103 protein-coding genes (1 of these 103 running past the window's edge) are annotated in these 115,343 nt (G+C 41.2%); 61 read left to right on the top strand and 42 right to left on the bottom strand.

Features of this window, described 5'->3' with window-relative positions:
* Positions 1-616 precede the first annotated feature (616 nt).
* The 3 genes from M2419_RS22975 to M2419_RS22985 all read right to left on the bottom strand — a co-directional run bounded on the left by M2419_RS22975 (position 617) and on the right by M2419_RS22985 (position 4,068).
* Positions 617-1,501: a DUF4435 domain-containing protein gene (locus M2419_RS22975; protein ID WP_259255675.1), complete on the bottom strand. Its 885-nt coding sequence runs from the start codon at positions 1,499-1,501 to the stop codon at positions 617-619.
* Positions 1,476-2,876 (bottom strand): AAA family ATPase, encoded by a 1,401-nt coding sequence (locus M2419_RS22980; RefSeq protein WP_259255676.1) that lies wholly within the window; start codon positions 2,874-2,876, stop codon positions 1,476-1,478. Before M2419_RS22980 ends, M2419_RS22975 begins: the two co-directional genes overlap by 26 nt.
* A gap of 634 nt (positions 2,877-3,510) precedes the next feature.
* Complete coding sequence (locus M2419_RS22985) at positions 3,511-4,068, bottom strand: helix-turn-helix domain-containing protein (protein ID WP_259255677.1); 558 nt, start codon at positions 4,066-4,068, stop codon at positions 3,511-3,513.
* Positions 4,069-4,705: 637 nt separating this feature from the next.
* On the opposite strand from M2419_RS22985, the gene M2419_RS22990 reads away from it, so the two are divergent.
* The 4 genes from M2419_RS22990 (at position 4,706) to M2419_RS23005 (ending at position 11,836) form a co-directional block, all read left to right on the top strand.
* Entirely contained in the window at positions 4,706-5,080 is a 375-nt protein-coding gene (locus tag M2419_RS22990; protein ID WP_259255678.1) for a hypothetical protein, read from the top strand.
* Positions 5,081-5,233: 153 nt separating this feature from the next.
* Positions 5,234-7,252, top strand: a complete 2,019-nt coding sequence (locus M2419_RS22995; protein ID WP_259255679.1) for a TlpA disulfide reductase family protein — start codon at positions 5,234-5,236, stop codon at positions 7,250-7,252.
* Complete coding sequence (locus M2419_RS23000) at positions 7,252-10,464, top strand: SusC/RagA family TonB-linked outer membrane protein (RefSeq protein ID WP_259255680.1); 3,213 nt, start codon at positions 7,252-7,254, stop codon at positions 10,462-10,464. Before M2419_RS22995 ends, M2419_RS23000 begins: the two co-directional genes overlap by 1 nt.
* Before the next feature lie 13 nt (positions 10,465-10,477).
* Positions 10,478-11,836 carry a RagB/SusD family nutrient uptake outer membrane protein gene (locus tag M2419_RS23005; RefSeq protein ID WP_259255681.1) on the top strand — a complete coding sequence of 453 codons (1,359 nt, stop codon included), beginning with the start codon at positions 10,478-10,480 and terminating at the stop codon, positions 11,834-11,836.
* A 59-nt stretch (positions 11,837-11,895) separates the two neighbouring features.
* Here the strand turns inward: M2419_RS23005 and M2419_RS23010 are convergent, their stop codons facing one another.
* From M2419_RS23010 to M2419_RS23025, 4 genes are all read right to left on the bottom strand, one after another.
* Positions 11,896-12,279 carry a hypothetical protein gene (locus M2419_RS23010; RefSeq protein ID WP_259255682.1) on the bottom strand — a complete coding sequence of 128 codons (384 nt, stop codon included), beginning with the start codon at positions 12,277-12,279 and terminating at the stop codon, positions 11,896-11,898.
* Positions 12,273-13,016, bottom strand: a complete 744-nt coding sequence (locus tag M2419_RS23015; RefSeq protein WP_259255683.1) for a MauE/DoxX family redox-associated membrane protein — start codon at positions 13,014-13,016, stop codon at positions 12,273-12,275. Before M2419_RS23015 ends, M2419_RS23010 begins: the two co-directional genes overlap by 7 nt.
* 393 nt (positions 13,017-13,409) lie before the next feature.
* On the bottom strand, positions 13,410-14,495 hold the full coding sequence (locus M2419_RS23020) for a hypothetical protein (protein ID WP_259255684.1): 1,086 nt from the start codon (positions 14,493-14,495) through the stop codon (positions 13,410-13,412).
* A complete protein-coding gene (locus M2419_RS23025; protein WP_259255685.1) occupies positions 14,492-15,187 on the bottom strand; it encodes a hypothetical protein in 696 nt (231 codons plus the stop codon). The genes M2419_RS23020 and M2419_RS23025 overlap by 4 nt, the downstream gene beginning before the upstream one ends.
* Before the next feature lie 365 nt (positions 15,188-15,552).
* Here M2419_RS23025 and M2419_RS23030 point away from each other — a divergent pair, with 365 nt between their 5' ends.
* The gene (locus M2419_RS23030; protein WP_259255686.1) at positions 15,553-16,608 is read left to right on the top strand and encodes a hypothetical protein; all 1,056 of its coding nucleotides are present in this window, start codon (positions 15,553-15,555) and stop codon (positions 16,606-16,608) included.
* Positions 16,609-16,618: 10 nt separating this feature from the next.
* Positions 16,619-16,927, top strand: coding sequence for a hypothetical protein (locus M2419_RS23035; protein WP_259255687.1), 309 nt, complete (start codon positions 16,619-16,621; stop codon positions 16,925-16,927).
* A 123-nt stretch (positions 16,928-17,050) separates the two neighbouring features.
* Here M2419_RS23035 and M2419_RS23040 read toward each other — a convergent pair whose 3' ends face one another.
* The 3 genes from M2419_RS23040 to M2419_RS23050 form a co-directional block, all read right to left on the bottom strand.
* Positions 17,051-18,304: a S41 family peptidase gene (locus tag M2419_RS23040; protein WP_259255688.1), complete on the bottom strand. Its 1,254-nt coding sequence runs from the start codon at positions 18,302-18,304 to the stop codon at positions 17,051-17,053.
* Between the two features lie 121 nt (positions 18,305-18,425).
* Positions 18,426-19,052, bottom strand: coding sequence for a porin family protein (locus M2419_RS23045; protein ID WP_259255689.1), 627 nt, complete (start codon positions 19,050-19,052; stop codon positions 18,426-18,428).
* Positions 19,053-19,112: 60 nt separating this feature from the next.
* On the bottom strand, positions 19,113-19,829 hold the full coding sequence (locus tag M2419_RS23050) for a hypothetical protein (RefSeq protein ID WP_259255690.1): 717 nt from the start codon (positions 19,827-19,829) through the stop codon (positions 19,113-19,115).
* Between the two features lie 369 nt (positions 19,830-20,198).
* Between M2419_RS23050 and M2419_RS23055 the strand changes: the two genes are divergently transcribed.
* Both M2419_RS23055 and M2419_RS23060 read left to right on the top strand, forming a co-directional pair.
* Positions 20,199-20,741, top strand: coding sequence for a hypothetical protein (locus tag M2419_RS23055; protein WP_259255691.1), 543 nt, complete (start codon positions 20,199-20,201; stop codon positions 20,739-20,741).
* A 39-nt stretch (positions 20,742-20,780) separates the two neighbouring features.
* The gene (locus M2419_RS23060; RefSeq protein ID WP_259255692.1) at positions 20,781-21,308 is read left to right on the top strand and encodes a hypothetical protein; all 528 of its coding nucleotides are present in this window, start codon (positions 20,781-20,783) and stop codon (positions 21,306-21,308) included.
* A 106-nt stretch (positions 21,309-21,414) separates the two neighbouring features.
* Here M2419_RS23060 and M2419_RS23065 read toward each other — a convergent pair whose 3' ends face one another.
* From M2419_RS23065 to M2419_RS23075, 3 genes are read right to left on the bottom strand one after another with little or no spacing between them, the layout of a single operon-like run.
* Positions 21,415-22,341 carry a HipA domain-containing protein gene (locus tag M2419_RS23065; protein ID WP_259255693.1) on the bottom strand — a complete coding sequence of 309 codons (927 nt, stop codon included), beginning with the start codon at positions 22,339-22,341 and terminating at the stop codon, positions 21,415-21,417.
* Entirely contained in the window at positions 22,334-22,669 is a 336-nt protein-coding gene (locus M2419_RS23070) for a HipA N-terminal domain-containing protein (RefSeq protein ID WP_259255694.1), read from the bottom strand. The genes M2419_RS23065 and M2419_RS23070 overlap by 8 nt, the downstream gene beginning before the upstream one ends.
* Positions 22,669-22,872, bottom strand: coding sequence for a type II toxin-antitoxin system Y4mF family antitoxin (locus M2419_RS23075; protein WP_153846654.1), 204 nt, complete (start codon positions 22,870-22,872; stop codon positions 22,669-22,671). Before M2419_RS23075 ends, M2419_RS23070 begins: the two co-directional genes overlap by 1 nt.
* Before the next feature lie 300 nt (positions 22,873-23,172).
* On the opposite strand from M2419_RS23075, the gene M2419_RS23080 reads away from it, so the two are divergent.
* The 9 genes from M2419_RS23080 to M2419_RS23120 all read left to right on the top strand — a co-directional run bounded on the left by M2419_RS23080 (position 23,173) and on the right by M2419_RS23120 (position 37,453).
* Positions 23,173-24,036, top strand: coding sequence for an AraC family transcriptional regulator (locus tag M2419_RS23080; RefSeq protein WP_112373465.1), 864 nt, complete (start codon positions 23,173-23,175; stop codon positions 24,034-24,036).
* Between the two features lie 393 nt (positions 24,037-24,429).
* A complete protein-coding gene (locus tag M2419_RS23085; RefSeq protein ID WP_259255695.1) occupies positions 24,430-27,591 on the top strand; it encodes a SusC/RagA family TonB-linked outer membrane protein in 3,162 nt (1,053 codons plus the stop codon).
* A gap of 45 nt (positions 27,592-27,636) precedes the next feature.
* Positions 27,637-29,112 (top strand): RagB/SusD family nutrient uptake outer membrane protein, encoded by a 1,476-nt coding sequence (locus M2419_RS23090; protein ID WP_083663519.1) that lies wholly within the window; start codon positions 27,637-27,639, stop codon positions 29,110-29,112.
* A gap of 19 nt (positions 29,113-29,131) precedes the next feature.
* Complete coding sequence (locus M2419_RS23095) at positions 29,132-30,274, top strand: DUF4859 domain-containing protein (RefSeq protein WP_159729430.1); 1,143 nt, start codon at positions 29,132-29,134, stop codon at positions 30,272-30,274.
* Between the two features lie 80 nt (positions 30,275-30,354).
* A complete protein-coding gene (locus M2419_RS23100; protein ID WP_153846658.1) occupies positions 30,355-31,323 on the top strand; it encodes a hypothetical protein in 969 nt (322 codons plus the stop codon).
* A 22-nt stretch (positions 31,324-31,345) separates the two neighbouring features.
* Positions 31,346-33,202 carry a DUF4859 domain-containing protein gene (locus M2419_RS23105; RefSeq protein WP_259255696.1) on the top strand — a complete coding sequence of 619 codons (1,857 nt, stop codon included), beginning with the start codon at positions 31,346-31,348 and terminating at the stop codon, positions 33,200-33,202.
* Between the two features lie 230 nt (positions 33,203-33,432).
* Positions 33,433-35,658, top strand: a complete 2,226-nt coding sequence (locus M2419_RS23110) for an outer membrane beta-barrel family protein (protein WP_259255697.1) — start codon at positions 33,433-33,435, stop codon at positions 35,656-35,658.
* A gap of 4 nt (positions 35,659-35,662) precedes the next feature.
* Positions 35,663-36,733, top strand: coding sequence for a sensor histidine kinase (locus M2419_RS23115; RefSeq protein WP_259255698.1), 1,071 nt, complete (start codon positions 35,663-35,665; stop codon positions 36,731-36,733).
* 6 nt (positions 36,734-36,739) lie between these two features.
* Positions 36,740-37,453 carry a LytTR family DNA-binding domain-containing protein gene (locus M2419_RS23120; RefSeq protein WP_159729422.1) on the top strand — a complete coding sequence of 238 codons (714 nt, stop codon included), beginning with the start codon at positions 36,740-36,742 and terminating at the stop codon, positions 37,451-37,453.
* A 38-nt stretch (positions 37,454-37,491) separates the two neighbouring features.
* On the opposite strand, the gene M2419_RS23125 is transcribed toward M2419_RS23120, so the two are convergent.
* The gene (locus tag M2419_RS23125; RefSeq protein ID WP_153846662.1) at positions 37,492-37,953 is read right to left on the bottom strand and encodes a hypothetical protein; all 462 of its coding nucleotides are present in this window, start codon (positions 37,951-37,953) and stop codon (positions 37,492-37,494) included.
* 391 nt (positions 37,954-38,344) lie between these two features.
* On the opposite strand from M2419_RS23125, the gene M2419_RS23130 reads away from it, so the two are divergent.
* From M2419_RS23130 to M2419_RS23160, 7 genes are all read left to right on the top strand, one after another.
* Positions 38,345-38,626 (top strand): hypothetical protein, encoded by a 282-nt coding sequence (locus tag M2419_RS23130; RefSeq protein ID WP_259255699.1) that lies wholly within the window; start codon positions 38,345-38,347, stop codon positions 38,624-38,626.
* Between the two features lie 174 nt (positions 38,627-38,800).
* Positions 38,801-39,358: a hypothetical protein gene (locus M2419_RS23135; RefSeq protein WP_259255700.1), complete on the top strand. Its 558-nt coding sequence runs from the start codon at positions 38,801-38,803 to the stop codon at positions 39,356-39,358.
* Positions 39,359-39,391: 33 nt separating this feature from the next.
* Positions 39,392-39,865 carry a hypothetical protein gene (locus M2419_RS23140; protein WP_153846666.1) on the top strand — a complete coding sequence of 158 codons (474 nt, stop codon included), beginning with the start codon at positions 39,392-39,394 and terminating at the stop codon, positions 39,863-39,865.
* Positions 39,866-39,876: 11 nt separating this feature from the next.
* A complete protein-coding gene (locus M2419_RS23145; RefSeq protein ID WP_153846667.1) occupies positions 39,877-40,083 on the top strand; it encodes a hypothetical protein in 207 nt (68 codons plus the stop codon).
* A 100-nt stretch (positions 40,084-40,183) separates the two neighbouring features.
* Positions 40,184-40,816, top strand: a complete 633-nt coding sequence (locus tag M2419_RS23150) for a hypothetical protein (protein ID WP_153846668.1) — start codon at positions 40,184-40,186, stop codon at positions 40,814-40,816.
* A gap of 6 nt (positions 40,817-40,822) precedes the next feature.
* A complete protein-coding gene (locus M2419_RS23155; protein WP_153846669.1) occupies positions 40,823-41,443 on the top strand; it encodes a hypothetical protein in 621 nt (206 codons plus the stop codon).
* Between the two features lie 770 nt (positions 41,444-42,213).
* Positions 42,214-43,110: a hypothetical protein gene (locus tag M2419_RS23160; protein WP_153846670.1), complete on the top strand. Its 897-nt coding sequence runs from the start codon at positions 42,214-42,216 to the stop codon at positions 43,108-43,110.
* A 13-nt stretch (positions 43,111-43,123) separates the two neighbouring features.
* Here the strand turns inward: M2419_RS23160 and M2419_RS23165 are convergent, their stop codons facing one another.
* The gene (locus M2419_RS23165) at positions 43,124-43,846 is read right to left on the bottom strand and encodes a hypothetical protein (RefSeq protein WP_153846671.1); all 723 of its coding nucleotides are present in this window, start codon (positions 43,844-43,846) and stop codon (positions 43,124-43,126) included.
* A gap of 656 nt (positions 43,847-44,502) precedes the next feature.
* On the opposite strand from M2419_RS23165, the gene M2419_RS23170 reads away from it, so the two are divergent.
* From M2419_RS23170 to M2419_RS23185, 4 genes are all read left to right on the top strand, one after another.
* Positions 44,503-44,862 carry a hypothetical protein gene (locus M2419_RS23170; RefSeq protein WP_259255701.1) on the top strand — a complete coding sequence of 120 codons (360 nt, stop codon included), beginning with the start codon at positions 44,503-44,505 and terminating at the stop codon, positions 44,860-44,862.
* Between the two features lie 416 nt (positions 44,863-45,278).
* Positions 45,279-45,716, top strand: coding sequence for a DUF5958 family protein (locus M2419_RS23175; protein WP_182329641.1), 438 nt, complete (start codon positions 45,279-45,281; stop codon positions 45,714-45,716).
* Between the two features lie 68 nt (positions 45,717-45,784).
* Complete coding sequence (locus tag M2419_RS23180; RefSeq protein ID WP_259255702.1) at positions 45,785-46,561, top strand: hypothetical protein; 777 nt, start codon at positions 45,785-45,787, stop codon at positions 46,559-46,561.
* Positions 46,562-46,625: 64 nt separating this feature from the next.
* Positions 46,626-47,039 carry a hypothetical protein gene (locus tag M2419_RS23185; RefSeq protein WP_259255703.1) on the top strand — a complete coding sequence of 138 codons (414 nt, stop codon included), beginning with the start codon at positions 46,626-46,628 and terminating at the stop codon, positions 47,037-47,039.
* A 78-nt stretch (positions 47,040-47,117) separates the two neighbouring features.
* Here M2419_RS23185 and M2419_RS23190 read toward each other — a convergent pair whose 3' ends face one another.
* The 8 genes from M2419_RS23190 to M2419_RS23225 form a co-directional block, all read right to left on the bottom strand.
* Positions 47,118-48,152, bottom strand: a complete 1,035-nt coding sequence (locus M2419_RS23190; RefSeq protein WP_259255704.1) for a leucine-rich repeat domain-containing protein — start codon at positions 48,150-48,152, stop codon at positions 47,118-47,120.
* Between the two features lie 215 nt (positions 48,153-48,367).
* Positions 48,368-49,765: an alpha-L-fucosidase gene (locus M2419_RS23195; protein ID WP_310442585.1), complete on the bottom strand. Its 1,398-nt coding sequence runs from the start codon at positions 49,763-49,765 to the stop codon at positions 48,368-48,370.
* A 17-nt stretch (positions 49,766-49,782) separates the two neighbouring features.
* The gene (locus M2419_RS23200) at positions 49,783-51,240 is read right to left on the bottom strand and encodes a hypothetical protein (RefSeq protein ID WP_259255706.1); all 1,458 of its coding nucleotides are present in this window, start codon (positions 51,238-51,240) and stop codon (positions 49,783-49,785) included.
* Between the two features lie 273 nt (positions 51,241-51,513).
* Positions 51,514-51,867: an Ig-like domain-containing protein gene (locus M2419_RS23205; RefSeq protein WP_083663520.1), complete on the bottom strand. Its 354-nt coding sequence runs from the start codon at positions 51,865-51,867 to the stop codon at positions 51,514-51,516.
* 24 nt (positions 51,868-51,891) lie between these two features.
* Complete coding sequence (locus M2419_RS23210) at positions 51,892-53,847, bottom strand: RagB/SusD family nutrient uptake outer membrane protein (protein WP_259255707.1); 1,956 nt, start codon at positions 53,845-53,847, stop codon at positions 51,892-51,894.
* Positions 53,848-53,858: 11 nt separating this feature from the next.
* Positions 53,859-57,386, bottom strand: a complete 3,528-nt coding sequence (locus M2419_RS23215; protein ID WP_259255708.1) for a SusC/RagA family TonB-linked outer membrane protein — start codon at positions 57,384-57,386, stop codon at positions 53,859-53,861.
* 150 nt (positions 57,387-57,536) lie between these two features.
* Complete coding sequence (locus tag M2419_RS23220) at positions 57,537-58,730, bottom strand: FecR family protein (protein WP_159729392.1); 1,194 nt, start codon at positions 58,728-58,730, stop codon at positions 57,537-57,539.
* Positions 58,731-58,814: 84 nt separating this feature from the next.
* Positions 58,815-59,363 (bottom strand): RNA polymerase sigma-70 factor, encoded by a 549-nt coding sequence (locus tag M2419_RS23225; RefSeq protein WP_159729390.1) that lies wholly within the window; start codon positions 59,361-59,363, stop codon positions 58,815-58,817.
* Positions 59,364-59,882: 519 nt separating this feature from the next.
* Here M2419_RS23225 and M2419_RS23230 point away from each other — a divergent pair.
* On the top strand, positions 59,883-61,247 hold the full coding sequence (locus M2419_RS23230; RefSeq protein ID WP_259255709.1) for a tetratricopeptide repeat protein: 1,365 nt from the start codon (positions 59,883-59,885) through the stop codon (positions 61,245-61,247).
* Between the two features lie 6 nt (positions 61,248-61,253).
* On the opposite strand, the gene M2419_RS23235 is transcribed toward M2419_RS23230, so the two are convergent.
* Positions 61,254-62,156, bottom strand: coding sequence for an energy transducer TonB (locus tag M2419_RS23235; protein WP_259255710.1), 903 nt, complete (start codon positions 62,154-62,156; stop codon positions 61,254-61,256).
* Between the two features lie 319 nt (positions 62,157-62,475).
* Between M2419_RS23235 and M2419_RS23240 the strand changes: the two genes are divergently transcribed.
* From M2419_RS23240 to M2419_RS23250, 3 genes are all read left to right on the top strand, one after another.
* A complete protein-coding gene (locus M2419_RS23240; protein WP_259255711.1) occupies positions 62,476-62,865 on the top strand; it encodes a hypothetical protein in 390 nt (129 codons plus the stop codon).
* A gap of 260 nt (positions 62,866-63,125) precedes the next feature.
* Entirely contained in the window at positions 63,126-63,377 is a 252-nt protein-coding gene (locus tag M2419_RS23245) for an FUSC family protein (RefSeq protein ID WP_153846684.1), read from the top strand.
* A 53-nt stretch (positions 63,378-63,430) separates the two neighbouring features.
* Positions 63,431-64,030: a hypothetical protein gene (locus M2419_RS23250; RefSeq protein WP_159729383.1), complete on the top strand. Its 600-nt coding sequence runs from the start codon at positions 63,431-63,433 to the stop codon at positions 64,028-64,030.
* 96 nt (positions 64,031-64,126) lie between these two features.
* Here M2419_RS23250 and M2419_RS23255 read toward each other — a convergent pair whose 3' ends face one another.
* Positions 64,127-64,516, bottom strand: coding sequence for a VOC family protein (locus M2419_RS23255; RefSeq protein WP_153846686.1), 390 nt, complete (start codon positions 64,514-64,516; stop codon positions 64,127-64,129).
* Positions 64,517-64,591: 75 nt separating this feature from the next.
* Between M2419_RS23255 and M2419_RS23260 the strand changes: the two genes are divergently transcribed.
* Together M2419_RS23260 and M2419_RS23265 are read left to right on the top strand one after the other, a co-directional pair.
* Positions 64,592-65,761 carry an MFS transporter gene (locus tag M2419_RS23260; RefSeq protein ID WP_153846687.1) on the top strand — a complete coding sequence of 390 codons (1,170 nt, stop codon included), beginning with the start codon at positions 64,592-64,594 and terminating at the stop codon, positions 65,759-65,761.
* A 4-nt stretch (positions 65,762-65,765) separates the two neighbouring features.
* A complete protein-coding gene (locus tag M2419_RS23265; protein WP_153846688.1) occupies positions 65,766-66,515 on the top strand; it encodes a DeoR/GlpR family DNA-binding transcription regulator in 750 nt (249 codons plus the stop codon).
* A 166-nt stretch (positions 66,516-66,681) separates the two neighbouring features.
* Here M2419_RS23265 and cobA read toward each other — a convergent pair whose 3' ends face one another.
* A complete protein-coding gene (gene cobA / locus M2419_RS23270) occupies positions 66,682-67,443 on the bottom strand; it encodes a uroporphyrinogen-III C-methyltransferase (RefSeq protein ID WP_159729379.1) in 762 nt (253 codons plus the stop codon).
* A gap of 200 nt (positions 67,444-67,643) precedes the next feature.
* Between cobA and nirB the strand changes: the two genes are divergently transcribed.
* From nirB to M2419_RS23290, 4 genes are read left to right on the top strand one after another with little or no spacing between them, the layout of a single operon-like run.
* Positions 67,644-70,160 (top strand): nitrite reductase large subunit NirB, encoded by a 2,517-nt coding sequence (gene nirB, locus M2419_RS23275; RefSeq protein WP_153845108.1) that lies wholly within the window; start codon positions 67,644-67,646, stop codon positions 70,158-70,160.
* Positions 70,161-70,194: 34 nt separating this feature from the next.
* Positions 70,195-70,542, top strand: coding sequence for a nitrite reductase small subunit NirD (gene nirD, locus M2419_RS23280; RefSeq protein WP_075994676.1), 348 nt, complete (start codon positions 70,195-70,197; stop codon positions 70,540-70,542).
* A 47-nt stretch (positions 70,543-70,589) separates the two neighbouring features.
* Complete coding sequence (locus M2419_RS23285) at positions 70,590-71,402, top strand: formate/nitrite transporter family protein (RefSeq protein WP_075991570.1); 813 nt, start codon at positions 70,590-70,592, stop codon at positions 71,400-71,402.
* Positions 71,403-71,408: 6 nt separating this feature from the next.
* On the top strand, positions 71,409-71,810 hold the full coding sequence (locus M2419_RS23290; RefSeq protein WP_075991571.1) for a hypothetical protein: 402 nt from the start codon (positions 71,409-71,411) through the stop codon (positions 71,808-71,810).
* Between the two features lie 49 nt (positions 71,811-71,859).
* On the opposite strand, the gene M2419_RS23295 is transcribed toward M2419_RS23290, so the two are convergent.
* Positions 71,860-72,570 carry a Crp/Fnr family transcriptional regulator gene (locus M2419_RS23295; RefSeq protein WP_075991572.1) on the bottom strand — a complete coding sequence of 237 codons (711 nt, stop codon included), beginning with the start codon at positions 72,568-72,570 and terminating at the stop codon, positions 71,860-71,862.
* A 232-nt stretch (positions 72,571-72,802) separates the two neighbouring features.
* On the opposite strand from M2419_RS23295, the gene M2419_RS23300 reads away from it, so the two are divergent.
* Together M2419_RS23300 and M2419_RS23305 are read left to right on the top strand one after the other, a co-directional pair.
* Entirely contained in the window at positions 72,803-73,336 is a 534-nt protein-coding gene (locus tag M2419_RS23300) for a hypothetical protein (RefSeq protein ID WP_159729375.1), read from the top strand.
* A gap of 68 nt (positions 73,337-73,404) precedes the next feature.
* On the top strand, positions 73,405-73,929 hold the full coding sequence (locus tag M2419_RS23305) for a hypothetical protein (RefSeq protein ID WP_159729373.1): 525 nt from the start codon (positions 73,405-73,407) through the stop codon (positions 73,927-73,929).
* Positions 73,930-73,986: 57 nt separating this feature from the next.
* On the opposite strand, the gene M2419_RS23310 is transcribed toward M2419_RS23305, so the two are convergent.
* Positions 73,987-74,130, bottom strand: a complete 144-nt coding sequence (locus tag M2419_RS23310) for a hypothetical protein (protein ID WP_159729371.1) — start codon at positions 74,128-74,130, stop codon at positions 73,987-73,989.
* A 233-nt stretch (positions 74,131-74,363) separates the two neighbouring features.
* Here M2419_RS23310 and M2419_RS23315 point away from each other — a divergent pair, with 233 nt between their 5' ends.
* From M2419_RS23315 to M2419_RS23325, 3 genes are all read left to right on the top strand, one after another.
* Complete coding sequence (locus tag M2419_RS23315; protein ID WP_159729369.1) at positions 74,364-74,888, top strand: hypothetical protein; 525 nt, start codon at positions 74,364-74,366, stop codon at positions 74,886-74,888.
* Between the two features lie 8 nt (positions 74,889-74,896).
* The gene (locus M2419_RS23320) at positions 74,897-75,706 is read left to right on the top strand and encodes an AraC family transcriptional regulator (protein WP_259255712.1); all 810 of its coding nucleotides are present in this window, start codon (positions 74,897-74,899) and stop codon (positions 75,704-75,706) included.
* A 71-nt stretch (positions 75,707-75,777) separates the two neighbouring features.
* On the top strand, positions 75,778-77,418 hold the full coding sequence (locus M2419_RS23325) for a serine hydrolase (protein ID WP_259255713.1): 1,641 nt from the start codon (positions 75,778-75,780) through the stop codon (positions 77,416-77,418).
* A 21-nt stretch (positions 77,419-77,439) separates the two neighbouring features.
* On the opposite strand, the gene M2419_RS23330 is transcribed toward M2419_RS23325, so the two are convergent.
* The gene (locus tag M2419_RS23330) at positions 77,440-78,354 is read right to left on the bottom strand and encodes an AraC family transcriptional regulator (protein WP_070567478.1); all 915 of its coding nucleotides are present in this window, start codon (positions 78,352-78,354) and stop codon (positions 77,440-77,442) included.
* A 74-nt stretch (positions 78,355-78,428) separates the two neighbouring features.
* On the bottom strand, positions 78,429-79,277 hold the full coding sequence (locus M2419_RS23335; RefSeq protein ID WP_259255714.1) for an SDR family NAD(P)-dependent oxidoreductase: 849 nt from the start codon (positions 79,275-79,277) through the stop codon (positions 78,429-78,431).
* A gap of 216 nt (positions 79,278-79,493) precedes the next feature.
* Between M2419_RS23335 and M2419_RS23340 the strand changes: the two genes are divergently transcribed.
* The 4 genes from M2419_RS23340 to M2419_RS23355 all read left to right on the top strand — a co-directional run bounded on the left by M2419_RS23340 (position 79,494) and on the right by M2419_RS23355 (position 82,361).
* The gene (locus tag M2419_RS23340; RefSeq protein ID WP_259255715.1) at positions 79,494-80,045 is read left to right on the top strand and encodes a hypothetical protein; all 552 of its coding nucleotides are present in this window, start codon (positions 79,494-79,496) and stop codon (positions 80,043-80,045) included.
* A 285-nt stretch (positions 80,046-80,330) separates the two neighbouring features.
* Complete coding sequence (locus M2419_RS23345) at positions 80,331-80,792, top strand: redoxin domain-containing protein (RefSeq protein ID WP_259255716.1); 462 nt, start codon at positions 80,331-80,333, stop codon at positions 80,790-80,792.
* Between the two features lie 2 nt (positions 80,793-80,794).
* Entirely contained in the window at positions 80,795-81,304 is a 510-nt protein-coding gene (locus M2419_RS23350; protein WP_182982482.1) for a thioredoxin domain-containing protein, read from the top strand.
* 235 nt (positions 81,305-81,539) lie between these two features.
* Positions 81,540-82,361, top strand: a complete 822-nt coding sequence (locus M2419_RS23355; protein ID WP_259255717.1) for an alpha/beta fold hydrolase — start codon at positions 81,540-81,542, stop codon at positions 82,359-82,361.
* A 76-nt stretch (positions 82,362-82,437) separates the two neighbouring features.
* Here the strand turns inward: M2419_RS23355 and M2419_RS23360 are convergent, their stop codons facing one another.
* From M2419_RS23360 to M2419_RS23405, 10 genes are all read right to left on the bottom strand, one after another.
* Positions 82,438-84,048, bottom strand: a complete 1,611-nt coding sequence (locus M2419_RS23360; RefSeq protein WP_259255718.1) for a sigma-54-dependent Fis family transcriptional regulator — start codon at positions 84,046-84,048, stop codon at positions 82,438-82,440.
* Between the two features lie 23 nt (positions 84,049-84,071).
* On the bottom strand, positions 84,072-85,442 hold the full coding sequence (locus M2419_RS23365; RefSeq protein ID WP_070567663.1) for a sigma-54 dependent transcriptional regulator: 1,371 nt from the start codon (positions 85,440-85,442) through the stop codon (positions 84,072-84,074).
* A gap of 10 nt (positions 85,443-85,452) precedes the next feature.
* Complete coding sequence (locus M2419_RS23370) at positions 85,453-87,675, bottom strand: histidine kinase dimerization/phosphoacceptor domain -containing protein (RefSeq protein WP_259255719.1); 2,223 nt, start codon at positions 87,673-87,675, stop codon at positions 85,453-85,455.
* Positions 87,676-87,756: 81 nt separating this feature from the next.
* Positions 87,757-88,422 carry a YoaK family protein gene (locus M2419_RS23375; RefSeq protein ID WP_153845095.1) on the bottom strand — a complete coding sequence of 222 codons (666 nt, stop codon included), beginning with the start codon at positions 88,420-88,422 and terminating at the stop codon, positions 87,757-87,759.
* 4 nt (positions 88,423-88,426) lie between these two features.
* On the bottom strand, positions 88,427-88,900 hold the full coding sequence (locus tag M2419_RS23380) for a Dps family protein (RefSeq protein WP_153845094.1): 474 nt from the start codon (positions 88,898-88,900) through the stop codon (positions 88,427-88,429).
* Positions 88,901-88,904: 4 nt separating this feature from the next.
* Positions 88,905-89,339, bottom strand: coding sequence for a DoxX family protein (locus M2419_RS23385; RefSeq protein WP_153845093.1), 435 nt, complete (start codon positions 89,337-89,339; stop codon positions 88,905-88,907).
* 12 nt (positions 89,340-89,351) lie between these two features.
* The gene (locus M2419_RS23390) at positions 89,352-91,235 is read right to left on the bottom strand and encodes an amidohydrolase (protein ID WP_259255720.1); all 1,884 of its coding nucleotides are present in this window, start codon (positions 91,233-91,235) and stop codon (positions 89,352-89,354) included.
* A 12-nt stretch (positions 91,236-91,247) separates the two neighbouring features.
* Complete coding sequence (locus M2419_RS23395) at positions 91,248-92,012, bottom strand: M17 family peptidase N-terminal domain-containing protein (RefSeq protein ID WP_259255721.1); 765 nt, start codon at positions 92,010-92,012, stop codon at positions 91,248-91,250.
* A gap of 4 nt (positions 92,013-92,016) precedes the next feature.
* Complete coding sequence (locus M2419_RS23400; RefSeq protein ID WP_228280018.1) at positions 92,017-93,414, bottom strand: alginate export family protein; 1,398 nt, start codon at positions 93,412-93,414, stop codon at positions 92,017-92,019.
* 38 nt (positions 93,415-93,452) lie between these two features.
* Entirely contained in the window at positions 93,453-94,088 is a 636-nt protein-coding gene (locus tag M2419_RS23405) for a hydrolase (protein ID WP_153845091.1), read from the bottom strand.
* Positions 94,089-94,670: 582 nt separating this feature from the next.
* Between M2419_RS23405 and M2419_RS23410 the strand changes: the two genes are divergently transcribed.
* The 4 genes from M2419_RS23410 (at position 94,671) to M2419_RS23425 (ending at position 100,538) form a co-directional block, all read left to right on the top strand.
* The gene (locus M2419_RS23410; RefSeq protein WP_153845090.1) at positions 94,671-97,907 is read left to right on the top strand and encodes a TonB-dependent receptor; all 3,237 of its coding nucleotides are present in this window, start codon (positions 94,671-94,673) and stop codon (positions 97,905-97,907) included.
* Between the two features lie 12 nt (positions 97,908-97,919).
* Positions 97,920-99,686 (top strand): RagB/SusD family nutrient uptake outer membrane protein, encoded by a 1,767-nt coding sequence (locus M2419_RS23415; RefSeq protein WP_259255722.1) that lies wholly within the window; start codon positions 97,920-97,922, stop codon positions 99,684-99,686.
* 133 nt (positions 99,687-99,819) lie between these two features.
* Positions 99,820-100,077, top strand: a complete 258-nt coding sequence (locus M2419_RS23420; RefSeq protein WP_259255723.1) for a hypothetical protein — start codon at positions 99,820-99,822, stop codon at positions 100,075-100,077.
* 5 nt (positions 100,078-100,082) lie between these two features.
* On the top strand, positions 100,083-100,538 hold the full coding sequence (locus M2419_RS23425; protein ID WP_259255724.1) for a hypothetical protein: 456 nt from the start codon (positions 100,083-100,085) through the stop codon (positions 100,536-100,538).
* A gap of 101 nt (positions 100,539-100,639) precedes the next feature.
* On the opposite strand, the gene M2419_RS23430 is transcribed toward M2419_RS23425, so the two are convergent.
* Positions 100,640-102,049: an alpha-L-fucosidase gene (locus M2419_RS23430; protein ID WP_259255725.1), complete on the bottom strand. Its 1,410-nt coding sequence runs from the start codon at positions 102,047-102,049 to the stop codon at positions 100,640-100,642.
* Between the two features lie 130 nt (positions 102,050-102,179).
* Between M2419_RS23430 and M2419_RS23435 the strand changes: the two genes are divergently transcribed.
* The 4 genes from M2419_RS23435 to M2419_RS23450 all read left to right on the top strand — a co-directional run bounded on the left by M2419_RS23435 (position 102,180) and on the right by M2419_RS23450 (position 105,985).
* Positions 102,180-103,595 (top strand): sensor histidine kinase KdpD, encoded by a 1,416-nt coding sequence (locus M2419_RS23435; RefSeq protein ID WP_259255726.1) that lies wholly within the window; start codon positions 102,180-102,182, stop codon positions 103,593-103,595.
* Positions 103,582-104,292 (top strand): response regulator transcription factor, encoded by a 711-nt coding sequence (locus M2419_RS23440; RefSeq protein ID WP_259255727.1) that lies wholly within the window; start codon positions 103,582-103,584, stop codon positions 104,290-104,292. Before M2419_RS23435 ends, M2419_RS23440 begins: the two co-directional genes overlap by 14 nt.
* Before the next feature lie 26 nt (positions 104,293-104,318).
* A complete protein-coding gene (locus M2419_RS23445; protein WP_182329567.1) occupies positions 104,319-104,903 on the top strand; it encodes a Crp/Fnr family transcriptional regulator in 585 nt (194 codons plus the stop codon).
* A 272-nt stretch (positions 104,904-105,175) separates the two neighbouring features.
* Positions 105,176-105,985: an AraC family transcriptional regulator gene (locus M2419_RS23450; protein ID WP_120336625.1), complete on the top strand. Its 810-nt coding sequence runs from the start codon at positions 105,176-105,178 to the stop codon at positions 105,983-105,985.
* Between the two features lie 2 nt (positions 105,986-105,987).
* On the opposite strand, the gene M2419_RS23455 is transcribed toward M2419_RS23450, so the two are convergent.
* Positions 105,988-107,112, bottom strand: coding sequence for an MBL fold metallo-hydrolase (locus M2419_RS23455; RefSeq protein WP_259255728.1), 1,125 nt, complete (start codon positions 107,110-107,112; stop codon positions 105,988-105,990).
* Positions 107,113-107,493: 381 nt separating this feature from the next.
* Here M2419_RS23455 and M2419_RS23460 point away from each other — a divergent pair, with 381 nt between their 5' ends.
* The 6 genes from M2419_RS23460 to M2419_RS23485 form a co-directional block, all read left to right on the top strand.
* Complete coding sequence (locus tag M2419_RS23460) at positions 107,494-108,054, top strand: RNA polymerase sigma-70 factor (protein WP_259255729.1); 561 nt, start codon at positions 107,494-107,496, stop codon at positions 108,052-108,054.
* 10 nt (positions 108,055-108,064) lie between these two features.
* Positions 108,065-109,078, top strand: a complete 1,014-nt coding sequence (locus M2419_RS23465; RefSeq protein ID WP_259255730.1) for a FecR family protein — start codon at positions 108,065-108,067, stop codon at positions 109,076-109,078.
* A 254-nt stretch (positions 109,079-109,332) separates the two neighbouring features.
* Entirely contained in the window at positions 109,333-112,746 is a 3,414-nt protein-coding gene (locus M2419_RS23470) for a SusC/RagA family TonB-linked outer membrane protein (RefSeq protein ID WP_182329559.1), read from the top strand.
* A gap of 11 nt (positions 112,747-112,757) precedes the next feature.
* Entirely contained in the window at positions 112,758-114,251 is a 1,494-nt protein-coding gene (locus M2419_RS23475) for a RagB/SusD family nutrient uptake outer membrane protein (protein ID WP_182329557.1), read from the top strand.
* A 5-nt stretch (positions 114,252-114,256) separates the two neighbouring features.
* Positions 114,257-114,994 (top strand): DUF4843 domain-containing protein, encoded by a 738-nt coding sequence (locus M2419_RS23480; RefSeq protein ID WP_182329555.1) that lies wholly within the window; start codon positions 114,257-114,259, stop codon positions 114,992-114,994.
* A gap of 10 nt (positions 114,995-115,004) precedes the next feature.
* Positions 115,005-115,343, top strand: the beginning of a protein-coding gene (locus M2419_RS23485; RefSeq protein ID WP_259255731.1) for a PKD-like family lipoprotein. It continues 1,173 nt past the right edge of the window; only the first 339 of its 1,512 coding nucleotides appear in the window; the start codon lies at positions 115,005-115,007; the stop codon falls past the right edge of the window.

Raw genomic sequence — 115,343 nt, forward strand, 5'->3', positions numbered from 1 at the left:
ATCAAAAGGAAAATGTATGGGAAGGCAGGCTTTGAGTTATTAAGAAAAATGGTTCTTGCTAAATCAGCCTAATTCACCAAAATTGATGAAGAACCCATCCGACCGAAATGACTGGCACAAATCAAACCGTAATATCCAATTAGTTCCTTTCTACATAGTAACGTAAAATGTAAAGCATTTTTGTCTATATTTTAAGTAATCGACTGCCTGAAATTATTACTTTTTTTGCAATCATTTCAACAATCATAATATCATAACCCAGGAATTTTATTTCTGGAGAAGAGGGAAGAAGAAGATTTTAATGTAATTCTTGTCGGAGGATTTGTGTGAACAACACCGCATCTAATTTCGTAAATTTCGACGCAGATAAGCAGATTTTTCCTGAAGTGTGGCTCCCTTCAGAAAGAAACTTAAGCAAGGTTTCTCTGTGTCCTAGCATCCTCAACGTAAAGTACCTAGTTTAGTGTGCAAGCTGCTGCTTTAGTGCTGTTAGTTTTTAATATAGAATATTGATTATTTTCAAAGATATGAGTTTACGTTATGGTCTCCTTTTTTGTTCAAAATGATTAAATTCCCTAGATCCGATTTAATCGGATCTAGGGAATTTAAAGGTAAATTAGGCACATTGAGATACAAATTCTTTAAGACAAGAAGGTGTTTCTGCATATTGAGATAACTGGGATAAAATTAATGCGGGGTCAATTCTAAAATTTGTCTTTGTTTTAAGTATTTGTTTATCAGTATTAGCATCTTTTATAATAAAATTTAAAAATTTTACCATAAATTCAATTTGATATTTTCCTCTGTATCGTAAGCTTGGCGGCTTAGAATCGAATTCTATTGTATTATCTTTTAAATCTTGTTCTGTAACATCGATAGCGTCCGGAAATTTTTCTTTGATTGTTTCCAGAGAATAGTTTGATGAGATATTACTTATAGAGATAGAGATAAACTCTTTTGGGAATTTTTCATTTAAGGAAATTTTTGAAGCAATACCTAATTTGTCACTTTTTTTCTTGGCTGAAAAATACCATAAATTGAATAGCTTAGTGCAGTTATGAAACTCAGTTTGTCTTTTTTCAAAAAGCTCTTTAATAGCTTTAAATGATTCATCTGTTTCATCAAAAAAGAATTCATTTTTTAAGATATTAGATATTACTTGTGGAGTACAGTAGAAATTCTCTATTGAGTAACCTGGAGTTACATATAGATCGGCAAGATATATAGGGTCGTCAAAATCTGAGTCAACAAAAAATTTCGTCCTGAAGCTTTGGTATTTCTCTTTAATTAGTTTGTAGGAATCTAAAACCGACTTTTTATTTCCACATACAATCGGGTGATGATTTTCTTCTGTTGTGTTTATTCTGGGGAAATAATATTGCGTATCTTTGCCTTCGTAAAAACAAAATAAATCTGACTTATTATTTTTATGAAGTAAAACGAATTTGTGGAAAACCACATTTGATGATTGACTTTTACTTAGTAGTTCTTGTGGATTCATTTTTAAAATTAATATAGTCTGTTAATCCAAAGGCAGAAGATTGTAACTCGTTGTCGTAAATAAAAGGCGAGTGTGTCACCGCTAACAAAAAAATGCATTTATTTGAATTTATTATATGAGGTAGTAGTTTTTGTTGCCAATATATGGATAGAGATAATTCTGGTTCGTCAAAAAGTATAATAAACGATTCATCAAGTTCTAAGAAGATTTTAGAAAATAAGGAGACAATTTGTTTTTCACCAGAGGAAAGTTGTTCCAATAGGATTATCTCGTCTGATTTTTCTCTGTATATATTTAGTGAAATAGAGCTTTCGTCATAAACAAATTTTTTAGAATTGAGGTAATTGTTGCATGTTTCGGAAAAATTCTTTATAGCTACGTCCAGTTTTTCTTGCTGGTTATATAGGTCTATAAGTTGATCTATTAAGCAAAGGAGGCCCTTGTTGTTTTTGTTTCCTGAAATTATATAAGATTTAATTACGTCCTTGTCAGTTAGGCTAATTGAGTCGCCAACTCGCTCTAGTATGATTTCTAACTTTTTGAAATCCAGTTTATTTTTTAATTTATAGTTTTTGAATTCATTAGAAAGTTGGCTTAACAATCCACCAGTTATTTTTGAAAAGCCTTTCAATGAGGTTTCTCTAATTTCTTCAGTAAGATTGTCGATTCTTGTCTGAACATCTTCCATTCCAAATCTTAAGTGATCATCTTCGTTGATGGCATAATTGTCAACTTCGTCTTCCCAAAAGTGGCTTTGCTGAATTTGGGATTGTCGTTTTATTTCGATTAATTTTTCAAAATCAGTTTCAATCCTTCTATAGGTAGGAAAGTATAGTATTTTTGATTTTATGTTTTTATCAATAACATCAATTACGTCTTGGAAATTCGCTGCTTCAAATTCATTTATAAATGTAACAATTGAGTCATAAATGAATTGATTAGGAGCTTTTATATTTACATCTATGCTTTTTAGTATTTCAACTATTGAAAATCTTTTATGTTGATCGTTAGATTTATTGTCTAATATTATTTGCTTGAGTTTTTCAATATCATTTTTCTTAAGTTTTTCCTTAAGTATGTGATATAATTGAGTCCCTTGAGTTCTAGAAGGCCGCTTAACGTAAAAACTTAAATCGTTTTTAGTTAAATATACTTTAGATTTATTGCTAAAATGTAATTCTATGCTTTCAAACTTTACTTTGTCAAGTTTTTTAAACTTTTTGTTTAATATAAAATAAAGAACGTTTAATATGGTGGTTTTTCCAAGACCATTCTCGCCAATGAGAATCTTTTTATTGTCTTCAAAATCTATATCTACATTTTGATATCCAAATAGTTTTGTAATTTTAAATTTTGTTATAATGCCTTTTGTCATATTATCATGATTTTTGGTAAAATCTAATTTAATTATATTTTTATATTTAAAAATGGTTAGTATTTTGAATTTTTCTATATTCCTTCTTAATTGTACAGAACAATAGTAGTACATTTATTTAAGATCATAAACTACTTATCACTCTTCTTTTCTTTAAGGAACATCATTTTCATGTAATTATTCAATTTATTTTAAGATATTTCAGACTATTATATTTTTCAAGTTTGTCTTTAATAGGTTCTTTTCGTCCCGGTACGAGGTTTTGTTAAAACAAATTATTAGGCCTAAATATAATTTATTTAAATAAATGATCGTCTTAAAATCAGTTGCATTTTGTATTGTTTTTTTAAATTGAATTTGCTATAAGATATTTATATTCTTATTTGAAATAAGTATCTATATAAAAAACTTAATAAAAAATTTCAATATTATTATAAGCTAAAAAAATGGCTTTTGTTAAATCTTTGTTCGGTAAAAATATCAAAATTTTTCTCTAAACACAAATACGTTGATGAAATAAGATTGTTTTAATATAAAAAATATTGATTCAATTTATAAATTGTCTTACTAAGGGCTTACCTTTATAATATTGTAACTGGAAATAATGTAATCTCTCCTGATAATTATATTATATTTATTTGGACTTTATAGGTTTCCTAAATCTATAGTAATTTATATTGCGTACTTTTCTGCTTTCTAATAAGCCTTCTTTAACCCAATTACCTAAAATAGTGGAAATGGATGAGCTCAATTTGGAATTTTTTTCTATGCCTTTTTTTTCAATTAAAAGAGTTGCAATTTGCTCCACGGTAGTTTCTTCTTTAAACCACTCTGTCGAGGGAATCATGTCTTTAATTTTTGCAGTCAAGTTGATACGAGCCAACCTGTCGGGAGGCAAAGCTAACCTAGGACCAACGGAATAAGTAATCATAGCCTCTTTAAAAAGGGTATAAAATCCTCTGCCGAGCGTAGAAGCGTATTCCATATATTGGTCAATATCATAACTTATTCCTTCCTCAACATTCCAAACTGCAGATTTGGACAAGTTAGACATAAATGCTATATCATCTAAAGAGAAGTTATCTTCTTGCCTTAATTTTCTCAAGTGTTGACCTAATATTTTTCTTATTTCTGGAAACATATCCTTTCTAGGCTTCCTTCCCTTTGAGTTTTTTCCCGTTAATTTAGTCATTTTTATAGATTTGTTATAAAATTTGTATTCAAATGACTTAAATTCGATTAGGCTTATTGTTTTTAAATAAGAAACAAATTTTGTTTTTTTAAAAACTAAAGGCTATATTTGTATCAGTATATAAGTATACTGATATTTAGTATGTAATAAGAAATAGAATATTTAAGAGTCTCGTAGATCGAAGTTGACACCCAAGGCGCGAGACGGCAAGATTTTAACCATTGCCCTGCTTTTGCTATATTTGATTAATGGCAGGGGATGGTCTTGCTGTGAAGCCTTTGTCCTTGGGTGTCACTAAGATCTCAAAGTGTGGAGCGGGCCATCTTCCTGCCTATATTTCATAGAGACTCGTTAACAATAAACGAGTTATGAACAAAAAACAACAATCAAAAAACATCATCACTGCCCCCGAGTAGCTCGGCTGGTTAGGCCAAATAAGATTTGGCTTCTCTTTGCCATGGACCACGTAACGCCAATATTATATACCTTGTGATTCCTCATTCAAACGTAGTCTGGCTCCCAGAATGAATTAATTATTACTAATGTGAACTGAGTAACATCAGGCTCCCAATAAAAAGCTGATTTCGATCGGAGAGGGGATGCTATGTACTTTCGGTTAAAGATTACAGACTGAAAAATGAACAGGATTTTAGTGCTACAATTTGCTTTTGATTCGATGATTTATGAAGTCCATAAAGTCGATTATGACCCTAAAAAGGAGATTGAGGCATTCTGGAATCATTATGCGCTAGAGACTTTATCTGCTAATATACTGCAGCTATTGAGTACGTATCTTGATGGTGGCTCAGGAGAAAATAGGCTCTTAAAAGATGAGGAAATGCAAGAATTTGCAACCGCATTGTATCGGGTGTTGATAGCTTATTGTATCGTCTATCATCGCAATATAGACCTGCATCAAATGCAACTGTCAGCGGAAGCTGAAGAGCGCATCGGAAAAGATCTAGGATTGAGCAAGAAAGTCGCTGAGTTTTTCGGTCGGTTATCGAAATAACCGCCAACAAACTAAATAATGAATATCCTGAAATTTTTAGCCTTTTTAATGGGCTATATAACCTATATATTTCAAGTACCTGTGAAGCACTGCTTAAGCACAGATATAGTACTAATTACGCAAAATTTGCGTAAGAAAATTAGACAAGGAAAAATGTACTTTAAAGGTACTTCGATCCGGCTCAAAAAGCGCTGTAAAATTAGCGCTCAGAACCTAATAAAAAAAGCAGATTATTCGGGCAGCCTTCGGCTTTTGTTTGAGGATCGTTCGACACTGCGTCGTACCAGAGTCGCCTCTTCTTCGGGAACGCTTCGACTGTTGTTCGACTGCGCTTCGGGTGGGAGTCGAAGCGTACGCGAAGCCCTGCCGAAGCCGAGCCGAAGAAGTGCTAAGCCTGTCTCGAATATGTCCCGAAGAAGTCTCGAAGCCGAGCCAAAGGGCAGCCGAAGAGGGGAAGAGGTATCACCTTCTTCGGACTTTTGCCTGACCAACTTCGCCCCAGCTTCTGCCTTTCATGCTATTGGCATCGAATTTTCATCGGGATCTCATCGGGCTACACCGATCAAAACCCGATGCCGACCCGATGAAAATCCGATAAAATGTAAAAATTCGGCAGGAATTGCTCAAAAGATGGTCGAAGATTTTCAGCAGGTGGGAGATGCTAGATTGACTTATGGAGTAGAATCTGAACGATCTGTTTTAAGGTTCTTTAAGTCGATCTGTAAGGTTTTGGTGTTTCGAGCTAATACTTTGCTTGGATTGATAGGTCCAGTTGTTCAACGGGCTTTAAAATGCCTTTTATTCGTTGCAGATTATAAGCGTGCCTATCGCATGGTTTTGTCATGCTTGTTTTTATGTTTAGTTTCTATGTTTAGTTTATCAGCTCAGACGCCCCGCAAGGACAGCGGGGCCGATGTGCTATCCAGTCTCGTTGCGCTAAAACCGGGCGATAAGATCCCGGATGCGGTATGGGACCAGCCGCTCGAACTGAACTATTTTAATGGGAAAAAGAAAACAATCAAGTTCGCTGATTTGAAAGGGAAACTGATCCTGCTGGATTTTTGGTCCACAGGCTGCCCGAGCTGCATTGAAGGTATTCCCGACATGGAATTGATCCAGCAGCGCTTTAAGAATAAGGTACAGGTTGTGATGGTCAATAGTAAGCGCAATAAGGATACCCCTGAGCGGATAAAAAAGCGATTCAAGAAATATAAAGAGGACTTTAATTACACACCGGTATTGCCGACAATACTGAATGATACCTTGTTTACGTCACTTTTTCCGCATAATACGTTGCCAACGATAGGAATTATCAATCCCGAGGGTGAATTTGTCCTCAATTCATACGCAAGTTCTATCACAGAGGATATTATTCAGGATTTTTTGAAAACTGGCGTGTCAAGCCGGTTTATCGAAAAATCGGAAATCAAAAATACTGCCCGGATAAACACGCAGCCTTTGGTGGATACGACGGGACTTTTATTTTGCTCGGTCATGGCGGGTTATCGGGAGAATTATCTCGGTGTGTATCCCGCTGTGTCCTACAGCAAAGGAAGCTCGCTGTTTCAGGTGGGCAATTACTTTCTGAATACTTGCTACCAGCTGGCTTTTCCTGATGCATTCAAAGGGGTACAATCGAGCCTGTTCGTTTTTGATGATCAGATTAACAAGGAATTTATCAACCTCATATACGATTTTAAAACAACAAAAGGACAGTTTTGGTATCAGCTCTACCTGCGCGATAGTATCACACAGGAGTTAGCATTCGATTATTTTAGAAATGCTTTGATTCAACGATTTAATGTCGCAATTGAGCGAAAAAATGGTGTTGTTGCGGCATACGCACTTTCGCTGGATGTATCGCGTCCACTATGGAAAACCAAGGGCGGAATGTATATGAATAGTGTGGATAAAGGCAATGAATCTTTGATCATGCAAAATATGCCCCTAAATGGTGTGATTGGTTTCATTAGGTCTGTTTTGGATAAGCCGGTAATTTTTGAGGGCAAAAGTGCCGAACGGATTGATCTGCGTTTGCCGGGAAACTTTCTTGATCTGTCTATCAAAGAAAAGATAGCTGCGCTGGAGCAGCACGGCATAAGGCTTACGCCAACACAATACAATGGTGAATATCCTTATTTCTACACCGTATCCACTAAACATACGAAGTAATGAAAGTGTTGTTGACAGCGCTTTTTACAAGCGTATTGTTTTTCATGGGCAAGGCTCAGGAAAAAATTTGGATACAGGGTACAATTGTTTCAGCGAAAGATGGCAGGGAGCTAGTGGGGGCATCTATCCGGAACAAAACTTTGCATAATCAGGCTGCAAGTTCACTGAAAGGAAAATTTGCTATTCAGGTAGGTGATCATAAAGATTCTTTATTGATCAGTTGTATTGGTTATCTAGATAGGACAGTAGTAGCCGGATTTTTTGAGAAGAATAAGGTGTTAGCCCTTTCTGTCAAAGAGACTTATCTCGAAGAGGCTATTGTCAGTACAGGTTATCAGACATTGAAAGCCAATGAGGTGACAGGCGCCATTGATGTGGTAGATAATAAGATGCTCAATCAGCAGGTAGGAACCAATATTCTGGATAGGCTCAATAATATGACAACAGCAATTCGTTTCGACAATCAGCCGATTCAAAATGCTGACCTCCAGAAACTGAATATCTCTGTTCGAGGTTTGAGTACAATTAACGGAAACCTGGATCCGCTCATTGTGCTCGACGGCTTTATCTATGAGGGGGATATCAGTAATATTGACCCCAATAATATTGAAAGTGTCTCCATCCTGAAAGATGCTGCGGCGAGTGCCATATGGGGGGCGCGCGCCGGGAACGGTGTTATCGTCATGACTTCAAAAAAAGGTGCTTTTTCCAAAGAGCAGAAGACAAAAATAACATTGTCAAATACAGTGATTTTGAAGGAAAATAGCGATCTGAATAAAATTTATCAGCCCCAAAATGCGGATTTTATCGCACTCGAAAAATATCTTTTTGAAAAGGGGTATTACGATTCGGAATTGCTATACCAGCCGTATCTGGCACAGTCACCAGTGATCGACCTATTGGATAGACGCAAGCGCAATCTTATTTCTCCGGCAGATTCAGCCAGCGGGATAGCTAAACTCTTGGTACAAAATGGAAGACAAAACTATATGGATGCTTTTTATAATGTTCCGTTTGTCAATCAGCACGCGCTGAATATCTCGGGCGGGGGGGCACGCAATTCGTATGGGTTTGGTATTGGGTATACGGGGAATAATTCCGAACTGGATGCTTTTGATAGAAAGATCAATATCCAGCTGTCCAATAGTTTCAGACCTACCGACAATTTACAGTTGGATCTCCAGGTGCTGTATACCAATCAGGATAGCAGAAAAGGCAAACCTGAATTCTCATCGTTAGGCTATAGCAGTATGCAGGCGCCATATCTTCAGTTTCTAAATGAGGATGGTGGTGAAATCCCATTTGAAAAGGAATATAGGGCCAGTTATCTGAAAGAAAACTATACAAGTGGTTATCTGCCATGGGATTACTATCCACTGTCGGAATACAAATATGCGAGAGACCGACGGCAGAATAATGAATGGTTTTCGAGCCTGAACCTGAAATATAAGGTATTGCCTTACCTACACCTGAATGTCGGTGGACAGATTCAGCAGCAGCGTACAGAAAATAACGAATTGAATACCTTGGAAAGTTACGAAGCACGTAAGTGGATCAATGAGTTTACCATCAGCGGTACGGGTACCACAGCTACAAAATATAACATTCCACTCGGTGGTATAAAACGGTACTCCGCTGCTGAGGGCAGGTCTTACACGCTACGTGGTCAAATTGATTTTAACAAATCGATTGGTCGGCATCTGTTGGTCGGTATTCTTGGTGGCGAGGTACGGGAGAATAGATCGAACACAAATTCCTATACGGCCTATGGATACAATGAACTGCCGATGTCAAGCACTTCGGTAGACTTTGTAACTCGCTTTCCAACGTTGCCAGATGATGGGATGCGGCGGATACCGGGAGCACCGCAATTTTTTAAAAATGTAAATCGATTTGTATCACTTTATACCAATATAAGCGACCGATTTATGGACCGCTATGGCCTATCTATGAGCTTGCGTAAAGACGGTGCTAATATCTTTGGTGCATCGACCAATGATAAATGGTCGCCGCTCTGGTCCGTAGGCGGATCTTGGGACATTCATAAGGAGGCTTTCTTTAAGCTGGCCCTGTTTGATTATCTAAAATTGAGGACAACCTATGGAACCAGTGGTAATGTCGATCTACGACGGTCGCCAGATCCAATTGCCTATATCGGTTCGGCAACTTATACCAGCTATCCAATGTATCAGATAAGTACCTTGAACGATCCCTTGCTAAAATGGGAAAGAGTGGCAACCACTAACTTTGGTCTGGATTTTTCAGTAAGAAAAGGAAGATTGTCCGGACGTATTGATTACTATGTAAAGAAAGGCAAAGATCTATACGGACTGAGCGAATACGATTATACGGCATGGGGCTTACAGGGTACAGTTGTCAAGAATTTGGCAGGAATGCGGGGGCAAGGTTTTGACATTGACTTAAATTCAAAGAATATAAGCGGAAAGGTCAACTGGGATACGCGAATGATATTAAGCCTGAATAGGAACAAAACAACGCAATATTACAACCTGCAAAACAGCGTCACATCCTTTCTCTCGAGTGGAAATACCATCACACCGATCGTCGGTAAACCACTGAACGCATTGGCTGCTTATAAATGGATGGGGTTGAATGAATTTGGGGAAGGGCAGGGCCTGCTGGATGGTCAGCTAAGTACAAATTATACCGCCATACGCAACCTGGCTAATGCGTCGCCGGAGGGAAACGAAAGTATCGTGTATTTTGGATCCTCCAAACCGCAGGTCTTTGGGAATATAATCAATACCCTGGCTTGGAAAACACTGATTTTTTCTTTCAATATCAGTTACAAGGGGGACTATTACGTCAGGCGTCCTGTGACGTCCTATTTTTCATTGTTTGCCAACGGTACGGCCTACCCGGATTTTGATCAGCGATGGCAGCAGCCGGGGGATGAACAACATACGCAGGTTCCGGGTATGAAATATCCTATAAAATCAATGTCGGATGCATTCTATCAATATGCTGATATCAATGTCTATAAAGGGGATCATCTGCGGCTGGAATATGTTTCGTTGACCTGGCAAGGTAAGTATACCGTTGGAAATCGTGCATTTAATATGGGGCTGTCGGCAAACGCGGCCAATCTAGGGGTGCTATGGCGTGCAAATAAGATTGGTATCGACCCGGAATTTCCGTACCGATTAAGTCCACCGAAGACATTTTCCATCGGATTAAAAATTGATTATTGATCTAATAACGTAAATGATGAAAAGATTTCTTAACATATTGTGGCTAGGGGTAGTCGTTTTGTCCTTGTCCGCCTGTCAAAAATATTTAGAGGTACAGTCAAACTATGGTTTGGCTGTACCCAATAGCTTGGACGACTTACAAAAGCTACTGGATGATAGCCAGATCATGAATCTGAAGTTTCCTTCTTTTGGGGAAGCTTCGGCAGATAATTATTACCTGAGCCAATCCGCATATGATGCATTGATTGACTATGGCCAACAGACTTATATCTGGCAGAATGATCATATGAACTTCGGAAATGACTGGTCCTCCTCTTATAATACGATCTACAATAGCAATCTTGTGTTGGACCGTATAAAAAAGAGCAATCGAAATGAAGGTAATGCTAATCAGTATGATGCCATTTATGCTTCTGCTAAATTTTATCGGGCGAGCCAATATCTGGCTTTATTATGGACCTATTCAAAAGCCTATACCCAAGAATCAAAAACAAATATGGGTATTGTGCTGCGGAACAGCTCGGATTTTCATGAACAATCGTATCGGTCATCCATAGCGGAGTGTTACGAAAAAGTAATCACAGACCTGAAAGAATGTAGCCTTATGCTTCCTGAGAAAACCAGTCATGTCATGCGTCCCAATAAGTATGCGGCTTATGCTACATTGGCTCGTGCTTACTTATCGATGCAGGTCTACGATTCGGCCTATTATTATGTTGATTTAGCCCTAAAATACAATGCTGACCTGCTTGATTTTAATAATTTATCGGAAGTAAAGATGACAGCGTCCTACCCATTTACGATTTTTAATAAAGAGACTATATTTTATGCTGAATTATTAGTAAGTATCAATTTGACAAGTTCGCGCGCATTGACTGATACGCTCCTGTATCGTTCTTATGAAAGTAATGATCTACGCAGGTCAGCATACTTTAAAGTAGCAGCCGATGGAACGACTACTTTCAAAGGCAGTTACGCAGGATCTTCTAAAATGTTTTCGGGAATAGCAATGGACGAGCTGTATCTTATGCGTGCGGAATGCAATGTGAGAATGGGAAATGTAGAGGCAGGAATGGCAGACTTAAACCATCTACTCGGGTATCGCTATAAAACGGGCACATTTATTCCTTATGTGATAAAAGACAAAAGAGAAGCACTGGCTTTAATCCTAAAAGAGCGAAGAAAGGAATTGCTGTATAGGGGGCTAAGATGGATGGATCTTAAACGGTTGAATGCAGAAGGACGAGAGATTTTAATAACAAGGAAACTAAATGGGCAATTGATTACTTTACAGCCAAACTCCAACGCTTATGCGCTTCCTCTTCCTGAAGATATTATTAGATTGACGGGAATGCAACAAAATCCGAAATAAAGAAAATGTAGATACAAATAGGGAAGGGGCAGTCCGATCGGATTACCCCTTCCTTTCATTTATCCCCTATTGATTGGGGTAAATGTAGTTGAGCTGCTGCCACCGGTTCTAGATGGGATATAGTTTCCTCCAGAAGTTGCGGTAGCGCCAAGTTGAATCTTTGCTGGATTCAGCTGATCTGAAGAATTCAGATCAGATTCATCGACAACCTGAGAGCAAGCCATAACGTTTGCACTGTTACAGTCCTCATCATTGGGCGTGGTATTCCAACGCGAGGCGTCTTTAACCTGATCCTCATCTTGAGGATCACCATGGAAGTAAATAGTTACAGGATCTAATTTTTTCCCTGCATAAGCCTCAGCACCTTTAAATGCTGAGAATCCGATAATCATGGCTCCGCCTAATATCATGTAGCCATAATTGTTTAAAAATTTGGTTAGCATAATGCTACCCTCCTTTCTGTATTGCATGCCAATAATTGATTGGTGAAGTTTTGACCTGCAAACGTTTTAGTGAATATTTGTTGTCGGTACGGTTCTGTGTACCGATCGTATCTGTATGCCAGGCTGCCTACTATAGGCCTACTGACGCTGTCATATACTGGAGAATGGCGTATGCTGTCTGGCATAAACCAGATTTCATGTGTTGGTTTAAATGCTGTGTTTTTATAGCTTAGGATTCCTGTTGCTATAATAAACGTGAGAAAGAGGCCGACAGCGGTCTTGTTGCTTAAGTTGTTTCGGCCGTGAAGCAAAACCTTACGATTGAGTATTTGCCCTGCTAGCGATAGACCAAGAATAACGAGGTTAAAGATCAGATGCGCTGTCCAGGAGATATGACTGAGAAAGCTGGTACACATACACGGTTTCTTGTCATACACATCGAGGACGCCAAGGGCAATATAAATCGAAAACAAAGTGATCATGATAGTCGATGCTATCCAGCCCAAATGCTGTAGGCGACGTGTAGGCAACCCAAGCAAAGCTCCGATGCTAATTTCCAGCAGCGGAAGCAGCCAAAAAAGTATTGGCGCAAGGATGCTAATGACCGGTTGTTGCTGTAGTGCAATATGAAATGCACTGAGCTGCCAGAGTTTTTCAATACCTACATAAACCCAAAAGAGGATCATCGCCGCCCGGAGGATTTTGTAAATTGTTGTATTGGTTTTGTTCGCTTCCATAGCTTTAATTATTTCTACCGGGGGTATTTATTATTTCCTCCCGTGGTTTTATTATTTTTTCTTTCAAAAACAGGGCACCATACCTGTGCGCCCTGCTCGGGTACAGCGGCCTGCTTCAGCGTCAACTTCTACCTTTCGTACGCTTCAAAACAAAGATAGATCGGATATCAGCCGACCGCAGGGGTAGTAGATAGGCCTTGTTGAGCCTACAAATACGGTTTTAAATAGTTGTATGTAAGGGTTAGGGGAATTGGAAACGAAACGGCCGCTATGGGCATGGCGCAGCAAAATAGCTGACAGAAATGATTTTAAACAAGATTTAAATCTTGGTCAATCCTGCGATTGCAGGGGTAACGTGGGAATACCCCTGCTTTTTAAAATTAGGATGGATTTTTATCCATTTAATTCGGGGAACTTTTCGTGTAGTTCATTCAGCATCGTTTTCAGTACTTTGCGTAGGTGTACAGCAGCGGGAAATTCGCTGCCTCTGTCCATCTTTGTGAGGCTGTGTATCGAAAGCAGTATGCCTTCCTTGGTTTTCACGAGTTTTGAGAATTCTTCCGCAGCTTCCTTTTTCTCGGACGAGCGCATGACTTTGGCCTTCACACATAAATGTAGCCAGAGTTTAAGCTCCTTGCCATTCAGATTGCTATGGATAAACCGATAGGGAACAGCACTGGATGACTTATCATCTGCCGTTTCCATTTCAATATATTGGCACATCAGCATAAGCAGCGTGCTGCGGTTGGGATCATAGGCAAAGCCTGGGATGGCGGAAAAATGCTGCGGATACCGCAATAGATTGTCGGTAGCGGCCGGGTCAGCTTCGTAGAACTCCTTCCAGCGATTTAAAAAGCCGATATGGTTAAAATTAAAATTGATCATCAAGATCAAAAAGCGAGAAGGCCAGTTTTTATGCTGACGCTCGTCCTGGGCCAGTTGCCTGAGCGCATCAATCAGCTGAACAAGGTAGTGCTGATGATGATATTGCAGGTAGGGTATTTTGCCCCGCTGGAAAAGGCTTTCAATGGCGGAATGCACTTCATCCAGATAAGCTTGGGGAATCTGTTTAAGCCTTAACCTCTCTAAGCTGTCTTCGAGGTGAAGATCTATATATTGCCTGATGCGTTTTTCATGATGTTGCGGTAGCGGTGTCAGGGGATTGATATCTTTCTTAAATAAAAATTCTACACTTTCCAGTAGTTCCTCCACCCGATGAAGCGCATTGAGTTCCTCAGAAATGGACAGATCGCAGCAGGTGTATAATACTTCATGCAGACGAAGCAACTGCGTATGGTAGAGCTGTATGCCACGGATCGCCTGATCGGCATGGGTATATTGCCGATGGATGGCCAGGGCGTCGTTCAAATGTTCGGTACAGGCAGAAGCGATTGCTTCCAGTTGTTTGGTTCGGCTGGAAGGGCTGATATGGGCAAAGGTCTCTATTAAAAGCATCAGGGGATATAAGCTTGTGATCATTTGTACCTCCTTTTCATTTCTTTGTGATACCACGGCCAGCCATATACACCCGGATGCAGTGTCATGTTCAGCTTGCCGCCCTCTTTTGCCTGCTCAAAAGTCTTTGGATGTACCTCGACCGGAAATTGGTATTTCTCATCTTCATACGTAAATGACACCAATAATTCATGTATATCGCAGCAGACCGGGCATTTTTGGATCACTTCGGCCTGGATATAGACCGCTTTGGGGCTATCGACCTTTTGGCAATTATTCATAATAAGGTTCATCCGGATATACCAGGTACAGGCCAGGAGCATCAGTGGAAATTGGATGGCGTACAGCGTAATCAGGTTGGCACGTTTAAAGAAAATTAAATGGGCTACCGCACAGCTGCCGAGGGCGATAGGGAAGGCATGTTTAAATGCTGGCTTCAGCGGTTGCGAGCTGAGCAGTAGTTCGTAGGGTAAGCGGTCATACACTGCTATGCTGCAGATCTGAATGCAAATAAAAAATAGAGCAAAAAGCTGAAGTACCACATGGTGGCTGCGGATTTCCAAAAAAGGGATCAGCAGGACTAGGACACCGATACTATAAACCTTTAGGTAAAATGCCGACGCTAAAAAGGATCCATATACAGTCACCACGATCGCGATAAAAATCAGGATGTGATTGCGGCTGATCCGTCTGAAAAAATGCATGGGAGGTCTCATACGCAGGGCTGTTAAATCAATGGTTTGATATCAAATTAAAATTACCTATAACGCATGCTATTTGGTTTGAATATTATCTTTATTTCAATAAGCGTATGTTTTTCGCATCGAACTCTCTTTTTCTGTAACGAAGCATTCATTTTATACAATAAAGAACGTGTTTATAAGCTAAAAAGGTGTGTTTCTGCGTATTTGGAAGGACACAAAAGGGTGGTTTATCGATCTGAGGGTACTGTTTAAAAGAATTAATGGCTAAATTTAGTATACAGAAATTTTTTTAATAGGAGATTTTTGGAAAGCATTAGCCTCGCCTGCATTTATCTATCGATCAGTTCAAGGTTAATCGTTGAAATTAACAGTACATTATGGAAAGTAACCAACAGGTCAAGGATGCTAAAGATACAGAGATGCACGTATATTATCCAGATTTCATCTGGGTGTGGATCGCTTCGTTTCTTTTTGGCGGCATCTGTTGGTATATCGGTGCGGTAACAGCGCTGTCAGGCTGGTTTGATAGCAGACCACTGATTGTAAGTTATCTATTTAATGTAATTATCGCGGCATTGACACTCTTTTATATAAGATGGGGGATCAAGCTGTTGGACAAAAAGAAAAGCTGGCTGCTGCACATGGGCGATCGGCTGGGCACACAGTTCTTTTTCTGTGTACTGCTGCCAACCGTAGCCCTATTTGGTATCCTCAAGCCTGTTGCAGCACCTAAAAGTGAATGGATATGGCTGCCTTTATTGGTGATTTTTGTCTGTATACTGCTTTTTAATATGCTCTATATCACCTTTTTTTATTGGAGTATTTATCGGAAAAGGGAACGATATCTGATTCGGTTGGAGCGTACTTTACAAAGGCAGAATAGCATAGCTGTCAATGCGGATGCGCAAATTGACGCACAATCTTTTGATTTGTATGATCCTATAGATCCGGCATCGCCCGATGAGAATGGTAAGGAAACGGATGCTGTGGAGGAAATTGATCTGACGCAGCTCAAATCGATAAATCCGGCAGAGGAGGAGTTTGTGATCAACAACAAATACCTTACAAAAAAGATTATGTACACGGAGCTGGGTATATTTCTATTTGAGAAGACCAATAATACGCCTATCGTTAAGCTATACCTAAAAGAAGATATGGAAGATAGCAAAGGCTGTGAACAGCGTAGTCTGAGCGAAATTGTGCGCGATACCCACGGCTTTGTACAGAAAATAGACCGGCATCACGCGATTCCATTGGACATGGTCAAGGCCTGCTATCAAATGAAGGGCGGGCGGCTTCGGATCATTTTGCATGTACCGTTTGGTGCTATCGACAGTTTTGTGGTTTCGTCGACCATTTCCCGCAGGATAAAAGACTGGGTCATGCTCCAGGTACCTATTGAAAAAGAGAATACAATAAATAATAACCTTTAACAGATTGATTATGGAAAGCATGAAAAGCAATACTTGGAAATGCCGGGCCACTGGAAAGGTGGCATTCCCGTCCCGGTTAGACGCCCAATATGCGATGTTCCGTTTTAAATTACGCTCGCGTGTCAAAAATGTCACCAATGGTAAACGCATCAAACATCGCATGGGAAAACCGGCTTGCCGCAGAGCCTACTATTGCAGGCTCTGTGAAGGGTACCATATTACCAAATGGAAAAAGGACAATTTTGAGCGTTATAAAAAAACGGTCTTGAGCTGGGATGTTTCGTCCAGCATAAGCGATTGGAACTACCTATTGGAGTAGCGTAAAGTTTTCTGCTTGTGTCAGCTAGAAATCGAAAAATGAAATGATTGCTGACCAGCTAAAGTAATATTCTTTGAATTTTAATAAATTAGTGGGATGAGATATTTAATAGAAGGTAGATTTTTATCGCAGTATTAGTGTGCTGCTTATTGGCTTTCCTTTAGGACGCGATCTTTGGGGCCATATGCTCATTAATGCCTCGTCTTTTCCTTTCATATAATTCTCGATCGTATACTTAATATCGATATCAGGTTTTAGCGGTCCTTTCTTCCCTTTCCATACTTCCCAGTATTTTGTCGAGTAGGCAATCACGATGCCTGATTTTGGTAAACTGAATCCCCTGACTTCTCCATAATGATTGATTGAACCACTGGTTTCTTCACCAATAAAGGTTGCATTAGAATTTTTCTTCAGTTCAACAGCATTCATCACAGCCGAGGAGAAGGTATTCTTGCCTATCAATACAAAAAAACTGTCTTTTTTATTGAGGTAGCTGTTTTTGATTTGGTCAATAAATGGCGTTAAAATCCCGGAATTCCCGCCGTTGTTATACCTTAAATCCAGCACAATTTTATTTGGACGTTCGGCATTGATCAACGTGAACAACTCCTGATTAAATTGATCGAAAGGCTGAGCCGGATCTTCCCGGCATGTCGTATAATTAAAATAAAGGATTTTGTGAGCAGCGTCATAATCGTACCAATAGTTCCCTTTTTTCTTTTTTGAAAGTAGATTGACTGCACCCGCTGTTAAGTTTAATTTTTTTAGGTCATTACCTTCCGATGACGTCAATTTTATCTTACTGATTTTATTGTTCCGGTCAACAAATGTGAACACAGCTTCTTTGTCCGAATCGATGATGCCAAGGCCTTTTAAAAAAGCCGGATTGTTGATGAAACGGAGCAGGTGATCATTAAAATACGAACGGTTTTCACTTAAGATAGCCTCCTTAAACAAAGCAGTAATCTGATTGAAGCTGTGGTTATTGATTGCTACTAATTTGGTCCCCAATAGCGATGCAAAAGCTGGATCTATAGCTGTTATGTAGACTTCATCATTAAACATATCCAACTGAATGGGAAGTATCCGATTGAATTTTGCTTCAACAAATGTATGCTCATCTTTTATACTTACCATAAGCTTGAAGAGCGCTACGGTGAAGGTCTCATAATTCAACGAATCCGCTTTGCTGGCAATGTCATCTACGAGCTTCTCGAAGGTAGCTTTTGTGGTTTTAGCAAATAGGTTGGTATGTTTGGCGGGCAATGTTCTTTTTAAAAAATCGAGGTCTTCAAGATAGTCTGCTTTAGTCAAGGTCTGTGAAAAGCCGAAAGTAGAAACCAAAACAAAGAGGATGGTAAATAGTATTTTATTCATGATCATTTAAATGCAACCTGCGGTAAATAATAGTATAATTTTAGGTTTTCCTGTTTATAAAGATATAAATTTTCTTCAGTAGAGAAAATGGAAAAAGAGGCTGTTTGAACTGTGATTTATATTAATTCTTGGCAAACCTATAATTTAATCCAGCCGCAATTCCCAAAACCCGCAGACGATCATAATTTCTCTCCGATTGGAAAGGGATGAGTGAGTACATTTTGTAGTATGGCGACAGCAAGACAGCAAACTGTTGGGATAATGGAACCTTTGCGCCTAGTCCAACATGGAAACCTATACCATGCTGCTTGTCTACATAACTGTTTGCGTTCTGCTGGAAGTGTAACATAGGCCCCGCATTTGCGTAGAGATATTTTAAAAATTTTACCCTGGCATCTAAAGGGATTTCCCAAATAGAAAGTTCTGAGGAGTATTGGATCCGCTCCACCGAGGGATCGACTATTGCCGATGTTGTCGTTATATTCTGGTGGGAATAGCCCACACCTGCACCAAACGACCATGTTTCATTATAGTGATAGCCTATGCGGAGCAATCCAGCGATATAATTCTTACTGGCGTCGCTACCGGCTCCCATAAGGCTCTTCCGCGGTCCAATAGTACGCTCAGCGAGAGGAGTTATAGAAAATTCGATGTCATAACCGCTGCCATTTCTTTGCTGGGCATAGAGGCCGGTTCCTGATAAAGTTAAAACAGAAAGAAATATCCTGGAAAGTAATTTTTTAAGCATATGAATGTATGATTATAGATTTTATAATTGTTTTCTCTTTTTAATTAGCGCTAGTTCCCACTAGAAATCTAACTGATAGCGTGTAAAGCTTCCTTTTTCTGAATTAACAGTGGCTGCTTTGTCGAATTGTAAGGGGTTCGATCCATTATAGCCTTGCCATTTTAATACCGATTCCATATCGGCAGGAATCGTTATCCTAACGATGGTATCCAAATCACGAGGGACCGGAGCGATAGAAAAACCAGTATTGGATTTCTCCGGACCATAGCTAACGGCAAGCATCGTCAAATCGAGTTTTTTGACATTTTTGAGATGCAACTCCATTTCGCCCTTTTTAAACAGCATTATTCGTTCATCAGTTGGCGTATCATACTTGAGCTCGTCCAAGTCATAAGAAGCTACGCTTTGATAGGAATCTGGATGGTTTGTATTAAGATAATAACCATTCTTTTTGACACTAACTATAAAAAAGCCTTCCCGGGATAGGTATTTGCTGGCATCAAATCGAAAACTATATTTGCCTTTGGTATCTGTCTTTGTTTTCCCCAAACTTATTGATGGTTTAAGGAATGAACTGTAATATTGGAACGAAATCCCTACTTCTACGTCAGATAATAATTTGTTCGCAGGAGTATCCACAACAACTCCCGATAGTACAATACAATTCTGCGCACAGGTAGTGCCATCGCGCTCATCTTTTTCGCACCCAAATAGAAAGAATGGTAGGATAAAGAGCAACCATTGCCCTTTATGTACTTTTTGAAATATGTTCAGCATAATAATATAGAATAGGTCAGTAAGAAGTATTAAAGGAAAATCAATAAAACTGCGCATTTCGTTAAAATAGGTCTTTTCATAATTTATTTTGATACTATACTATTGCAAACGGAAATAATATGCGTAATGCTACAAATTTAATAAATATAAGTTAATAGTTAACCCTAGACGCTAAAAGCTGCAATTTGATCACAAATGATTAGGCATTTGCGAGGATAATGTCTCCCAATTGACCAATACATGATACACGATTGGAAAATTTATTGGGATAGCGCAAAAGTTTTCCGCTTGTGTCAGCTAGAAATCGAAAAATGAAATGATTGCTGACCAACTAAGGTATTATTCTTTGAATTTTAATAAATTAGTAGGATGAGATATTTAATAGTCCTATTGTTAAGCTGGTTTACTTGCTATTCGGTCGCTGCACAAAACCAAGCAAAAGGAAATAGTGCCGGTAAAGATGAAAAGACTTATGTATTGGTGGCCAATAAGATCAATACCGATTTTAATTATAAGTTACTGGATGATTTTGAGCAGTCTTTTTCAGCATTAATCAAGGAAAACAACAGCCGTGAATTAGTATTCAATCCCATAAATGGCAAGTACCATTATTACAAGTTTATCGCCACCTATAAAGCAAGGGGTATCTCAACAGATAGCGATCCGGCCAAGCCGGAGCAAACCTTCCACAATATCTTGATCATCAAAACCGACGACCAGCAAAAGATCGTAGATGGCTATCATTTTGTGCTGGAATGGAGCGAAAAACCATTATCCTATCCATTATTTAGGATGAAAGCTGCCGATTTGCCCCTAAAAGAAGGCCTATCATTAAAGCAGCTGAACCTCAAAAAGGTGACCGATAATACGGATTTTGATAGCGATGGTAAGATCAAACTGTCGAGCTGGTAACGTTAAAAAAGAAGTTAAGAATATTTTTAGAACGATCTTATGGAACTGGATAGCCTTTATATTAGTATTCGAATAGAAAAATCGAGATTGAATGAGTTTTTTTCTTCTAAACCGATTTCCCCGAACAAAGATGATAATTGGTCGCAGTGGTGGGAGAGTCGGCAGATGTACAGCAAAACAACGTTGGAAATTATTCCAAGTTATTCACAGGCGCGCATTCGTGAAGTCTTCGATAATCTGCTCAAGGATCAATTTTTTGGCGCGAAGGAGTATTACGATGAGGAAAAGCAACACTGGACATTCGCCGTACTGAACTTCAGTGAAAACTATCTTGAAATATTGCCGATGCTGGCTCTTTTAAAACAACTGGAAGGCTTTGTTTTGGAGGGTTATGCCCTGATTTTTGACTGGATGTGGGGTGGTGATACGGTAATGGCCTATGTTGACTTTACCGCGGAAGGTGCCTTGCTCCAAACGGTTACGGAATCTTATGCGGTCGAACTTAAACGATTTGAAGAAGCTAATCAAGGCTTACAAAAGCTGGCTGAAGAGCTGGGGGCTGGCTAACAGCTAGAAGTGGCTGCCTTAGTCAAGGTTTGTGAAACACCGAAAGTAGAAGCCACAATAAAGAGGATGGTAAATAGGAGTTTATTCATGATCACTAAATTCTTTTCTATAGTTCGATCTGTTTTAATTTAGTGTGGACAATTTGAACATATTTTTCTTTGAAATCATCTGTTAGAAAACTGTGATCAATTATTTCTTTAACTTTATCAGCATTTCTCCTGAAGTCTTTATATATATTGTCTCTGACCAGTTCAGATATTCCCAAACTTTGCGCAAGCTGGTTAAAATCTGACCGTTTTATTTTTCGTTTACGACCACCCAATGTGAGAGCCATATCTTCCTTATCTTTTGGATAGATTAAGTTAACATTGATGAGATCATATGCTGGTGATAATAAAACACCATGATTCGTATGCATGAGTGAAAAATTCTTGAGATGCATGTCGTTATTTCCAGTTAAAAAGCTAAACAGTACGAGCCTAAAATATTTGATTGCATCTAATCCGGTGTTGGAAGCAAATTGCTTGATGATTTTTCCTACACGTTCATAGGAGCTATTGTATTTTTGCTCGGTCAGAAGCTGCGATAATTGACATAAATCTTCAACGTGGATTTTTTTGCCCTTCTTACGGTCAAATCGTTTTGTGATGTATGCCAGTTCTCCTGTAGAAGTTCGTATTAATGCGTGTTTTGCTGTTTCTATCTTAAATAGCGCTGCGAGGTGCATGGTTAGATCTTCTACTTCCGGCATGAGAAGATATTCTTTTGATTGAGGTTTCAGAATATAATCTCCCCAAAGACCAACTAAGGTAAGTCGCTTATTGCCTTTTTCTCCATTTAGACTGAGTGATATTTTTGGCTGTACGCCAGTTATTGCCAATCGCTCAGCTACAGTAACTTCGCCTAATTTTTTCAATTTTTCCTGATCCAACTCCAAATATGGAACTTGAGTTGTTCCAAAAAATACTCTTGAACATGCTGTGTGATACTCCCCAGTTTCAACTGGTTCATAGCAAAATAAACAATTAGCCATCGTTTTCCGCCTCCATCGGATAAACAGAAACTGCTCCTATAGTGTCTCTACAGAGGTTGATTAATAGTGCAAAACGATCTCTAGGATTGAGCTTCCAATGTTTTTCGCCGATTTCCAATAACCATCCTTCGGGAATTAACCCATCAAAAAACGGAAATAGTATATTGCTATGATAAGCGTTCTCGGAAATGGGTAAAGTTAGACTGATAGGTAGTGGATCAGTTTTTTTTAGATAGTTCTCGTCATAACTAAATGAATAGCCATGATCAGTCTCAAGGAGATATCCAGCTAAATCATCATGAAAATATATTTTTGCTTCGCGTGCCATCACTCTCTAATTTGATCAATTACACCAACTTCTTTGCCGAATAACGCCAATATGTCGTTTACTTTGTCTAAACGTAACGTTTTTTTTCCTTGCTCGAGATCACGCACAAACCGTAAGCCGACTCCAGCATTAGCAGCTAAGTCTTCCTGTGTTAGCTTTAATTCTTTCCGTTTCTGTTTTACAAACACTCGTATTGAATCCATAATTATACCCTTTCTGATATAAATATAGTAAATGTTCTTAAATTATACTACATCGGGTATAAATTATGTGTTTTATATACTTTTTATACCCGTTCGGGGTGTAAATTTTAAAATCGATATGGGAGGGTACGAAGCTCATAATGACGTAAAAAAATGATATCTATTGGGTTTTAATTCACGTATGTGCAAATTATAACCAAATATCACCTTATTTTAACCTTTTTTAGCTAAGCATTGTAATCCTAAATTGGCTATTGTATATTTAATGTCAAGTTGACATTTATTTAAATCTAAATTGTTATGAAGCCAGTTCAATTTAAAGTTCCTGCCCCTCAGGATAAATCTATCTATATTCAAGAAGACGTGCTGGATAAGTTCTATCCTTATATGCATCGTCATGAGGAATATCAATTAATCTGGATTAAAGAAGGTATCGGCCAGCTACTCGTGGACGATAATGTACATGAGTTTCAGCCCGGCGACATTTTTCTATTGGGAACAAACCAGGCCCATGTGTTTAAAAGTTTCATCGCAGGAGTATCTGTGCGGTCTGTCTCACTATTTTTTAGCCCGAAAGGAGCACTGTCTACCATGGCCACCATGCCCGAACTTCGCAATCTGCTTGATTTTGTGCATAAATGCCAGCGGGGATTTAAGGTTCCGCCGAAACATCAGGGACAGGTATGCTATTATATTGAAATCCTGCAAAAGTCCGACTTTCTGGATCAGCTCGTCAATTTCTTTTATCTTTTAAAATCACTCAGCAAAGTATTCGCCGAATTGGAGCCGCTTTCTGGTGTTCAACTGGCCAAAAGGGAAATCTCCAAACCTTTCAGAATCGAAAAATTATGTAAATTTTTGGAAGAGCACTTTAAAGAGGATATCAGTTTGGATGAAATAGCCGAAAAGGCAAACCTTACGCCGCATGCCTTTTGCCGCTATTTTAAGAATTGCACCGGAAAAACTTTTGTCGCCTATTTAAATGAACTGCGTATCCGCGAAGCCTGTAAATTATTGGGTTTGGGTAGGCACGACTCGATCTCTTTAATCGCCTATGATGCCGGCTTTAATAGCATCACCAATTTCAACCGTGTGTTTCGAAGTATATTGGGGATATCGCCCAAAATATATGTGCGCAACTACCGAAATTATCTATACGATTAAAAAACTTTTTAATCACTTTAGGCTATTTGATCCCATCTGGCAGAAGGTCGCTCAATTTCCTGCGCGATTTCGGCTCTGATTCAATTCCGTCTAACCATAACAGAAATATTTTTCCTGTTATGGTTAGACGGAATTGCTGTTTTATGCACTATGCTGCAATCCTACAGCTCGCCAATATGCCTCTTTTTCTTTTGTTAAAATGTTAGAATGAGTGGGTAAGATCTGACCGAAAACCGCTACTCCGAAGTACTAATTTTGTTACAGAAAGAAGAACTAATCAATTTTTTAACATGCTGTTACAGCCTTTTTTGCAAAAGGAATCCATTTATCCCAGGGATAGATGTGTCATTGACAGTATGCTAAACTGAACACCTGCTTAACGAAATTATGACTATGTATGAAAATCTTCCAAAAAAATGCTTAACGGGTATTTTTATGTTGCTGCTGTTGGTCTGTCAACAGCTATATGCGCAACAACAGAGAACGGTCACGGGGATCGTTAAAGACGAAAAAGGCATACCTTTGTCTGATCTGAGTATTTTAGAGAAAGGCATCCGCAATGCCACCAAAACGGATGCGGATGGAAAATTCAGCCTACCGCTTAAATCGGCAAATCCGACCTTGATTTTTAGTTATGTCGGTTATGTACGGCAGGAGAAACAGCTGCGTGCCGGCGAAAATACACTTCAGATAACGATGAAGGAAGATGGAACGGGGCTTGATGAGGTGGTCGTGATGGGCTATCAGGATGTGCAGCGGCGGAAGACGACAGGAGCTATTGCTACCGTAAAAGGGAAAGATTTTGAAAATACGCCCTATGCAACCTTCGATGCCATGCTGCAGGGACGCGTGGCTGGTTTGACGGTATTGAGTACTTCGGGCGAACCCGGTACCAATAACATTGTCAACATCCGCGGGACGAGCAACCTGGGCTTAGCAGACAACCAACTGCAGGCGCCCTTATATGTGATCGACAATATTATTTACGACGTGAGTGATATCCGGTCGGCTTACGGTAATGCAAGTCCTTTGCAGGCCATTAATCCCAACGACATCGAATCGGTTGATATCCTGAAAGATGCTTCGGCATCGGCCATTTATGGTGCCCGTGCTGCAAATGGGGTCATTATCATCAAAACCAAACGTCCGGCGCAGGGTAAACCCGAAATACGGATCTCGGCTTACAACGGAGTTTCCAGCCGTCCGGCAATGAAGCCCATCACCGTTGGTGCAGCCGAGCGCAGGCTGAAAATGAACTTGCTCTATCAGGGTGGATCGTACGACTGGTTCAATAATGGATCCATTAGCCCCATGTTAACAGATAGTTTAAATCCAGCCTTTAACAACAATACCGATTGGCAGGGGCTTTTTCTGCAGTCGGCCAACATCAACAATGTCAATGTGAGTATCGGTGCCACCATGGAGAAATTTTTATACCGTTTCTCGGCACAGCGTTATTATGAGCAGGGCGTAATGATGGGCTTTGAAAATGAAAACCTAACGCCGCGCCTGATGTTACAGGCTAACCCGACGGACAATTTCCAATTTGAAACAAATTTGTTCGCAGGTTTTACTAAAGCGAAACATGGTTCGGGTGACGATACGAAATATCCCTTTAGCACCTGGGGATTTCCTTCTTCTTTCTATCAGCTTACGGATGTCGACCAGCAGATCTATACGGGGCGCTACGATGGTTTGATGGATCGCGATAACTCCTTCAGCCTGAATGGAAACTTCGCTGGGACACTCAAGAAATTTCTGATCAATGGCCTGACCCTGCGCTCGCAGTTTTCGTTTAATGTCAATAATAATACACGCGATCTTTTTCGCCCCAAACTGCTTACGGGCTATAGAAACTTTGCACAGAATTGGGTGAACCAAAATAAGCGCTGGGAATGGGAAACCTATTTTAACTACATCAAGAGCATTCGAAACATCCATAATTTTAGTGCCGTTTTGGGTACTGGTATTGAACGCAATACGTCCAATGAAAATTATATGTATGGCTACAACGACAATGGAAATTATGTGAAAACCGTAACCGGTATCCCTTCCGGGCCTGATCTCTATGCAACGACTTCCATCAATGAGCGCTCGCGCGTATCGGTATTCGGTCGTTTTGGCTACGATTATAAGGACAAATACCTGCTTTCTGCAAGCTACAGGATGGACGCATCGTCGCGCTACAGCAAGGATAACCGCTGGGGTATTTTCCCATCCATATCTGCCGGCTGGGTGCTTTCGGAAGAACCGTTTTTCCAGGGAGTCAAAAACGCGATATCCTTTTTCAAAATAAGGGGTAGCTATGGTATTACGGGTCGTGATCCGGGCTCGTACTATGCACGCTATACAGGACTGACTTTTGACGCATCTTATCCAGGGGCGGTGCTGGAAAATGGCATTGCTGGTTCGGTACTCTCGTATAACGGTAAGCCGACAGTATCTCCTAATTATGCGGCGGCGGCAACATCACCGACAATCAGATGGGAGCGTTCACCGCAGTTTAATGCCGGGTTCGATATGAACCTGCTGCACGACCGGGTTACGGTAACTGCTGATTTTTATGTGCGCGACTCCAAAGAGTTGGTATACGATCTGACGATGCCCGCTACTTCGGGATACAGCACCGTCTCCAATAATTTTATCAGTGTGAGAAACAGTGGTGTGGAAATGACGATTATCTCCCGAAATATGGCCCCTTCATCGGCATTCCAGTGGACCACCAATTTCAATATGGCTTATAATAAAAATTATGTGACCAGCCTGCCTGACGGTGGAAAGGAAATACAAGTGGGACCACCCTGGATGCAACGCGCCCTGAATGTAGGCCAGCCTATTTTTCCATTCAAAGTATGGGATGTGGATGGCGTATATGCGACCAATGCTGACGTGCCTGTCGATCCTTTGACGGGAAGAAGAATAGCGCACTTTAATCGATCGGTCCTTTATCAGGCTGGCGATCCGCGCAGAAGGGATGTCAATGGGGATTATGTGATCGATTATAACGATAAAATTGATATGGGAAATCCAAATCCCGACTTTGTGGGCGGTTTTATCAACCAATTTTCTTACAAGAATTTTAGCCTATCCACACTCGTGAGCTTTGTTTTCGGACGCTCTTTGTGGAATGGTTACCTGTCGGATAAATTACAGGATGCCGGTTCATCTGCCCTTTATTCGACCTGGGGTACCAATTCGGCCATTGCAGGCGATTTTAAACCCAGCGACTTCTGGATGAAAGACGGCGATCAGACCAAATACCCTACTTTGTTTCGCAATACGGTAGACAATTGGCACATCGCTAATAGTACTTTCGTGGAAAATGCCAGTTTTGTACGCCTGAAAAATATTCAGCTGAGCTACACATTCCCGCAGGCCATGATTAAGAAACTTAAGTTGAAAATGCTCCGCATTTATGGGGTCGTGGATAATGTGGCTGTTAAGTCCTGGTCTTCTGTGCCGGACCCTGAAGCAGTGGAAGCCAATGGTTATTCAACGGGTAACGGATATCCGATCCCGAAGAAATGGACAATAGGCTTGGATGTAACCTTTTAATCATGTCAGTTCCATCGGATAACGGTGGCTTAAAATTAGTTAGAGATGAAAAGAAAAATATTGTTTTTAATGCTGAGTGCTTTCATGTATCTCGCTTCAGGCTGCTCCAAGTTTCTGGACATTGAGCCTGTCAGTTCGGCAACCGACGAGAACTTCTGGAAAACGCAGGAAGATGCCAATAGCGCAACCAACGCCATGTATGCGCTGCTGCGCAAGGCCCTAAATCAAGGCAATGGGATGGCCTACTATGCCTATGGCGATTTGCTAACGGACGAAATTACTTCTTCGACCAACGCAGACTTTAATCCGATTGTCAATATGCAGCTCAATACGGCTGTAGCGGCTTCGGAAACCTGGCGGCCCGCGTATCAGCTGCGGCGCTATGATGTCTTCTATCAGGCTATAGACCAGGCCAACCGCGTGATCCAAAAGCTCCCTAAGATGGATGAAAATGCCTTTGACAATGTATCGACCAGGGATTACTATATCGGCGAAGCTTACTTTGTGCGTGCATTTGCCTATTTCTATATGGCGAGGGTATGGGGAACAGTGCCGATTATAACAGAATCTGTGGTGCCCATCAATGCTGTAAATCTCCCGGCAAGTAAAGAAAGCGATGTGCTGGATCAGAGCCAGGCCGATTTAACTAAAGCTTTGACTTTACTGAAATGGAGCAATATTGACCAAGATGATTTTGCCCTGCGTGCAAATACCGGAGCAGCGCTTGCCCTGCAGGCGCACCTGAGTGCATGGCGCGGCGAATATGCGGACTGCATCGAGGCAGCTAAATCGGTATTGGAAAGCGGCGAATATTCTTTTGTGGGAAGGGACAGTCTGAACTACCGCAGTATTTATCAGGGAAAATCCAATGAAGGTATTTTTGAGATTTCCCAAAATGGGGAAAACGAAGGTACAAACTCGGGAATAGGGTACTTCTCGCTAGCCGGGCCTTATTTTCGGACTTTAACAGATCCGATTCTAAGAATCAGTCAGGATTATATTAAAACGCTCTTTAAAGACAGTAACGATAAACGATTTAAAAGTGTGTTTGATATAGTTTATAACGGTAACTATGCGCTGTGTACGAAATATGCGAATGTTAAGTTTTCGAGTAATGCGTCAAATGCCAATGCGATATTTAAAAATAACATCATCATCTTTCGCTATTCTGATATTAAGCTGCTTATGGCAGAGGGATTGGCCGCAACAGGTAAAAATAGCTCCGCAGAAACCATCTTAAATGAAATCCGGACGCAAGCTGGACTGCCTGCCTACACAAATGAGGAACCGCTCATCGAGGCCATCTTTAGCGAAAGAGCGCGCGAGCTTTTTCTGGAAGGCCATCGCTATTACGATCTCGTGCGGTTGTATAAACACTTCAATGTCTATAAATTTCCGGAAGGCAAAATGAACCAGTCGCAATTTAATGCGAAGAAATACCTTTGGCCATTTGACCCATCGTTGTTGTCAACCAATCCGCTGCTGAATCAGACACCATACTGGGGAACCGTCAATATGTAAACCACTAAACCTGAAAAAAATGAAAACCTTATATCGATTTGCGTTGCTGCTGGCTTTTGGACTGGCAGTGGTGGGTTGCAAGAAAGCAGCTTATCTGACGGATGATGGCCTCCATACAGCCGAAGTCAATCTGTCTACTTACGACTACCTGGCGGCTCATCCCAATGGGATGTTTGATACCCTGCTGCTGGTGATTGACCATTTTAAACTCAAAGACGAAATCAACAAGGCGAAAACCTTTTGGGCGCCTTCGGATTATTCGGTCAACCGTTATTATAAGCAGAAGGCAGACTCGGTGAAGTATGTGGACGAAAATGCACAGTATTCTTTTGATCAGTTTCTCAACGAAATCCCTGTGGATTCGGTCAGGGCATACATCTACAACGATGCCCCTTACAATTTGGAAACGGCCAGTACAGCGTATACGACGATCAGCAATGCGTCCAATGTGGGTGGATTTTTCTATCATAGGCAAAAGCAGCCCAAAGCGGCCTGGTCTTCGCAGCCCGTTTATTATTTATACTACGTCAAAGTGCGTGGCGAGGCGGATCAGATCAGCCCTGACGGTATTGTTACGGTCAAAGAAGATGATCAGGCCGACATGCGTATATATTGTCAGACAACCGGGATTAAAACGGCTTCAGGAACCATGCTAAATGTATTGGCCAATACACATACGTTTATAGGCGATTTTGTGCCACGCCTCCTGACGGGGCCTAAAATCGTGGAAACCGGTTCTACGCTGACCTTTACATACGACCTGAGTATTAAATATGATGCAGCCGGTTATACAGGTACCACAGTGGACCTGCTGTTGCCACGTTTAGCGCGCTTTTATGGCGTGGAGAGCGGCGCAATATCCGCGCTGGTGGGTAAGGATATTACTTATTATGCTGTACAGCCCGATGGCAGCCTAAATGCAAACAGCACTGCCAACGCCCCCGGGCACTGGTTCGATACGAAAGGGCAAACCTGTTCATGGGGCACCGATGCACGCATTGTGTCTGAGCTGGCAACCTCAACGATGACCTTCAATATTCTGCAATATCCAGGGCAAACAACGGTGGGTAGTACCTATACGGTCCGCCAATCCCTCGTATACAAGTCGAAAACAAAGGGTGATTTGAATGCTGTTTTTGTATTCAACATTAAGATCAAATAAATTTTGAAACTAACTGGATTGATTCCGCGGCAGTGCCGGATCAACCGGATAGCTTCATCACAAATGAAAAAATAAAACAGATGAAAAAACGAAGTTTTATAATCGGCTTAGCAGGTTTATCCCTATTGCTATTGGATTCCTGCAAGAGTGACCAAATAGGTTATTTAAGTGAAAATATACGCTATAATGTGGAGAATCTGCAAGTCAACCAGGGGACGGTGGTGTACACGGATGCCATTGTTGCCAATGGAAGCACAACCCCGCTGACCGTCAATCTGGTTGCGGTACGGAACAAGGAAACCGGCGAGCTCACAACAGAATTTTCAAAAGAACATGAGATATCCACCTACCTTGCTGAAGTCACCTGGCGGGATACCACCCTGGATCTGTTGAAAGCGAAGATTGGCAAGGCTAAATATCCGCCGATGATGCTCAATGCGACCGGTGGCCGCGTGGGTTTTACACAGGCGACGCAATTCGTGACCCCGGGACAATACACGATCGATGTGGAGGTGAGCAATATCGCCGGACAGAAAAAATTTAAGAACATCCTCGATTTTAATGTTATCGGTGCCAAGAAGGAAGATATTTTATTTAAGTCGTGCACGAGTTCGGACTACGGTGCCGAATCCAATTTTCTACCGTATACAGATTACGAGATCAGTGTAGAACATCAGGCCGAAGGAGAAAACAAAATTGTATATCAGTGGGAAGATAAAAACGGCAAGCCCTTCAATCCTAAAAAAGGCGAGATCATCAAGCGTGGTGACCGGCCGACATTCAAAAATTGGTCGCCTTACTATCCGGAGGAAGTTACCGATACGGGCTTGGTGTATCGCTATCCAGATGTTTCGGGGCTGGTATACCCCATCATGAACGGTACTTATGTAGGTACAGAATTTTGGTCGGGGGATCCTATTTCTTATTACCGTATTGTGGGGACAGCGACTACGCTGGGGCGTAACCTCAATCCGGTATCGACCATCAAATTCTACAGAAGTGGTACCTACATCGTTCGCTTCCGTTTTTTGACCATCACACATAGTTGATCTCTACCTATTAAAAGCGCAAATGATGAAAAGTATAGTATTGCATAAAGTCCTGCTGATACTGGTTTCAGCACTTGTATTCCTTTCGCAGGGATGCAGCAAAAAAGTTGAACTTCCGGTCGAGGAAGAGGTCACCACGCCGCCCGTTACAGTGGGGACAGATTCTTTGAAGATTTATAAGCCCAAGGAATTTGAAGGGATGGATTATAACGATAAAGGGAGTAAATGGTCCTATTCGCGCAGCCGTCAGTCGGAGCATTTTATCGTGTTCTGGGGTGCAAGTTATGGGAAGAATGATCCCAATGCCAGCGCTGTACCTGAAGAATACCGTGTCGATATTGATGATCTTCTGGCCAAGGCCGAACAGTTCTACGCATTGAACATCAATACCCTGAAGTTTGCAGAACGTAAAGTAAACCGATCCAATCTGGATAAGTATAAAATGATGATTTTTGTGCACTATACGACAGAATGGATGGCGTATGGTGGCGGTTACGACGATACGATCGGCGCATTGTGGATCAATCCGGCGACCTGTAAGCCAGTAGGTGCCGTGATTGCCCACGAGATCGGGCATAGTTTTCAATATCAGGTATTTGCCGATTTAAAAGGTGGACATGGATTTCGCTACGGTTTTGGCGGAACGAGCGGCAATGGGTTTTGGGAGCAGACAGCGCAATGGCAGGCCTACCAAACCTATCCCGCACAGGCATTTTCGGGCTCCGATTTTCCCGTCTATACCGAGAATTACTTTCGCCATATTCATCACGAGAAATATCGTTATGCCAGCTATTTCATCCATTGGTATTGGACAAGTAAACATGGGATCGATATGATTGGCCGCATCTGGCGCGAAGCGTTAAAACCCGAAGATCCGGTGCAGGCCTATATGCGTATAACGGGTATCGATGTGAAGCAGTTCAACAATGAGATCTATGATGCGGCGACCCACTTTGTGACCTGGGACCTGAACAGCATCCGGGATTATGGAAAGAATTATATTGGTAAGCTGACGACCAAATTTACGCGGCAATCCAACGGTAGTCTTCGCGTTGCCTATGATCGTTGTCCGGGTACTACGGGTTATAATGTGATTCCGCTCGAAGTTCCGGCTGCGGGAACCCCGGTTTCAGTAGCTTTTAAGGGACTACCAAATGCCGCCGGATTCAACGCGGTGGATGCCAGCCGTGCCGGATGGCGCTATGGCTATGTGGCTTTATTGAAAGACGGCACGCGGGTATATGGTGACAGGACGGAGGGCACGGAGAATACGGTAGCGTTTACTGTTCCGGCCAATTGTAGCAACCTCTGGTTTGTTGTCACAGGCGCCCCATCGGTTTACCAGCCACATGCCTGGGATGATGACGATAGCAATGATGAGCAATGGCCTTACGAAATCAAAATTCAGGGTACAACGGCTACAGGATACAATGAGGTGAGCAGTCAGCCCAAAGATATCGCGTTGAATTATGACCTGAGCTTCCCGGCAGATGCCACAGGGTATTCGGGTGCGCAGGTAAGCGTCAATGCCGCTCAGCTAGGGGAGGCTTTGGCCATATCTTCGGCAGACCTGGCGGGTTTGATGAGCAGCGGGAAAATTAAGTTCTATGCCGTGGAGCCGAATGGAAGTTTAAATCCCAACAATACGGCCACAGGTTACGGGCATTGGTTTACGCCTGCTGGGGCTGTCACCAACTGGGGTGCCAGTGCGGGCTTGTTTTCGGAATTTAACGCCAGTACGATAACGTTCTCCATCGGTCAATATCCGGGCGCTTTGGCCACTGGAAAGAAATACACCATCAAGCAGGCACTGCTGTATACGTACGAAGGAACGAAAAGCGTGCAGGCGACGTTCACATTTAATGTGAATATCAAATAAGAGTATGTTAAAACCACAAGATGAGATGGTGGTTCATATGTTTATGTTTAGTTTAAGCCACGTCGGGAGATGTGGCTTTTTTGATTTTTGTATTGTTGCTATTGTATCGATGCCTCTGGGCTCTGCGCTTAGCTGTGGTCATTCATCCCGAAAATCATACCGTTCGAATAAATTATTTAGGCAACCGCTGTTAGGCCTATACATTCGTATCGAATTAAAGAATACGAATAATGATCCGAAAATTAATCTATCTACAGTTGGCCACAATGCTGTTTGCTTGCCGTACCGCTTATGGGGAGACAGGCTGTTCGTTGCAGGATACCACCACCATTAAACCGATACGCTTGAATGAGGTACACGTGTCGGGACGGGTAAATCCCCTTAAAATTGCTCCCGGCAGGCTGACTTATCAGGTAGCTAAAGGCAGCGCCGGTTCTTCGGGTAGCGCCCTGGAGCTGCTGCGCAGAATGCCTGGTGTGAGCATTTTAGCAAATGGTAAGATCAGTTTAAACGGGCAAGCGGGCATTCAACTGCTGGTCGACGGCAAAACAAATTTTATGGATGGCGAAAATCTGATCAATTTTTTGGCCTCCATGCCAGCCGCATCGCTCGATGTTGTCGAACTTATTACGCAACCAGATGCTACAATGGATGCCAATGGTGATGCCCGCTTTATCAATCTGAAACGGATCAACAGGACCGCCCCTGGCCTCAGTGTTTCTTTATCGACCAATGCCGAACAAGGGAAGTACAGCAGAACCTTCCAAAATATCGCCGTGGCCGCCAACACCGCTAAGTTGGCGATGTCGCATACCTATTCTTATGGAGAAGGGACGGAATTAATTGATGTTAATTCGACCAGGTATATCAGCAAGGAGGGGGATAAGAGGGGCAATGCATTGCGATTGGATATGGACGCCGTTAGAAAGAGAAATTATCGCAATCATTATTACAACGGCACGCTCGATTATGCACCAAATGATCACGTGAAAATGGGGACTTATGTATTAATCAACAATCATGAGCGGACCAAACAGGAAGCTGTTCGTTCTAATTTCTTTAACAGCTCTTCACAGGTGGACTCCAGCATAGCAACAGGAAATGTGTTGGGGCATACCTTTAGGAACTTTAGTACCGGAGCCCATTTGACGGTTCAGTTTGGCGCTGGCTCCAAATGGGAAAATTATCTTGATCGGCAACAGTTTAACCAATCCGAAACCCAAGATCAACTGCTGGACAAATTTGGTGCTGATGGTTCAGTAACGGCCTTGCAGCAAAAACTCCGCGGTGAGACGGGAGGAAAGGTTACTATTACGACCGTGCAATCGAAATATATGCTCGACATCCGTCCAAATATGACGGCCTCTTTTGGTGGAAAATTGACGCAGGTTAATATGCGTACCAATTCATTTTATCAGCAAACTCATGACAACAGCTGGCAGGACCGCGCCGACCTGACCAATACATTCGGTCATGCGGAGCAGTTGAAAGCGCTATTTATGCAGACGCGGTTTAGCCCTTCGGACCTCTTCCAAATTGATGTGGGGCTACGATTTGAGGATGCTGCATTTAAGAGCAGGACCGCCAATGATAAGGATACAGATTTTATCATGCTGAGATCCTATAAAAATTTGTTTCCGAACCTGACCGCGACCTATGCAATGGATGCGGAACAAAAGCTTTCGCTCAATTACCACAGGCGGGTCAATCGTCCCAATTTCAAAGACCTGAGCCCTTTTGTGGAGGTCAACGACCCCTATTTGTACGAGAAGGGAAACTCAGCATTGAAGCCCGAGTTTGTCCATACGATGGAACTGACCTGGTTGTTCAAAAACAGCTATTCGTTGCAGCTGCGCTATAACCTGCGGCAAAATGCGATCAGCAAGAGCTACAACCTGGACGAGCAAAGGCGGACTGTCGTTATGCCGATGAATCTGGAGCACGCATCCAATGTGGGGTTGCGGTTTAATGCAGCGAGTATTTCCCCCCTGAAAAAGTGGAACATACAGCTGAACGGGAACCTGAACTATACCTCTTTTGAATGGCGGACGGTAACTGATGTGCATCGAAACAGGCGGCTGGTACCTTCTTTGCAGGTACAAAATACGGTAAGTCTGCCTTTTAAACTCAGTCTCGAGCTCAATGGCTTCTGGAATGGGTCTACTGCCGAGGGGCAGGCTACCATAGCTTCCCTCTGGTCTATGAATACTGCCGTACGCAAAACCATCTTGCAAGATAAATTAACTTTGTATATTTATGCCAATGACCTTTTCAGGACCAACAGGCCTAAAATAATTTTTAGTAGTGATGCTATGGAAGGGAAGTACAGGGAGTTGTACGACAGTAGAGCTATTGGGATCAACCTTTCCTACCGATTACATCGCGGAATGAAAGGTAACCTAAAAAGCGATCGTGCCAATGACCGATTGGAAGAAAATAACCGGATTAATTACTGATATCATGAGAGCGAACATAGCAAAATTAAGCGGAAACCCCATACACTATCTAGGTCCGGCACTCTGGGGAATCGCTTCTTTCAATATTCTTCGTGTCGTGACAGATATAACCAAGAAAGATGAATTTTGGTCTGGGGGAATTAGGATCCATTCGGTTGGACTGCTTATCTCGGTGGTTTTTTGTTACGTCATAACAGTGCTTTGGCGGCGGAGACTGGCGAGGATCTTTGCTGCAAAGCCTACCGTCAAACCAAATGTCGCAGTAGAGTATATCGTTGCTGTTGTTCAAATCATGGGGATATTGAATCCAACGGTCTTCGTGTCCGAACGCCTGGGCTGGATCTATATGGGGGATGGTTATATTGATTACATCTTGGTTAATGCGATTTATGTTCCCTTGTTTCTGCTTTACTACATGTTTTTGCGGAACGAGCGCAGCGACAGGAATATGGCCGACAATCGCATCTATGTGGAACAGATCAAAGCGGACAAGCTAAATACCGAATTGCAATTATTGAAAAGTCAGTACCACCCACATTTTCTCTTTAATGCGCTTAATACGGTCTATTTTCAAATTGATGAATCAAATACATTGGCAAAAAAAAGTGTCGAACAGCTTTCGGAACTGTTACGTTATCAGATTTATACGGTGGATGAAAAGGTATCGATGGAGCAGGAACTTGCATATTTAAAATCTTATATTGCGTTTCAGCAGCAGCGGTTGACAGCAAGATTGACCGTGCGCACAGACATTGACGAGGATTGGACAGACATCAGCATCTTTCCTTTGCTTTTTCAGCCTTTAATAGAAAATGCCTTTAAATATGTGCGCGGGCAGTACGAGATCGCAATCTGTCTCAAGCGTCGTCCTACTAACATATGCTTCAGCATTTCCAATAGCCTATCCGGGGCCGCGGCAGTTGAGGCGGCAATTCCCCGGGCTGAGGTAGCAGAGTCGGGGGCGGGACTTACCAATCTGAAAAAGAGATTGGCATTGTGCTATCCGCAGCGGCATACCTTGAATACGCATGCCGATACAACGCATTTTTTTGCTGAGTTAATACTAGATTTATAATTGTTTATGAGAGAGATCAGATGTGCTATAGTGGACGATGAACCTTTTGCGCGCAAAGGAATCGCATCCTACATCGAGAAAATAGATTTTTTGAAGCTTGTTGCTGAATGCGAAGATGCGATCGAGTTGAGCCAATATCTGCGTTTGCATCCCCTTGATCTTATCTTTCTTGATATTGAGATGCCCGAGATATCGGGCTTGGATTACATAGCGAGCCTGAGCAATCCGCCCAAGATAATCGTCGTCTCAGCGTACGAAAAATATGCATTGCGGGGGTATGAGCTGGACGTTGTCGATTATCTGTTAAAACCGGTGCCCTTCGAACGCTTCTTTAAGGCGGCGAATCGGGCATTTGATGTGCTCAGCAGCGCTGCTCCATCTGCAGGTCTGTTGGCAACTTCTCCAGATGCGCATATTTTTCTGAAGGTGGACAAACAGTTAAAGAAGATTTTTCTGCACGATATCCTATTCGTGCAGAGTATGGGTAACTATGTGATCGTGCAGACGATAGATTCGCAGGAAGTGACCTATTGCAGCCTACAGCAGATGATGAGTACGCTGCCAGTCCACCAGTTTATCGCCTGCCATCGATCCTATCTTGTCAATAGGAATAGGATAGCAATCATAGAAGGGAATCAGTTACATGTGGGGGAATACAAAATTCCGATCGCCCGAAATTTAAGGGAGGACGTGATGACATCGATCTTAAATCGTAGTTGAGTAGATACTGCAGTTTGATGATTATATAGGGATTTATATCATTGTTGAGCCAAATGAACAGCTATGATTTCGTCGATATCATTAATAATACGATTAATTGGTTTTGTGAAATAGCTCTGGGCCAGCTGTACCTTTTTTTCTTTCCCATTTTCATCCTTATAACGCGCGATCAGGGCGACGTTGATCGTGATAAAGCCATATTGTTTAAGCTTGTGGATACTAAAACCCTGTAGGCTCTCCAGTGGAATGGTCACTTCTTTACCCAAAAGTCCCTTACGTGTACGGATCTCCCTATTGTCCATATCAATGATGAAATAGGCTCTAAGCAGGGAAATCATCAAGATAACGACAATACCCAGCATCCACCATTTAAATGAGGATTCAGGCATTTTAATGAAACCTACTAGGGCCATAATGGAAAATATACCAACCAAAGGAACATAGGTTCCTAACTGGGGTTTCATTTTGTATTCATTTCCGTTTCTTTCGAAATTTTTCATGTGTTTATCTCTAATTTAGCTATATTAATATTCCAATCTGCTGATGCGTTATCTGGTATGTTAAATAATCGACTTTAGAGAATATCATTATTGGGTGGTGCATTGCGCTAGATCTTCATTAAATGATTGCATTTTTTTAAGTCTCCAAGTAAATAAAGTTATAAATTTGCTTTAGAAAAAAAAAGGCCATAAAAACCACTGCATTTTTTAATTGTGGATCATTTCATGTGGGTATGATTTCTGAGCTTTTCTATTAAAGCCCTATAGAGGAACTTCCTTATAGGATCTGTCCGAACTATTGAAAAATATTAATGAGTACGATGGACGGTTTATGGAAATAGCATGGATAAGAAAGCGCCGCAATTTATTTTAGACCAAGTCAATTTTAAATATGGATAAAAAGGAAACTGTGAATTATGATTCATTGCAGTATGTCAAATATTATGATTCATTGATTCGTCTGGAAGGATATAATCATAAAGTAGTTGTACCCTACGGTGGGATTGGGGTGCATAATCCAGAAATGAATACCGTAGTTAGGTATGAGCCAGGTGATGGCGGTATACTAAGCCCTGCCAGCCTGCTTCTCCATATAATTTTGATTATTTATTTCTTTGTTAAGATTGTGAAAAATATTTTTAAACTTAAAAATAAACCGAAATATGATGGATAAACTAGCTTTTTTGAATGATTGGGCTCAAATCATCCTCATATTTATATTTATTGTATATGTATGCTTAGAATTATTGATTTATATACGAAATACGCTGAAAAATAGGTAGTGGTGGAGTTATGGAAAGTCAGCACAATAAACATCGTAAGAAATAAACTTCCGTAACATAGCATTATGAAAATAATTCTACTTTTAAATATTGCCTTATTAGGTGTTTTATCTTCATGTCAATCCGTTGAAAAATGCGAAGATTCAATATGTTTAAAAACAGCGATTAGAAAAACGGGGAATGATTATCTTGTAAGGTTGGAGTTCAAATCAAAAATGGATACAATATTAAAATTAGATCAGCGAATGTTTGCAACTGGCTGTCCTGATTATTGGGAAGACCCGACCGTATTTTATAAAACCAAGAATCCAGATGCATTAAAACATAACCAAATTATTATTGAAAATACAGATGATCAAATTAGGTTATTGTCAAGACAGTTTTATCCAGAAGGAAAGCAAGTACCGACTGTACTGCCAAACTGCGCATTTTTAGAGGAATTCAAATTGGAATTGAAAAAGGACAGTATTATTTCATATCGATTTACTGTAGGAAAGGACGATTTGAGAGTTTCGACCGCAGATAGGAAGGTGAAATTGCACCTATATCTAAAAAATAAGGGAAATGGAAGAATTATAACGTCAAGCAATTGGATCAAAATAAATTCTTATCGTTCTGAATAACTTGATAGCATATTATTTTTAAAAGGATTAAGTATGTTCAAATTTTATCAAACCATAGTGATTCTAATTTTATTGAGCGGTTTCTTTGCCTCTTGCGACTTCATCGCTGCTGGAAGTAATTTAATGGCCGAACGGTATGAATTTGATGTAACGCAGGATTCTCTTATTAAAAAGATAACAGCTTATAATAACATGACTCTCCAGGATTCATTATTTAAAATCGGCACGGACAGTCCTTATTTTTACGAAGGTTATGTTAATGATGAGAAAAATAATGATATCTACTGGGTATTAATTCCGGTTCCAACGGAATCTCCAACCGAATTATTGCTTCTTTCTGTAGAAAATAAACAATCGGGAGAAAGAAAACATGTTAATAACAAACCTGAAAATGAAGCGGAGATCCGTGATAGAAAAATCGCTATAGACAACTTTAAAAACAGGGTATTGGATAATCTGGGATTGCAGTACAAACATACCGGTAACGCGATGAACAAGGTTTACTAAATAAAGGTCTTATGAACAATGAAGAATTAATTTCGTCAACTATTCTTTGGAAAAAACATCCAGAAATTGGGTATTACTATTACAACGAAGAATACGACAAGCTGATTCTATTGCGGATGAATAATTTTCCTGAAGAGCCACTTTATACACTAATCAATGGGCTTGACATCACAGATCTGGAAGATAAACCGACTGGATGGAATTTGGAAAGGCATTAATCCAAGCATAATTATGGAAAGTTAGGACAATAAACATCGTAAGAAATAAACTTCCGTAACATAGCATTATGAAAATATGTTTAAAAATGGGCAATCTGAAATGAAAAAAACGAAACAGATTCTACATTGGTTGCTAGCCAGCATGATGAGTTGCCTGCTGCTTATATCAAGCTGCAATGGACCTGTTGTTGAAAATAAAAAGATAGACAGCGCATCTAGGACAGACAGTGCTTATATTAAAGTTATCTTTGAAGATGGACTTATCCAAGATGACAAGTTTAGCTTTTCAACTTTTCAACAAAATATATTTGATTACGATGCTGTTGCAAAGGTCCATGATAAACTATTAGATAGTGCCGAATGGAACAAGTTGTATAAAACGATAGTAAATAAATATCGAACCCAGGGAGATACCATTAATCGCGATGACAATAAAATGTATCCCTATGGAGACTATAAAATTTACCTGATTACTTCTAAAGACGATATCTTATTGATTAATAATGATAACGATATTTTTTATAAGAGCAAAAACGGCATCATCACGTTTCGGGATAAGGATTTTGGAGATAAAATCAGATCGCTGATTGACTATTACAATTATTTTGAGAAGATCGACCGGATCTATTTATCCGGAAATTCAGCATTTTTGGATAAACATAAATATGAGGCGATAAAAAATCCACCAAGTCCACCAAAAACTTATTATGAAGTCGATGTAAAATATAAATAGGAACGTATGGGATTGCGATTGTTACTTCTAGTTTGTGTATCAGCTTTTTTTTGTAGTTGTCATCCTGACGACAAGAAAACGGCTTCTATAGATCCTCGCCCTAATGAAGTTAGCTTTTCTAGAGAAGACGCAGAAACATTGCACAAATCCGCAAGCATTAGGACGTTTGTTTTAAGCGATAGTAGTGAATTTTTTTACGATCGAAATGATCTACTTTTTGTATACGGAAAAACAAAGGGGAATAGACTTTTTATGGGGCGCTTACTGTGGTTTAGAAACTATTTTAAGGAAAATATGGATACCGAGATAAGTTTCTCGCAATTTCTTAATGATCTTTTAACGAATCCGCAAGATGAAGCTTTTATAGCCGAAATAGTTGATAAATATAGGATTTTTAATCAAGATTTAGCAGTATTAAAATACGTTGACCAACCTATTTCAGAATCTATTGAACGATTTACGTACCATATCCGTGGATCGGTTATCTTGCGTTTGAAAGGTGAGTTTCAAAGTCCACTTGATACAAAATATTCTATTGCTTATCTATTTTATTTAAATGGTTTTTCACTTGACGAAGATGATTATGAGCCGAATAGTTTTTTTGTTCCGTTGAACAAAAATAATTAAATGAAAAGGTTATCCTTAAGGATGTGAATTTATGAATTCAATCTGATTTTTTAGAATAACCTACTGTAAAGCATGTTATTATTATATTAGGGACATTTGTTTAAAGTTGGTAAAAATAGACCCAAAGGAATAATATACGATCTGATGATTGATCAACAAGAGATATAAAAATGTACAAAAATATTTGGCTTGCTTTAGTTGAAATCGAAGCAAAAGACGGTTAAATATTTCATGATCTCCTTGATCATGAAGAAGAACTCGAAGAGCAGTATATAGGTGCTTGGGGAAATGTCTTGGTTAATTGCGAAAGGATAAATCAAGTGCCTGACATCATTGAAAAAGGGTTGAATGAAAAGGGAATGACGGTTTTGTTTATTGACAAAATCGAAAATATGGAATCGCTGATAAAAGCAGAGCAAGTTGTAAAACAGGTGATTGGTGAAGCTGATTTGCTTTTGAACTCCAATTATATATTTATGATAAGTGATAAGCTTTTTCCATATACTGAGCGCATATAAAAAGCGCTATCTAATCAATATCAAAAAATCAGATGCATGGATACTGATGATATATATAAGAATACTGTATTGGCACGCAAATAGATTTTAACATGAATACCTTTTCTCTAATGTTTCTAGTGAACAGATGACAGCTCTCGTAGGCGAGAAACAAATACGGCCTAACATAATTATGGAGATTTAGGACTATAAACATCGTATACAGTAGACTTCCATAACGAATTGAAATTTCATTTTAGCATGTATAGTATAATGAATCGTTTTTTACTTGTTTTTAGTGTATTTATGGGTACGTTGATCCTATCCTGTACCGGGAATAATGAAAAGCAATCAATAGAAAATATACAGGGAAGCTGGGGTTTCGATACGGCAACCCTGCCCGATATTGGTTCGGGAAGAGTGATTTCAAAAATCCGTGATAATTGTGGTTTTGAATTTCGTATGGATTCATGTAATATGAGCTGTGCATTTTATCGAAAAAGCGAGTCGAATGTTTGCGATGGTATGACGACAGGATTCCGTACCAATTTTGATATTAAAAAAGATTCTTTACGGATTTGGGATGTTGAACGAAAGAGCTGGCATATCTACCTGATAAAAAATCTGACAAAAGACAGCCTGATATTATTTGATCAAAATATGAACTATGATGTCGCATATTGCAGACCTTCGAGTTCAAAAAATAATAGTTTTGATGGAATATTTTTTTCTAAAGTATTTGTAGGTGTTGGGTACACATGTGTTGATGAATCATTTTATTTTGATAGACACGGCAATTACTATTATCAAAATAGTGAGGATGAACTTTCAGCTTATCGATTTAATCAGAAAATGGTCGATCGCATATTTGATGCATATGATCGTTTGGATGTCGGCTCTTTAAAGTCTGAATATATTGGCGGAGGCACAGGCCCATCTTTACACTATTCCATATCATTTATTAGAAACGGTACAGTAATCAAACGTGTAATAGATCATCAAAATACGGGCCCTGATGAGCTTTTGCAGGCTTACATAGTTATGATTAGTAACTTAAAGAAATATAAGGCAGAAAAAGTTAATGTCGATCACAAAATGTCGAAATTAGCTCGAGAAGAGAGCCAGATTTTCTATCAAAAGATGGGGTTAAAAAAGAGGGGATTAAAATAGTTGTTTTTTTTGACTAACTTTTCTTTAAAAATTTCGATCGGATCGCTGGCAGATAAGGCCAGGTTACAAAAATAGCCAGTACGACGGAGACTTTTAAAATGATGACTAAGGACTGAAGTAAGACTGACCCTCTGAAGTTAAAAATATCCAGGGGCATAAATAATTTTGGTTCAGCTCGTTCATTGAGCAGTATCTTGTAATTTTTGGCACCGATATATTCCTGCACTTGTTTTTGCAGCGCTAGATTATAAGTAGCAATATCGTTTTCGGTATTCCAGACGTCTCCCGAATATCGGATGACTGCTTTTGGTGCATATACCTGTTCTTCGCGAAGGTCGACGTTATATGCATAATGAATGGTGGCTGTAGAAGCTTTATCAGTGCGTTTGGCAGTCGGTAGCCATTCGATTTTATAATCGATAATTCTACCCTCTGTTTCTGTCCAGTTGGGGTGAAAAAAACGAAAGCTCTGATATTGAAAATTGGGTAAGCAGCTGTAGATCAATGCTCCGGTCAAAAATACAGGAAAAGAAAATATAACAAATCTTTTACTGAAAATTTTGCGGTCAAAAATAAATATATAGAGGAGTGGGGACAGGATTCCCGTAAAAATAATGACCGGAGCTTCACTAAAATACAGGACTATCAGATATACAAAAGGCAAAAGAAAGTGAAGAGCAAATTTTTCTGTCAATTTCTGTTTCTTATATGTATTGTTTCTCTTTCGATTGCTCATTAAATAAAGTAGGTGCTGTAGTGTTTTGCGTGCAAACTTACTAAATAACCCAAAAAACCCACAATGAATATTAGGGCGAGAAAACTAATTATGAAAAACCTATTTAAAATTATAGCGTGCCTAGTCATCCTCCTCCAGCTCGTACTTTTGGTCGAAAAAGGCAATGATTTGATAAACTATGATGGATATTTAGGACTTCCAAAAGGTTCCTACGGCTACCCCGTTCCATATCACAGTATAGTGTCAATATGCTGTCTAATCACATTATTTACTATAAATATGCTGATCTTAATCATTAAGAAGAAGAGTTTTTTTTATCATACCTCAATTGCGTTTACGACAATATATATGTTAATTATTGGATCTGATCTTTATTTGCATAGATACTCATATCCAGTCCTTTTTAAAGAAATCTTATGCGTTTCTTTAATAGCCTTGATTTTTACTTTATTGATCCCTAGATTTAACGATCTAAATGCAAAGTTAAATGTATATAAGCTAATCCTAATTCTAATGCTCACTTTTAGTATTTTGATGTTTTTGCTTTGGTTCCGAATTATAGGATAATATATAGCTATGATTATGGGGCTAGGTTTTATGGTTCGGTGCCGAGACAGATGTAGTTTGGTTGACAGTTTATAAAAAGTAAGAAGGTTATGAAATTTAAAGTTCGATTTCCAGCTCCTTATCAAGTTATCGATGTATATGATGATAACCTTGATGTCAACATTATTTTAGAGAATGATGAGGTTTATTTTGGAACATTGTTTACGTTGACTAATATCGATAAACTGATGGAGAAAAATCGTGAAATTTATTTTTGGTCTACAGATATGCTTATTGTAAAAGAGCTCTCTTATCAGGGAATTCATGCAGCTCTCCAAACTTTATTAAATGAGGGCTATTTTAACTCAGTTTTCAGTAAAATAGGTGTGGTCAAGGATATTTATTCGCATTGGAAGTGGAAACATTTTTCGGATGTAGTATCGGAGATAAAGGAGCAATTCATTGAATGAAACTAATGAAACAAGGGCCAATGCTGCTAGACGAGCTTTGGTTATTAAACCTATTCGGTGATTGAATTATCGGTGGGGACCAATTTAATTGAAAAACTAATTTCAGTTTCAGGTGAGATACAAAGGTTTGATTAATAAAATATTACGGTTAGATTTTGTGTTATCAAAATGGTTTGCAGGAAAGAGGAAGACAGAAAATGTAGTTCCCGGGCTAGCTTATTTATTCTTAAGTAAAGTAATCTATTTAGGGGAAGTATTTGTCTTTTTATTTTTAAAATTAGTAGGTGTTAATGAGCCTATGATGATATAGTCTTAGGGAGGAGACTAGATATGAAAAAAACGACATGCATACTCTTGTTGTTGTTGTTAAAAAGAGAACCAAGTTCATGTGACTATTTATCCGTACTTATATAAATATGAAATTAGAAGACCAAATTTTAGTTAATCGGTTTGGACAAGGTTTGATTGCAATTGATCAATTAACACCAGGTTTTAGATTACTTGAATTGATGACGAAAAAGAAATTTCTAAACGAACTTCTTTTTCTAATTATGCAGTCTAAACCGGAGGAAGGAGATATTGAACCCGCGATTATAAAAAGTGATTTAAAGTCCACTTTTACTCCCTGCGTGCTGCTTAAAAGAGGAGTTGCAAACCATAATTTAGAAAAAATTATAAATCTGCCGGAATATGAGTTAACAAAAGCATTTGTGCTGCTTTTAAATTTATTTAAAGTAGCTTATGAGAGAAGATTTATTGATGAAAAAGACAATCCTCACAAATGGTGGTATTGGGATTTGTCTGATCATGAAAAGCTTGAGAAGATAATGGTATCTGAAGGAAGGAGGGTATGAAGTTGGGCTCGAATAAATCAGCCGAGGGGTATGTCGGTTCAATTAAAATTGGGAAAATAATGAGATTTATGAGAGGAAGCGCATTTATTTGCATGGTCGTCGTAATTTTTACAGTTTCTTGTAATAGTACCCCTAAAGATCATGTTTTGGTTGAGGCCGTAACAGTCAATAGTGATATGTTTGGTGCTTCGGATTACGCTATTGAAATACGAGAAGACTCCTCATATCGGGTAATTGATTATTCCCTAGGTCTTGATTCTGCTACGTTGGAATTAATCGATCCCACAGAAAATCCGCTATTGTTGGCAGAGAATACTATAACGGGTAAAACTAGAATAGATGGAAATACTTTCTTCTTTAATCCTGGTTTTAGACAGGTTGATAAGGCTTTACTAAAAAATGGCTTTATGGATTTATATATAGGGGATAGTTTTTTTAGGAGGCTACGGTTACAAAAAGGGAATACCTATAGTATAAATTATTTCGATCAAAAGAGGTTTCATGATTATGCAATTTTCAATGCTCCAAAGGATTCTGTTTTTGATAATAGTTATAATCTGAATCAAAGAGATTTAATTTTTATTGATTCTGTTCTAACGTCAATTTTGAAAAATAAAGAGGGTAATAATGCATTTTACAAACAATTGAAAGTTTATAGTAATTCGGATAGTGTACTTGTTGACGTAAATATCTTCTTAAAGAATAATAAATCTCTTAAGGATTTTTTTAGGTACTATCCTATAATTTCTTTTGATTCGCCCACATATGAAGGTACCTATGGGAAATTAGAAATTAATCTTTCAAAACGCACTTTCTCCGAATTAATAATGTCTGATGACTTTTGATTTTTAAAATTCAAGTCAAAAATGCTGTCAGACTAACATTGCCATTAAATTAAACGACTGTAATATGGATTTTGAAGAAATAAATAGAGTTTTGTTTTTTACATTAAATGATATCTGCCCGATTGCGACAAGTAGAATATCAATGATGTCAATAGATGATCGGTATGCGGGATACCCATTTCTACGTTTCAGATTTAAGGAAAAAGATAAAAATGATGTTATATATAGCAAAATCAGGGATGCTGTAAAAGATTTTAAAGGGCTGTTGTCATGGGAAATGATAACCTTTGATGATGTGCCAAATTATTTAATTGTGCCTACTTATGTCTATAGTGAAGGGAGGCCAACGAGCGGTGATTTAAATGAGCATTTAATAGCAAAACATGGAGAAAGTTTATATCGACAAATGATTGATCAAGCTATTGAGGATATACCCAATTTAGCAAAAGCAATTAAAAATAAATTTCATGCGCAATAATTGTATCGCGTGTTATTTAGAACGAATAATTTCGAATGTAAGCCCTAAAATTATCTTTTAGGCTAACTATACAAAGATTTAATCATTCATCTCGTCATAATAGACATCCGTCTTGCTAAGGATCTGCTGTACCTGCTCGTACTGTTTTTTGCTAAGCCCTGTATCGTTCAAAAAGAAGAGACCGCTCCATTTTATTTTTTTGACAGAAGACAAAAACGGTTTCCATTGAAGGGGATTATTTGTAAATGGTACAAACACCAGTTTGGGATTATTGTACAATGCAGCGGGGAAGCTTGTAAATTGATTGAAAGAAAAATTGGCCTTTTCTAGTTTTTTTAATGCAGCAATTGATTTTGGCAGTGTCGATAGCCCCGCATGTTCTATGCCGAGTTCTTTTAGTTCGGGCAACTGCTCAAATAGATCAGGCAGATCTGTCAGCTTGGTCTCACCTTTGTAATTGCCCGAAAGGTATAGGAAAGACAGCTCGTTCAAACTAAAAATTTCTTTGGGAAAAGTGCTGAACAGATTCCCGTTAAGCCCGAGCTGTTTTAAGTTTTTGAGTTGTGCAAAGGTTGAAGGCAAACCCGTCAAGGGATTATTGCAGTCGAATTCTTCCAACGCTGTCAAATTGGAAATACTTGCGGGAAGTATACTGAGATTATTTCTGCTTAACGCGATCTTTTTAAGTTTAGGATGGGCGGCTGTGATTTCAGGAAATGTGCTGATGTCTAGATTGCTAATTTCCAGTGACTCCATTTGATTGCCTTCGTCCATAATCTTTTGCAGGATTTCGCTGCTGAGCTTCTTTCCGGAGATGGAAGAACCCAGGGATAAGGTTTTTACCTGAGCAAGGTCTGTGCTTACTAATTCCTCCAGTTTCTCCAGATTGAGTTCTTGCCCATCCGTCTTTTTGATGCGCACCTGATCTGCCGCCCGCATGGGCATGGATATCATAACAGGCATGCTTTCCGAAGTACCTGCCTGTTCGATCACTTTTGGTGGCTCGGGGATAGGTTTCACCACTGGTGGCGGGCCTTGTTTTTTCTTTTTCTTTTGCGCCGAGACGCTTAACGTAAGTAAGGATAGACTGAATACGATAATATATTTTTTCATGTGTGTGCTTTGTCTTTTGTCGTTGAAGCAAAGATGCATATTTTAAGACTGCTCTTTTCTGTGGATTTATATCCGATCGCTTTGGCTTACGATTCGTTGCACCTGGATGAATAATGGTTTGGCTTCGTTGTGAATCGTAAAAGCTCCCTGATAATTTAATGATCAGGGAGCTTATTGTTAAAGGGAGTAAGACGATTTGTGAAATAGGCGCTGGGCTATTTCGTTTCGATCTTGTATACGTAAATCGGGATTTCTGGGGCATTGACAGTGGGTAAAGACAGCTGTAGGCCATCTCTTCCTTGTGCCCATTTCACCTTTGAGGAACTGCCGAGAAGCGCTAAACTTTTGATGTCGAGGCTACTTTTTGCAAGCTCCGGGATGTCGATCGTAGCCGTTGACGGACTACGCACAAAAAGATAAACACTTTTCCCTTTCTGCGTAAAGCGGTAGTCTGATACGATTTCCTTGGACGTCGCATCGTTGACGGCATCTTTCATGCCGGCTTTGTCCTTTTCGGTTGCTTTATTGTCGGACGGCAAGGTATGCAGCGCTTGTTTGACTCCGCTCCAGACCGTTGTGCCGTAAATCGCTTCACCATTGGTTTTCATCCAGCTTCCTATAGTATGTAGGTTTTCCTGGCTTTCGACTGGCCAGGTACCATCGCCTTTGGGGCCTACATTGAGCAGCAGGTTGCCCCCCTTGCTCACGACTTCAATAAGGTTGCGGACCAGCAGCTCGGGGCTTTTCCATTTTGTGTCATGTCTATTGTAACCCCAGTTTTCACTCATCGTGATGCAGGCTTCCCAGTTCTTCCGTGCAGTAGAAACCAGCGACTGCTCAACAACAGCATAATCGCCAAGTCCATTTCCTATCCGGCTGTTGATGATACAGTCGGGCTGAATGGAATGAATCAGATCTTTGATTTCCTGACTTTGTTTTTTGGTGATCAGCTCGGGAGTATCAAACCAGATAATACCGATAGGACCATACTGTGTCAGCAATTCGCGCAGCTGCGGTTTGACCTTGTTTTCGACGTATTTGTTGAGGTCTTTGGCATCTTCGTCGGGATAATCCCAGGTATTGCTGCGTCCAGCTTTAACAGGCCAGTTGGTGGGCACATCGGGGTTTTCCCAGTCGCGGCCAAGGGAATAATAGAAGCAGAGCTTGAGGCCGTATTTCTTGCAGGCCACGGCGAGCTCCTTCATCGGATCTTTTGCCCAGAGGGTGCGCTTGACGATGTTATAGTCGCTGACGGCTGAGTTATACATCGCAAACCCATCATGGTGCTTGGCCGTGATCACTAGGTATTTCATGCCGGCATCGTGGGCCATCTGTGCCCAGTGGTCGGCATCGAAGCCCGTTGGATTAAACTGATCGGCGATCTTTGCATAGGTCTTGACGGGTATACGTTCGTAGAGCATAAAATGCTCGCCGCCTTTGGTGGGATGTCCATTCCAGTCGCCAGCAGTCTGGGAATAGAGCCCCCAGTGCAAAAACAGACCGAATTTACTGTCGGTAAACCAAGGAGCGGGCTGGCCCGACACTTTTAATGCCATGAAGGATAGTACCAGAGCCAGTAATCTACTTGTGTTTGTTAAAAATAATTTATGCATCGTATTTCCCAAGTTTTCTAACGGTTTTGTACTTTCATGGACGAAACCTTATCGTTAAAAGTCGAGAGATAGGTCGATGAAGAGGTGACGACAAGGCTATCGCCTGTAAAATTATTGCCGTTGTATAAAGTTACTTTAACATTGGCGCCAACTTTAATGGAAGAGATGCTATTGTCTGTCACGCCTTTTGCCAATAAATCTGAAGTAGTATACTGCCCTTTGCCAAAGCTTCCTTTCACACCGGCATAGGACGCATTGGAATAGGTATACACCGAATCTTGATTGGTTGTCATGAGATCATTGACATAGTTAAATTCGTAAACATTAGAAGTTGTGTAGCCATTTTGCAATAATAATTTTACCTTAAGTTCGTAAGGTGTATTGCCTTTGTAGTAAAGCTCATTCAGATCTATAGTTCCTTGGATGACTCCAGAGGAAACGGGGGCAAATTTCCAGGTGACTGCATTGTAATCTTTGTTGGCTCCTGTGCCTTCGTTGTTTACATTGGGATCCATATAAACCAATATCTCACTCACAGGCAAATTGGACGTATAATTTCCGGTAATAAAGATTTTTTGCTGGCTGTTATCAATGGCAAATTGAGGTTGTACCGAATATGTAGGTGCCTGATAAGGGCTAGCTGTTGCCACTGCAGGTTGAAAAACTTCATTTCTGTTGAGAATTGCTGCATCAGAGCCGGTTAGAAATGTAGGCTGTCCCTTGCTAAAACTCACATTTCCGCTTCCCATCAATGATGTACCCAGTGTAGGTTCTTCACTGACATATTTAGCGCGGTTATGGGGCAAATTTAGTCCATGACCCAATTCATGTAGCATGCCACCGAGATAGTTTGAACTAGGGTTTGGAATTCCATTGACAGACATGGAGGAATTATCCACTGCAAAGCAGTATTTTCCATAGCCATAGAATGGTTGGCTGTTATCGCCATCTGTTCTTGCTGGCAAAAGTACCAAATAGTGGTTGTTGGATGAAAATTGGCTTGGATGGGCAGCTCTGTAGGTATTGATCTCATTTATAATTTTACCAGCGGATACGGCCGAGCTGTAGGGGTAGTCCGCTTGAGCTCCTGAGGCCGGGATTTCAATGATGTTAACTAGGCCTGCAGAATCTTTTGCCAGGCCCAGATAGCTGCTATAACCATAGCGACCCATCTCATTATGCAGCCAGTCCTGGAAATGGACAAACAGCTGGGATAACCGTGTTTTATAGTTAGGCAACGCTGGATTGTCTGTGGGTACAAACATGATTATATTGAGATTTACTGGATTAGTCACAAAGGTAAGGTTGGAAAGAGTGGTGTCTATGGCACCATTCGATGACGCTTTTAAACGTTGAGTTTCTGCTGCATTTTGCTCTACCAATGGCTTTGAACAGGCGAAAAAAAGTGAGAGGACCGCGGTGGACAATGCAAATCCTTTCATGATCTGCATCCATCTTTTTGTTTGTTTTGTCATAATTTTTGAAGTAAATAATTTATAATTGTTAATGTATATTGGTGGCTTATAACTACTCAAAATACAAGCCTATAGTAAGAAATAGGGTTTGTTTTACAGGGGTTTGGAACTAAGTAAACCGTTTCTATAAATTGAAAAACGGTAAAGCGAATAAATGTTATTTGGTCAGAAGAAGACTACCAGACGGGTTTGTCTGATAGTCTAAACTAAACACTAAACTAACAAATGGTCATCTCTTACCATTATTCTTTTGACTTGTTCATATGTCCGCTTTTATTTGGTTACATTGACAATATACCAAACATGGAGTTCGCCAGATCGTATGGTGATGGTATCCTTACCGACGGTTAAACCGGTAACCAAGCCTGTATTGCTATATGTTGCGATTTCTGGATGTTTGCTGGTATAGGTCGCCTCAGTGACACTGCGGTTTCCCGGATTGACTGCCAGATTGATCTGAAGCGGCGTTCCGATTTTAACAGGAATCTGCATGAAACCTCCAGAAAGTACAGCTTCCCGAACAGTTAAATTGTCTTTAATGGGCCCCAGGTCCTTTTTGCATGCGTTCAACCCCATAGTTACACATAGGAGGCTAATCGACAGGTAGATATATGCTTTAATTTTCATAATGTTATTTCTTTTTAATACGTATTATTTTGCACCCAGCCATCCCGGATTTTGAACCAGATGATTACCATCTAAAGTGAGATCGTATAAAGGTAACGGCCAATAGTAGCGGTAGTCTGCCCATAAGGCGACACCATCAGCAATGTTGGCACTCCGCGGATAAGCGATGATAAATCCGTTATTATCTAAAAAGATGTCTTTATTGACTTCTTCTTTTAGGGCAATAACCGGTTTGGCAGTATGGGTACCGTCGTAGAGTTTACCTTTTTCTGCTGTAAATTTCATACCCCGTAACGGAACTGTCATCAGGTTGCCGGCTTTCCAACGCATCAAGTCTTCATATCGACGGTCTTCCAGGACCATCTCGATACGACGTTCCCTTCTTATTTCACGGATGATGGGGCTAACGGAATAATCAAGTTTTGCAGCATAAATCTCATCGAGCCTTGGATCGGCAGGGAGGTTGCCAAGCTCGAGTTTGCTGCTCGGATATTTCGCAAAGTCAAATCCCGCGCGTTGACGCAATAGATTGATTGTTCTATCTAGGTCGTTCTGCGTCAAAGTACCTAAAATGGCTTTTGCTTCTGCTAACATCAGCAATACCTCTCCATAGCGGAATTCAATAGCCGTTTGTTGTCCGTTTGTTGTCGCTTCGTTTTCGGTACGGTCACCCATCCAGTGCTTAATAGGTAAGTAGCCGGTTACGGTGGTACCACCACTGACATTATAAGATAGCCGAGGATATGTTATACCATTTTTTTCGAGGCTGGTCGTCCCATCTGTTCGATTAAACAAGGAACGATTTTCACCGGGATAATTAATGGTCTGTTTCAGACGTGGATCCCGGTTTTCGAGTTCGGACCATAGGCCGTCGTAACCTTTGAAAAGTGGGTTGGCGGTATAGCTGCCAGCGGATCCTGACGTATAGATCGGTTTACCGTCAATACACAGATATTCATCGATCAGGCCCCGTGTTGCACCTCCAGCAGGTCTTCCGCCCGAAATACTGTTGTTCTGATCCCAATAACGCTGCGTTGCGTGACCGACAACAGTGCCATCATAAACGCGGGCTAAGATAGCCTCTTTATTGCCGTCGGAATTTGGATCTTTCTTGAATGTAAACAATTTCCAGTAAGGAGTTTCACCCGTAGCATACAATTGATAGCGACCTGAGGCGATGATTTTTTCGCAAGCATCCACAGCTGCCTCCAAAAAAGGTTTTGCTGTGCTTTGTAGAGACAACTCGTTATGGTAGGTCCTAAAGGAGCCTTCGAAAAGGCCAATTCTCGCTTTTAAAAACAAGGCCATATCCTGATTGATACGTCCGTCTGGACGGCCAGTAATGCCTGCAAGACCTGCAATAGCAAGATCGATTGTCTTCATTAAAGAATCAGCAACCACTGTTCGCTTATCCCGAGGTTTGTAAAGGTCCTTGCTGTCGATATTGAGGTCGCTTGAAAACCAGGGCACATCTCCAAAAAGCATAAGCTTGCGGTAGTAATCCATCGACTTAAAGAAATAGGCCTCGCCCACATATTTGTTCAGTCTGCTGATGTCATTGTTGACGGCGGGCAAAGCATTGCTGTAGTTTTTGAGGAAATAATTGACTGAGCGTAGGTTTTCCCAAGTCCAGTCGACCGACGTACCAGCATTTGGTGGAATAAAGGTGTTGTCCATCATACTGCTGATATTGCCGTAGCGGACCATATTGTCGGTCATAAAGTCGGATGCCAATAAATGGCTGCCGCCGACAACATTGGGGTTTACTTTAGCATCAGCCCAGCCCGAACCGTGTCCTAGAATATAGCGGTTATAGAGATTATTGAGGTATAATGTCAACTCCGTTTCGGTATGTAAGGAGTTGTCCTTCGATAGATCGGTCTCGGGACTTAGCTGTAAAAATTTATCGTTACAAGATTGTGTCAGCAATAAGGAGGATGCTGCGGCAATGACGATTAATCTGGATATATTTTTTTTCATAGTAGTATTAGTTAGAAAACAATTTGGGCACCAAAAGCAATTGATCTCTTTTGTGGATAGTCTGCAGATATCTGGTCGACGTCAAAAATTGTAGGTATTTTTGTGAGCTCAAAAATGTTGTAACCGGCAAGCGTGAAACGCAGGCGCTCCACACCAAATCGTTTGGTCATCTCCTGCGGTAGGGTATAGCCCAATACCGCCTGTTTAAGTCTCAGATAAGCGCCATTGATCAAGTATCTGTCCTGGACATTGACCGAAGAACCGTACATTGGAAATTCAGCGTCTGTGCGGTCTGGTGTCCAAGATCTCTCATACATCCATTTTGAGCCTGCTCCTCCGCCCCAGTAAGAAGATAGCCCGGCCCAGATATCACGTTTCAGCACACCTTGGAACAAAAAGTCGAGATCGAAATGTTTATATTGGACATTTCCAGTGATACCAAATCGATAACGTGGTGTAGAGTTTCCAATAACGACACGGTCGCCTGGATTTGCCAAGGTGTTCAGTCCGGCATCTATCTTTCCATCAGGAATTCCCTCCGGTCCGCCAAGATCCTGGTACCAGATATAACCTGGATATAACGTGCCCTGGTACGCTCCGTTGTAGATCCAGTTGCCATTGCTTGGATTGCGACCTGCGAAATCACTTTCCTGTAGTATACCACCGGTACGGTAACCCCATATTTCGCCGATCGTTTTACCATCATACATCACCTCCCTGCCCGAAGAGTTGGTGATCATCATGCTGGTGTTGGCAGCGTAATGCTGTACTTTGGTGAGGTAGTCGGATAGGTTGAGGCCTACACGGTAGCGGAGGTCCGCATTGATCGTTTGCTTCCAAAGGAAAGAAAGTTCAAATCCTTTGGTTTCGAGTATACCTGAGTTTTCCAGTGGCGCAGCGGTTCCCAAAGTGGTTGGAAACGAGGCACTGCCATCGGTCAGGATATCGGTGGTCTTTCTATTGTAATATTCAAATGTTACATCGAGCCTGTTTTTGAGAAATGTTCCATCAAAACCGACGTTCCATGTTCTGGCTTTCTCAAATGTAAGGTATGGGGATACGAGTCCCGGAGGATCGATATAGACTATTTGCTGCCCGTTGATTAAGTAAGGCGCTTTGCCGGTATTCATGGTTGCTTGATAGGGATAGATGGATGAAGGCTGATTTCCTAATTTCCCCCAGCTTCCACGCAATTTGAGTTCGTTGAGCCAGCTCTTAGTTCCGGCCATAAAATTCTCCTGCGATATGCGCCAACCGGCAGAAAAGGATGGAAAAGTGACAAATCGGTCTTTTTCCGTAAACTTTGCACTTCCATCATAGCGGAGATTGCTCTCAACAAAGTACTTTTCTGCAAAGTTGTAACTGACACGCCCAAATAGTGCTCGTCCCGCAAGCGTGTAGGCATTTCGGGAGACCGTATGCAGAGATGGGTCCTCAGCGGCATCAGGGTTTTGTATATCTGGCGAGATCAACTTTCTGAATGTGTTCGTGATCTGATTATATTTTGTCTGCTCCTGATTGTAGCCGACTACAGTAGCGAAATTATGCTTCTCTGCCCAGGTTTTCTTATAATCAGCATAGATGTTGACCAGATATTTGTTGGTGTTATTATTGTCAAAATACGCTCTGTTTTCAGCCGCTTCGGCCTGTTGAGAGGTATACTGCCAAGAGTCTACGACTTGGTTGAATTTGGGGCTGTATCGGCTCAAACTATAAGACTGGGGCTGATAACTGAGGTCTGCCTTTAATTTCAGCGCATTCGGTATCAAGGTAAATTCCGGCGAAATCAACAAGGATACTCTTCTGTCCATGGACTGGTTGTTTGCCCCATAGCTCAGCCAGGCAAGAATATTGTCTGTATAGGTATTGGGGAGCGGATCATTGGGGCCGGTTTGGATAGGCATATTGATGTTTTTGTTCGTCTCACCCATCATAGCCGACCAGATGCTGCCTTTGCCCCCAACGATATAGGGGCTATTGAAATTTGTTTGGTCGAAACCTATTTTTCCAAAAACGCTGAACCAGTTATTCACTTTGGCGTTGATATTCATCAGGGCGTTATAGCGTTTCAGTTTATCGGTATTGATCTTGTACATACCCGATTGATTCTGCATACCACCCGAAATATAATAGTTAATGGACTCGGCTCCACCACTGAGGTTGAGCGTATGTTTTTGCATCGGCGTCCATTTTTTGACGGCTTCCTCAAATGGGTTAACGTTAGCTACCCAAATAATGCTGTTCCCTTCCTGATACCATGCATTTTCGGGAGTGGGATTGTCCATGTACTTTTGGATCATCTCCAGCTTTTTTTCATCGGAAGTACCTGGTTTGCCGTTGGTCCATAATGTCCTGTCCATGCCTGATTTTTGGATCTCATACGCGTTAAGGATATCAGGTAGTCCAGAGGGCGTATCAAAGTTGGAGTCGAAGTTGTAGGCGATCTTGCCTTTCTGATTGAATTCACCTCGTTTGGTACGTACCAGTATTACCCCATAGGCTGCTTTTGTACCATAAATTGCGGCAGCAGATGCATCTTTGATAAAAGACATGTCCATGATATCATTCGGGTTGAGCTGATTCAAGGCACCGGTAGAACTCTCTACGCCGTCTATAATCACCAAAGGGTCTCCGTTTACGGATTCGAATACTCCTGTATTGCCATTGTAATTCATGGAGGTACCACCCCGTAAGTTAAACCCAGGTGTGCTGTTTGGAGAACCATTTCCGAAGGTGATGTTTAGATTGGGAACAAGACCCTGTAAAGCCTGCCCGATATTGGCTACCGGTCGATTTTCAAAGGCCTCTTTGCCAACATGTGAAATGGCTCCTGTTAAGTTGACTTTCTTCTGTGTGCCGAATCCGACAACAACAACTTCCTCCAATGCACTGTCATTCTCCTCCAATGCTATTGTCAAAGCACTGGCTGTTGCACTGTTAAACCGCACAGTCTGTGGTTTGAAGGAAAGGTGCGAAATGGTCAGCGTACCTTCCGCCTGAACTGTTTGCAGGGAAAAGTTTCCTTTACTATCAGAAGATGTTCTGCTGTTGCCGCCGTTGATGCTGATCGTTGCGTTTTCGATGGGCTTGCCATCTTTTTTTGCTACCAATTGCCCTTTGATGGTATATTGCTGTTGCAGCGTTTGAGGCATACTCTTTGGCGCACTTGACAATACAATAATATGGTTTTTGTGCATTTCAAACTGCAGGGGCAACTCGTCTGAAAGCTTTTTGAGAACGTTTTCCAGTTTTTGGTTGGAGACGTCTACATTTACCTGCTTGAGATCATTAAAGAGACTTTCGTCATAAAAGAAATGATATCCGGTCTGTTTTTTGATTTCTGTAAAGACCGATTTTAGATTTCCTTTATTGATATGCAGGGTAACCTGTTGGGCTTCGGTTTTACCGTAGACACCATAGGTAAATAGTAAACCCAGGAAAAGGGTGGCTTTCACCTTTTTGGAAAAGAGAGGTGCAAAGCTAGGTTCAGCCATTCGGTTCCCGAATAGGTAATCTTTACATTTGATAAAGTAATTCATATTTTCAGTAATAGGGTTGGTTTTTGTTTAATTCACATATAGATGTTATTCAAGCACTGCCGAATAGAGTAATAGCAATGTTTGTTGGAGTAGGTAAATATTTAAATCATCTTTGGTCCTCCTTTGGTTTTTAAAAATTGGTTTATCTTTTTAGTTTTTGTTCTTTACGGTAACGGTTTTTCTGTCAATTTCAAATTCAAGGCCGGCCCCGCGTTTAATGAGTTCTAAGGCTTCGGCGAGGCTTACACTTCGGCTCATGCTCCCGCCAAACTTTTTCTTACTGATTGGTCCTTTGTAGATAACTTGGATATCATACCAGCGTGCCAGCTGTTCCATAATGTCCTGAATCTGGTCGTGTTCGAAATAGAAATAGCCATGTTGCCAGGCGGTTTCCTTTTCAATATTTGCCTGAGAGACGCGCATGACGCTGCCGTCGAATTCGACTTTCTGTCCAGGTACGATTTGTTTGGTCGTATTATTTTTATTGGTCAGCTGGATACTTCCATTGATTAATGTGACATTGGAGGCCACATTGCTGTAGGCCGTCAGATTAAAGGCGGTCCCCAGTACTTTAATATCACCGTGTGTCGTGCTGACGATGAAGGGCCGATTTTTTTCGTGGGCCACTTCAAAGTAGGCTTCGCCCCGTAGTTCCACATTGCGGGTCGATTTACCAAAGGCCAAAGGATAGCTCAGCTCGGAAGCTGAATTGATCCAGACTTTGGTGCCATCGGGCAGGACCATGCGATAGAAGCCCGATTCGGGTACTTTTAATGTGTTCTTTAGGCTTGCAAGTTCGGCCTGTCCGCTGTTTGGTTTGTAATGCAACTGGCCATCTACGATCTGAAGCTGTTCGCCATGCGTTTCCTCTATAGTCGTCTGCTCGTCAGAGAGCGCAATAGTTTTACCATTGGAGAGGGTAAGCGTGGCTTTCTGCCCGCCGGGTAATACATCGTTGTTATACCGATAGACTTGATCGGCGACAATTTGTTTGTCCTGAGGAGCAGAGTTTAGAAACCATGCGACACCTAAAAAGATGAGTAGGCTGGCAGCAAGACCTGCATAGATCTTTAGTCGGCGCATGCCGCGGGTATGTAATGGTCGTTTTGCTGGTTTGGCCGACGTATAGTTTAGTATCTTCGCTCTAGCCTGATCCAGGTCCAGTCTATCCCAGAACTCTGCATCGCTAGATCTGAGCCCCCGACTGGTATATCGTTCCCATCGTTCGCGTAGGGTCGGATCATCTTCAAAGATTTTTTGGAGAGCCTGCATATCTGCTTGACTCAATGTCCCGCTAAAGTGCTTGACTAAGAAATCTACGAGTATAAATTGGTGATCCATCATGTTGTTCAATTGGCTGTATAAAGAGAAGAGCCACGGGGGGCGCAAAAGGATGGAAGGAAAAAAAATAAAAATTATAAATGCTTGTTATTCAGTTATTAAAAATAACAAGAGGAGGAGTGCTCGTGCATCTAAACGTGATCTGAGAAGCTGTATCGCTCTTTTTTTCTGACTTTTGACGGTGTTGATGGAGATGGTCAGGTTGCCCGCAATTTCTTCGTTTGAGAGTTTGTCGAAGATGGCCATATGCAATACCTGTCTGCAGCCCTGAGGAAGTTGATGAATGGCTTCCATGAGCTGGTCTATGACTTCGGCCTGTATCATGGCATCCATGACTGTCTGCTCTTCGATCATATCTTTGTCAAGCTGATCGACGTATTTACTTTTTATTTTTTCACTGCGGATGTGTTTGAGGCAATTATTTCGGACGGAAACGAAGAGGTAGCTTTTGCGTGCATGTTCTTCCTCAGGCAAGATATTGCGTCCCTCGCAGAGCCCTGCGAAAAAGCTCTGAACAACATCTTCAGCCAAAGCTTCGTCGTGTAGGATATTGTTTGCAAAGAGACAAAGCTGTCGGTAGTATTGCTGAAAAAGAGATTCAATATCGTAAGGTAAAGCTATCTGCAAATTTTCCACCTTGTTTGATGATGTATAAAGAAATTGACATAACAGGAGCTCTGGGAGCACGGGTATAAATATAGGGAAATATGCTCAGGTTTTGGATTTGAGAAAGGCAGCTGTTCTTATATTTCTTCGAAAACGTTTGAGTACCCGCTACTGTTCTGTTGCCGACATCGATCTGTTCCATAGGGAAGAGCCATGATGTGGTAAAGTACCCTTTGTCTATCTGAAAAAGCGGCCTGCTCTTCGTAGATCGGCCGCCTTTTAGCTATCAAAGCTTTTTTTATCGGTATTTGTCTAGTGGCTTACGGGGAGTGCTATTGCAGAGCTTTCTTTTTTTTATTAATTTTTTATGTATAGAGTTAAATTCGTTGTGGTTTTTTGCCTGTATTTTATTAGCTTTATACATTCATTTTTGCTATTTAATTGTTCGCTTGGCCTCCAAATTCGATGTCTCTTGAATAGAAGAATTGAAACTTTTATCCAATTCTATAAATTATATCATAAGTTATTGCTAGTTAATTTTCATAGATAATGAATCATTTCAAGTTACAATCTGCTGTATTCATATTTTTGTGTTGGGTGTTTGTTTACCCTGCAATAGCACAGCAGCAGAGATTTCCGCAAAAAGAAGATTATTTACAGCTGCTGGAGCGTGCGGCAAAGGAAAATAAGCCGATGTTCTTGGTGGTCCATCAACGGGACGATCAGTTTATTCCTTTTAGAGGCTCTGTTTCAAAAAAAGCAAAAGATATGCTCAGTACGCAGTTTGTGTCGGGAATCGTTCAGGTGGATCGGGATGAATTTGACCATCCGTTGCAACGGGCTTTCTATTTGAACAAACCGATGTACCTTGTTACTGATAAAGATGGGATTCCTATTTTACGAATAGACAAGGCGGTTGATGGGGGAGATGAGCTGGAAAGACTCATAGACTCGGCAAATACGCTTGCAAAAGCTGAAACTCTCGGTAAGCTTATAGCAGAATATCGAAAGGGGATGCGTCAACAGTCCTTGTTGAGCAAAATACTTCGCTACAATCAGACATTTGATCAATATACAGACCAGCAGCTATTGAGTGACTATATTGCGCAGCTGACGATAGAGCAATTGAATAATTTTGAGACAGTTATATTTTTATTGAGCTGTGGCCCTGTATATAATAGTAAATCTTATTTACTGGCGCGTACCAATAACAAAATGGTGGATAGCCTCTATTCCTCTTTGCCATTGCCAGTTCGTAAAAAGATAAACAACAGGATTATACAGCGGACATTTCGGGAATCGCTCGACAAGAAAAACTTTTCTTTGGCCCAAGAAGTTGGTTATTTTGCCTATACGACATGGACGCCTAATTATTTGCGTGCATCTAATGCGCAAGCTTTTCATCCCTTGGAGTATAAGCGGCTTATGAAAGATAGCCTTTCTTACATCCAGATGGCGCGGAACTATTACGATCAATCATTTTATCGGGTTGATCCTGATTCATTGTCCCGAATAGATTTTGCGCAAGATCGGCAGATCCAGTTTACACGAAACTGTCTTTTATTGGACAGTGCGCAAAACGCAGAATTCAAATCCCTAGTGGGTAAAGGGCGTAAATATTATCAGGATGACCAGGCAACTAATTTAAATTACGGTGCGCAACAGATCCTGGCTTTTGAAAAGAATAACCCGGAAGTTATATTTGATGCGATCCGTTGGCAAAAGAAAACGATAGATCTCAAACCTGATGTGCCCGCATTCCGTTATACGATGGCTTTATTGTTGTATCGGGTTGGCTTTTATGCGCAGGCAGAAGAAGAACAACAGAGAGCTGTGAAATTATCGAAGTCAAATAAGCTCTATCAGGAAAAAATGAAGGACGTATTGAAGCGGATGCAGTCCAGACTATTATGATCAGGGCTAATTTGGAGCGGGACCTGTATGTAAACGGATTGGAATGGTAAACTGCACGCGCACAGGCATGCCATACTGATAACCCGGAGTCCATTTTTCGGCTTTCTTTAGTACTGCTATACCACTTGCTGCTGTTCCATAGCCGAGGTCATTAATCACTTCAAATTCATTTGCCAGACCATTTTTTTCAATGACAAAACTGATGAGAAGTTGTCCTGATACTTTTGCATTTAAAGCTTCTTTGGGATATTTATAATTCTGGGCAATAAAGATCATGAGGTTTTTTATCCCGCCAGGGTATTCCGGTTGGACATCCCGCTGCGTATAGGGATGCACATTGCCCATACTATCTGTGCTGGTTCCTTTGCTTAATATGCCTTTTTCGTACCATTCCTCAAACTTATTTTTACCCTTTTTTAGAGTACCCTCCCAATGTCCTTGACGTAAACCATCGATATATTGGCCTTTTTCACTATTTATGCTGTCCTTAAATTCAAACTTGCCGTTTCCATTAACAATCTGTTGGCGGCCTGTTGAATCCGCATAATAGATTAGTCGGCTATGCTGGTCCTGAAAAAGAAATTCGTTGGGACTGGCTTCAGAACTGGAGAAAAATCTAATTTCTTTTAAAAGACCAGTTTCGTGGTATCTTTTTAACGTATCGCTCAATTTATTGTCTTTATATCCGGCTGATACCGCTAGGTTGCCATTGTTGTGATAACTTTCAATAATGCCTTCCAGATATAATCTTCGTGGGTCAGCTACTTTTGTCCATCCATGTCTTTTTAAATTGCCATTTGGATAGTAATCGTTTACTTCGTAAAGCCCCAATTCATTTGCTGTTAACCGAATAATATTCGTGTAAGCGGCTGAATCTTTTATAGCAGTAATACCACGATTTTTCTTCATATAAGTGACAATTGTTTCTTGTGCTTTTGCATGAATCACAAGGCCTGTAAAAAGGAAAAAAATAATGTATTTATATATATATAAGGAATAATATTGCATAGGATTAGTTTTATTTAATCAAATATATATTTTTTAAGTGAAATAATATTGTTTCATTGTTAGATGAACAACTTTTCGTATCAATCCCAATTGGAGCTTCGATTGGTCAATAATAGGGGGCAATCGCTGATAAGAAAAAGATCGCGAGTTATCAAGCTGGGTAATCTACAGAATGACCAAACAATTTTACATCGAATGATGTACTTAAATTAAAAAGGCTATGGATAAATCACATATGCAGAAGATTGCACGGGTTGGATTAGGAGCCTTTTTGGTTGTAGCCGGTATTGGACATCTGACCTTTGCCCGAAAGGAATTTCAGGCTCAGGTGCCGGACTGGGTTCCGATCTCCAAAGATGATACTGTTGTATATTCAGGTTTTGCGGAAATTGCTTTGGGTGCTGCACTGATTTTCGCGCCTGCTAAACAGCGATCGAAAGTCGGAAAAATCGCAGCAGCGTTTTTTACAGCCGTGTTTCCCGGAAATATTGCCCAATATAAAGACCATCGCGACGGCTTTGGATTGGATACGGATGGAAAGCGGCTTGCCCGTTTATTTTTTCAGCCTATATTGGTTGCATGGGCTTTGAAAAGTACATGCAAGAGCTGATTGGGTGAAGGCTGGTTGAACAGAAGTTGATACAAAATTGTAAAAAACAAACCATCTGCCTGCGGCTGTTGTCCTATAGGTATCCATGTAAGGAGTAACTTAGTTAAAAGGTCGGGTGTTCCATTTTCATCCGACCTTTTTTATTTTTTTGCGCTATTCTTTTGCTAATTTCCAATCTTTTCTGTTTTTTTATTGCCCATTTAAATAATTATATTCGCATCAAACATATAAAATAACTAACCTATAAAAGTACAGACCAGATGGAAGAAAAGAAATTAAATGAACTGAGCAACGAAGAGCTGTTGGTTCTCAAAAAGAAAGCTAAACCCACGAAAATAATCAATGCATCGATTATTGGCTTTTGTTTGGGGATCGCTGCCTACAGTATATTCGTAGCCGGTTTAACCTGGCCTACAATTTTCCCATTAATATTGGCCATTTTGTTCTTTAAATATTTTGGAAAAAATGAGAAAGCACTGGATGCGGAGCTGAAAGCCCGAAATCTGAAATAGAAAAAGAAAACCATTGCAGCTGCGCTGTTGTTTATTTTAAAAAACAGTTTAAGATGAGAAGGGAACAAATAGAAGCATGGGTAGCGCAAGGTTACAATGTGCTTGAGCACAGGAAGCCCAAAGTTGTACAGGGCGATATCTGGTCGTATCTCAATCAGTGTGATGGCCATGGTACCGATGTATATGCGCTTTCTGAGTTGCAGCAATGGTCGGATAGGGAACTTGCAGAAATGGAACTGAAAAAATACGCTAATCAGTACGGACAGATGGGCGAGAAGCTGTTTCTGCGAAATGATGCAATCCGAAATAAAGAATTTGATAAGTATGAAGCCTTCCTGTTGCTTTTTTTTCCGGACAGTGTCGAAAAAGAGCTGGAAGAAGCACGGTTTTTGGCCGAGCGTGTGAAACGTGTTAGCAAGGAAGAAATGGAAAAATGGACGCTGGCCCACACAATCAATGTGCTGATATCTGATCTTCACTGCTTGGACTATGGATCCATTATGAGCGGGATGGTGATGCCATCCGAAGATGTGGTCACTTATACCGACGACGGGCTCAGTGATACCATTGATTGCCATGTTACGCCGATGGAGTTTTTCGCTCATACCAACCATGACTATTACTGGATCGATCCTGTCATAAGAAAATCCTAATGGAAGCCCTTATTAGAGCCTTTTAGGCTTACTTTTCATGCAGAATAAGGTAAAGCATCCCGATAGTGTTCGGGATGCTTTACTTTTTTGAACTGTTTAAGCTACAATTTCTATCGGATTTCCCTCCGGATCAAGCACGACACTTTCATAATAACCATCCCCCGTAGTACGGGGCTCGCTTTCGACGATATAACCATCCGACCGTAATTGCTCGGTCAACTTATCGACAGCATCCTTTCCACCGACGCTAATGGCCAGATGGGTATAGCCTTTGTTGAGGCTCCTATCAGCCGCGGCAGTAGTAATATCAATACGATTCATAATCTCCAAACGTGCGCCGGATTCGCGGAATTTAAGGAAGTAGGATGAAAACCCCTTCTTCGGGTTATGGTACTTTTCTCCGCTTACAGTACCAAAGTATTTGGCATAAAAAGCACGTGTTTTCTCAAGATCATCGACCCATAGGGCGAGGTGTTCTATTCGCATGTCAAATCTTTTTGTTTAATTATATTGCAATATTGTGCAAATTTGCATAATATTGCAATATAAAAATTATCAGATATGTTGAACGAATCGATATTAAAGGCTAAGGTAGCGACACAGGTCATGTTTTTGGTATGTGGCCTCGCGTTATCAAGCTGGGCACCGATGGTACCTTTTGCCAAGGACCGTCTTGGTCTGAATGACGGAGAACTGGGGCTTTTACTGCTGTGCTTGGGAGGTGGCGCGCTATTAACGATGCCGCTTTCCGGGTTTTTCATCGGGAAAGTTGGGAGCAGACAAGTGATTTTGATTTCAGGTTTGATAGCTGCCGTAGTGCTCCCTGTACTGTTGATGGTAACCAATAGCTATTTGATGGCCTGTGTTCTTTTTATATTTGGCTGCAGTATAGGTGGTATAGATGTGGCCATGAATGCACATGGTGTGCAGGTTCAAAATGCAATAGGTAAACCGATAATGTCATCTTTACATGGACTGTTCAGTGTTGGAGGGCTATTTGGATCGATCGGCTTGGGTTTTCTGATAAAGATGGGGTTAGTTCCTATTTATGCAGCAGTTACCATAGCCATTCTTTTAATACTGCTACTGATCTTACAATATCGAAAGTTGCTGAGCTACCAAAAGGAAAAAGAAATCATTGTCCAGTTTTCTCCTATTGATGAAACTCAGGTCTCAAAAAAAGGATTTCAATGGTTTAGGTGGAGTGTGCTGATACTTGGGCTGATGTGTTTCATTGCCTTTTTGTCTGAGGGAGCGATGTTGGACTGGAGTGCGATTTTCTTGCGGGATCACAAAGGGGTATCTCCTGAGTTTACGGGAATTGGATATGCGGCATTCTCCGTTGCGATGGCGGTCATGAGATTGCAGGGAGACCGATTAGTAAGTAAACTGAATAGTAAGGTTGTGGTGATAGGTGGTAGCTTGTTGGCTTCGTTGGGCATTTTGATCGTCGTGTGTAGTCCTTGGTTATCGCTAACGCTCATTGGATTTGTCCTTTTGGGACTGGGAGCCGCCAATATTGTCCCTGTATTTTTTAGCGAGGGGGGACGGATTGAAGGACTTTCGCCGACGGTAGCCATTCCGGTTATTTCAACAATGGGTTATGCCGGTCAGCTGGCGGGCCCCGCGCTTTTGGGGGCTATTGCGCAGCATTTTTCTTTGATCATTGCTTTCGAAACAATAGCTTTGCTTTTTCTAGTGGTAGCTCTTATCTATAAAATCAGGAAGTAATAGCATGTTAAAAGAAGAACGTTTTGAGATAATCCTCCGCGAATTAGCGGTCCGGAGGAAGGTGAAATTTGAAGAGCTGGCGGTGTTGTTGGCGGTATCGGAAGATACCATCCGCCGCGATATAGACCTTCTCTATCGGAACGGCTTGCTTTCCAAGACCAGAGGTGGTGCTATACTGCGAGAAAAAGATCCACTGACTTTCCAGGATAGGCAATCGTTTCTGACCAAAGAAAAAGATATTATCGCATTAAAAGTACAGCCGTTTCTGAAAGATGGCATGACTCTTTTTGTGGATGGTGGCACCACGACGCGGGCCGTAGTGAATGCTATGCCATTGGATATCCGGATTCGGATGGTTACAAATAATTTTTCCATCGTGCCACTGCTCGAGAAGTTCAAAAATGTGGAACTTATTTTTTTGGGTGGTCATTTTGAACCCGATCTGGCTGTAACTTCAGGCATCACAACCTGTATGGAAGTTGCTAAGTATAATGCCGATATCTTTATCATGGGAACTTGTGCTGTAGATCCTGAGCTCGGTGTTTCGGCGGCGTCAGCTGCAGATGGAGAAACCAAAAAGATGATGGTTCAATGTGCAAAGAAAACAATAGCCTTAGCCAGCCAGAATAAGCTTTATCAAGGTGAACTGTTTAGGGTGTGTCCAATAGATTCGCTCACGGCATTGATCACCGACCTGGACTCAAATGATTCCGAATTGAATCTCTTTAGAAATATGGACCTGCAGATTGTCTAGCCAATTGACAGCGACAAATCTGACGAGATTTGATAGATGATATAAAGCTTCCAAATAATAATATTAAAGTCTTCGCAGGTATTGATGACCTTTGTCTGTTTTAGTCCGGCAATAAAGTGGATAATAATAGGCTTTACTTATATTTCAAGTAATGCTATAATCGATCCTAAATAATGCGCCGCTGTTCGGCAGCAACTGTCAATGTTTGCTGCAGATCCACTACGTCGCCGATGATAATGATAGCAGGATGCCCTATCTGATGCTCCTTGCTTATTCTGACGAGATCCTTGACTTTGCAACGCACCTGTCTTTGTTGCGGCAAGCTCGCATGCTGTATAATTGCTGCGGCTGTTTCTCCTTTGCTGTGCAAAACATAGGTGCGTGCTATTTCATCGAGCTTACGCATTCCCATATAGATGACTACAGTAGATCTGCTCTGAACTGCCAGGGCCAGATCGGCAGATAGGGATCCGTCCTTTTTCATACCTGTTAATGCCCATACGCCTTCACTTACACCACGATGTGTCAGCGGAATATCATTGAGGCCGGCGCCTTGCATGCTGCTGATGCCCGGAATGTAGGTCATGTTAATTGATCTGTTTTGTACGGTAAGCCATTCTTCAAAGCCGCGCCCAAAAAGATAGGGATCGCCACCTTTAAGCCGTACCACTCTTTCGTATCTTTCGCAATAGTGAAGGATGAGCCTATTGATTTCTTCCTGGGGCACGTATTTTCCGTAAGGATGCTTGCCGACATAGTGTTTTAAACAGTTTTTATCTGCTATTTGAAGGATTTCTTTATTAATTAAGTTGTCATATAAGATCACTTGTGCATTTTCTATTGCTTTATATGCTTTCAGGGTGAGTAATTCGGGGTCTCCAGGGCCAGATCCTACAATAAATAACGATGTTGTGCTTAATTTTTTCATGTTATTGTTGTTTTTGTTGTTGAATTATATGTAAATCTATTAAAAAATCTGATATAAATCATAAAAAATACAATTATTTATAGTTTTTTATTGAAAAAATATTACTAAAATCATATTTATTTTGATTTTTTAATTTTTTATTACATAAATTAGTGTTGTTAAAATATTAAATTGAATTTTTATCATAAAAAATAGCAGTTATGGAAAGAAAAAAGGTTGTTGTCGTTGGTAATGGTATGGTCGGTAATAAGTTTTGTGAAAAATTAAAGCAGAAAATAAACGATCTGGAAATAATTGTGTTTTCAGAAGAGCCGATACGAGCTTATGATCGTGTTCATTTGACAGATTACTTCAAAATTTCGTCTATTGACGAGCTTTTCTTGTTAAAAAATGAGTGGTATTTGGAAAATAATGTAAAAATTCATTTAGATGATCCAATTGTTGCTGTAAATCTATTAAAAAAAGAAGTGGAATCTCAAAAAGGTATCACAGTCAATTATGACTATCTGGTTTTTGCGACTGGTTCTGCTCCTTTTGTTCCACCAATTCCGGGCATTGAAAAGGAAGGGGTATTTCTATATCGTACCATCGAAGATCTGGATCTGATCAAAGCTTATGCGGCAAAAGCGAAGCGTGGTACAGTAATGGGCGGTGGACTTTTGGGACTCGAAGCTGCGAAAGCAATGGTGGATCTTGGTCTGGAAGAGACTGCCGTGATCGAATTTGCCCAACGCCTGATGCCGCGTCAGATTGATGATAGCGCCAGTATGTTGTTGCAAAACAAGTTGTCAGAACTAGGCTTGACCTGTTTATTGCAAAAGTCGACAAGCCAATTGCTGGGGGATGATCGCCTGACGGGGATTGCTTTTCAGGATGGTTCGTCGATAGAGACGGATTTATTGGTGATTTCAGCAGGTATACGTCCCCGTGATGAGCTGGCCAAGAAAATTGGACTGGATGTTGGTGAAAGGGGCGGAATATTGGTTAATGCGCAGATGCAGACTTCTGATCCTGTAGTTTATGCTATCGGTGAGTGTGCCTTAGTGAATGATATGATCTATGGTCTGGTAGCACCGGGCTATGAAATGGCTGAAATTGCGGCATCTCATATTGTGGGGGAAGAGAAATCCTTTAAGGGATTTGACATGAGCACCAAACTGAAACTGATGGGAGTTGATGTGGCTAGTTTTGGAGACGCTTTTATCAGCGAGCCTTATGCACGCACGATCTTATTGGAGGATCGTAATAAAGGTATTTATAAACGATTGAACGTAAGTAAAGATGGAACGCGTCTGCTGGGTGGGATACTTGTCGGGGAAGCGGCAAGTTACAACATGTTGCTTCAGATGGTTAATAATAGCCTGCCGTTGGCGGAACACCCTGAACTCCTTCTTTTTGGCCAGCAGAGCGAAAGTAAGTCGGCTTCTGCTGGTCTGGAGGTTCTTCCTGATGCGGCATTGATTTGCAGTTGCGAAGGTGTCACTAAAGCACAGATCTGTGATGCTGTGATAACTGGTCATTGTGAAAATGCAGATGCGGTAAAGAAATGTACCAAGGCTGGATCGGGATGTGGCGGCTGCGTGCCGATGGTCAAGGACCTGGTCAATTATACGATGAAACAGCAAGGAAAATATATCCGGAGTACCATCTGTGAACATTTCGATCTGAGCCGCCAGGAACTATATGACCTGATCAAGATCCATGAGCTGAAAAGTTACGATCATGTATTGGATGCGCTAGGCCGCGGACATGGCTGCGAAGTCTGTAAACCGTTGGTGTCTTCCTTGCTAGCGAGCCTTTGGAACGAGATGATTCTTGGCAAGGGTAATGATGTGGCTCAGGATAGTAATGACCGTTATTTGGCCAATATACAGAAGGGCGGGACCTATTCAGTTGTTCCGCGCATTCCGGGAGGTGAAATTACCCCAGATAAACTGATTGTTATCGGGGAAGTCGCTAAGAAGTACAGCCTATATACAAAAATTACGGGCGGACAGCGCATTGACCTATTTGGTGCACATCTCAATGATCTGCCGTTTATCTGGGAAGAACTTATTGCTGCCGGCTTTGAAAGCGGACATGCTTATGGCAAGGCACTACGGACTGTCAAAAGCTGTGTGGGCAGTACCTGGTGTCGGTTTGGGCTGCACGATAGTGTTTCTTTTGCGATACGGATAGAGGAACGTTACCGTGGTCTTCGTGCTCCACATAAGATAAAGTCGGCTGTTAGTGGTTGTATCCGCGAATGTGCCGAGGCGCAGAGTAAGGATTTTGGAATTATTGCGACGGAAAAAGGCTGGAACCTCTATGTGTGCGGTAATGGCGGAAGTAAGCCGCAGCATGCTTTGCTGCTTGCATCGGATATCGATAGTGAAACCTGTATCCGTTACATTGACCGTTTCCTGATGTTTTATATTCGCACTGCCGATCCGCTGACCCGGACTGCTACCTGGCTTAATAAAATGGAAGGCGGAATAGATTATTTAAGGAATGTCGTGGTAGAGGATGGCCTGGGTATGGGGGAGGCCTGGGAGCAGGATATGCAGCTGCTTGTCGATAGTTATCGCTGTGAATGGAAAGTAGCCGTAGAGAATCCGGAAATTCGCAAACGCTTTGTTCACTTTGTAAATGCACCCGAAGAGAAGGATGAAACTGTTCGCTTTGACAGCTTTCGCGGACAGAAAAAAGCTGCTGATTGGAACGTCAGTACTTATTAAATATAAAATCGCTAAACCTTTTAATTGAAATCATATGAATACGCAAATTGACATGAAATGGCTGAAGGCTTGTCGGATAGAAGATGCTATTGAAAATGGTGGAGTCTGTCTTAAATTGAATAACGAACAGGTGGCGCTGTTTTATTTCGCCCGCCGCAATGAGTGGTATGCCACACAAAATGAATGTCCGCACAAACGGCAGATGATTTTAAGCCGCGGCATGCTGGGCTCTTTGGGTGAAACGCCTAAAGTCGCCTGTCCGTTCCATAAGAAAACCTTTGCGTTGGATACAGGTGAATGTCTTTCGGGTGATGAATGTGCCATTAAGACTTATCCTGTGAAGGTGGAAAACGGAAGTATTTTTATTGGGATGACTGCTTAGGAGAAATAAAAATAATTGAATCTAAAACCTTTTAAAACAAAAATACAATGGATTATATTAGCCCTAAAGAGGTAGCTGGTGCCATGATGAACACCGCTATCTACAAATCTTCGCTTCCTGTCAAAGATCTACTGATACGGGGAGCATTGTCAGGTGCCTTATTGGCAATTTCTGTTACACTCGCACTTTTGGCCACTTCGCAGACTGGATTGGGATTGGTCGGTGCATTCGTTTTTCCTGTAGGGTTTGTTATTATCGTCATCCTCGGTTTGGAATTGGTGACAGGCAGCTTCTCTCTCGTGCCTTTAGCCTGGTTTGAAGGTAAAATCAATTTTAAGGCTATGGCCAATAATTTATTCTGGGTTTTTCTAGGCAACTTGCTTGGGAGTGTCCTGTTTGCGATTTTATTTTGGGCAGCTAGTACAGAAACTGGACATTCGAGCCAGCTCGGAAACATCGAACAGAGCCTGATCCTGATCAGCGAAAAGAAAACGCTCGGATACAGCGCCCATGGTGCAGCAGGCTTGTTTTCGGCCTTTGTTAAAGCTATTTTGTGTAATTGGATGGTCTGTATGGGGGTGGTGATGTCCATGACTTCTAAGTCTACTCTTGGCAAAATACTGGCTGCAGGTATTCCGATCTTTATATTCTTTGCATTAGGCTATGAGCACGCAGTGGTCAATATGTTTGTGATTCCTGCCGGGATGATGTTCGGTGCAAAAGTGACTATCTCCGACTGGTGGCTGTGCAATCAGCTGATTGTAACAGCTGGAAATATTGTCGGCGGATTGCTGTTTACAGGGATGGCTATCTATTATACCTATCATCAAAAAGAGAAAGTGTCGACTTCACAAAACTAGATTTTTATGCATCAGATAAAACAATTATTCATGTTATTTCTATTGCTAGCTATTAGCATGGAGTCTTACAGTCAGGAAAAAACAGTCAAAGGGAGTTTGTTTGAGGGAATTGCCGTGGCAGGATATGCTGATCATGGTGCTTATATCAATTGTACTGGACCAGCGGTGAAATATATATTCAGCCCGAAAAGTTGCCTGTTGTTGGGTTTATTGCCGAGTTTAAAACTTAAAGAAGATAAGGTTGAAACAGGGAAGCCAAAGAATTCCTGGGTCACCCCGTCTCTAGGCTTTGGTCTGACGGCCGTATTCCGGCATATTGCTATTCAGCTGCCCGCATTTTACGCGGCGAAAACGGGTACTGCTGATGGCAAGTGGCGTTTGGGGGTCGGTTTAGGCTATAAATTTTAGTGTGATGTATTTTTAGGGAAGTATATGGATTGGGGAGTCGTTAGCCGTCTTAGACTGTTTCACTCCCCATATTTTCTTCCGAAAGATCATGCAAAAGCTGGAAGTTTTTAATAAAGATATTTTTTTTGTCCATCGCTATCGCCTCTAGATCGATAAGTTCACCTAGCATGCGGTAGACGGTCTCGTAAGTAGTACCTACATAGGATGAAAGATCTTTTTTACTCAAGGTGAGACCGATATATCCGTCCATGTTTTCCTCGCCAAAAATACGGTAGAGTAACAATAAGCTCCAAGCAAGCCGGTTTTTAACAGGAAGCTGTGTCAGGTTGGTCATTTTTTGCTCAGAAAGATGTAGTTCGTCGGCAAAAAATAACATCAGCCGATAGCTCAATTCGGGATTTATGCGCAGTGTGGACAGAAAAAATGGCAGTTCCACGAAGCAGAGCTGCGTGACATCCAAGGTAGTTGCCGAAATGGGATAGACGGTTTGTTCAGTACTGATACCGCGATGGCCTACGATATCTCCCTTTTTTGCAAAACGAACAATGGTTTCCTTATCCCCAAGATTGCGGTGAACTTTGACAAGTCCAGACTGGACAAAATAAATACCCCGAACCGATTGCCCTTCAGTAATAAACTGCTCGCCTTTTTTCAATCTGATATTTGTTCGGTGCAGGTCGATTTGCCCAAGCCAGTCTTGTAGGACATAACGGCACATAAGGCAGGAGTGGTCGCAGGTATTTACTTTTTTCGATTTCATGAAGGCCTGATTCGTATAACGGACGGTGTGTTATCTGTCCAAAGTTATTATCTATTCGTTTAAATTCCTATTTTATCTTTTATAAAAACAGTATATCTTTTGTTTTTAACTTATTAATGTGTGGAACTGGATGAAATTTTGCATCTCCATTATGGTTGGCATCTTGTTGATGCTGTCATTTGAAATCAACATTTATTGTTTTCTTCGGTTTAGTGTAAAGACCAATAGTACTATGAAGCTAAGGACTTATTTAATTTTTGTTGCTTTTTATTGTCTGTTGACGCTGTTTTTATCCTGTGGTTCCAAAGAGAAACAGCGGGAAAAGGAATTACGGATTTTGTTCAGTCGGGAATTCGTTGATGAGCAGTATGGTCAAGAAAGATACTTGAGTGATTCTTATAGAAATCATGTGGTTGATTTTTTTGCGGCTAAGAATGATACAGTTCCATTAGTGAAATGGGATATTCTTCTTGATGAAATGGATAAATTAAAGCGGTATAAACCTGAAATGAATGATATAGGGCATAAACATAATTATTGCTCGAATCTAGAGATTGAGTTTTTTGATCATGAGAAATCCTTATGTCAATTATGTTTGAATCCAGATAATAGAACTTTAAGGCTGAATTATTTGGTGTATGAGGCTTCTCCTGAATTGATTTCTTTTTTTTGTAATTACATTTCGGCAGATTCGGCAGCTCTGGCTTTGAGTGGAAAAAGCAATTATGTGAAAAAAGTAATGTTTAATAACAGGAGCGTAAAGTGAACGCGGTCAACAAAAATCGATGGATTCGTGGAGATCTAATTGCTTAAAAAATAGAATGTTATATAGTTATGGTGAAAAGAAAAGAGATAAAGATTTTACAACTGTTTACTGTTATTTTTTGTGTGTTTTTCTTGAGTTGTAGCCATCATATCGAAAAAAAGCTAGAAGCAGTAATCGATGACCCCAAAGATCTGGAACTGCCTCGGAAAGTAGCTGATTCGCTTTGGCGTCGAGCAATTAATGCAGGGGATTTCAAGGCTTATAATGAAGTGTCAAATAATTATTTGCTTATCTTAAAAATACCTGAGTTGTATTATTATGCACAATTGATGGCAAATAGACACCAGTGCCCGGAAGCTTACCTAGATCTCTATGATATGTTTTCATGGGAAGGAACAATGAATGGTATCGAGCTTGCAGGCAGGGATAGTCTTTCTCGAAATCAAGCCCTGTTTTATCTCCTTAGGGCTTATGAACTCGGCGAGGAAGATGCGCTTTCTTATGTTCATAAAGAGTTTGGACATCGTGTTCGACCTCCAAAATCGATTACCTATTTAAAGAAAATTCAAAAATTCTACGAAGAAAAAAAATGAAGGCGATGAGTTTCTGTTAGTCCACCTTAAACCGTTTGGGATACTCGCCTGTGGTATCTAGGCTAAAAAAATCATCTCAATATCATATTTCTGTTCAAGGGCCCTAAACTCATCTGCCGATAACGGGGATTGTAGATCGGTATACAGTTCAGGTCTTAGATTTTGGATATAACTGTCTAATGTCGCTAGCGTCTGTTGCATAATCGTCGATTTTTGATGCATGCATAAAGTTAGTCATAATTGGCTGAGTATGCGAATTATCATGTGCGCTTAGGGTCGTAAGAAAAGTTAAAAATGTTAATAATTATTTAATGGGAATTAGTGTAAATTTATGTCAGCATAAAGCTGTAGCTATGTTCATCCTTGGATAAAACGATAGCGGATGTTCAAGTGTTATTTATGCAGTTGTCGTTTTTATAATTTACTTAATACGGATGAAAAAGATCGAACTAGTCCCACTTGTTGGGATTCAAATTGAAGGTATTGGTCAGGTTAATCTCGGTGCGGGCTATGCTGAAGTTCAAAGTGTACTTGGTGCTCCTTCAGATGCGCTGGACGACCAATATTATTATGATGAACTCGAATTGAGACTTGATTTTAATGATCAGGGAACATTGGAATTTATAGAAAGCATCAATGGACCCTATCCAGAAAAAACTGAAATCAGTATCTATGGTGTTAATCCGTTTCAGGTCGAAGCGACCGAACTTGTAAGCATCCTGCGTGATAAAAACGCGGGTGAGGTTGATGATGCCGAAGCGGGATATTGCTATACATTTTTAAATAGCTCTGTTGGTGTCTGGAGACAGATTACTGAAGAGGATGTTCAGGAGGAGATTGAGGAAATCAAAGCCGATGGCGAATACGAAGACAATGCGGATATGCTGCTGGAGGACCTTAAAAAGTCAAAGTTCTTTTGGACGATTGGCATTGGCGTAGCGGGATATTACGCGGAATAAAGTAAGACGTGGAGCAGCTCAGTGCAGGTACCTACTACGGTGCTATAAATAGGAAATTTAATTCCAATGAACTACTTGTTTCAGATGCTATTTATACACTGGAAAAAGTGGACTGGCATTACCATGAAAACCCTTATTTCACGTTTATTTTGGAAGGGAATTTGCTCGAGGGGAGCAAAAAAGGGATTCATCATTGTAGTGCTGGGGACCTGCTTTTTCATAATTGGCAAGACCCTCACTACAATAGAAAACCAGATGGGTGTACCCGGGGTTTTCATATTGAACTAAGTCCACACTGGCACTGGAACGAGATGGCGGCGCTGCATCTGCTGGAAGGCAATATGGATATTCATCTGCCAGAGGTAAGGCTGCTCTTCCATAAACTCTTTTGGGAATCTTTTGATCAGGATAATAGTTCGGGACTTGCAATGGACAGTTTGTTGTTACATGTGTTTTCTTTGTTGCATCGCGATCGGATAGTGAGCGAACGTAAAATTCCGCAATGGGTTTATACGTTGCGTGATTATTTGAGGGCGAATTTTAGCAGTGAGCTGAATCTGACGACTATCTCCCATACTGTCGATCTACATCCTGTTTATCTGTCCCGTGAATTTTCCCGGTATTTTGGTGTAACGATGGGTGATTATATCCGCAAATTGAAAGTGGAAAATGCGGTGCTGCTGCTGCGTGAACCGACTCTTTCGCTAACCGAAATAGGCTATCAATCAGGTTTTGCGGATCAAAGTCATTTTATACGTTGTTTTAAAAGTTTGTTTGGATCCACACCTGGGCAATATCGCAACAAGATAAACGCTTAAAAAGTTAATTTCATTCTATTTTATTCATTTGGCTAATGCTATTTTTACACAAATAGATTGGAAAAAGCCTTATGAAATATCTTGCTTTATTTTTTTTATTCTGTTATCCGCTGTTGATTAATGCGCAACAACAATCGAAGCGGGATACTTTACAGGTTCACTTTGATCAGGAAATGCCTGGTGAAATTTTGTTCACAAGCTCGCGGGAGCGGTTGCAAAAAGAAGAGTTTATGCCTAATTATGTGCTCTCACCGAAAAGTGATCTGTTTTTTGCTATCAAACTTCAAAAGCCATTGCTCTATTATCAAAAGATCCTAGCGCCGAAGCTTACGGATACCGAACTTTTTCAACAGGGTAATTTTCAGTTTACGTTATGGATAGATGGAAAAGTAATTTACAGAAGCAATTTATCTCCTGGCGCACCTCAGCAGGAGATACAGCAACAGGAGACGATCTTGAAACGTCCCCTGATCGATCAAATCAATGGACAGGGATCCTGGTCTGAATCGTTCTGGAATCGTTTTCTTTTTAATGGTGGTGAAAAGGCGTTAACGGATGGAAAACATCATCTTAAGATGGAAATCAGACCTTACGTAAATACTGATAATCTGGTTGTTGGTGGTATCATTGCAAGTGGTGAACTGCAGCTTTCTGTCAGCATGAACCCGGATATAAATCCGGATAAATATAGGCTACAGTTGCCGGAGTCTTATCCTGGGTTGAATTTATCAAAAGCAAAGTTTGACCGCCGTAGGATGCAGCAGCTAAAAGGAAAGATTGAAGAGGGGATTTTTAAAAAGGTAAACGGAATTGTGGTATTGGAACATGGAAATCTGTTGATAGAAGAATATTTCAATGGTGAAAATAGGGATAGCCTACATGATCCCCGGTCCGTCGGCAAAACCTTTGCATCGACTTTAACCGGGATGGCCATTGCGGACGGCTTTGTCAAGGACGAATATCAAACACTGGATCAATGCTATGATTTTACAAAATATCAACATCCTGATCCAGGTAAAAATAAAACAACCATTCGTGAATTGTTGACCATGAGTGCTGGCTTTGATGGTAACGATGAAGATCCCAATAGCCCCGGTAATGAGGAAAATATGTATCCCACAACAAATTGGGTAGACTTTACCTTAGATCTTCCTTTTCGAAAATCTCTGCAGCGACAATGGCATTATTTTACCGCCGGAGTCGTTGTATTGGGAGATCTGCTCCATAAACAAGTAGAAGGTGGATTGGAATCCTATGCAGACAAAAGACTGTTTGTTCCATTGGGAATACGGAAATACCGCTGGGAACACACCCCGCAAGGACTGCCAAATACTGCTGGTGGTATTCGTATGAATGCACTTGATTTTGCGAAGTACGGCCAGCTCTATAAGAACGGTGGGCGCTGGAATGGTAAGCAGATCCTTCCGCAAGCCTGGGTTCAAAAGAGCCTTTCGAAACAGCTTATGATTCCTGAAAGGGAGAAAGAATATTATGGTTATCTGTTTTGGAACAAGTGCTTTAATGTTGGAAATAAGGCGTATGAAGCATATTATTGTGCTGGCAATGGCGGGAATTACATTATTGTTATGAATGACATTCCATATGTGATCGTTATTACAGCTAGTGCCTATGGTCAAGCTTATGCGCATAGGCAGGTCGACCGGATCGTCAGCGAATTTTTGCTTCCAGCCTTAATTAATGCTGGTAATTGATCGCTTTACAAAGTAGCTTTTTTACTGAAACAGTTGCCTAAATTCCACGGGGCTTTGTTGGGTATTCTTTTTGAAGACCTTACTGAACGACTGTGGATGTTCGAACCCCAGTTCATAGGCGATTTCACTGATGGAGAGGGAACTTGTACTTAATCTTAATTTGGCATACTCGATCATTTTATGCTGAATATGCTGCTGGGTGTTTTGTTGTGTGTAGATACGCAGCAAACTGCCCAGATAGTTTGGTGATAAATTGAGCTGCTGCGCCAAAAAGCTGACGGTTGGTACGCCATGCTCCACAAGTATGTGTTGCTGAAACTGTGTTGACAGTATTTGCTCAAACTTGGTGACCAGCTCTTGGGTCGATCGTTTGCGAGTGATAAATTGACGCTCGTAAAATCGTTCGGCGTAAATCAGCAAGCGTTCAATCTGTTTGAGAATGAGTTCACGACTAAATTTATCGATATTAGACTGGTACTCTTTTTCGATATTCTGCAGAATATCGACAATGATGGCTTCTTCTTTGTCTGAAAGAAAAAGGGCTTCATTGACCTGATATTGGAAAAAATCGTAGGAGTGAATATGTTTTGCCAGTTCGCTGTTCCAAAGAAAATCAGGATGGATCAACAGGATCCAGCCGCTGGGTTGCGCCTGTACTTCCTGATTGATCTCCACTTTTAGAAATTGTAAGGGTGAGACAAAGGTGAGTATGCCCGAGTCGAAGTCGTAGTGCTGCTGTCCATAATTGAACCTGGCATTTACATTTCGCTTTAAACCGATCGAATAAAAATGTTGTATCCAATTCAATTTGCGATCATTCACAGGGTAATGTACTTGACTATAATCAACCAGGCTGATCAATGGATGTTCGGGTTTAGGTAGTCCGCAAAAGCTGTGGAATTCCGAAAGGGATTGAAAGCGAAATGTATTCTCCATGTTGTAAATTTACTGAATTTCTAATTTGATTATTGTGAAATATCCTTGGAAGCACCTTATGCTGAACTAAGCTGTTATACGGAATGCTCGAAACCTGTTGACACGGTATAACTTTTCCATTTTTCGATTTCTGCCCTAAGCATGTTGATCTTATTTTTGGCCAGTTCATACGCATCTTCGCCCATTAAAAAATGGACTGGAGGCTGCTCCAGCGTGCTAAGCTCGATTAATAGGGTTGCTGCTTTTTGGGGATCATTTGCCTGATTCCCGTGGATCTGATGCAGATGGGTGGCTTCGTTTTCTCGGGCAGTTACATAAGCTGCGATCGGATTGGCTGCGGTATGTAAGGATCCTTCAGATAAAAAATCAGTTCTGAAATAGCCGGGATACACCAAGGTCGTGTGTACACCAAAAGGCTCCATTTCGACAGCGAGGGCTTCAGTAAAGCCTGCGACAGCAAATTTGGTGGAGCAATAAACACCAAAAGCTGCGTAATTTCCTGCGAGTCCGCCGATAGATGCTATATTGAAAATATGTCCCGATTGTTGGCATCGCATATGGGGAGCGATATGCCGGATGGCATTAAGAGATCCAAAGACATTCACTTCGAAGTTGCGGCGTGCTTCCCGGTCACTGAGCTCCTCTAGAGTGCCTGTCTGACCATATCCGGCATTGTTGACCAGTACATCAATCCTTCCGAAATAATCAATGGCCGATAGTACTGCCCGGGCAACGTCGCTGTCATCGGTAATGTCGACTTCAAGCGGCAGAAAATTTTCCTGATCACCCATTTCATCTTCTAGGGCCTGTTTTGTTCGTGATGTGGCAACCACAAGATAACCTTGGGCGAGCAATTCTTTAACGAGACTGAGACCTAGCCCCTTGGAAGCGCCAGTGATGAACCATACCTTTTGTGATTTCATGTTTTTCTGTTTTTAAATAAATTGATGACACAAAGATGGCCAACCCACCGATTTTGGATGTAGGCAGATCAACGGATCTTGTAGTCAGATCGTGGATAAAGGATCTTTCAACGATTGAATGTGCCTATTCAACGAAATTTCGCTTGCCTTTAGATCATTCTGCCGTACCTTTAAGACAGGAAAGAGTAATGGCGCAACGAATAAAATCAATTTATTATGGAAACTCAAGGTGCTTCTGCGGTAATAATACATCATATTTTTGATGGTAAAATTCTGGAATATGAAAAATGGCTTAACGAGATTACGCCGTTGACCAAACATGCAACAGGTTTTATTGATCTTCAGATCGTGAGGCCTATTCCTAAATTGACATTTGTCTATACAGTCATTATTCGTTTTGACACTGTAGAGAATCTACAAATGTGGTTAGAATCGGAGCAAAGAAAGCTATGGATCGAAAAAGCTGAGCCACTATTTCGTCGTCATGATCGCTATCAGATCCGGTCGGGTTTGGATTTTCTTTTTGAAGCCCCAGAGAATAGTGCAAAAATCCCTCCTCGCTGGAAACAATATCTTGTCACTTGGTCTGCTATTTATCCTATATCATTATTGATCCCTTTGTTAGTTTTGCCGGTATTACGCTATTTAAATATTCCACAAAATCATTTTTCGGACGCATTTCTGAGTTCAGGTGTAATCGTATTTCTTATGGTTTATATAGTTATGCCTAATTTCACTAGGCTGATCCGAAAGTGGTTGAATAGATAGTTTTTAAATGAATCTGATTAAACGATAGTTTTTGCCGATTTTGGAGTTCACCTTCAAAAATACTGGCCTAAAAGATGGGATAAAAATAGGTTTTGGGTTCATAGATTTATTTTTATCAAAGCTTCCTGACAAGTAGATTTATATCCAGCTTAAAACTAAATAAAACAAATTTTGCTTTTCATTACTTTATTAAATGATGATGCATGAATTTATCAAGAGAGAGCTGCATATGGCAATGCCGGATAATTGCTCACTAAAAAATAGTTATACTTTAAAAACATTGACATGTTAAAAAAAAATGATGTTGCCCCTGATTTTACCTTGTATGCGACCCCCGATCAGAAAATTAGCTTATCAGAATTCAAGGGGCATAATGTGATATTGGCATTTTACCCTGCAGATTGGAGTCCGGTATGCAGCGATCAGATGGCACTATATAATGAAATGCTCAAGTATTTTAAGAAATATGATGCCGAAATTATGGGTATTTCCGTTGACAGCAAATGGTGTCATATGGCGTTCGCTCAGTCCCGAAAGCTACATTTTCCACTTCTAGCCGATTTTGAAGCTAAAGGAGAGGTCGCCAAAAAATATGGTGTTTACGATGAAGAAGAAGGTGAGTGCAAGCGCGCACTCTTTGTGATTGATAAGGAAGGGATTATTGCTTGGAGTTATCTGTCTCCGACGGCGGTCAATCCAGGTGCAGACGGTATTATCGAAGCATTGGAGAATCTTAAATTAAAATAATTATGTCATTGAAACCGAAGGTCAGCAATGCTGACCATATATTGGGAAATGGCCAGGCCGATCTGACCATTGTTGAATATGGGGATTATCAATGTCCACATTGCGGTGCAGCTCATCCCATAATAAAAGAAATGATGGCCGAACTGGGAAGCCAGATCAGGTTTGTATTCCGCAATTTTCCACTTTCGGAAATGCATCCTTATGCTCAACCCGCAGCATTGGCGGCGGAAGCGGCAGCACTGCAGGGAAAATTTTGGGAGATGCATGATGCCATTTTCGAAAACCAGAACTTGCTGAGTGCGAGATTGCTGTTGGATATCGCCGAGCAACTGGATTTGGACATGCCAAAGTTTAAATCTGATTTGCAGGACGAGGCGTTACAGGACCGTGTGGATGGTGATTTTGAAAGTGGTATGCTGAGTGGCGTTAATGGTACACCGACATTTTTTGTCAATGGACAGAAATTTGACGGTGGCGCGGAAGATCTGGTTCAAATATTAGGTGAAAACTGAATATATGATTACTATTTGAACACAGGTGCGCACTCGACGAGAAGCCTTTTGCAGGAAAATAGAAGCTATCGTAAAAAACGAATGAACCGACTGTATAAATAACGATATATCGTTATTTGTAAATTTACTTTTTGTTTTATAATGTGTTTAAATACAGTTATATATGTTTGTTGGACTATAAATTGCAGTCCAATTAACATATCATGTAAATAATAAAATTCTTAAACTAATCATCATGGCAACATTCAAAGTTCAAGACGGAACAGAAATTTATTACAAAGACTGGGGAACAGGACAACCGATCGTATTTCATCATGGTTGGCCTTTATCCAGCGACGATTGGGACGCGCAGTTGATGTACTTCCTCGAAAAAGGGTACCGTGTGATCGCACACGATCGCCGGGGTCATGGTCGCTCGACACAGACGGCGACAGGAAATGAGATGGATACCTATGCGTCGGATATTGCACAATTGGTAGAAGCATTGGATTTAAAAGATGCCATCCATATTGGTCACTCAACAGGTGGTGGCGAGGTCGTGCGCTACATAACCAATCATGGTACTTCTCGGGTTTCAAAAGCTGTATTGATTAGTGCGGTTACCCCCACAATGGCCAAGAGCGCTACAAATCCCGATGGTGTACCTATGGAGGTCTTTGACGAAATAAGATTGAATACTGCAACACGTAGACAACAGTATTTTCAAGATTTTCCCCTCGCTTTTTATGGCTATAACCGCGATGGAGCGAATGTACAGCAAGGCGTGATGGACAACTGGTGGCGGCAAGGAATGATGGGCGGTATCAAGGCTCACTATGATTGTATCAAAGCTTTCTCTGAAACTGATTTTACGGAAGAACTTAAAAAAGTCGAGATTCCTGTCTTAGTATTGCATGGTGAAGATGATCAGATTGTACCCATTGATATAACGGGCAGAAGAGCGGCTAAGTTGGTCCAAAATGGCACTTTAATTACCTATCCTGGTTTTCCACATGGAATGCCTACTACAGAAGCGGAGACCATCAATAAGGATATTTTGGATTTTATCGAGAAATAAGATTTCTGTTGATCTAAAAATAGTTTTTAAATAGTTGTATAAGCCATTTCCATAAACGGGAATGGCTTTTTTCATTTTATTCCTTGGAGTAAGAAAACTTTTTGCCAATGCCCAGCTTTTTCATTTTGGATTGAAGCGTTGTGGCTGGAATACCGAGTATGGTCGCCGCCCCATTTGGGCCAGAAATACGCGCTTTACAGTTGTGCAATACCCAAAGAATATATTCTTTTTCAAAGTTTGCCAGGGTTTGTAGACGGAAATCCGGAACCTTGCTTTCTCCTACAAAATCAGCGTCAGGCAATAGCGCAATTTTTTTTATAGTTGAATCTTCAGTCAATAGAATCGAACGTGCAATAACATGTTCAAGTTCGCGAATATTGCCAGGCCAAGAATGTAGATGGAGGCGTTGCAATACCTTTTTACTCATTTGCTTAGGTGGTTTTTCTCCGGCATGTTTTAAGAGGAAGTGTTGGATTAAATGAGGGATATCTTCCCGTCGTTCACGAAGGGATGGAAGGGTAATTGGAAATGCACTGATCCGGTAATATAGATCGGATCGAAAGTTGCCGGCCTTCACTTCAGCTTGTAAGTCCTTGTGTGTGGCACAGATTATACGGACATCGATAGGAATATTTTTATTTCCTCCCACGCGCTCAATTTCTTTTTCCTGCAACACACGGAGAAGTTTTGCCTGGAGTGTTAAAGGGAGATCCCCAATCTCGTCCAAAAAAAGTGTTCCGCCGTGGGCTTGTTCGAACTTGCCGATTTTACGCTTTACAGCACCGCTGAAACTACCTTTTTCATGTCCAAAAAGCTCACTTTCGATCAACGTGGGCGCAATAGCCGCGCAGTTGACTTTTATTAGGGGGCGAGCCGATCTGAGTGAAAAATGATGTATAATTTGGGTTGCTACTTCTTTGCCGGTTCCGCTTTCACCTTGAATAAGCAGGTTCATTTCTGATAGTGCTACCATTTTGAGCTGCGATTTTATGGCCTGTATCAGATTGCTTTCGCCAATCATCTGAGGATTAGAGTCTTCGGATTTCTTACCGTAACCCTCGTTCTGCAGGAAACCCTGAGGCTGCGCTGGGCTGCTGGGCATGTTTGTTAAGGCTGCATGTGCCGAACGTTCGTGCATCAGAATATTGCCGATGCTGATACCAAGCTGTGGGATAAAGTTTTTTATCCGATACTCAAGCTGAAGATCGATATGTTCCAGCCTTTTGTAGCCTAGACTTAAGATCGCCCAATAGTGGTCATGTACACGAAAAGCTTTGGATACAATTGCTTTATTTCCCTCTTGAATGGCGTGGACAAAGGTTGTCGGAAAGGATTTATCTGCTTTTAAAATCTCGCTGGCTCGGAACAGGATGGGTTCAGCGGAAAGGATACATTCTTTAAAGAATGTGTCTTTACAGCTACGTGATTCGTTCTTGCTTGTTTTTGCCTTATTTTTGGATTGAAAAAGAAGGCTATAATTAACTTCGCGATTATCCGCAATAAATAGCGAAAGCCAATTTTGTCCCAAAAAGATTTGGATTTCGTTTTGAAGCAAATCCAATGCGGCTAGGGTATGAATAGGAGCCATTTTCTGCTGAATAGCAATTTGAGCAAGCTGCTCTATTTCGCGTTGCTGAATGCGATTATAAATCGCTTGCGGATCTGATCCTACGGCTGTATGCTGCATGATGGTCATTTGCTATCTTGTTATCAATAAAAGTCGGATTTAATTCCGAATTTTTTCATTTTGCTATATAGACTGGATGAACTGATCTGTAAGATTTCTGTTGCTCCACCTGGGCCTGAAATTTTGCCCTTACATGATTCAAGTACACGCAAAATATGCTCTCGTTCAATTTCTTCAAGGGATGCTAATTTTTGAGATGAAAAATCTGAGATTTTACTTTCCAGGTGTTCAATAAATACCATGTCGTTGATGATAGGGTCTTTTGCAAGCAGAACCGTTCTTTCAATAAGATGCTGCATCTCCCGAATATTGCCTGGCCATGGATAAGCTTGCATATTGGCAAGTACATGAGCAGAAAAGGCTGTGACGTTTTTCTTGAGTTTCGTGGCGTAAAAGGCTAGAAAATAATTGGCCAGCACCTCAATATCTCCAGTTCGCTCTCGAAGTGGCGGAATAGCAATTGGGAAGATGTTGAGCCGATAATAGAGGTCCAGTCTAAAGTTGCCTAAGGCGACCTCCTGTTCCAGGTTGCGGTTAGTCGCCGCGATAATACGGACATTGATCTTGACGGGCAGCTCTCCACCTACACGGTCAATTTCTTGTTCTTGGAGCACACGGAGTAATTTGGTCTGCGCTTCTAACGGTAGTTCACCTATTTCGTCCAAAAAGATGGTTCCCCCGTCGGCAAGTTCAAATTTACCAATTCTTCTATTTTGTGCCCCTGTAAAGGCTCCTTTTTCATGACCAAATAATTCAGACTCCATAAGGGATAATGGTATGGCCGCACAATTGACTACAACCAAAGGCTGCTGCTTGCGCAACGATAGCTGATGTAATGACTGCGCAATCTTTTCTTTACCTGTGCCACTTTCGCCGAGGAGCAAGACGGAGGTGTCTGTAGGAGCAACCAATTCGACCTGTGAAAGTACCTCATTAAGGGCTGGGCTTGTACCGATGAGCTGATTTTTTAAGCTTCTGTTTTCAATGGACTTAATTTTCGGTTCCTCGGCCTTGTTTTCCGAATTGAGCCTTTCATTGGCAATATCGAGCATAATGAAAAGATCCTTTTCGCGAAATGGTTTTGTCAAAAAACCATAGGGCCTTGTCTCTTTCACCGCTTCTAAAATACCTTGGTTTGTATTGGCCGAGATAAATAGGAATGGTAGCTCCAGCTTGTTCAGTTCAATAGCGAGGTCGATACCTGTTTCACTTCCCTTTAATAGGATATCGAGTAGGACCCAATTCGGTTTTGTTGTCGCGATAATTGTCTTGGCCTGCGACACAGAAGACGCTATACCAACGACCTCATAACCGTTTTTTTTGAGGATCATCCTGAGATCATTAGCGACGATAAATTCGTCTTCTACAATTAAGATCTTGTTTCCTTTTTGCATAAAATTCGTCTTAAATTTCACCTTCTTTCTGTGAAAATTGAATGGTAATGAAAACACCTTGGTCAGATGTGAGTTTAAATTCTCCGTCAAGCTGGGAAGTTAGCCCTTGCATGAGATTCATGCCAAAAGAGTCACTATCACTACTGCTAAGATCTTTCTGTATCCCGATACCATTGTCGGCAATGCTAAGCAAGAGATCGTAAGGAGTAGCTTTGATTCGCCTGAAGCTGATAAAAACAGTTCCCTCCCTTTGAGCAAAAGCATGTTTGATTGCATTATTGATTGCTTCATTGAGAATAAGCCCAACTGGGACCGCCTGTGCAACATCCAGTGTAATCGGATCTACCTGAATCTCAAATTTAACTGATTTTTCGGATTGAAAGCTATCTTTGAGATATTCGGTCAGTTCCTGGATATACCATTTCATGTCAATGCGAGAAAGGTTGTCTGTTTGATATAGTTTTTGATGGATCAGAGACATCGCATGCATGCGATTTTGACTATTTTGAATTGCGCTGATGGCGTCTTCGTTTTCAAGATAAGCCGATTGTGTATTGAGCAGACTGATAATAATCTGCATGTTGTTTTTGACGCGATGGTGAATTTCTTTTAGTAGCCATTCTTTTTCAGCGATTAGCTGTTTTAGCTTTTCATTCTGGGCATTGATTTCTTCCTGTTTGAGCGTTAGTTTTGCATTACTTCTTTTTTTTATGGCATTTTGGATATACAAAAAGCCTGCGAAGATCAACAGGACGACGAAGCTGCCTATGAATACGTTTCGTATAATAGCCTCCCGTTCAAGCAGTGATTTTTGCAGCTGACCTTTTTGTTTGAGGAGGACGATATCATGGTCTTTTTTTTCGGTATCATAATCTAATTGTAAGGCGGTAAGCTCCTTGGCCCGCTCTACACTGTTAATGGAATCGCTGATAGTTTTGAAAGCCGCCAAGTTTTTGAATGCGGATTTAAAATCACCGCGGGCGGAGTCGGCCAGATAATAGAGTTTCCGCAATTCGGAAGCACGGAGCAGACTGCTTTCTCTGGTCATTGATCGCTCTATTTCTTCGAGGTAAGGATACATCTGTTTGATCTGTCCATCTGCAAAAAGATAGCTAGCGATTCCAATCATCATGATATGCCTTTCCTGCCCAGTGATATTCCCGGTCTTGTAATAGGTTAAGAGTTCCTGATAATAGGGATAAGCTTTTTTTGTGTTTTTATTTCTTGTGTATAGCATGGTATACAGATAGGCATAGCGTATGGAATAGATGTCAGACGCGTAATCTTTGGTGACATTATCAAGTAGATTCAGTGCATCTGAAACGCGATTGAGACGCGATAGAATGGTCGCTAAATTGAGTGTGATCGTATGGATGCCATATCTGTCACCTTGACTTTTGGCGATTTCAAATGCCTTTTGATAATTTTCTAGGGCTTCTTTATTGGATTTGAGATCGTAATAGATCAATCCCACAATATTGTACACGGCAGCTAAATCATCTTTGGTTGTCGTTGTGTTTTCGTTTTCGACTACCCGACGGGCTTCGAGTGCATATTTTAAAGCTTCTTTGAGGCGCAGGAGCATCCGGAGATTGCCGGCAACGGACACAAGCTCCTGGCTGATATTTTTATCGCCGGTCTGTTTTTTTAATACAGCGGCTCGATGAGCAGTTGCTATGGCACCTTTATAATTCCCATAATTGGAAAGGAAGCTGGATTGTTCCATTAGGATTTTGGGCTCAAGTGATTTGTCACTTGTTTTTTTGGCTTGTTCTAACGCTTGCTGGAATAAGCTGGTCTTTTGATGAAAGTCCACATCTTTGATGTCGTTAGTCATAGACAGGTAAATCATGGCCGAGGCTTTAGCAAGCTGATGGGCGTTTGCAAAAAGTAAACTAGCCTTTTTCTGGCTTTTTGCAAGGTCAGGTTTACCCATTTCCTCTTGTATTCGGGCATCCAGAAGCATATTTAGCGCGGCTTCGGTTTTAAGGTTGACTGAGAGGTGCAGTTTTTGGGATGTTCCATTAAGCCATAAGGCACTGTCTAGGTCTTTTTTTGATTCACCTGGTTTTTCCAGATAACATTTAGCGGCTTCATAAAGCATACGAGCTTTTTGTCCGGGATCCTTTTCATACGATATGCTGTCTAGCAGACGATGAATAGTCGTGTTGTCCTGACCGAATGTGTTAAAGATCGAAAGGATAAAAATGCTAAGTATTAGATAAATTCTCATTAAGGTGACATACGTTATAAGATAGAGCAAGCTATCTTTCTACTGGTAGCTTGCTCTATTTGCTTGATGCTTTTATCCTAATTATTGATCCTTGTCTTTCGAGAGGAAATAACAGACGAGCATCGCTATACCTGCAAATATAATAGAAGTTAATCCAAGTTGTTTACCAAAATAGGCTCCCGCCAAACATCCGATGAAAAAACCTGATAAGGTGATCAGCTGCTTCCCAAAGCTGACGTTGGTGTCTGGATTTTTAAACTTATTGGCGATAAGTACACAGAGGTCTAGCGATGCTTGGGTCACATTTCCGGTCATCATGGTTGTTGGTCCATGAGTTGCTTTGGCAAATAGTTTTCCGAATGCATTTTGCATGCCCAAAGCGAATACGACGAGCATAACCAAGCTATACATCACGGTTTTGGAAGCCTCTACCGGAAGAACAATTGCCAGCAAACCTGCAATAACAAGTAATAAGGCTTCGACAAAGAGGACGGTATTTTTCTTATGGGAGCGTGAGGTAAGCCATCCGCCTGCCATCACTGCGGTGACGAATACAGGGAAGGTTGCTAATTTGATCCAGGCCGTGATATCTCCGCCATTGATAAGCTGATAGGCGAAGACGATAAAGTTCCCTGTCACATGGGCCGAGAATATTTTGTCAGCTGCGACAAAGGTAACAGTGTCACAATACCCCCCAACAAGTGTGAGAACAAGTGTCGTTATATGTGCTTTGTTTTGATTTTCCATGATTTTATGATAAATGCGCACGTAGCATCCAAGCCATTTTTTCGTGAGTTTCCAGAAGTCCTGTTGCGTAGTCGCTTGTTCCAATGTCCTTTAGTGCTACGGCAAAATGGTCGATGTTTTCGCGCAATGAAACAATTATGCTTTCGTGGTCCATTAATAATTCTTTGATATAAGCAGTACTGTCATTGCCTGACCTTTTCTGTTCGGTTAACTGTGTCAGCGCCAGAAACTGATTTAGGCTGGCAGGTGCATAATGCCCTAGGCTGCGGATGCGCTCAGCAAGACTGTCAATCAGCTCATCGAGTTCGTTGTACTGCGCTTCAAAAAAGAGATGTTTGTTGTAAAAATCGGCTCCCTCAATGTTCCAATGTGCATTTCTCGTTTTCGTATAGAGCAGGTATTCATCGGCTAACAGTTTAGAAAGAATGTGTGCCGATTCAGCTAGATGATTTTCGTGTATTCCGATATGGGGTTTCATATGTTTATTTTGTGAGCAGTTGATAAATGTAATGATCGATTGAATAAGTTCCTGGGCCGGTGAGCAAGAGGAGCAAAAGGCATAGTGTGTACATAAATGGAATATCGCGCACTTCGCGTGAATCGTGACGATGGACGACAAAATAACCAACTGCGGTGACTCCTATTGTCGGTAGTAGCGCTAACCTTCCAAATAAGCCAAGTGCAATAAAAAAAGGAACAATAGTGTCTGCAAACTGGGCTACTGCGGCGTTTAGTTTTTCGGGTAGCTGCAAAGGATTTGGGATATGTTCAGGTTCAGCTTGTGGGCCTCTCTGAATTTTTTTGAGACCGTGCACGGTCAATAATTCCCAGGCAAATAGAACTCGAAAGATCAGTATGGCAATGTTATTGGCCGTATTGCCCAAATCGGTGTAAAAAAAATTTTGAAGTATTTCCATCTTTCCAGTGTCTTAAAATGCAAAACATGAACAGCCTAGGGCTCCCCAGAATGCGGTGTAATTGTTTATCGCGATGTTGCTCATTCGGGCTTGATTGTGATCGTGTGCATGTACCTGACAGCTGCCGCTACAAAGATGGATGGAATTTACAATGCTACTTTGAGCTGTTGATGCAGTTGTACTGCTTTTTTGAGCTGTTTTCGAAACACTATAATAACCACCGTAGCTTTTTGTAGGTGACCAATCGGGTAGAATGGGGATCGGTGGGGGAGAGAAGGAACTGAAATCACCTTCCGCATAGACAATTTTGCCTGCTACGACAGTAAGTTCGGATTCGATCTCCTTAATAGCTTCATCTTCTACCGTAAAATAGTCATTGTTAAGTACCGTTAAATCAGCTAGCATTCCCACAGCAATATCTCCCTTTTTTTGTTGTTCTTGTGAAAACCAAGCACTGCCTTTGGTATAGAGCTGTAGCGCTGTCATGCGGTCAAGCTTGCTATCTTGGTATATCTGGAGTCCACCAACAGTTTTTCCTGCGGTAAGCCAGTACATGGACACCCAGGGATTGTAGCTGCTCACGCGGGTTGCATCGGATCCACCTCCTACAGGAACTTCCATGGCCAGCATTTTTTTGACGGGGGGTGTTTGTTCGGCCGCAGTAGTGCCATATCGATCTGCAAAATATTCACCTTGATAGGCCATGCGGCTTTGGATGGCAATACCACCACCTAGCGCTTTGGTTCGTTCAATATTACGTTCGTCTATTGTTTCGGCGTGGTCGAAAATCCAGGCCAATCCGTCAAATGGAATGTCGCGGTTGACTTTCTCAAATACATCCAAAAAGCGGCTAATACTTTCGTTGTATGTGGCATGTAATCTGAATGGCCATCGGTTACTCACGAGTAAGCGAACAACTTTTTCGAGTTCGGCTTCCATATTTTCACTGAGATCAGGTCTAGGCTGCAGAAAATCCTCAAAATCTGCTGCAGAAAAAACAAGCATTTCACCAGCGCCGTTGTGGCGGTACATGTCGTCGCCTTGGTGGAGAGGAACGCTGTCTATCCATTGCTGGAAATCTTCGTATTCGTGCTTGGGCTTTTGTGTAAAAAGGTTGTAGGCGATACGAACCGTAAGCTGGTCTTCGCTATGTAAATCACGGATGACTTTGTAGTCGTCGGGATAGTTCTGAAAACCGCCACCAGCATCGATAACGCTGGTAATTCCAAAGCGATTGAGTTCCTTCATGAAATGTCGGGTGGAATTAACCTGCTCTTCGTAGGGAAGTGTAGGTCCTTTTGCCAAGGTTGAATATAGAATCATGGCATTGGGCGATGCAATCAGCAATCCAGTGGGATTACCATGGCTGTCCCGTTCAATGGTTCCGCCTGGAGGAGCAGGTGTGTCTTTGGTGTAACCTACGGCACGCAGTGCAGCAGCATTTAGCAGTGCGCGGTCATAGAGATGAAGGATAAAAACTGGGGTATCGGGCGCAATGGCATTGATCTCAGCCAAAGTTGGCATACGACGTTCGGCAAATTGAAATTCGGACCAGCCGCCCACCACCCGAACCCATTGGGGATGTGGCGTACGGTCAACTTGCTCTTTGAGCATACGTAGTGCATCGGCCAATGATGGAACACCATCCCAGCGCAATTCAAGATTATAATTGAGTCCACCACGGATCAGGTGGATATGCGAATCGTTGATGCCCGGTACAGCACGTCTACCGCCTAGATCAATCAATTTTGTCTGTGTGCTGGCAAGCTTAAGGACATCGCTGTCCGAACCGATTGCAACAAATTTACCATCTTGGATCGCTACCGCGGTGACTGCTTCCTGGTTGTGGCCGAAATGGGTTATTTTTCCGTTATATAGAATAAGGTCTGCTTTCATAATCTGGTTTTTTTAATTGTTTAAGGAAGAAATTGCGTTTTTGATGCCTTCGCCAGCAGTTTCAAAAAATGCCGGTCCAGCTAGTAACGTGATCTTGTTTAATACCGGTTGTTGATCCATATTTTTTTCGCCCAACCATTTTTGGGTTCTGAAGGCATCGATACAACCGAGAACAACATTCTCTGCGACCAGAGCAGTCGGCGAATCCACACCTGCATCTTTGAGATCACTCGCAAAACTAAAATCTTTGACACCTAATCTAAGCGCTTCGCGCATGGCAACATGGGCTACATCCTTCATCAGTTCAGCATGGAAGTCCTCCCGTTTGCCAAGCCCAATCAACAACAGTTTTTTACTTGCGAGTGTACCCTTTTGGCTTGGAGCTAAGAGAATGGTTTCGAGTGCATGCCCCTTAAATTTTCCTGTTTTACGTATTTCAGTTAACGTACCATGTAAAGCTTCATCTAAATGTACAAGACCATTCAATGGGGCAGGTAATGCCGGCGGTGAGATAAAGATATCGCCCTCGGTATATTCAAATACACAGGCTACCTGTAGATCACTTGCGGCTGCCGAAGGACCTTGAACGAGGCCTTCAATAGCAAGTCCATCGACATTTCCCCAGATGGTACTTGTGCCTATTGCTGTGGTTTTAATAGGAGCTGCTGTCTTTACTTGTGCATAGGATTGTATCGGAGTGACCGCCAGGATGCCAAGCAAGGCGATCAGTGCCCATTGACATGTTTTCTTTTGAAAGAGTCTCTTTGTTGTTTTCATGTTTTTAGAATTTAAAGGCGATCCTGCTATTGAAGAAAATTCCATTTTTTGGTGTGCTAATGATGTCTTCAATGAAAGCGCCGGTTTTGAAATATTGAATACCTGTTACCAGCGACAATTGCTTACTGGCGGCGTAGGTAAAGTTGGCTAGATAAGCCGTTCCGATATAACGTTTACGCGAAGCAGATCCAGGGAGGTTAAAAGATCCGCTTGGCCTGTATAAACCGTCTTGTAAGGTATGCCGCCAGTTGAAAACCACGTCAACCTGCATCTTGAGTTTGGAAAGAAGGTCTAGCGTGGCATAAGGATGAATGTCAATCAAGTTGACGGGACCGATCTGTGGACTAAAACCGAAGTATCCGCCTTTGGGATAAATGGGGTTGAAAGTTTGCAGATTGCCATCTCCAGCCTTTTTGTCCCCTGAAATATAGTCGTTACGTAGATTGATGGATGGTTTGAGTACCGTATTTTCAAAGAGGTAGCCGATATCGACGGAAGCAGTCCATGCTGATATCTTACCTTGGCCAAAAGATCCAAATTGATAAGCCCCTTCAAGGTTGTAAATAAATCCACCGCCATATTTCCAGATCCGGATTCCTACAGTATGGCGGGTTTCCTGTGCTATACCCTCCTCAAAAGCCGAACGGTCGCGATAGATGCCGATGTAATATAAGTCGAGATTGGCCTGTTGAGGAACAATAAATTTACCGTATGCTCCCCACAAGTTCACCTGTTTGGAAGGTTTGTTGTCAAATATGCCCGGTCTAATGGTATCTGCCATCATGGCAAATGCTTCGATATTCACTTTACTGCTGTTGTAAGCTAGTTTTGCTCCAGTGAAATATCTTCTGGCATTCGGGCCTTCACCTACGGAGATTAAGCGGCCGGAGCCATAGTCAAGCTCCTGCCTGCCAAGGCGAATCAATACTGATTTATCATTTTGTTTGAACAGCGTTCCATCTATAAATAGGTTCTGTACATTCAATTGGTCTTCATCGATCTGGCGTGATCCATTTTTGCGGCCATGCTGCAGGGCTGAGCGAAGTTGAGTGAAAAGACGGAGACGCGTCCCGAAATGTAAATCGGCGTGCAGGCTATAACGTTGCAGTAGAAAGTTGTTATGCCCAAGTTTTACACGTCCCCAGTCCTCATTGTTAAAATCGACATATTCCAACCGTGCCTCGCCACCCATCGAAAGCCATAATTTACCGTCAGCAGTTAAATGGCTATATTTGAGCTTTTGATAACCATGACGTGTACTGTCTGCGAGGGCGCTGTAATCTTCCTCAAAACGCATTAATTTGTAGGTTTGAGCCTTGGAAAAATGCGGAAATAGGCTGAGTATTGACAATACGACCACCGCTTGACGGATGTAATTGAATATGGTCTGTTGCTGTTGCACGAGGTACGATTTTGAATGAGTATTTTTTTACAATTGAATTAACCGTGTTTTAGCATATTGTGGGCGTAATGAATCCCTAAGCCATAGCTGCCACCATGCTTTTTCATGAGGTCTGTTACAGCCACATAGGTTTCCTGACGGGCCCAGTCGCGTTGTAATTCCAGAAGGTATTGTACCGCAGTGATCGGTTTTACACCCATATGAATCATGCGTTGCATCGCACGCTCATGTGCCTCTTGACTTACATCACCACAGGCATCGGCAATGACATAAACTTCGTATCCTTCCGCTAGTGCAGATAAGGCTGGTCCAACGATACATACACCTGTCCATAGGCCTGCCAGTACCAGTTTTTTCTTACCTGTGCCTGTTATGGCTCGGTAAGCGGCCTCATCTTCCCAGGTATTCATACTGGTTCTGTCGATATAATCTGTACTTGCTTGTGGATAATATGTCTCAATTTCCGGAAAAACAGGACCTGAAAAGCTTTCTTCCGCGACTGTGGTTACGATGGTCGGCACATTGAAAATCTTGGAAGCACCGCAGATTACGGCGACATTATTGCGGAGTTCTTCCATGGTAATGCTTTTTGTGGCAAATGCCATTTGGCCTTCGAAGTCGATCAATACCAATGCATGGTTGCTTGGTGACAATAGTTCTAGTGATGGTTTCATAAATATGTATTTTTTGTTGTTTGATAATTGTTGAGATTCAAATCTTTTACCTTTTTTCTTATTGTTTTGATTTTTAGTTTTCTATGGTGTTTTGTCGGTTTTTAAAATTGACGATATATCGTCAATTTGTTTTTCGTATTAAAATAATCTGATAAGTCAATGATCTATTCACCGCTTTGGAGTTGCTGTTATCCTTTAGAGATACCCAAAGCATTTGTTGTATATCCAAATTTAGGCGAGTTAATTTTGCTGTTCATTGAACTAGTTCAAGAAAAACAGGGAAAGAAAAAATGTACTAAACAATGGCTATTGCGTAATCCCTTCGCGGTCAATTAACGTATTTCTGGATTCTGAAAATGGGACTTTAGGTTTTTGAATTGAATAGATTAACTTTTAGGCGTATCAAGACTTGTTTTTATGATTTATGTTATCTAAAAGATAAATTTTGATTATTTAATGGTGTGCTAAACCTGTTTAGGTAGTAATGTTGTTGATATTAATTAAATATTTGTTAACATTACGGTAAATTATAAACCAAGTCAAAGCATCAACTTTGATGCAAAATTCTAAACCAGACTAAAAATGCAAAAAACATTACTAATCAGTATGGCATTGGGTCTCTCATACCCCACTTGGGCTAATGTAGAGCGTGATTATGTCAAATTGAATCAAGAGGTGCACAGTATTGCAGTTCAATCTACCGTGAAAGGGGTGGTAAAAGACAAAAACGGAACAACCTTGTCCGGAATTACCATTACCAATTTAACCAGCCAAAAAACAACCTCAACGAATGTAGCGGGTCAGTTCACGATCGAAGCCACTATGGGGCAAAGACTCAAATTGACAGGGATAGGTTACAGTGAAAAGATCGTCAGCGTGACGGGAGGGCAGATCGATATCATCATGGAATCCAAAGATACCGAACTGGAGGAAGTTGTGGTGGTCGGTTATGGTACGCAGAAAAAAGTGAATCTTACCGGTGCAGTAGACCAAGTGGGATCAGAAGCTTTTGAGGGACGCGTACTGGGTAATGCAAGCCAGATGCTCCAAGGTGTAATTCCCAACTTGAATGTAACCCCAGCAGATGGTAAGCCCAATCGTGCACCAAGTTTCAATATCCGTGGGACAACTTCCATTGGTCAGGGTGGAAGTGCACTTGTGCTTATCGATGGTGTCGAGGGTGATCTTTCGGCGATCAATCCCAATGATATAGAAAGTGTAACTACACTCAAAGATGCTGCTTCATCTGCGATTTACGGCTCCCGCGGTACCTTCGGGGTAGTTTTGGTCACTACGAAACGTGCCAAGTCCGGAAAAACTTCGATCAACTATTCAGGAAGTGGCTCTTTTCAAAAACCTGTAACGTTGCCCAAATTCGTGACAGATGGTTATGAATATGCTTCGCATTTCTTTACAGCTTATAATGCCTGGAATAATTATTCTTCGATTCCGAGCAAGCTCAACAAGACACAGATCTTTACAACAGATTGGCTGGAAGAATTTAAGAGAAGAAAAGAACAGGGCATTACCGAACAGGTCACAGTAGACGATCAGGGTAATTATGTATACTACGGTAATGAAGATTATTACGGTACGTTGATAAAGGATAATACGTTTGTCCAAGATCACAACCTGTCCATCAGTGGTAATTCAGAAAAAATGGATTACTATATTTCTGGACGTGCTTATGACTACAACGGCCTATACCGCTATAACAGTGATAAATATAAGACCTATAATACCCGTGCAAAAGCGGGACTTCAGGTCACCGACTGGTTACGGATAAGCAATAATATCGATTTTAATTATGCTAAATACAGAGACCCATCGACTGCTGGTGAAGGTGGAAATATCTGGCGCAATATTGCCGATGAGGGGCACCCTTCTTCGCCGATCTTTAACCCTGATGGATCTATGAGCTTCTCTGCAGCCTATACGGTCGGGGATTTTATCTATGGTAAGAATGGTACGAATACGGCTAATCAGGATCTCCGCAATACAACTTCTTTCGAGACTAAGTTTTTCAACAATACGTTCCGCATTAAAGGGGATCTGACTTTTAGAAATCGCGATTTTAATTCGGTAAGAGTCCGTGTGCCTGTTCCGTATAGCACACAGGAGGGAAAAATGTTGCGGTTGGAAACAAGTATGAACGACAATATTTATCAAGTAGACCAACGCTACCGTTACTTGTTTGGAAATCTATACAGTGAATATGAACGCACAATAGGCGATCATTATTTTAAAGGTTTGCTCGGATACAATTATGAACAGCGTACGTATAATTCAACCTATATTACCAAGACAGGTTTACTCAATGATGACGTTGAAAATATCAACCTTGCAGTAGGGCAGAATACCACAGCGACAGCGGGATATAACAAGTACCGTAATGTCGGGGTATTTATGCGTGCCAATTATATTTTCAAGGACCGTTACCTTTTTGAATTCAATGGCCGCTACGATGGTTCGTCCAAATTTCCGACAAACCAACGATGGGGACTGTTCCCTTCCGCATCCCTGGGCTGGCGTATTTCTGAAGAGCCATTCTTCCAGGTGGACAAAAGAGCACTTTCTGATCTGAAGCTAAGAGCGTCCTATGGCTCATTGGGTAATGGTAATGTCGATCCGTATTCCTATTTGGATATTTACGAGATCAAGATTATGGATCGGGTATTGAACGGACAGAAGCCGGCATATACCTCGGTGCCTAAGGTGATCCCGGATAACTTAACGTGGGAAACAGCGCGCACGGCAAACTTAGGTCTTGATCTATCGTCTTTAAATGGAAAACTGACTTTTACGGGCGATATCTATCAACGCAAGACCTTAAATATGTATACCCTAGGTGTAGCTTTGCCTGATATCTTTGGTGCGGAGTCGCCGAAAGGAAACTATGCTGACATGACCACAAAAGGTTTTGAAGTGAGCCTGACTTATAAGGATAGATTCGATCTGAACGGTAGTCCTTTCAATTGGTCCGTAAGGGGTACTTTGGCTGATTATAGATCCAATATAGACCGTTACGAAAATAAAGAGGGTTTAATCAAAGATGGATCGTATTATGAAGGCCAGCGAATCGGCGAAATATGGGGCTATGTAACGCAGGGTTTATTTCAGAATCAGGCGGAAATTGATGGTGCTGCAAAACAAAAATTGATCAAATCGTCAAACAATGGTACAATATATCCAGGTGACGTGCGTTTTGCGGATCTAAATGGTGATGGTGTAATCGATTATGGAAATAATACGATTTATAGCCATGGTGACAGAACTGTAATCGGTAACGCCGATCCACGATATATCTATAGTTTTAACCTTAATCTGGATTGGCAAGGTATTTATTTCTCGTCTTTCTTCCAGGGTGTGGGTAAGCAGAATTGGTACCCGAGCAATGAATCTATTTTTTGGGGACAATACAATCGACCTTACAACAACTTGCCGGAATGGCACCTCAACAATTATTGGACTGAAGACAATCCAAACGGTTATTTTCCTCGCTATGCTGGGTACAATGAATCTATCAAAACAACGCCGCAGACAAGATATCTGCAGAACGTTGCCTATATACGGATGAAAAATATACAGATCGGATACAGTTTTCCTAAATCTGTAACCAACAGGTTAAAAATTAGTAGTCTTCGGGCTGGACTTTCGGGCGAAAACTTATGGACCTGGTCGCCTCTTTACAAAAAAACGAAGGATCTCGATGTCGGTAATCTGGGCAAATCTGATCCGGAGATCGGAACGGGTTCTGGCGACGGATTTAACTATCCGATTATGAAGAGTGTTAGTTTTAATTTATCTATTGGCTTATAGTTTTTTATTATCATGAAAAAATTATTTTATATACCTATTGTTGCGCTTTTGTTCTCCTCCTGTGAACTAAACGAGCTGCCGAAGGCAGGTGCCACCGAGGAGGATATCTTCGGGAGCGAAAGTGGATTGAAAAATTACAGCAACTCCTTCTATCGGAATATTACCTCTGGTAGTGACGCTTATAAAGGTGACGCTATGGCTGACTATTCGGCCGTAAATAGCCTCAATGATTTTATGGTCGGCGGCGCTTACAGTGCTGAGATCAGTTCGGGGTGGTCCTGGACTACCCTGCGTAATATCAACCAATTGATAGCTAAATGTAATAGTCCCAAATTGAGCGATGCCATCAAAAATAATTATATCGGCTTAGCCCGCTTTTTCAGAGCTTGGTTCTATTATGAGAAGGTAGTTCGTTTTGGCGATGTGCCTTGGGTAGATCACCCTTTGGCTGTTGATGAGACGGATATCCTTAAAGCACCACGGGATTCGCGCGAAGTGGTCATGAAGCACATCATGGAAGATTTGGACTTTGCCTACGCCAATATCACAAATACGGCGGGCGACGGTAGTACGGTTAACAAATGGACAGCACTTGGTTTGAAGACCCGAATCGCGCTGTTCGAAGGAACATTTCGTAAATACCAAAAGCTCAATTTGGCTACACAGCCGGAAGTATTCTTCCAGATGGCGGTAGACGCTGGCAAGATTCTAATGGAAAATGGTCCTTATGGGCTTAATATCTCCGCAGATCCTAAAACATCACAGCGACAGTTGTTTACCAGTAATATGCCAGTGACAAAAGAGGTCATGTTGGCCGTAACTTTCAGTAAGGATCTTGCGCTTTTGAACGACGCCAACTGGTGGTGGACATCAGCAACCTACGGTCCACGTTTAAGCTTGGTAAGGCCTTTTATCAATAGTTTTTTGAATGTTGACGGTACTCCTTATACGGATAGACCGAACTTTCAGACTGAGGAATTCTATGAGGAATGTCAAAATCGCGACTTGCGCTTGGCGCAGTTGATCCGGACGCCAGGATATTCCCGTAATGGACAGCCTGCTCCCCCAAATTTTGCAAGTTTTACCTATACGGGATATCAACCAATCAAGTATACTTTAGACGATTCCTATTATGACAATGGTGGTTACAATACCAATGCAGTTCCTTTAATGCGTTATGCGGAAATATTATTAAACTATGCTGAAGCGAAACAGGAACTAGGTACGTTCAATGATGCGGATTGGTCGAAAACTATTGGAGCATTACGTTCAAGGGCAGGAATAACAAGTGGAACGAATACACTGCCGACCAAAGTGGATACCTACTTGAAAAATACATTCTTCCCCGAAGTCAACAGCCCTGCACTTTTAGAAATACGTCGTGAAAGACAGGTGGAATTAGCTCTGGAGGGTTTCCGTTTCAATGATTTGAAGCGATGGAAACTTGGACCGCTTATGGCAAATTTGCCTTGGACGGGAATTTATATCCCTGCTTTAGATAAGTTGATTGATATCGACCACAATGGAACTCCAGATGTCGTGTTCTATGATGGAAGTAAATCAGCTCCTTCAATAACTGTTCCTGCAGGAGTAGCCAAGGTGGCTATAGGGGGTAAAAGTACCAATTTCCAGACAATGACTTCGGACAATCACCTGGAATGGTTTAAAGCTGTGAAGCGTACTTGGGATGACAACAACAAGCAATACCTTTACCCAATTCCGTCTGCAGCGATTGTGCTGAACGGAAATCTGACACAAAATCCAGGTTGGAGTAAATAGGAATTTAACTTATTCGTCCCCATAAAAGAGGCTCCTTGCAATGCAAGGAGCCTCTTTTATGGGGACTTTAGATTATATGGACGCTAGATCTAGGTAATTTTAATTAAGTTTAGGTGGAGCAAAACCAGTATATATGAACTTAGAAATTAATTTACCCACCTATTCCGAAGAGTTGGGGCTACAGGCGTCATGGGAACCTGGATTTGAAATAGCAGTTCAAGTTGTTGCCAACGAAATTGTAATTCGAGCCAACAAACAGGGGCTTATCTCATTGGCCAAGCAACTTTTGATACTTGCGCAGGATGAAGTGGCAAAAGGTGCCCATTTCCATTTGGATGAAACGAATTCCCTTGAAATGAACGCTGTTCCGATGATTTTAGAAAAACGATAAAGATCATGAAAATACATCACCTCATAAGAAGCAGCCTACTTTTTTTACTTTTAAACTGTATGACGCTGATGGCTGTTGGGCAGGAAATTTTGTATGTATTTCCAGATTCCGTAGAGAGAATACTGGAACAACATTTAAGTAAGTACAGCCTAAATAATGATAAAGAAAGGGTTTATTTGGACCTGGCTGGAAACGATGAATTTTATCGGTTAACAATCGGAACCTATTTTGTTGACCGGGATGATGATTTGACCCGTTGGATTAAAGCGAGCAATCGCTTGGGTTTAGTTAATACAAAGAAATATCCCCTGTTGATTGATGTGGATTTTGATTTCGGCGCACCGGAAGAGACGGCTTTGGGGACTTTTGGAAAACGAGAAGGAAAGGTCAAACGTACGCGGGTTCTGATGCATGGCTTTAGCGTGAAATTCACTAAAAATGGAGCGATTTTGAAAGAATAGGATAATAGGCCATGGGTACAAATCTCCCCCTATAAAAGTCGGTGGATATAGACTTTTATAGGAGAAGAATAGCAAAGAAGTTTTTGATTCTTTGTTTTGTGTTAGCGTCTTTCTTGGTAAACGCCGATTTCGTTTACGACCGCATGGACTTTTTCAGGTTTAATGCTGAAGCGTAATTTTTGTCCCAGTACTTCATCAAAGCGGAAGATCTTGATGCGGCCCTGTTGTACCGCTGTAACCGCGATAGGATGCCATTTTCCATCTTTTAGATAGGATAAGTTATACTGTGAAGGATTGTCTTTTCCTTCGGTAATAACAACACTATTGAAAGCTTTACTACGTTCAAAATCCAATTCATACCATACTTCACCTTTGACTGCCGGATTGGAGACCCAGGCACTACCAAAGTTATCGTCGTTGGCAAAATCCATAATGTTCATATCTTCGCTCCAGCTACTGTATGAAGGTACTTGTTTGGCCATATTGTGGTCGACTATTGGCGCCTGGTAACTTGGTAATGAACTGTAGTTGGGTTTATTTTTGTATAATGTACCGATTGTCTTCAGTGCATCAAGCGCATTTTGATCCATCAGACCATCACTATTTGGCGCTACATTGAGCATAAAGTTGCAATACGCGTTGTTGTACGGAATTACAAATTTCTCGACCAATTCATTGACGTTTTTAACTGGGGTGTTCGGAAATGATGTTTTCCAGAACCAATTTTGCTGTAAGGGAAGACAGGCCATTGCCGGCAATTTGTTATGCTCCTTGGAGATAAATTGACCCGCGCCTTGTTCGTACGATTTGATATCGGTGTAAAACAACGCATCACCTGGGTATTTTGCCGAATTGAGGTCCATCAATAAACATTTCGGTTGGAGTGATTTGACAAGATAATAGATGTCATCGAAAGGAACATCATCGTACGAAATACGCGACCAAGGGGCGTCCCATCCATCAATGACCAAGGCGTCGATTTCTCCGTATTGGGTCAACAATTCCGTCAGCTGATCTTTGATCAATTGGATATGCGCTTTGGTAATGGTATGTGGACGTATGCCCTGATGCATATCCAAAATGGAATAATAAAGCATAACACGCAAACCATTTTTGCGGAAAGCATCCGTAAATTCTTTAACAACATCACGATGTAAAGGCGTGTTCATTACATTATAATCTGTTGTTTTGGTATTCCAGATCGGGAAGCCACTATGGTGCTTGGTGGTTAGGCAACCATAGGTCATATTGGCCGATTTAGCAGCTTTAGCCCATTGATCTGCGTTGAGCTTCGGAGATTTAAACAGTTCAAGTGCGGCATTGGGATCGGACCAGTCTTGTTCCATAAAAGTTGGCATGCCATAATGGATGAACATACCGAATCCAAGATTGACAAAGTCGAGCTGACTCTGTTCGAGGACCTTCTTTGAAAAACCGGATTGTGCCAATAACGTGTTGCCCAATAAAAGAAAAGATAGGCAGTAAAGTAGTTGCTGTGAAATTTTGGACATAATTTACTAAGTTGTTATGTTGTAAAGATAGGTCAAGGTTGTGTTATTTAAGCCTAATGGAAACCTAACGAAAGCCTAATAAAAGCCTAATAGATATCTTGATTCGACAAATTGATGTTATTTTTAAACCATGAAGAGTACCGGCAAAAATATATATCCTTGGGCATTTGGAACAAGCTTCTTGATCTTGACGGGGTTGATCGGTTTTCTGATCTTCAATACGTATAAGCTTGAGGACAAGAATTATCAGATTGGACAGCTCAACCGGATCCAGAATGCTTATGGAGCTGTTATTATGGATGATAAGATATTCCCTGGGGGAGATGCCATATTCCAGACAACATTGGTACCCTGTTTGCCGAAATGGTATGAAAAAAAAATAAATAAGTCCGCAGACGCAGACCAGTACGGTAACCATTGTATGAATGGCTTTCTCGATCAGATGCGGAGGCAGCAGTCGTTAGACAGCATTTTTCGTCGGATCGTACATCAGCAAGGGCTCGATACGACACTTGTTTACCTATTCCATTTTGATAAATTGGAAATATATAATGCAAGAGACCGTGCCTGGACGACTTTCTATGCGTTAGCAGCCGATGATCGTGCAGGTCTAATTAGTGGCAAACTCAAGCGCGGAACAAATAATAATAGGGTATTCCAACTGTCTGTTAGTGACAAGAATCCTATTCCTTATCGTTTTACTTATAGCCTGTATGTTGATTATGAAAATAGGGACTGGCGTCTTGTCCAACGGATGATGCCCGTGTTTTTACTCTCCTTAGCTTGTATTGTTGTGATCGTATTATTGAGTTATCGAACCTATCGTAATTGGATCAACCAACGTAAATTGTCAGACCTGAAAACGAGTTTTCTAAATCATATGCGCCATGAATTTAATACACCGCTGACGACAATTTTGATCAGTGCACATAGTTTGATCGATCGTGAAACAGGAAAAGACGATAAGGAGGTGGCACAACTTGGGCGCATCGTGGAAAGGCAAGCCAAACGACTCAAAGCTTATTTTGAACAGGTCATGGGATCTGTGGCATTACAGGAACAAGAGGCTACAATTGTATCCGTTTCTATTGATCGGCTGACACAGCAAATACTGAAAGAACTTCATTTGCGCTACCGAGGTGAAATTGAAATTCAATATGAACCTTTAGCTGCCGATGTGGAGATGAGTCTTGATGAAGATTATTATTTTTCAATCTTAGATAACCTGGTATCCAATGCGATAAAATTTAACGATAATAGTAAGAAGACGATTCAGTTTAGCTGGGAGCAGCAAGGTCATCATTATAACCTCAAAATAGTGGATAACGGGGTTGGGATCGCCGCTGCAGATCAGGAAGCGATATTTACAGCATTTTATAGAGGCAAACTATCCGGTAATAAACCTGGACTAGGACTGGGGCTTTACTATGTCAAATCTTATTTGGACAGGTTGGGTTGGACGATCCAAGTAGCAGGCGGTAAGTCTGGTTCCGGTGCAATTTTTTATATTTACATGAATAATGTGGCATTCAATGGCAAAAGATAAGATTGACATCCTTTTGATTGAAGACGAACCTGATTTGGGCGAAGTTTTCTCACGTTATTTGCGATACAAAGGCTTTACGGTACGCTGGGAAAGCACGGCGCAAGGAGGCTGGGCGGCTTTTCAGTCCTGTGCCGTTAAATTACTTATTATTGATGTGCAGTTGCCCGATGGCAATGGTTTTGACCTGGTGCAACAAATGATACAATTCAATCCTGGGCAACCTATTTTCTTTTTGACAGCACTTCATGAACGCACATCGCGACTAAGAGGACTTAGTCTGGGCGCTGTTGATTACATCGCGAAACCTTTTGACATGGACGAAATACTGCTCAAGATCCGCAATTTATTGACCGTGGCAAATGCGCCCGAAGTGCAGACAAATCCGGAAATCGAACTCGCTATCGGTTGTCTGTTGCTCAACATGGAACGTTATAGTCTGCGTGATGGGATGGGAAGCATACAAAAGCTCACAGTCCGTGAAGCTGAATTGCTGCGACATCTGGTCCTTCATAAAAATCTATTGGTCAATAAAAAAGATCTCCTGCTGCAGTTTTGGGGTAATACGGATTTTTTTAACGGTAAAAGCCTAGAGGTTTTTATCTCCCGACTTCGTAAATTGCTGCAGATGGATCGCAAACTTCATATCGAAAGTATCTATGGAGCGGGTTATATTTTACACGAAAATGAAGGTGTTTAACGACCGGATCTATTTAAAGAAATACTATGTTATACGAAAATATTCTTAAAAATGTGTCCAAGTGCATTACTTTGACAGCGGAAGAAACCGAACAGTTTACTGGTTTATTGACAGCAAAGAAGGTTCCCAAGAAAACGATGCTATTGGAGGAAGGGGAGGTATGTCAGTTTGAAGGATATCTTCAAAAAGGTTGTGTCCGGATTTATTATCTGGATGAAAATGGTTTTGAAGTAACGCTGGCTTTTGCTGTCGAAGATTGGTGGATTAGTGATATTGCTTCATTTCATTATCATACACCATCTAGTTTATACATGGAAACATTAGAAGACAGTGAGTTTTTGATGTTAACACCAGAGACCAAGGAGAGATTATTAGAGACTGTTCCAAAGTTTGAGCGGGTCTTTCGTATGTTGGTGCAACGCCGGCTCGCTGTTCTGCAAAATAGGCTGATCCATACAATGGCCAAACCAGCCGCCGATCGCTATCTCGAATTTATTGAACTATACCCGACTATTTCCCAAAGGGTACCGCAATACTATATTGCATCCTACCTGGGGGTTTCACCCGAATTTGTCAGTATTATACGTAAGAGGCTTGCTGCAAAGAAATAACAAGCAGTTCGAATGGCTCCATGTTGAAACACGTAGGTGATGACATGGGCTATTCGATTTAGAAAAAAGAAGAAGGTTTTCCAAAAAGTGAATGTATTTATGCGTTGAGTTTTTTTTGCGATTTGATTTGAGCTGTGTACCAACTGTATTTTGAGCTTTCAGACAACTAGACTTTGCAAAAGGTATGAGATATTTGCTACCTTTAGGCTGGGACTGATTTTAGCTATCGGTACCCATAGTCGCACAGCCGTTTAAAATAAATCGTATTGAGCATGGAAGAGAAAGATTTTGGGAATGCCTTTTTGTATTCCTGTTATGTCGAGAAAGCATTTGGGCACGAACAGTTCATTCCCGAACATGTCGTTTTTTTTCAGCTATCTGGTGAAACACATCTGGACCATCAGAAAGGAAAATTGGTGGCGACAGAAGGGCAGATTGTGGTTGCCCGTAGAAACCAACTGGCCAAAGCTTTTAAATATCCCGCGAAAAATAATGTTTACAAATCTGTTTCAGTATTGTTGGGGGCTGATCGGCTGAAGCAATACGCGATGGACCATCACCTCAGTTCGGACAAAAAGTATCAGGGTGAGTCCAATGTTGTACTGGAAAGTAACCTGTTTATAAAAAGTTATTTTGAGTCATTGACGCCCTATGCGGAAGCCATCGACCGAGTGAGCCCGCAGATGGAGAATATCAAGATCTACGAGTTGATCACCTTGTTGTTGGAAAGCTATCCACAGTTAAAAGACCTTCTATTTGATTTTTCGGAGCCGCATAAAATTGATCTCGAGCAATTTATGGTTAAAAACTATCGGTACAATGTACCTTTAGAAAACTTTGCGAAACTAACAGGGCGGAGTTTAGCAAGCTTTAAACGTGATTTTGAGAAAATATTTCAGACGTCTCCCCGAAAATGGCTGCAAGAAAGACGTCTTTCTGAGGCTTATTATCTAATTGAAAATAAGCGGCAAAAACCTGCTGATTTTTATCTTGATCTGGGTTTTGAAAACCTTTCTCATTTTTATGCTTCTTTCAAGGAGAAGTTTGGCATAACACCAGCGACCATCAATTCCGTTGCTTAAGACTATTTCCGCCACCAATAACTAGGTGTTAAAGGGGGCTGATCGAGGTCGATGACCTGGCCGATCATTGGGGTAAGCAAGGGCTGTTGTTGTCGTATTGCTTCCTTGGAAATACGTTCTAGAGGTTCATTCCAGGCATGATTGGCCAATACAAACTTGGACGAATGAACTGGAAACAGTAAGGAAGCTTTGAGATCATGTGCCGCTTGGACAACCTCCTCTGGCATCATGTGTATATGTTTCCAGCTGAGGTCGTATTGACCATTTTCCAATATAGCCAGATCAAAAGGACCCAATTGATTACCTATCTCTTTGAAGTGGTTATCGTAGCCGCTGTCCCCGCCTAAATAGAGCCGCATGGAAGGTGTCTGGAGCGCATAGGATGCCCATAAAGTATTGGCAGTAAATATACTGCGGCCTGAAAAATGTCTGGCGGGCGCAACTGTTACACTGAAACCATCACCCAAGTTGATTTCGTCCCACCAATCTTTTTCGATGATCTGTTCAGGACGATATCCCCAATATTCAAGATGAGAGCCGACACCAAGACCAACAATGACTTTTCCAACCCGGGGTTGTAGTGCCTTTAACGTCTTGTAATCCATGTGATCATAATGATCATGTGATATAAATAGATAGTCAATCGGCGGTAGAGCAGATACGGTAGAGACATCGGCTCCTTTAAACGCTTTTACACTTCCTGGAATAGGGGAAGCACTGCCACTAAGGACAGGATCGACGAGTATGTTCTTACCATCGAGACGAAGGAAATAAGAGGAGTGACCAAACCAAACAAGCCCATGAGGCTGACTTAATAACTTTTCCCAGTCGATATCCACTGTTGGTATAGTATGTTTGGGACTTGTTTCGTTGGAGCGCTTAAAAAAATAATCGTATAGGGCTACGGTCCAGGGCTGTGTGAGCTGTGGTGTAGGGCTGCTATTCTGGAATTTTCCGCCTTTAAACTGTTTCGATAGCTGTATGCGTTGAAGTCTTTCACCCGAGGGTCTTTTGCCGAATTGTGGATGCATCATATATAGTCCGATAAGAGCGATGAGAACAGTCAGTCCTAAGATTGTTCTTTTCAAAAACCGAAGCCACTTATTGCTGTTGTTTCTTGTTGCCATCTGCATATTGTATAACAACAAAGATAAGACTGCTGAGACAGATCTATTTTTGCTGATAGCTCAAATTTATGTGCTGTATGGCTCATGCAATGTCTTTAATAGGGGCGGAAGAGGCTTTATGAAAAACCTGTAGTGGATGATAATTTTATTAATTTGTGTTTTTAATTGTAATTTTTATGGTAAAATACTGTTTTATCTGAAATATTTCTTGAAATTTAGTGCCCAATTCTTTTTTCTTGAAAGTTGTCGTATGTTTAGGTAAGAATAGACGAAGAGATACAAATCGCTGAAAATAAAATCTATTAATTTAGTAGATTATAGTAGGGCAATTTGTATATTTGACCAGTTTCACAATGACCTAACTTTAAAAATACTGCGGATATGGAGGTAGCAGATTTAGAAAAGCATTGGCTAGTCTCTTTGCAACAAGGTGATAGACATGTTTTTGCGGATATTTATGATTTTTACTGGAAAAGATTATTAGGCATTGCCTTTAACCTAACGAAAGACAAACAGACAGCTGAGGAAATTGTACAAGAGGTATTTGTTTCACTATGGAATAGACGTGAGGATGTACAAATAAACTTGCTGTCCCAATATTTAGCGACAGCAGTAAAATTTGCTTCTTTTAAAGTATTGCAACGTGCCAAGCGCCATGAGCAAATCCTGAACACTGTTGTCGTTCAACCTATGTTCCAGCAGGATCAGAATACAATTGATGCCCGTTTTTTACAAGAATATCTTCATGAAGTTGTTGAAACACTACCTGATCGTTGTAAGCTGGTCTTTCAGCTGAGTCGCGAAGAACATTTTTCCAACCGTGAAATAGCCGCGGAACTCCAAATTTCTGAGAAGGCTGTGGAAGCAAATATTACGCGTGCCCTGAAAGTGCTCCGTATGCAATTGCGCAAGGTTGGCTTTATCTTTTTATTTTTTATTTAAAAAAAGCAATTTGAATATAGGGGTACCCATGGTCATGTGGTACTATCATATAACGGACGATTTCATGGACAATAGTAATTTACAGCAACTAATCGATAAATACCTTCAGGGAACAATTTCTGTAGAAGAAAAAGAGCGTTTACTACTGTGGTATCGTCAGCAGCAGGAAGAGGAAAACATTTGGGAACTAGCGCCAGGAGAAACAGAGCAACAGGTCGGTGAACGAATGAAAGCCAATATTTGGGCGCAAATGGATAATATACCTGTACGTAAACGTGTTTATTGGCCCTATGCGGCCGTAGCAGCGGCGCTACTGTTGGTCTCCTTCACTATTCTGCTGTGGAACAAGTCTACTTCGAATGAACAGCAGGTGACCTTTTCCAAGTCGGAAGGATCGGCGAATCGATTTATCCTATTGCCAGATAGTTCACGTGTTGTTTTGCGGGCAGGGAGTAAACTCTCCTATCCCAATACCTTTGATGATGCAACACGTGAAGTTAGCTTGGAGGGGGAGGCATATTTCGATATTAAACATCGGAATAATCAACCTTTTATCATTCATACAGGTGAGATTAAAACAACTGTCCTTGGTACAGCATTTACAATAAAATACCCGACTGACAGCAAGCAGATTGAAGTCCTTGTCGAACGTGGAAAAGTAAGGGTAGAAAATGAAAAGCAAGTATTTGCCGAGCTTGTGGCGGATCAGAAAATCGACCTAAGAGAATCACAGTTGAAGGCTAAGGTTGAGAAAATAAATACCGCATCGGCATTAAGCTGGAAAAGACAGGATATGTCTTTTGACGCTCTGGCTTTTGGTGACATCGCTAAAAATTTGGAAAAACGGTATGGAGTGAAACTACATTTTATCAATCCGGCCCTAGAAAATTGTCCCGTCAGCGGGAAATTTACCGGAAGTGAAACGATCGAAGAGGTATTGTTGAATATCTGTGCTACGCGCAATGCGATCTATCGTCAGACAGCTGATGGTGAATATGAAATACAAGGAGAGGGCTGTCAATAAAAAATGGAGCGAAAGAAAAAACTAACATACATTAACTTAAAAATCAACGCCTAATGAAAATGAAAAAACAGACTTAACAACAACTGATATAGTAAAAACTCCCTGGCCGTAGGAAGCAAACAGGGAGCTGAGCTTATTCGATTATTGTCAAACAATTAAACCCAATACAAATAATGCAAAAATTCTTGTTTTTTGCAAGTGGGGATTATTTTGCCCACTTTAACCCTAAACATCGAAAAATCTTTCTATCTACCATGAAAGTAAATTTGATCGGGGCATTGCTGCTATCCAGTTCATTACAATTGATGGCACTGCCCGAAACGTTGGGTCAACGGATGAACACAGTGAAGATTCACATGGGGTCTTCTTCTTTGTCATTAAAAAAGGCTCTTCAGGAACTTGAAAATAAATCGGGGATTACTATTTTCTACCCCAGTGATCTGGTGGAGCAATATATGGCACCCACAATGGATAAGCAATCGCGGTCTGTCGCCCAGACTTTACAGCTTATGCTTCTGCAAACCAATCTGAGTTTTAAGGAAACTTCTTTGGGTGTCGTTCTTTTTGAGGATCACGATAAACAAAGTAAAGTCAAAAATGAGCGTGAGCAACCTCGTCGTATCGGCGGTATAGTCTTGGATGACAAGGGTAAGCCTATCGCCGGTGTGACTGTCCTCACCAAAAATGGGAAGGAGCAGGGGGCACCGTCGGGCAATAGTACTGCAACGGATCAAAATGGACATTGGGGATTGCCTATTACCGGACCGGTGTCTACCCTAGTCTTTTCGATGATCGGCTATGAAACACAGGAGCTTGCTCTCTCCGGCAGATCCGAATTTAAGGTGGTATTAAAAACGCTTGAAAATAGGATTGAAGATGTAGTCGTTACGGGCCTTTTTGAGCGGCCAAAGGAAATGTATACGGGTGCCGCACGATCATTTACCAAAGAGCAGTTGCAGAATGTGAGCAGCGACAATGTGCTATCGGCGATAAAATCACTTGATCCATCTTTTCAAATGCCAGAGAATCTCAACTTGGGTTCTAACCCCAATGCTTTACCTGAGGTCACTTTGCGCGGAGGAAATAGTCTTATCGATCCAAACAGCAGCGGAAGCAATCCTTTTAATTATTCGAATAACCCAAATACTCCCTTGTTTATTCTGGACGGTTTTGAAGTATCGTTATCCCGGATCAATGATCTCGATCTGACGCGTATCAAAAACATCGATCTGCTTAAGGACGCTACAGCAACATCTATTTATGGGTCACGTGCGGCAAATGGTGTCGTTGTGATCGAAACGATTCGTCCAAAATCAGGCAAACTCCAGGTCACCTATACAGGTAACATGACCTTGGAAATACCCGATCTAAAGGGGTATGATGTACTCAATGCGGCCGAAAAACTCGAGCTTGAAAGACAGATCGGCGTGTATGACTACAGTTGGAATGGTACCGATCAACAATTAAAAACTATCTATAACAATCGATTGGCTGCGGTACGTTCTGGTGTCAATACCGATTGGATGGCACAACCAATACGCACTGGTATAGGGCAAAAGCATAATCTTTATCTCGAGGGAGGACGAGAGGAAGTTCAGTACGGAATCAACCTCAACTATTATAACAATGCCGGTGTAATGAAGGGATCTAGTCGCCAAACCATGACTGGAAACACATTTTTGGCCTACCGATACAAAAACATCATCTTCAAGAATGATCTGACTTTAGTGTCTAATAAAGGTACCAATTCACCTTATGGTTCATTTCGACAATATGCACAGCTAAATCCCTACTGGACCCCATACAACGCTGATGGATCTTATAAGGTATATCTCGAAGATATCCTTAATGAGGAAACGGGAAAACGGCTGACGAACTTTGATAGCTATGACAACCTCACTGGTTATGTGGGCAGGCCGGTAAATCCGCTATATGACGCGGCATTGAACCTAGTTGATCAGACAAATTACCATAGTATAATCAATAATTTTGCCTTGGAATGGCAGGCGTATAGCTGGTTAAAATTAAAGGGAACTTTTGCTTACCTCTATCAAGCCGACGAATCAGATCGCTTCTTGCCTGCACAACATTCTTCCTTTACCAATGTGGCAACCTTTGAAAAGGGATCTTACACAAAAGGTTATGGTAAAAATCAACGTTATGAGGGGATATTCTCTGCCAATTTCAATAAAACCTTTGACAAGAATTTGATTTTCGCAACGTTGGGAGCGAATATTAGTCAGGAAAACAATCATACTGAAACGTTCAAAGTGGTTGGTTTTCCAAATGCGAGTATGGACAACATGAGCCAGGGACTTCAGTTTGCAACTGGTACAAAACCAGAAGGAACGGAGAATATCAAGCGCTTGGCAGGTTTATTTTCTAACCTTTCCTTTTCGCACGATAACCGCTATTTATTGGATTTCTCGTTCCGTTTGGATGGATCTTCCCAATTTGGGAGTGACAATAGATTTGCACCATTCTGGTCTGCAGGGGCAGGATGGAACCTGCATAAAGAACATTTTCTGGCAAAGGTCAACGGGATAGACCGACTTAAAATTCGTTATTCTTTCGGTTATACGGGATCACAAAATTTTGATTCTTTCTATGGTAAAACAACCTCCCAGTATTTCAATTCCACAGACTACCGTGGTATGATCGGAACCTATTTACTCGGATTTGGAAATAATGCTTTGGCTTGGCAAAAGACACAGAAGAATAATATAGGATTGGATTTGACACTTTTCAAGCGTTTTGATCTCACAGCCAACTATTATATCGAAAAAACTGAAGGTTCTATCGCGAGCATATCGACGGCGCCATCGACTGGATTTGATCAATATAAAGAAAATATGGGCGATCTCGAGGCGAAAGGCTGGGAACTTTACACCCGTTATAATATTTTGGCAAACAGTACCAACAGGAATAACTGGTCTGTTTTTGTTAATCTCTTTTCGGTCAAGACCAAGATTACCAAAGTCTCCAATACCATTGCTGCACTGAATAAATTGGCGAATGAGGAGCTGTCTTCACTCCCGATTACCCGCTATGCAGAAGGGCAGTCACAAACGGCGATCTGGGCGGTACCGTCGCTCGGGATAGACCCCGCATCGGGTTATGAGATTTTTAGAACAAGGGATGGCAAATTGACCAATACGTACAATCCACTGGATCAGGTAATCGTTGGAGACTCGCGCAGCGATGTAGAGGGTACCTTCGGAACCAATTTCGAATACCGTGGAATTGGTTTTAATGCATTTTTCCGATTTAGGCTGGGCGGACAGGCTTATAACCAAACACTCGCAGATCGGGTAGAAAATGTCAATGCACGTCTTTACAATGTGGATAGAAGAGTTGCCGAGGAGCGATGGATGAAACAAGGAGATCATGTATTCTATAAAGGACTGATCGATGCCGATGGCTATGCGATTAATACGCCTACCTACGCAACTTCCAGGTTTGTGCAAAATGACAATTTACTTTCCCTGGAAAGTGTTTCGGTCTTCTATCGCTTCAAAGATCAATTGACCAAACGCTGGCGGATGAGCAATACTAAAATATCGCTGTATTCCAATGATGTATTTCGCATGTCTTCGATACGCCGGGAACGTGGTCTTGACTATCCCTTTGCACGCTCATTTACACTTCAATTATCCACCAGTTTTTAAAAGCAACACAGATGAAAATCATTTACAACAACAACAATTATATTGTATTGCTTATGATAGGACTGGGCATTTTAACTCAGTCCTGCAACAAATGGCTGGATGTACAGCCCAGTACACAAACAACCGAAGAAAAGCAGTTTTCGTCCGAACAGGGATATAAGGATGCTTTGATCGGAATCTATCAGAAAATGGCGCAGGCAAACAGTTATGGTAAAGAGCTTAGCTATGGATACCTGGATGTACTGGCACAGCTCTATCAGAGTAAATCGAATGCCAATACAGATACTTACGGTCAAATGGCAAGATATAATTATACTGATGCTACAGTTAAATCTACGTTGAGCAGCTTATGGACGACACAATACAGTACCATCGCTCAGGCCAATTATATCCTCAAAGATATTGATGCCGATAAAGAACTTTTTACCGGAGTAAATTATCAGCTTGTTAAAGGTGAGGCTTTGGCGACCCGGGCGCTACTTCATTTTGATCTGCTGCGTCTTTTTGCTGCGTCACCCGTAGCAAGTCCCACGGAGGAAAGTCTAAGTATCCCTTATATGACCGCATTTACGGTCAACCCGGGCAAGGTTCTCTCGCGAGCCGAAGTACTTGCCTTATTGGAGAAAGATCTGAAGGAGGCTGAAGCATTATTGGCCGTATATCCGACAATAGACCAGATTAAAGATAATGCTGCAAATACCTCTTTGGAGGTCTTTACCATGTTTCGTCAAAACCGACTGAATGTTTGGGCCGTTAAAGCCCTGCTGGCAAGGGTCTATCTGTATAGGGGCGATAAGGTCAATGCGCTTAAATATGCCAAAGAAGTAATCGATAGCCAGAAGTTTGAATTTGTGAACGGCAATACCAATACCGTGAATGCCACAAGTGCCACTTCCAATGCGATTTTTAGCACGGAGCATATCTTTTCGATTTACAAATCCAACCTAAAAGATCTATCGGACCGTTATTTCAAAACAGAAGCGGGCGCTCCTGAAAATGAGGATTTATTTACCACATTAACCAACCTCAATAGCTGGTATGAGATCGCTGTTGCCGGACATGCCATTGATATCCGTGGGCCACAAGCTTCAAACAGCCGTTGGAATCAATTTAATGCCACAACAGTTTATAATACGAAGTATTATGTCGGCAACAATGTGACAAATGTTAATCAAAAGCTGGTTCCTGTGATCAAGCTTTCGGAGATGTATTACATTGCTGCAGAGGCGAGTGAAACGTTAGAGCAAGCCCTGAGCTACCTCAATAAAGTGCGTACAGCACGTTTGATTCCGGCCTTATCTGCGAGTACCATCAATACGCCTACACTGCTAGAAGGTGAATTATTTAAAGAATATCGCAAAGACTTTTATGCTGAAGGCCAGTTATGGTACTACTATAAGCGCAAAAACTACAGTACACTACAAAATACCGTTGGGGGAACAATGGACAATAGCAAATATGTTTTCCCCTTACCGGACAATGAAATTGAATTTGGCCTGAACTAGACAGCATGATGAAAAGATTACTCACCTTTATTGGAGCATGTGCTGCTCTGCTGTTCACTTTACTCGGATGTAAGGAGGACAATAAATTGATGTTCGATGACAGTGATCCCAAAGTTTACATTGATAAGCGTTATGCAGGGACACTGGTGGATAGCGTAAACTACAGCTTTGCCTTTCAATCGAAAGATATCCTTACGGATACCGTTCAAATTCCAATTCGGATTATTGGTTTGCCCCGAAATACTGATCGCCCCGTAGCCATTGCACTGGCGACAGGTTCTACAGCAAAAGAAGGCTATCACTTTAAGCTCGAACACGCTGTAATTCCGGCCAATGCCTCCGATGGTATTGTGGACGTCATATTTTTTAGACGTGCAGGGCTCAAGGATAGCGTCGTTATGGCTGAATTAAAAATTATAGCAAATGCTGACTTTAAACCTGGATATAACGATAATGCCGTGTCTGCAGTGCTCGACCGATTGACCTGGCGTTTCACCTTAACAGATAAACTGGAAAAGCCGAGTATTTGGGATTCCTATTGGAAAAATCTGTTTGGAGACTATTCCAATACAAAGATCCTGTTTCTGACGCAGTTGCTCGATTATACCAATTGGAACCAAGGTGGTTTGTTTCCACAGGATAGCAATCGGATGCTGGCTCAAGCACGATTAGGTATTTACGAATATGAAAAGGCCAACGGCCCGATGTTCGACGAAAATGGTAACAGGGTTATTATTCCCTAACTGAAATATTATGAAAAGAACAAAATTATATCAGCTATTATACCTGTGTCTGATAACACTATTAAATTTCTCCTGTGCAAAAGATGAGGGTAATTACAGTTATACTGTGCTGGATAAGGTTAGTTTTCCGGAAGAAAAGAGTGACACGACAATTTTTATCCAGCAGGGGAAAGCTTTGACACTTTCACCGGAGGTTGTGTACAATGGAGATGCCAATGACCTTTCCTATGAGTGGTTTGTCTACCTTAATTCGGCAAGTGCAAGTTATATACAGGACAGTACATTGATTGCTAAAACAAAATCGTTGAACTATACGGTTTCTCCAGATATTTTTGTACTGGGTGAAAAT

The sequence above is a fragment of the Sphingobacterium sp. BIGb0116 genome (assembly GCF_024808035.1).
In the GTDB taxonomy this organism is placed as follows: domain Bacteria; phylum Bacteroidota; class Bacteroidia; order Sphingobacteriales; family Sphingobacteriaceae; genus Sphingobacterium; species Sphingobacterium paramultivorum.

Coding starts and splice junctions, on each gene's coding strand:
- M2419_RS22975 (WP_259255675.1), bottom strand. CDS start 1,501: ATGAATCCACAAGAACTACTAAGTAAAAGTCAATCATCAAATGTGGTT.
- M2419_RS22980 (WP_259255676.1), bottom strand. CDS start 2,876: ATGACAAAAGGCATTATAACAAAATTTAAAATTACAAAACTATTTGGA.
- M2419_RS22985 (WP_259255677.1), bottom strand. CDS start 4,068: ATGACTAAATTAACGGGAAAAAACTCAAAGGGAAGGAAGCCTAGAAAG.
- M2419_RS22990 (WP_259255678.1), top strand. CDS start 4,706: ATGAACAGGATTTTAGTGCTACAATTTGCTTTTGATTCGATGATTTAT.
- M2419_RS22995 (WP_259255679.1), top strand. CDS start 5,234: ATGTACTTTAAAGGTACTTCGATCCGGCTCAAAAAGCGCTGTAAAATT.
- M2419_RS23000 (WP_259255680.1), top strand. CDS start 7,252: ATGAAAGTGTTGTTGACAGCGCTTTTTACAAGCGTATTGTTTTTCATG.
- M2419_RS23005 (WP_259255681.1), top strand. CDS start 10,478: ATGATGAAAAGATTTCTTAACATATTGTGGCTAGGGGTAGTCGTTTTG.
- M2419_RS23010 (WP_259255682.1), bottom strand. CDS start 12,279: ATGCTAACCAAATTTTTAAACAATTATGGCTACATGATATTAGGCGGA.
- M2419_RS23015 (WP_259255683.1), bottom strand. CDS start 13,016: ATGGAAGCGAACAAAACCAATACAACAATTTACAAAATCCTCCGGGCG.
- M2419_RS23020 (WP_259255684.1), bottom strand. CDS start 14,495: ATGATCACAAGCTTATATCCCCTGATGCTTTTAATAGAGACCTTTGCC.
- M2419_RS23025 (WP_259255685.1), bottom strand. CDS start 15,187: ATGAGACCTCCCATGCATTTTTTCAGACGGATCAGCCGCAATCACATC.
- M2419_RS23030 (WP_259255686.1), top strand. CDS start 15,553: ATGGAAAGTAACCAACAGGTCAAGGATGCTAAAGATACAGAGATGCAC.
- M2419_RS23035 (WP_259255687.1), top strand. CDS start 16,619: ATGGAAAGCATGAAAAGCAATACTTGGAAATGCCGGGCCACTGGAAAG.
- M2419_RS23040 (WP_259255688.1), bottom strand. CDS start 18,304: ATGAATAAAATACTATTTACCATCCTCTTTGTTTTGGTTTCTACTTTC.
- M2419_RS23045 (WP_259255689.1), bottom strand. CDS start 19,052: ATGCTTAAAAAATTACTTTCCAGGATATTTCTTTCTGTTTTAACTTTA.
- M2419_RS23050 (WP_259255690.1), bottom strand. CDS start 19,829: ATGCTGAACATATTTCAAAAAGTACATAAAGGGCAATGGTTGCTCTTT.
- M2419_RS23055 (WP_259255691.1), top strand. CDS start 20,199: ATGAGATATTTAATAGTCCTATTGTTAAGCTGGTTTACTTGCTATTCG.
- M2419_RS23060 (WP_259255692.1), top strand. CDS start 20,781: ATGGAACTGGATAGCCTTTATATTAGTATTCGAATAGAAAAATCGAGA.
- M2419_RS23065 (WP_259255693.1), bottom strand. CDS start 22,341: ATGGCTAATTGTTTATTTTGCTATGAACCAGTTGAAACTGGGGAGTAT.
- M2419_RS23070 (WP_259255694.1), bottom strand. CDS start 22,669: ATGGCACGCGAAGCAAAAATATATTTTCATGATGATTTAGCTGGATAT.
- M2419_RS23075 (WP_153846654.1), bottom strand. CDS start 22,872: ATGGATTCAATACGAGTGTTTGTAAAACAGAAACGGAAAGAATTAAAG.
- M2419_RS23080 (WP_112373465.1), top strand. CDS start 23,173: ATGAAGCCAGTTCAATTTAAAGTTCCTGCCCCTCAGGATAAATCTATC.
- M2419_RS23085 (WP_259255695.1), top strand. CDS start 24,430: ATGTATGAAAATCTTCCAAAAAAATGCTTAACGGGTATTTTTATGTTG.
- M2419_RS23090 (WP_083663519.1), top strand. CDS start 27,637: ATGAAAAGAAAAATATTGTTTTTAATGCTGAGTGCTTTCATGTATCTC.
- M2419_RS23095 (WP_159729430.1), top strand. CDS start 29,132: ATGAAAACCTTATATCGATTTGCGTTGCTGCTGGCTTTTGGACTGGCA.
- M2419_RS23100 (WP_153846658.1), top strand. CDS start 30,355: ATGAAAAAACGAAGTTTTATAATCGGCTTAGCAGGTTTATCCCTATTG.
- M2419_RS23105 (WP_259255696.1), top strand. CDS start 31,346: ATGATGAAAAGTATAGTATTGCATAAAGTCCTGCTGATACTGGTTTCA.
- M2419_RS23110 (WP_259255697.1), top strand. CDS start 33,433: ATGATCCGAAAATTAATCTATCTACAGTTGGCCACAATGCTGTTTGCT.
- M2419_RS23115 (WP_259255698.1), top strand. CDS start 35,663: ATGAGAGCGAACATAGCAAAATTAAGCGGAAACCCCATACACTATCTA.
- M2419_RS23120 (WP_159729422.1), top strand. CDS start 36,740: ATGAGAGAGATCAGATGTGCTATAGTGGACGATGAACCTTTTGCGCGC.
- M2419_RS23125 (WP_153846662.1), bottom strand. CDS start 37,953: ATGAAAAATTTCGAAAGAAACGGAAATGAATACAAAATGAAACCCCAG.
- M2419_RS23130 (WP_259255699.1), top strand. CDS start 38,345: ATGGATAAAAAGGAAACTGTGAATTATGATTCATTGCAGTATGTCAAA.
- M2419_RS23135 (WP_259255700.1), top strand. CDS start 38,801: ATGAAAATAATTCTACTTTTAAATATTGCCTTATTAGGTGTTTTATCT.
- M2419_RS23140 (WP_153846666.1), top strand. CDS start 39,392: ATGTTCAAATTTTATCAAACCATAGTGATTCTAATTTTATTGAGCGGT.
- M2419_RS23145 (WP_153846667.1), top strand. CDS start 39,877: ATGAACAATGAAGAATTAATTTCGTCAACTATTCTTTGGAAAAAACAT.
- M2419_RS23150 (WP_153846668.1), top strand. CDS start 40,184: ATGAAAAAAACGAAACAGATTCTACATTGGTTGCTAGCCAGCATGATG.
- M2419_RS23155 (WP_153846669.1), top strand. CDS start 40,823: ATGGGATTGCGATTGTTACTTCTAGTTTGTGTATCAGCTTTTTTTTGT.
- M2419_RS23160 (WP_153846670.1), top strand. CDS start 42,214: ATGAATCGTTTTTTACTTGTTTTTAGTGTATTTATGGGTACGTTGATC.
- M2419_RS23165 (WP_153846671.1), bottom strand. CDS start 43,846: ATGAGCAATCGAAAGAGAAACAATACATATAAGAAACAGAAATTGACA.
- M2419_RS23170 (WP_259255701.1), top strand. CDS start 44,503: ATGAAATTTAAAGTTCGATTTCCAGCTCCTTATCAAGTTATCGATGTA.
- M2419_RS23175 (WP_182329641.1), top strand. CDS start 45,279: ATGAAATTAGAAGACCAAATTTTAGTTAATCGGTTTGGACAAGGTTTG.
- M2419_RS23180 (WP_259255702.1), top strand. CDS start 45,785: ATGAGAGGAAGCGCATTTATTTGCATGGTCGTCGTAATTTTTACAGTT.
- M2419_RS23185 (WP_259255703.1), top strand. CDS start 46,626: ATGGATTTTGAAGAAATAAATAGAGTTTTGTTTTTTACATTAAATGAT.
- M2419_RS23190 (WP_259255704.1), bottom strand. CDS start 48,152: ATGAAAAAATATATTATCGTATTCAGTCTATCCTTACTTACGTTAAGC.
- M2419_RS23195 (WP_310442585.1), bottom strand. CDS start 49,765: ATGCATAAATTATTTTTAACAAACACAAGTAGATTACTGGCTCTGGTA.
- M2419_RS23200 (WP_259255706.1), bottom strand. CDS start 51,240: ATGACAAAACAAACAAAAAGATGGATGCAGATCATGAAAGGATTTGCA.
- M2419_RS23205 (WP_083663520.1), bottom strand. CDS start 51,867: ATGAAAATTAAAGCATATATCTACCTGTCGATTAGCCTCCTATGTGTA.
- M2419_RS23210 (WP_259255707.1), bottom strand. CDS start 53,847: ATGAAAAAAAATATATCCAGATTAATCGTCATTGCCGCAGCATCCTCC.
- M2419_RS23215 (WP_259255708.1), bottom strand. CDS start 57,386: ATGAATTACTTTATCAAATGTAAAGATTACCTATTCGGGAACCGAATG.
- M2419_RS23220 (WP_159729392.1), bottom strand. CDS start 58,730: ATGATGGATCACCAATTTATACTCGTAGATTTCTTAGTCAAGCACTTT.
- M2419_RS23230 (WP_259255709.1), top strand. CDS start 59,883: ATGAATCATTTCAAGTTACAATCTGCTGTATTCATATTTTTGTGTTGG.
- M2419_RS23235 (WP_259255710.1), bottom strand. CDS start 62,156: ATGAAGAAAAATCGTGGTATTACTGCTATAAAAGATTCAGCCGCTTAC.
- M2419_RS23240 (WP_259255711.1), top strand. CDS start 62,476: ATGGATAAATCACATATGCAGAAGATTGCACGGGTTGGATTAGGAGCC.
- M2419_RS23245 (WP_153846684.1), top strand. CDS start 63,126: ATGGAAGAAAAGAAATTAAATGAACTGAGCAACGAAGAGCTGTTGGTT.
- M2419_RS23250 (WP_159729383.1), top strand. CDS start 63,431: ATGAGAAGGGAACAAATAGAAGCATGGGTAGCGCAAGGTTACAATGTG.
- M2419_RS23255 (WP_153846686.1), bottom strand. CDS start 64,516: ATGCGAATAGAACACCTCGCCCTATGGGTCGATGATCTTGAGAAAACA.
- M2419_RS23260 (WP_153846687.1), top strand. CDS start 64,592: ATGTTGAACGAATCGATATTAAAGGCTAAGGTAGCGACACAGGTCATG.
- M2419_RS23265 (WP_153846688.1), top strand. CDS start 65,766: ATGTTAAAAGAAGAACGTTTTGAGATAATCCTCCGCGAATTAGCGGTC.
- cobA (WP_159729379.1), bottom strand. CDS start 67,443: ATGAAAAAATTAAGCACAACATCGTTATTTATTGTAGGATCTGGCCCT.
- nirB (WP_153845108.1), top strand. CDS start 67,644: ATGGAAAGAAAAAAGGTTGTTGTCGTTGGTAATGGTATGGTCGGTAAT.
- nirD (WP_075994676.1), top strand. CDS start 70,195: ATGAATACGCAAATTGACATGAAATGGCTGAAGGCTTGTCGGATAGAA.
- M2419_RS23285 (WP_075991570.1), top strand. CDS start 70,590: ATGGATTATATTAGCCCTAAAGAGGTAGCTGGTGCCATGATGAACACC.
- M2419_RS23290 (WP_075991571.1), top strand. CDS start 71,409: ATGCATCAGATAAAACAATTATTCATGTTATTTCTATTGCTAGCTATT.
- M2419_RS23295 (WP_075991572.1), bottom strand. CDS start 72,570: ATGAAATCGAAAAAAGTAAATACCTGCGACCACTCCTGCCTTATGTGC.
- M2419_RS23300 (WP_159729375.1), top strand. CDS start 72,803: ATGAAGCTAAGGACTTATTTAATTTTTGTTGCTTTTTATTGTCTGTTG.
- M2419_RS23305 (WP_159729373.1), top strand. CDS start 73,405: ATGGTGAAAAGAAAAGAGATAAAGATTTTACAACTGTTTACTGTTATT.
- M2419_RS23310 (WP_159729371.1), bottom strand. CDS start 74,130: ATGCAACAGACGCTAGCGACATTAGACAGTTATATCCAAAATCTAAGA.
- M2419_RS23315 (WP_159729369.1), top strand. CDS start 74,364: ATGAAAAAGATCGAACTAGTCCCACTTGTTGGGATTCAAATTGAAGGT.
- M2419_RS23325 (WP_259255713.1), top strand. CDS start 75,778: ATGAAATATCTTGCTTTATTTTTTTTATTCTGTTATCCGCTGTTGATT.
- M2419_RS23330 (WP_070567478.1), bottom strand. CDS start 78,354: ATGGAGAATACATTTCGCTTTCAATCCCTTTCGGAATTCCACAGCTTT.
- M2419_RS23335 (WP_259255714.1), bottom strand. CDS start 79,277: ATGAAATCACAAAAGGTATGGTTCATCACTGGCGCTTCCAAGGGGCTA.
- M2419_RS23340 (WP_259255715.1), top strand. CDS start 79,494: ATGGAAACTCAAGGTGCTTCTGCGGTAATAATACATCATATTTTTGAT.
- M2419_RS23345 (WP_259255716.1), top strand. CDS start 80,331: ATGTTAAAAAAAAATGATGTTGCCCCTGATTTTACCTTGTATGCGACC.
- M2419_RS23350 (WP_182982482.1), top strand. CDS start 80,795: ATGTCATTGAAACCGAAGGTCAGCAATGCTGACCATATATTGGGAAAT.
- M2419_RS23355 (WP_259255717.1), top strand. CDS start 81,540: ATGGCAACATTCAAAGTTCAAGACGGAACAGAAATTTATTACAAAGAC.
- M2419_RS23360 (WP_259255718.1), bottom strand. CDS start 84,048: ATGCAGCATACAGCCGTAGGATCAGATCCGCAAGCGATTTATAATCGC.
- M2419_RS23365 (WP_070567663.1), bottom strand. CDS start 85,442: ATGCAAAAAGGAAACAAGATCTTAATTGTAGAAGACGAATTTATCGTC.
- M2419_RS23370 (WP_259255719.1), bottom strand. CDS start 87,675: ATGAGAATTTATCTAATACTTAGCATTTTTATCCTTTCGATCTTTAAC.
- M2419_RS23375 (WP_153845095.1), bottom strand. CDS start 88,422: ATGGAAAATCAAAACAAAGCACATATAACGACACTTGTTCTCACACTT.
- M2419_RS23380 (WP_153845094.1), bottom strand. CDS start 88,900: ATGAAACCCCATATCGGAATACACGAAAATCATCTAGCTGAATCGGCA.
- M2419_RS23385 (WP_153845093.1), bottom strand. CDS start 89,339: ATGGAAATACTTCAAAATTTTTTTTACACCGATTTGGGCAATACGGCC.
- M2419_RS23390 (WP_259255720.1), bottom strand. CDS start 91,235: ATGAAAGCAGACCTTATTCTATATAACGGAAAAATAACCCATTTCGGC.
- M2419_RS23395 (WP_259255721.1), bottom strand. CDS start 92,012: ATGAAAACAACAAAGAGACTCTTTCAAAAGAAAACATGTCAATGGGCA.
- M2419_RS23405 (WP_153845091.1), bottom strand. CDS start 94,088: ATGAAACCATCACTAGAACTATTGTCACCAAGCAACCATGCATTGGTA.
- M2419_RS23410 (WP_153845090.1), top strand. CDS start 94,671: ATGCAAAAAACATTACTAATCAGTATGGCATTGGGTCTCTCATACCCC.
- M2419_RS23415 (WP_259255722.1), top strand. CDS start 97,920: ATGAAAAAATTATTTTATATACCTATTGTTGCGCTTTTGTTCTCCTCC.
- M2419_RS23420 (WP_259255723.1), top strand. CDS start 99,820: ATGAACTTAGAAATTAATTTACCCACCTATTCCGAAGAGTTGGGGCTA.
- M2419_RS23425 (WP_259255724.1), top strand. CDS start 100,083: ATGAAAATACATCACCTCATAAGAAGCAGCCTACTTTTTTTACTTTTA.
- M2419_RS23430 (WP_259255725.1), bottom strand. CDS start 102,049: ATGTCCAAAATTTCACAGCAACTACTTTACTGCCTATCTTTTCTTTTA.
- M2419_RS23435 (WP_259255726.1), top strand. CDS start 102,180: ATGAAGAGTACCGGCAAAAATATATATCCTTGGGCATTTGGAACAAGC.
- M2419_RS23440 (WP_259255727.1), top strand. CDS start 103,582: ATGGCAAAAGATAAGATTGACATCCTTTTGATTGAAGACGAACCTGAT.
- M2419_RS23445 (WP_182329567.1), top strand. CDS start 104,319: ATGTTATACGAAAATATTCTTAAAAATGTGTCCAAGTGCATTACTTTG.
- M2419_RS23450 (WP_120336625.1), top strand. CDS start 105,176: ATGGAAGAGAAAGATTTTGGGAATGCCTTTTTGTATTCCTGTTATGTC.
- M2419_RS23455 (WP_259255728.1), bottom strand. CDS start 107,112: ATGGCAACAAGAAACAACAGCAATAAGTGGCTTCGGTTTTTGAAAAGA.
- M2419_RS23460 (WP_259255729.1), top strand. CDS start 107,494: ATGGAGGTAGCAGATTTAGAAAAGCATTGGCTAGTCTCTTTGCAACAA.
- M2419_RS23470 (WP_182329559.1), top strand. CDS start 109,333: ATGAAAGTAAATTTGATCGGGGCATTGCTGCTATCCAGTTCATTACAA.
- M2419_RS23475 (WP_182329557.1), top strand. CDS start 112,758: ATGAAAATCATTTACAACAACAACAATTATATTGTATTGCTTATGATA.
- M2419_RS23480 (WP_182329555.1), top strand. CDS start 114,257: ATGATGAAAAGATTACTCACCTTTATTGGAGCATGTGCTGCTCTGCTG.